The following is a 115,343-nucleotide window of genomic DNA, read 5'->3' as shown; positions in this document are numbered from 1 at the left end:
AGTACCGCGATGATGCGGCCGATCGGCGGACGGCGGCTGTCCGGCGCCTGCGTCAGCTCGCAGACCACCAGCTGGCCATCACGCGCACCTCCGGTCTGATCAGGCGGCACCTGCACGTTGCGCTGCACGCGCTTGTCATCAGGCACCACGTAATTGATGCCCATCTCGATGCTGAAGCGACCGATCAGACGGGTCATGCCGCGCTCGAGCACGCGGGCGATGCTGCCTTCGCGGCGGCCGCGATGATCGATGCCGGTGACACGCGCCAGCACCTTGTCGCCGTGCATCACCTTGCGCATTTCATAGGGCGGCAGGAACAGGTCGTCACCGCCCTCGACCGGGCGCAGGAACCCGAATCCTTCCGGATTGGCGATCACCACACCGGTGACCAGGCTCAGCGCCTGCACCGGCGCGAAACCTCCACGGCGGTTCTGCACCAGCTGGCCATCACGGACCATCGCACCCAGCCGGCGCGACAGCGCTTCGGCCCGGTCCGGCGCGGTCAGGCCCAGGCGGGCACCCAGCTCCTCGGCAGTCTGCGGCCCTTCGCAGCGCTCCAGCAGGGCCAGAATGGCCTCGCGGCTGGCGATGGGCTGTTCGTACTTCTCGGCTTCGCGGGACGCGTAGGGATCCTCGATCACCTTGCCGGCCGGCGGCAGCTTGCGGCCCGGCGCCGGTCCCGGGGCGTCGCCGCCACGGCCCGGGCGACCGCGCGGCGGTGCGCCGCCACCACCCAGTTCCGGGAACCAGCCCGGCAGTGGCTTGCCCGGCTGGGAGGTACGGGCTGCGCCCGTCTTGGCGCCCTTCTTCGGGGCCTGGCTGCGGGACTTGCTCCCGCCCTTGCTTGGTTTTTTGGTAGTCATCGCCCTCCATGGTAGCCGCTGACGGCGTGCAGAACCGGTCAGCGACCCGCTTGCAGGCGCCACGTGAAAAAACTCCGCGAAGTCGTTGACAGCCTGCGGATTCATCTTCACAATTGCGCCTCTGGAACGCCCAGGTGGCGGAATTGGTAGACGCACTAGTTTCAGGTACTAGCGGGTAAAACCGTGGAGGTTCGAGTCCTCTCCTGGGCACCAACGAAAAATCTCCTCGCCTCGGCGGGGATTTTTTTTGCCCGCGTTTCCTGCCGTCGTTCCGCAGCGTGGCCGGGCGTTCACAAGGGTGTTGACACCCCCGTCACGGCACCCCATAATCTCGCTCCTCGACGCCCAGGTGGCGGAATTGGTAGACGCACTAGTTTCAGGTACTAGCGGGTAAAACCGTGGAGGTTCGAGTCCTCTCCTGGGCACCACGTCGAGACTGAGAAAAACCCGCGAAAGCGGGTTTTTTCATGTCCGGGCGCCAGCCAACGGGATCAGAACAGCGGTCGCAGCACCAGCTCCAGGCCCAGCAGCAGCAGGAAGCCCAGGAAGCACACGCGGAACACCCGCGCACTGATCCGCTGCCGGATCACCTGCCCCAGCCACATGCCCGCCAGCGCCGGCAACACCGCCAGCGCGCTCAATCCCAGCTGCTGCACACCGAATGCGCCGTGCAGCACCAGCCCGCCCGTCAACGAGAGGGTCGACACCGTGAACGCCAAGCCCAGCGCCTGCACCAGCTCTTCGCGTTGCAGCCCCAGCGACTGCAGGTACGGCACCGCCGGCATCACGAACACTCCGGTCGCCCCGGTCACCACGCCGGACATCGCCCCCACCAGCGGGCCCAGCCAGCGCTCACGCCGCTGCGGCACACGGAATACCGGCGCAACCAAGGCGTACAGCGCATACACCACCAGCGCCACGCCCAGCGCCACGCGCGACCACGTGCGGTCGACCCGCACCAGCAACGTCGCCGCGCCCAGGGTCACCACCACCACGGCCAGCATCATCGGCCACAGGCGTCGCACGATCGGCCCCAGTGATGGCCCGGCCAGCAGTTGCCATGCGTTGGTGACGAAGGTCGGAATGAACAGCATCGACGCCGCCGCCACCGGCGACAGCGCCCCTCCCAGCAGGCCCATCGCCACGGTCGGCAGGCCCATGCCGGTCACGCCCTTGACCACCCCCGCCAGCATGAACACGGCAACCAGCAGACCATAGAAGAATGTCGTCTCGCTCATGCCGTCATTGGAACCGGCGCGCCTTCCGCGCACAATGCGGCTTATGCGCCTCACCCTTCGGCTGACCCGAAGGCAGGCGGCACGCAACGAGGGCCGTGACATGCGGATGGACATCGCCGACCTGCGCCTGTTCCTGGCCGTGGCCGACGCAGGCAGCATCACCGCAGGCGCCGCGCAGGCAAACCTGGCGCTGGGCTCTGCCAGCGAACGCCTGCGGGCGATCGAGAACGACGCGGGCACCGCGCTGCTGGTGCGTCACCCGCGCGGCGTGAGCCTGACCGAAGCCGGTGCCGCCCTCGCCCACCACGCGCGCCAGATCCTGCATCAACAGGCACAGCTGCGTGGCGAACTGCAGGCCTTCGCGAAGGGCGCGCGCGGCACCCTGCACCTGTATGCCAACACCGCCGCACTGACCAGCTACCTGCCCTCCCGGTTGGCTCCCTGGCTGGCCGAACGCCCACGCCTGCACGTCGAACTGCACGAACGCACCAGCCCTGAAGTGGTCCGCGCCCTGACCGCTGGCCAGGCCGAAGCGGGAATCATCAGTGATGCGGTCGAGGCAACCGGCCTGCAACGCCATGTCGTTGCCGAGGATCCCCTTGTGATGCTGCTGCCCGCAGGCCATCGTTTCGCGGCCCGTCGCACGCTGGCCTTCGCCGATGTGGCCAGCGAAACCTTCGTCGCGCTGGCCGATGGCAATGCGCTGCAGACCTACATCGAAGCGCAGGCACGCGACATCGGCCGTCGGTTGGACGTGCGCATCCGCATGAAGACCTTCGAAGGCGTGTGCATCATGGTAGGTCACGGCATCGGCGTGGGTATCGTGCCGCGCACCATCGCCCGCCAGCACCGCCGCGCGACACAGGCGCTGGCGGTGCCCCTCGCGGATGCGTGGGCACAGCGCCGCCTGTGTGCCTGCTTCGCCGACTGGACACGGCTGTCGACAGCGATGCGCAGCCTGCTGCTGCACCTCGGCGTGGAAGCGGAGAAAAAAGCATGAAATGGTGTTGACACATCCGATGCCGTACCGCAGAATTCCCCTCCTGAGTCGCCCAGGTGGCGGAATTGGTAGACGCACTAGTTTCAGGTACTAGCGGGTAAAACCGTGGAGGTTCGAGTCCTCTCCTGGGCACCACGACTCATGATGATGAAACCCGCGAAAGCGGGTTTTTTCGTTTCCGGAATCCGCAGCGTCAACGCAATGGCGACGCCTTCCGCGCGTTGCGCGAACGCCGCCTGGCAGAACTCACCACAGACAAAAACCCCGCCTTGCGGCGGGGTCGACATACAGCGCCGTGTTTGCGGGCAGTTTCAGTGCCCGCCACCGGCCGCTGCACCGGCACCGGCACCGAACGGCGGCTTGGCCAGCCACAGGAAGGTGATGATGGCCAGGAAGATCCAGCCCAGCAGGAAGAAGATGTCGTTGAAGCCCATCTGCGATGCCTGGTGGTTGATCATGGTGTTGAGCACCGCTGCACCATGCTGCAGGTCACCCTGCCCCATCGCCGCAACCTGGTCCTGCATGCCCGGCTGATAGGCCGAAATGTGTTCGGTCAGATCGGCGTGGTGCACCTGCGTGCGACGTGCCCACAGCCAGGTGGTCAGCGATGCTGCAAAGCTGCCGCCCAGCGTGCGCAGGAACGTGGCCAGGCCCGAACCCGCGGCAATTTCGCGACCATCCAGATCCGACAGCAGGATCTGCAGCACCGGCATGAAGAACAGCGCCACGCCGATGCCCATGATCAGCTGCACGCCGGCCACGTGCTGGAAGTCCACCTGCAGATTGAAGCCCGAGCGCAGGAAGCTGGTCATCGACAGGAACACGAAGGCGATGGTCGCCAGCATGCGCATGTCAAAGCGCGAGGCATACTTGCCCACGAACGGCGTCATGATCACCGGCAGCACACCGATGGGCGCCGTCGCCAGCCCTGCCCAGATCGCCGTGTACCCCATGTCGCGCTGCAGCCACTGCGGAATCAGCAGGGCCACGCTGAAGAATGCGGCATAGGCCACCACCATCGCCAGCGTGCCGGCGCGGAAGTTGCGGTGGCGGAACAGTTTCAGGTCGACGATCGGGTCCTTGTCGGTCAGTTCCCAGATCAGGAACACCGTCAGCGCCACGACCGCCACGCAGGCCAGCACCACGATCCGGGTGGAGGAGAACCAGTCCTCGTCGTTGCCCAGGTCGAGCACCAGCTGCAGTGCGCCGACGCCGATCACCAGCGTGATCAGGCCGACGTAGTCCATCTTCGGCTTCTCCACGTGTTCCGGACGGCCCTTCAGCTGGTTGCCCACCACCAGCGCGGCGAAGATGCCCAGCGGCACGTTGATCAGGAAGATCCATTCCCAGCTGTAGTTGTCCGTGATCCAGCCCCCGAGGATCGGCCCGCAGATCGGCGCGACCACGGTGATCATCGCCAGCAGCGCCAACGCCTGCCCGCGTTTCTCGCGTGGATAGATCGAGACCAGCAACGACTGCGTGATCGGATACATCGGGCCGGCCACGAAGCCCTGCAGGGCGCGCGACACCACCAGCATGCCCATGCTCTGCGCCAGGCCACACAACAGCGAGGTGATGACGAAGGCCAGCGTGGCCCAGACGAACAGCTTGCGCTCGCCGAAACGGCGGCTGAGCCAGCCGGTCAGCGGCAGTGCGATGGCCGTGCTGACCGCGAACGAAGTGATGACCCACGTCGCCTGCTGCGAACTGGCGCCGAGATTGCCGGCGATGGTCGGCAGCGAGACGTTGGCGATGGTGGTGTCGAGCACCTGCATGAAGGAGGCCATCGCCAGGCCCACGGTGCACAGGGCCACGCTCGGCGGCAGAAACCCGGCGGCCGCACCCGGCGCCGCCGGTGCGCCCGGGCTTCCGGGCGCGGCTGGAGCTTGGGCGGACATGGCGACCTCAGCCCACCTTCGACTGCTGCGGCACGTTGCCCTGGATGATCGAGTGGATCACCTCGTCGGCATCATGCAGCTGCTTGGCATAGACGTCGGTGTCGAACACCGTGCCCTTGGCCGGGGCGCTCGGCAGCACCTCGCCCTTCTGGTCGCGCAGGCTCACCTCGGCCTTCATCGACAGGCCGATACGCAACGGATGTTCGGCAAGCTGCTTGGCATCGATGGCGATGCGCACCGGAACGCGCTGCACGATCTTGATCCAGTTGCCGCTGGCGTTCTGCGCCGGCAGCAGCGAGAACGCCGAGCCGGTCCCCAGACCCAGGCTCTGCACGCGGCCCTTGTACTTCACATCGCCGGCGTACAGGTCAGACTTCAGCTCCACTTCCTGGCCCAGGCGCATGTGGCGCAGCTGGGTTTCCTTGAAGTTGGCCTCGACCCACATCTGCTCGGTCGGCACCACGGCCATCAGTGCGGCACCCGGCTGCACACGCTGGCCCACCTGCACCGAGCGACGGGCCACATAACCGGTGACCGGCGCGACGATGCCGGCGCGGGCATTGTTAAGGTAGGCCTGGCGCAGCTGCGCGGCGGCCGCCTGCACGTCGGGCTGGGTGGCGATCACCGTATCGTCGACCAGCGCACGGTTGCGCTCGACGGTCTCGCGCGAACCGGCCACCGCTGCTTCCGCCGCCGCCAGCTCATCGCGGGCATGGGCGAGTTCTTCGTTGGAGATGGCACCGGTGGCGGCCAGATCCCTGCGGCGTGCGAAGTCCTCGCGCACGCGCTTCAGGGTCACCTGACGGGCATTCAGGTCTGCCTGCGCGCCTTCCACGCTGCGATACAGGCCACGGGTCTGGCGAACGGTCTTGGCCAGGTTGGCTTCAGCCTGCTGCAGGGCCACGGACGTATCGGCCGGGTCCAGCTGCACCAGCAGCTGGCCACGCTCCACGCGCATGCCGTCATCGGCATTGATGGCGACCACGGTGCCTGCCACCAGCGGGGTGATCTGTACGAGGTTGCCCTGCACGTAGGCATCGTCGGTTTCTTCGAACCAACGGCCGAACATGAAATACCACAGCGCCAGTGCGGCAAGCAGCAGCACGACGATGACGAACAGGCCCCGCAGCAGGTTGCTGCGGCGGTTGGAGGCGGCCGGGGCCGCAGTGTCTTGGGTCTGGCTCATGGCGGGGATCTTCAGGAATGCGAGGAATCGGAATGGGAGGCAAGCGGCGCGCGATCGGCATCACTGGGCTGGAAGCCCCCGCCCAGCGCCTTGCTCAGGCGCACCGAGGTCTGCACCTGCTGCGACTGCAGGCTGGCCAGCTGCTGTTGTGACTGCAGCAGGGTGGACTGTGCGGACAGCACATCCAGGTAGCTGCCGATGCCGGCGCGGTAACGCTGCCCGGCCAGGTCGAACGCTGCACGCGCCGTGTCCACGGCCTGCTGCTGCGACTGCGCCTGCTGCGCCAGCGAGCGCACCGCATTGACCTGGTCGGCCACGTCGCGCAGTGCGTCAAGCACCGCCTGGTTGTAATTGGCCACCGCCAGGTCGTACTGCGCATCGGTGTCGGCCAGGTTGGCGCGCAGCTTGCCGCCTTCGAAGATCGGCAGGCTCAGCGCCGGGCCGATGTAGGCGAAGGTGGAACTGCTCTGCAGCAGATCGCCGACATTCGGCGCCACCACGCCGGCCAGCGCGGTCAGGTTGAGGCTCGGGTAGAACTTCGTCCTGGCGACCTTGATCTGCTTGTTGGCCGCTTCCACGCGCCAGCGTGCGGCGACGATGTCAGGACGACGGCCGAGCAGCTCGCTGGGCAGCACGCCTGGCAGCTGCAGGGCCGTCGGATTCAACGGCTGCGGACGCTCGATCGTCAGGCCACGGTCGGGGCCCTTGCCGACCAGGGCGGCCAATGCGGTGCGGGCGGCGTCGATGCGTTGCTGCGCGGCCTGCACCTGCTGTTGCGCGGCGGGCACGCGGGCTTCGGCCTGGCGCACCTGCAGATCGCTGTCGATGCCAGCGCGGCGACGCTGCCGGGTCAGTTCCAGCGACTTCTGCGACCGCGTCAGTTCTTCCTCGGCGACATCGTCGAGCTGCCACGCGTAAGCAAGGTCCGCATAGGCCTGGGCGATGCCGGTGGACAGATTCAGGCGCGCGGCCTGGGCCTCCACGGTGGCGGCATGCGCGCCATCCACGGCCGCTTCCCAGGCGGCGCGCTTGCCGCCCCACAGGTCGATGCCGTAGCTGAAGTCGAAAGCGACCTGGCTGCTGCCTGCGTAGTGGCCACCGATCTCGTCGCCGGCCATCGACTCGGGCAGGCGAAGCCCGGTGTAGCCGCCGGAAACGGAGAGACTGGGCAGGCGGTCAGCGCGTGCGGTACCGACCTTGGCCTGCGCCTGGCGCAGACGTGCGTCGGCGGCGTCCAGGCTCGGATGACCGGCCAGGCCTTCGGCGATCAGCGCGTCCAGCTGCGCATCGCCCAATGCCTTCCACCAGTCCTGTGCGGGGAAGCCGGTGGCACTGAGATCGGTGTCGGCCAGGGTGCGCTCGCTGTGCAGGCTGTCCACATCGAGCAGGCGGGCCTGCGGTTCGAGGCCGCGGCTGCTGGCGCAGGCGGCCAGCGCCAGCGCCAGCGCCGACAGCAGCAGCGCGCGCCCGGACCGGCGGAATGAGGAATGCGGGATCGGGTTCATGGGGTCGTCAGGGAATCGCGGATTCGGGTCAGGAGGGACAACAGCAGCGTGCGCTCGTCGGCGGACAGATCGCGCAGGGCGTAATCCATCACCGCGTCGCCGCGCAGCTTCAAGCGCGCCCACAGTGCGCGGCCTTCATCGGTCAGCACGATCTGCAGCGCACGGCGGTCCTGCGCATGTGCCTCGCGGCGAACGCAGCCCAGGGCTTCCAGCTTGTCCAGCAGGCGGGTGACGGCACTGGGTACCTGGTCGATGGCCTGGGCCAGTTCGTTGGCGGTACAGGGGGCCATGTTCGAGAGCACCTTCAACCCGATGTAGTGGGTGAAGCCGATGCCCAGGTCTTCTTCGGCCATGGACGCGTCAAGCTGGCGGACCAGGCCGTCGCGCACCTGGCGCAGCAGCAGGCCGAAGCTGGGGGGAGTGGTTGCAGGACAGATCATGGGAGTGCATTCTCTTCCAAAAAAAATATTTCTCAATGGAAATATTCGATCTGGCATCGAATGCTGTGTTGCAGCAGCGGGCTGGATCAGTGAAGGCGCCTACCTTAATGGCGCCCCAGGATGGCCCGGTAGTACCATCAAGCCAATGAATGACACATTCCAGCCATCGGACAGGATGAACAAGGGGGACATCGCCCCGGCCCGGCAGTTGCTGCGCAACGAGGCGCTGGACTGGTTCGAGCGCAACGATGGCCCGCCGGTCGTCGGTTTCCGCTTCGACAGTCCGCAGGGGCTCGCCCGTGAAGTCGACTGGCACCATCACCAGCGTGCGCAGCTGATCTGCGTCGAACGCGGCCTGCTGACCACCCGCACCTCGCATGGAACGTGGTCGCTGGCGCCCGGTTCGGCCGGCTGGATGCCGCCCTTGGAACCTCACACGGTCGCTCTGGACGGCCCGCTGCGTGGCTGGGGCATGGCGCTGGCCGCGCCGGCCTGCACTGCCCTTCCCGCCGCCCCCTGCGTGCTGGGCCTGTCCAGGCTGGCGCAGGCGCTGGCGGACCGGATCTGCGGCTGGTCGCTCGACCAGGTCGCCACGCCCGAGCACCAGCACATCATCGAGGTTCTGCTGGATGAGATCCGCACCGCACCGCGCCAGCGCATGCACCTGCCGATGCCGCACGATCGGCGCCTGCTGAAGATCGCCTCGCAGCTGCTGGCCGATCCCTCCGACGAGCGCAGCCTGGCCGAATGGGCGCATTGGGCCGGGCTTTCGCCGCGCAGCCTGACCCGCCACTTCCGCGACGAGACCACGCTGAGCTTCGCGCAGTGGCGCCAGCAGGCCCGTCTGTCCGAAGCGCTGCGGCAGCTGACCGATGGCCGCAGCGTGGCCGATATCGCCCATGCGCTGGGCTTCAGCAGCGCCAGTGCCTTCGTCACCGTGTTCCGCCGCCATTTCGGCCTGCCGCCCGGGCGCTACCTGGCGCGGGCCGGGAATGGACTGGAAACCGGCCTGGACCCTGCGCGCGGCTTGGCATCCCCGGCCGCATCCGGATAATCACAGGATTGCGAGCGGCGACCGCCGTCGCCGCCTCCCGACATAGGTAACAACGCCGCATGACCGAACTTGCCCGCCCCGTGTTCCACGGATTCGAACAACTGCCGTTGCGCGAGTACGCCGAACGCGCCTACCTCGACTACTCGATGTACGTGGTCCTGGACCGCGCCCTGCCGTTCGTCGGCGACGGCCTGAAACCGGTGCAGCGCCGCATCATCTATTCGATGAGCGAGCTGGGGCTGAATGCCGCGTCCAAGCCGAAGAAGTCCGCACGTACCGTCGGTGACGTCATCGGTAAATACCACCCGCACGGCGACAGCGCGTGCTACGAGGCGCTGGTGCTGATGGCCCAGCCGTTCTCCTACCGCTATCCGCTGATCGAGGGCCAGGGCAACTTCGGCTCCAGCGACGACCCGAAGTCGTTCGCGGCGATGCGCTACACCGAATCCAAGCTCACCCCCATCGCCGAAGTGCTGCTGGGCGAGCTGGGCCAGGGCACCACCGACTGGGCGCCCAACTTCGATGGCACGCTGCAGGAGCCGACGTGGATGCCGGCCCGCCTGCCGCACCTGCTGCTCAACGGCACCACGGGCATCGCCGTGGGCATGGCCACCGATGTGCCGCCGCACAACCTCAACGAGATCGTCAGTGCGCTGCTGCACCTGCTGGACGATCCGGACGCCACCGTGCGCGACCTGTGCGAGCACGTGAAAGGCCCGGACTATCCCTCCAGCGCCGAGATCATCACGGCCGCCAACGATCTGCGCACCCTGTACGAGACCGGCAACGGCAGCGTGCGTGCGCGCGCGACGTTCAGCCGTGAAGCCGGCAACATCGTGGTCACCGCACTGCCGTTCCAGGTATCGCCCTCGAAGGTGATCGAGCAGATCGCCGCGCAGATGCGCGCCAAGAAGCTGCCGTGGCTGGAAGACATCCGCGATGAATCCGACCACGCCAACCCGGTGCGGGTGGTGCTGGTGCCGCGCTCGAACCGCGTCGATGCCGAGCAGCTGATGGGCCACCTGTTCGCCACCACCGACCTGGAGCGCAGCTACCGCGTCAACCTCAACGTGATCGGGCTGGACGGCCGTCCGCAGGTGAAGAACCTGAAGATGCTGCTCAGCGAATGGCTGACGTTCCGCAGCAACACCGTCACCCGCCGCCTGCAGCATCGCCTGCAGAAGGTCGAACGCCGCCTGCACCTGCTGGAAGGTCTGCTGGTGGCCTTCCTCAACCTGGACGAGGTGATCCATATCATCCGTACCGAGGACGAACCGAAGGCCGCACTGATCGCGCGCTTCGGCCTGTCCGAAGAACAGGCCGAGTACATCCTGGAGACCAAGCTGAAGCAGCTGGCCCGCCTGGAGGAAATGAAGATCCGCGGCGAGCAGGACGAGCTGGCCAAGGAACGCGAGAAGATCATCGGCATCCTCGACAGCAAGGCCAAGCTGAAGAAGCTGATCCGCGACGAGCTGCAAGCCGATGCGAAGAAGTTCGGCGACGAGCGCCGCTCGCCGCTGGTCCAGCGCCAGGCGGCGCAGGCCATCGACGAGACCGAGCTGGTGCCGAGCGAGCCGATGACGGTGGTGCTGTCGCAGAAGGGCTGGATCCGCGCCGCCAAGGGTCATGACGTGGACGCGTCGGCCCTGTCCTATCGCGATGGCGATGCGCTGCAGGGCGCCGTGCGCGCGCGCAGCACCCAGCAGGTCGCATTCCTGGACAGCGAAGGCCGGGCCTATTCAACGGCGGTGCACACTCTGCCTTCTGCGCGGGGCAACGGCGAGCCGCTGACCGGCCGTTTCTCGCCGGCGCCCGGCACCAGCTTCGTCACCCTGGCCAGCGCCGAGCCGGACGCACGCTTCGTGCTCGCGTCCAGCCATGGCTACGGCTTCGTCACCCGCTTCGAGAACCTGATCGGCCGCAACAAGGCCGGCAAGGCGATGCTGAACCTGTCCGCCGGCTCGTCGGTGCTGCCGCCGGCGGTGGTCGCCAATGTCGAGAGCGACCGCATCGTGGCGGTGACCAGCTCGGGCAACCTGCTGGCGATTCCGGCCAGCGATCTGCCCGAACTGGACAAAGGCAAGGGCAACAAGATCATCGAGATCCCCAAGGCCAAGCTGGCCACGGAACGCGTGGTCGCCATCGTGGCGATCGGGCCGGGGCAGACCCTGCAGGTGCGCGCCGGCCAGCGCACGATGGGCCTGAAGTTCAACGAGCTCGATGCCTACCTCGGCGCGCGGGCGACCCGCGGCCACCTGCTGCCGCGTGGCTGGCAGAAGGTCGAAGGCCTGTCAGTGGAATGACGCAGCGGGGTCGGATCCCTTTCCAACGGAAAGGGCTCTGACCCCAGCTCTGCCCGCCGGGCATGGCCCGGCGCTACCGAAACGCAGCACCAGACACGAAAAAGCCGGGGCATTCCCCGGCTTTTTCGTTGTCGGCTGGCGGGCGGTGGAGCGGCTGGCGGGCGAAGGCTGGCGAGCGATGCTCCGGTGCTGGCGGGCGACGGTACCGGTTTAGTGCGCCGGGGCGCCGCTGCCGTCGATCTTGCTCAGCTGGTACAGCTCCAGGCCGATGCGCTTGATCAGGCCCAACTGCTGCTCCAGCCACCAGGCGTGGTCCTCTTCGGTGTCCTTCAGCTGCGCCAGCAGGATGTCGCGGCTCACGTAGTCGCCCTTCTCTTCGCACAGCTTCATGCCGGCGGCGAGGTTGTTGCGCACGGCGTACTCGGTGTCCAGATCCTTCTGCAGCATCTCCTCCACCGTCGTACCCGGCTCGGTCAGGTGCGGGCGCATGTCAGGATCCCCGCCAAGGAACAGGATGCGGCGCAGCAGCGCGTCGGCATGCTGGGTCTCTTCCTCCATCTCGTGGTTCAGGCGCTCATACAGCGCGAACAGGCCCTGGTCCTCGTAACGGCGGGAGTGGATGAAGTACTGGTCACGCGCGGCAAGCTCGCCGCGCAGCAGTTCCTTCAGGCAGGCGATGACGTCCGGGTTGCCTTTCATGGGGGGCTCCTGTGAATCGATGCGGCATAGGGTGCCCCATTTCGGGATACGGTGATCTAATCGGAATCAGTCGCAGTTGCGCCTGCGGCTACAATCGGCCCCGGCGTTCGGAAAGGACCTGCAATGCGACGTACATGGCGTTGGCTGTTCGGCGTGCTGATCGCCATCCTGCTGGTGGTGGCCCTGGCAGCGTGGCTGCTGCTGCGCGGCAGCCTGGCCGATCTGGAAGGTGAACATGCCCTGCCCGGCCTAAGCGCAGCAGTCACTGTCGAGCGCGACGCGCTGGGCGTGGTCACCATCACCGCGGGCAGCCAGGCCGACGCCATGCGTGCGCTCGGCCGTGTCCACGCTCAGGAGCGCTACTTCGAGATGGACCTGATGCGGCGCAGCGCGGCCGGCGAACTGGCTGCGCTGTTCGGCCCGAAGGCCATCGAGGTGGACAAGCGCATGCGGGTTCATCGCCTGCGCGCGCGGACCGAGGCCCATCTGGAGGCCGCCTTGCGCAGCAACGCCGCGGCGGTGAACGCGTATGTCGATGGGGTCAACCAGGGCCTGGCCGATCTCTCCGTGCGCCCGTGGGCCTACCTGCTGCTGCGGCAGGCGCCGCAGCCGTGGACCGCCAGCGACAGCGTGCTGGCCGGGCTGGCCATGTACGCCGATCTGCAGGATCCAGGCAACCGGACTGAACTGGCGCTCAGCCGCATCCAGGCGGTGGTGCCACCGGCGCTGCATGCGCTGATCGCGCACCAGGGCAGCGAATGGGATGCGCCCCTGTTCGGCGAGCCGCGCGGCAATGCCCTGCTGCCCGATGCAGGGCAACTGGATCTGCGCACGCTGGCCGCCTCGCCCGCCCCCGTGCCGGTGGAAACCGGCGCAGTGGGCAGCAACAACTTCGCCGTGGCCGGCGCACTCACTGCCGATGGCCGTGCCATCGTTGCCGACGACATGCACCTGGGCCTGCGCGCACCCGGCCTCTGGTTCCGTGTGCGCCTGCGCTATCCCGATCCGCAGGCGGCCGGTGGCCAGGTCGACATCAGTGGCTTCTCGCTGCCCGGTCTGCCGGCCGTCATCGTCGGCAGCAACGGGCACATCGCCTGGGGATTCACCAACAGCTACATCGACACCGCGGATTTCCGCAACGAACCGGCCACGGCCCCGGTGACGGTCCACGAAGAGCGCATCGCCGTGGCCGGCCAGGATGACGTGGTGTTCCCGGTGCGCGAGACCGCGTGGGGGCCGATCCTGCACACCCACGCCGATGGCAGCGGCGACGCACTGCGCTGGGTCGCACACCTGCCCGGCGCGGTGCGCCTGGATTTCGCCGACATGGCCCGCGCGGGCGACCTGGACCAGGCCCTGCGCGTGGCCGACCGCGCCGGCATTCCTGCACAGAACCTGGTGATCGGCGACCGCAGTGGGCGCATCGCCTGGCGTCTGATCGGCGCCCGTCCGGACCGTGGCCCCGGATGTGCGGCGGCCGGCTACGCGCCAGCGCGCAATGACGCCTGCGCACCCTGGTCGCTGCGCAGCGACTCTGCTCCCGCACTGATCGATCCCGCCGACCACCGTCTGTGGACCGCCAACGGCCGCGTGCTGGACGGCGCCGCACTGGCAGTGGCCGGCAATGGCGGCTACGACCTTGGCGCCCGCGCGCGGCAGATCCGCGACCTGCTGGCGGTCCAGGACCGTTTCGATGAGCACGACCTGCTGGCGATCCAGCTCGATGACCGCGCGGTAATGCTGCAACGCTGGTGGGCGCTGCTGCAGCAGATCACCGCACACAGCAGCGACCCTGCACTGCAGCGCCTGCATGCAGCCAATGCGCACTGGGAAGGACGGGCATCGGTGGACTCGGTGAGCTATCGCATCACCCGCGGCTTCCGTGGCAAGGTGCTCGATGCGGTGGAAGGTGCGCTGCTCGCGCCTGCCCGCGCACAGCTGGGCGCCGACTACCTGCCGCCGCGGCTGCCCGAGCTGGAAGGCGTGGTCTGGCCGATGCTGGAACAGCGCCCGGCACATCTGCTGCCACCCGGTATCGACAGCTGGGATGCGTTGCTGGCGAATGCCGCACGTGAGCTGGAAGCAGATCTTGCCAGCCAGGGACCGCTGGCCCAGCGCCGCTGGGGAGAGCGCAACACCGCGTCGATCTGCCACCCGGTCAGTCGCGCCCTGCCCGCCTTCGCACGCCGCGCGTTGTGCATGCCGGCCGAGCCGTTGCCCGGCGACCGCGACATGCCACGGGTGCAGGCCCCGGATTTCGGTGCTTCGCAGCGGATGGTGGTCTCCCCCGGTCACGAAGCCGACGGCATCGTGCACATGCCCGGTGGCCAGAGTGGCCACCCGCTGTCCCCCTACTGGGGCGCGGGCCACGAAGACTGGGTGCATGGCCGCCCCTCGCCGTTCCTGCCGGGCAAGGCCCAGCACGTGATGACGCTGGTGCCGGCGAGATAGAGGGGTAGCGCCGGGCCATGCCCGGCGAGCGCGCAGCGTGGACGGACAGCAAAGCCGCCGGGCATGGCCCGGCGCTACCGGCTCAGGTGCGGCGGCGCTCGATCAGGTTCAACAACGGCCCGGTCATCGCAGTGGTCACCAGTGCCATGATCACCAGCACCGCGAACAGGCGATCCCCGAGCAGGCCCAGCTCATAGCCCAGGTTGAGCACGATCAGTTCCATCAGGCCGCGCGTGTTCATCAGCGCTCCCAGCCGCCATGCCTCGCGGGCCGGCAGGCCGGTGCTGCGGGCGGCACTGAATGTGCCCAGCAGCTTGCCGGCCGTGGCCACCGCGATCACCACCAGACACAGCACGATGTCGCCGGCGTGCAGTGCGTCGGCGCGCATGCGCAGGCCGGTCATGGCGAAGAACAGGGGCAGCAGCAGGGTCACCGCGAACGGCTCGACGCGGGCCATCAGCAGTGCGCGCAGCGGCGCATTGGATGACACCGCCACGCCCGCAGCGAATGCACCGAACAACGCATGGATGCCCAGCATCTCGGTCACCAACGCACTGGCCAGCGACAACAGCAGGATGCCCAGCAACCACCGTCCTTCGCGTCCTGCCACGACCTGCTGGCGGGCAAACCACGGTCTCACCAGGCCAAGCATCAGCACCACGAAGGCCACCACGCCCAGCAGGTTGAGGCTTGCCGGCAGCCAGCCACCGGCCTGTGCAGCCGCCACGATCAGCGCCAGCAGGCACCAGGCCGTGGCATCGCCGAGTGCCGCGCAGGCAATGGCGGTCTGTCCCAGCGGCGTATGGGTGATGCCGCGATCGGCGAGGATCCGCAGCAGCACCGGGAATGCCGTGATGCTCATCGATATCCCGACGAACAGCGCGAAGGACGTGAAGCCCACGCCCTGCGGACCGTGCTGCGGGTACAGCCAGATCGCCAGGGCCACGCCCAGCATGAATGGCACGGCGATACCGGCATGGCTGACGGTGAACGCGAACCGCCGTCGTCCGCGCAGTGCGGCCAGGTCGAGTTCGGCACCGGCCACCAGCAGAAACATCAGCACACCCAGCTGGCTGAGCAGGCCCAACGGCGCCAGCGACGCCGCCGGGAACAGCGCGCCATGCAACTGCGGCAACAGGCTGCCCAGCACCAACGGGCCCATCATCAGGCCTGCCGCCATTTCGCCGATCACCGCCGGCTGGCCGAAGCGCTTGAGCAGCGCTCCCGCGCCCTTGGCCACCAGCAGCAGCACCAGCAGCTGCAGCAGGAACAGGCCCAGCGGCGATGACAGATGCCGGGCCCAGCTGCCTTCGTCGGCAACCGTGGCGCGTGCGACCGCTTCAGGCGCCGCCGGCCCGGCATACCGCGCCAGCAGCAGGCCGGCCAGCAACGGCAGTCCGGCCCAGGCCGCGTAGCGCCACCCCCATTTCATCGGCGGCGCCCGGCCCTCGCTCTGTACGTCCATGAACATTCCCCAATGTGCAGGGGGGCGATGATACGTCCTTGCCTGCGCCGACGCTGAGCGCCCGCCGGGCGTAGCCCGGCGCTGCCGGTCACGCCAGGGCCTGCTCGTGTACCCCGGCAATCGCCCGGCCGGACGGATCGGCCGCTGCGGCGAAACTCGCGTCCCAGGCAATCGCGGCCGGTGAGGAACAGGCGATCGATTTTCCACCCGGGACCGTTTCGGCCGCGGCCCTGCTCGGGAAGAACTGTTCGAACAGGTGGCGATAGTAGTACGCCTCCTTGGTCTGCGGCGGGTTGTGCGGGAAGCGCTTGTCGGCGGCGGCCAGTACCCGGTCGCTGACCTGCGCCTCGGCGTGCGCCTTCAATCCATCGATCCAGCCATAGCCGACGCCATCGCTGAACTGCTCCTTCTGGCGCCACAGGATGCTGTCCGGCAGATAGCCATCGAACGCTTCACGCAACACCGCCTTCTCGATACGGCGACCGCCGAAGCCGCTGCCTACCATCTTGTGCGCGGCGTCGATGCGCATCGCCACATCGAGGAAGTCGCGGTCCAGGAACGGCACGCGAGGCTCCACGCCCCAGGCCATCATCGACTTGTTGGCACGCAGGCAATCGTAGTTGTGCAGGGCATCGAGCTTGCGCACCAGCTCCTGGTGGAATTCGCGCGCGTCCGGTGCCTTGTGGAAGTACAGGTAGCCGCCGAAGATCTCGTCGCTGCCTTCGCCGGACAACACCATCTTCACCCCCATCGCCTTGATCCGCCGGGCCAGCAGGAACATCGGCGTGGACGCGCGGATGGTGGTGACATCGTAGGTTTCGATATGGCGGATCACCTCGGGGAGCACGTCGAGGCCTTCCTCGAAGGTGTACTCGAAACCGTGGTGCACGGTGCCCAGCGCTTCGGCGGCGACGGCGGCGGCGGCCAGATCGGGCGATCCCTTCAGCCCGATCGCGAACGAATGCAGGCGCGGCCACCAGGCTTCGCTCTGGCCGCCATCCTCGATGCGGCGGCGGGCATAGCGGGCGGCGACGGCGGCCACCAGCGACGAATCCAGTCCACCGGACAGCAGCACGCCGTACGGCACGTCGCTCATCAGCTGGCGTTCCACTGCATGTTCAAAGGCCTGTCGCAGCTCGGCCAGATCGGCCTGGCGCCCTTCAACGTCCGCATACTCGCGCCAGGGCTGCTGGTAGTAGCGCACCAGCTCGCCACTGGCACTGTCGTAGTAATGACCCGGCGGGAACTGGGCAACGTCGGCACAGGTATCCACCAACGCTTTCATCTCCGAGGCCACACGCAGGCGCCCCTGCGCATCGTGCCCCCAGTACAGCGGCACCACGCCGACCGGATCGCGCGCCACCAGTACGCGACCGGCATCGCGGTCCCACAGCGCGAAGGCGAAGATGCCGTTGAGCTGCTCCAGCCAGCGGGACGGCGAGCCTCCCTGCCGGTACAGCGCGTTGATCACCTCGCAGTCCGAGCCGGTCTGGAAGTCGTAGGGGTGGGCCAGCGCGGCCTTGAGCAGCTGATGGTTGTAGATTTCGCCGTTGACCGCCAGCGCCAGCTGACCGTCCGCCGACAACAGCGGCTGCGAGCCACCCGCCGGATCGACGATGGCCAGCCGCTCGTGCACCAGCAGTGCACCTTCATCAAGGTAGACGCCGCTCCAGTCCGGGCCACGATGACGCTGCCGCTGCGACAGCTCCAACGCATGCCGGCGCAGGGCGGGAAGATCATCACCGGCCTGCAGGCCGAAGATTGCGAAGATCGAACACATGGGGGAACTCCTGTTGGGGTATTTCACGGGTAGGAAGGTGTTCGACCGGCCAACCAGGCCCGGATGGGCTACGCCCGGGCACAAAAAAACCCGCATCGGCCGATGCGGGTTTTCTGGTGTCCGGGCGTGTGTTGCTGTCTATCTACCCAGGGCGCAGTCCCGCATCGGCCGCGCACGATTATTCGCGCGCAGATTATTGCGGTTGTTGTTGACGGCGGTGGCCAGGCGGATCGACATGACCCGACCCTAACCCGGTTTCCGGGGCCGCGCAACAGTTGCGTTGGCAACCAGGTGCGTCGTACGCCGGGCATGGCCCGGCGCTACCGTCGGCCAAGGGCGGCGCCGGGGCATGCCCGGCGTCGTGCCTCACACCAGCAGGCGCTCGACCAGCCGCAGGTACAGGCCCGGCAGGGCCTCAAGCTCGTCCACGCGCACGTTCTCGTCCACCTGGTGAATGCTGGCGTTGACCGGTCCCACTTCGATGCACTGCGCGCCCAAGGGCGCGATGAAGCGGGCGTCGGACGTTCCGCCACCGGTGCTTTCTTCCGGCGCACCGCCGATGTGGTCGGCCAGCACCGCGCGCGCGGCGGCACGCAGGGTACCTTCGGGCGTGTAGAACGGCTCGCCGCTGCGGTGCCACTTCAGCGTGTACTGCAGGCCGTGGCGGTCCAGCAGCGCGGTGATCTCCGCTTCCAGCTTCGGCGCATCCCAATGCGGGTTGTAGCGGACGTTGAAATCCACTTCCAGCTCGCCCGGAATCACGTTGTTGGCACCGGTGCCGGCATGGATGTTGGAGATCTGCAGGCTGGTCGGCGGAAAGCTCTCGTAACCCTCGTCCCAGCGCCGCGCACTCAGTTCGGCCAACGCCGGCGCCGCCTGGTGGATCGGATTGCGCGCCTTCTCCGGGTAGGCCACATGGCCCTGCACGCCCTGCACGCGCAGCTTCGCCGACAGGCTGCCGCGGCGGCCGACGCGGAGCAGATCGCCCAGCGTTGCGGTCGACGAGGGTTCGCCGGTGATGCACCAGTCGATGCGCTGGCCACGCTCTGCGAACAGGCGCGCGACATGGCGCACGCCGTCGATCGCATCGCCCTCCTCGTCACTGGTCAGCAGCACCGCCAGCGTTCCCGCATGATGCGGGTGGGCTGCGGCGAACTGCTCGGCCGCGATCACGAACGCGGCCACGCTGCCCTTCATGTCGGCCGCGCCACGGCCGTACAGCACGCCATCGCGGATCTGCGGGACGAACGGATCGCTCTGCCAGGCCTCGCGCGGTCCCGGTGGCACCACGTCGGTGTGGCCCAGCAGGACCAGCACCGGCGCACCGCTGCCATGGGTCGCCCACAGGTTGTCGACGTCGCCCAGGCGCAGGTGCTCGCAGTCGAACCCCGCACGCTGCAGCCGCGCCGCAAGCAGCGCCTGGCAGCCGGCATCGTCCGGCGTGACCGATGGCCGTGCGATCAGCTCGCTGGCCAGGTCCAGCACCGCGCTCACGCGCCGCCCACGCCGAAGCGCGCCTTGAACCCGTTGTCGCTGAATCCCTGGCTGACCTTGCCGTCGGACGTCACCACCAGCGGGCGCTTGATCAGCTGCGGGTACTCGCGCAGCAGCAGCTTCCACTCGGCATCGGAGGCGGCCGCCTTGCGATTGTCCGGCAGCTGCCGCCAGGTGGTCGATGACCGGTTGACCATCGCGGACAGGCCGCCCAGCTGCGCGGCCCACTCGACCAGCGTTTCCGGGCCGGGCTTGGTCTCGCGGTAGTCGACGAAGGTGTATGGCACGCCGAAGCGGTCCAGCCACTTGGTCGCCTTCTTGCAGGTATCGCAGTTCTTCAATCCGTAGACAGTGGTGCTCATGGCCATCGGCAATGCTGGAAAACAGAGGGTCAGAATCTCACAACAGACGCTCGGACACGACCCGGAACGGCACGCGTGGCAGGTGGAAGGCCAGCCCGTCGGGCAGCGCAACGCCCATCGCCTGCAAGCGTGGGCACTGCAGCGTACCCTGCAGGTGCAGCGGCCGCAGATGGGTCAGCTCCACCGGCAGGTCGATGCGGGTGCTGGCCCAGTGCCCGTCACAGGTACGGGCGATGGCCTCGTCCTGGCAGGTCAGGAAACGCAGCAGGGCGTCATGGCCACCAAAGGCCGCCGACCACGTGGCATCGTCCCAGCCTGCGGCAACCTGCCACTGCAGTCGAAGCGCCGGCGCGCTGCCGTGCCCACCTTCGATCAGGGTATGGCCGCCGCCATCGGCCTCGAGCACATGCGCGAAGCGCACGGAGAGGTGAGGTTGCATGGCATCGCTGAAGGCCCGCGCACCGGCGACGAAGGCCAGCTGATCCATCACGTTGCGGTCGAACAGCACGACCGGGGTGCCGTCCGGATCGTCGTCGCGGCGCAGGTACCAGCGCCAGTTGCTCTGCTGCGGCGATGGCATCAGCGCACGCAGAGGGCCGGCCAGGGCCGGCCCGAAGTGGCCGTGGCGATAGCTGAGGATGGTGTAAGGCGTACGACCGGCATGGACCACGTAGTGATGGCCAGGTGGTGGTGACGGCGCATGGCGCACATCGACCCACCAGCTGGCGTAGATCACATCGCGCACATCGCTGGCCAGCGCCGGCATCGGCCAGCGCCGCGACAGCGCGCGGCGCAGCCGGGTCCAGCGCGGTGCGTGCAGCAGGCGCGGCAGCATCCGCGCGAACACGTTGTCGAACGGATGCCGGTAGATCGCGGACTGCGCCAGGTCGTCCGGCGCAGCCATCGTCAGTCCGCCAGGCCGCGCAGAAGATCGTTGACGCTGGTCTTGCTGCGGGTGCGGGCATCGACCTGCTTGACGATCACCGCGCAGTACAGCGAGTGCGTGCCGTCCTTGCTCGGCAGCGAGCCCGACACCACCACGCTGTACGGCGGGATGTAGCCGTAGGTGATCTCGCCGGTGGCGCGGTTGTAGATGCGGGTGCTCTGGCTGAGGAACACGCCCATGCCGATCACGCTGTGGTGGCCGACCACTACGCCCTCCACCACTTCCGAACGCGCGCCGATGAAACAATGGTCTTCGATGATGGTCGGGCTGGCCTGCAGCGGTTCGAGCACGCCGCCGATGCCGGCGCCACCGGACAGGTGGCAATGCTGGCCGATCTGCGCACAGGAACCGACGGTGGCCCAGGTATCGACCATCGTGCCCTCGCCGACATGGGCGCCGATGTTGGTGAAGCTCGGCATCAGCACCACATCCTTGCCGAAGTAGGTACCCCGGCGCGCGATCGCGCCCGGCACCACGCGTACCCCGGCACGACGGAACTTCGCTTCGTCGTACCCGGCAAAGCGCGATTCGACCTTGTCCCAGAACGGGGCCGGACGGGCGTCGACCACTGCCATGTCATTGACACGGAAGTACAGCAGCACCGCCTTCTTCAGCCATTCGTTGACTTTCCAGCCCCCCTGCCCGTCCGGCTCGGCGACACGGAACTCGCCGCTTTCCAGGCCGTCGATCACGCGGTTGACCAGCACCCGGGTCGAGCCTTCCAGCTCATGCAGGGTCAGCGTCGCGCGGCGCTCGAAGGCGCTTTCGATGCCGAACTTCAGTTCTTCCACGCCCGGCGCGGCCGGCCTGCGCAGCGACTTGCGGGCGATGGTCTCGGCGCGCGCGGCTTCCGCGCTCTTGGCCGGGGCCTTCTTCGGCGCCGGCTTCTTCGCGGCAGCCACCTTCTTCACCGGGGCAACGGTCTTCTTTGCGGCCGTCGCGGCAGTGGTCTTTCGGGCCGCTGCGCTCTTGGCGGTCGCGGCGGTCTTCTTTGCAGGCTTGGTGGCCATCAGGTGGGGTCTCCGGCGTTTCGATCAGGGTCCAGGCAGGCCAGCATCGCGTCATGCAGCTGCTGCCGGGCGGGTTCGGTCAGGGGGAGGTCGTGTTCGTCACTGATCACGAAGGTGTCTTCGGCGCGTTCGCCGAACGTGGCAATGCGCGCGTCATGCACGCGCAGGCCCTGGTTGCGCAGCACGAACGCCACGTCGGCCAGCAGGCCGGGGCGGTCGGGTGCGACCAGGGCGAATCGGGTTGCGCCAGGCTCATCGCGGAACTCGATGCGCGGCACGAAGCGGAAGTGACGCAGCTGCCGCGGCACCACCCGCCGCGACGGGCGCAGACGGCCCAGGTCACCGGCCAGCGCCTCGCGCAGCGCAGCTTCCAGGTTGGCGCTGCTGCCATCGGCGAAGGTATCGGCGGGGCTGACCTCAAAGGTATCGAAGATGGTGCCCGCGGGGCCGTCCAGTACCCGTGCGCGATGGATGCCGTAGCCCTTGCGGTCCAGCGTCATCACGATGGCAGCAAACAGGCCGTCGCGATCCGGCGAATGCACGAACACTTCCAGCGCGGGGTCGTCGACGCTGATGCGGCGCACCTTCACCAGCGCCTGGCCCTGCTTCACCGGCACCAGCGCAGCGGCCTGCCAGGCCAGCTGCTCCGGACGCAGGCGGATGAAGCCTTCATCAGGCATGACGGCGAACTGGCGGTCGATCGTGGCGTCGTCATAGCCCTGTTCGCGTACCAGCGCGCGCACGCTGTCACGCGCCTCGGCAACGCGCTCGGCGGCCGGCACCGGATGCTCCAGGCCCTCGCGCAGTGCGCGCCGCGTGGCGAAGTACAGATCGGCCAGCAGCCGGTCCTTCCAGGCGTTCCACAGCTTGGGGCTGGTGCCGGCGATGTCGGCGCAGGTCAGCAGGTACAGGTAGTCGAGGCGGTCGCGGCTGCCGACCAGGGTTGCGAAACGATGGATCACGGCCGGATCGGCGATGTCCTGCTTCTGCGCTGTCACCGACATGCGCAGGTGCTGTTCGACCAGCCACGCCACCAGTTCGGTATCCGAGGCACTGAGCGCATGCGCCTGGCAGAACGCGCGCGCATCCACCGCTCCCAGCTCGGAATGATCGCCGCCGCGGCCCTTGGCAATGTCATGGAACAGCCCGGCCAGCAGCAGCAGCTCCGGCTTGCGCAGCCGCGGCCACACTTCATGCGCGATCGAGAAGCGCTCGTCGGCACGGCTGCTGGCGAACTGGCCGATATTGCGCAGAACCATCAGCGTGTGCTGATCGACGGTGTAGACGTGGAACAGGTCGAACTGCATGCGCCCGCTGACCTGGGCGAACGCGGGAATCCACTGGCCCAGCACACCCAGCCGGGCCATCCGCGAGAGCGTGTCGACCGGGCGCTGGCCACGCAGCAGCGCCATGAACTGCTCACGCGCATCGGCATCGGCCTGGTCATAGGCGGGCAGCAGCGGCAGCGACTCGGCCAGTGCGCGCGCGGTCAGCGAATGCAGGCCACGCACCTGCGGGTTGTTGGCCCAGCCGGCGAACAGGGCGAACACCTGGCCGATGTCGCCGCGCGGCCACGCCGCCTCGTTCGCCGCCAGATAGCCGCGGCGCAGCGAGAAACCCACGGTCAGCGGTTCCGGCAGCGCTTCGCCGTCGAACTGCTCCTCGAAGCGTTGCAGCAGGCGGTCGCTGATCCGGCGCACCACCGAAGCGGCGCGATAGAACCCCTGCATCATCTTCTCGACGCCCAGGTTCTCGGCGTCGTCCTCAAAACCCAGCCGCGCGGCCAGTGTCTTCTGGTAATCGAAGCGGAGGCGCTCCTCCGGCCGCCGTGCCACCAGGTGCAGGCCGAAGCGCAGGCGCGCCAGCACCGCGCGCTCCCGCTGGAGCGCGGCGGCTTCGTCGGCACCCAGATGGCCCAGCCCGACCAGCGCCTCAAGGTCGCGAACGCCGAACGCGCGCAGCGCCATCCACCCCAGCGTATTGAGATCACGCAGCCCGCCGGGGCCGTCCTTCAGATCGGGCTCGAGGTTGTCGGCGGTATCGCCGAAACGCTGGTGGCGGTTGCGCAGTTCCTCCAGCTTGGCCAGGAAGAAGGTGCGCGCCGGCCACAGTCCGCTGTCGTCGGTTGCTTCGCGCAGCGCCCGGCGCGCCGCATCGTCGGCCAGGATCGGGCGCGCTTCGATCAGCGCGGTCAGCACGGTCTGGTCGGCGGCCGCCTCGCGGCACTGCGCCGCCGAGCGCACGGCATGGCTGACCGCCAATCCGCAATCCCACAGCAGGGCGAACAACCGCGCCAGGCCCGCCTCGTGGGCGAGCTGCGCTGGCGGCGCGCCGAACACCAGCAGATCGATGTCAGACCGTGGGAACAGCTCACCACGGCCGTAGCCGCCCACAGCGAACAGGGACAGCCCGCTGTCGGACGGCAGGCAGCGCTGCCACGCCAGCCGGATCAGGTGATCGGCCGCGCGCGCGCGCAGTGCCAGCAGGCGCTCGATGTTGTCGCCCTGGTCGAAACGGCGGTACAGCCGCGCATCGGCCTGCTGCAAGGCCTGCCGTGCAGCGGAAGCCCAGTCCGGGTCGTTGAGCGACGCGGCCGGCGTGTCCAGCAGCGAACTCGCCGGCAGCATCCTCAGGAGACCTGCGATTCGCCCGGCGACAGGGTCAGCACGTCAACGCCGGTCTCGGTGACCGCGATCATGTGCTCCCACTGCGCCGACAGCTTGCGGTCCTTGGTCACCACGGTCCAGCCATCCGGCAGCACCTTGTTGTAGCGGGTGCCCTCGTTGATCATCGGCTCGATGGTGAAGGTCATGCCCGGCTGCAGCACCAGGCCCTGCCCCGGGCGACCGTAATGCACCACCTGCGGCTCGTCGTGATAGACCTTGCCGATGCCGTGGCCGCAGTACTCGCGCACCACGCTGAAGCGCTCGCCTTCGGCATAGCTCTGGATCGCGTGGCCGATGTCACCCAGGGTCGCCCCCGGACGTACCGCGCGGATGCCGCGCCACATCGCTTCGTAGGTGGTCTCCACCAGGCGGCGCGCCATCACCGACGGGGTGCCGACGAAATACATGCGGCTGGTATCGCCGTGCCAGCCATCCTTGATGACGGTCACGTCGATGTTGACGATGTCGCCGTCCTTGAGCACCTTGCCTTCGCTCGGGATGCCATGGCAGATGACATTGTTGACCGAGGTGCACACGGTCTTGGGGAAGCCGCGGTAGCCGACGTTGGCCGGAATGGCGCCCTGCACGTTGACGATGTGGTCATGGCAGATGCGGTCCAGTTCCTCGGTGGTGACACCGGGCTTGACGTGGGGGGTGACGATGTCCAGCACTTCGCTGGCCAGGCGGCCGGCGATGCGCATCATCTCGATTTCCTGCGGGGTTTTCAGATTCACGCTCATGGCGCCCATTATCGCCGATCCGGCCGCAATCTGAACGAACGCCACCCAACTGGACGTTCCCGGCCATGCGCAGTTCCGGCAAGGCGAGCGAAAGCGTGATCGCGCCCACATTCCGCAGCCCCTGTTTATCACGGATTACAGACACTTGGCGGTCCTAAGCTGGCGCCAGCGTCGCCGAAGCGGCCCCGAACGTGCCGCCTTCGCCTTGCTCAACGGACCTTCGGGTCAAGGAGGTTGTCCATGCGAATCCCACTGCGCTCCTCCCTTGCCGGGGCCATGACCGCGCTGCTGCTGGCCGGACCGGCGCTGGCGGCCGATACCACCACCTTCAACGTCACCCTCGTGGTCACCAAGGCCTGCACGATCACGGCCGCGGCCGCCACCAACGTCGACTTCGGTACCGCCGCATCGACCACCGCGATACCTACCCTGGGCCAGGGCACGGTGACCGCCCAGTGCTCTGCGCTGACCCCGTATACGATCGCGCTGAACGCGGGTGCGAACGCCGGTACGGCCGGCGACGTCACCACCCGGCGCATGAAGAACACCGACGCGGCGGTGACCGCCAACAACTACGTCGGTTACCAGCTGTACCGCGACGCGGCACACAGCCTGGTCTGGGGGTCGACGACCGGCACCAATACCCAGGCCGGCATCGGCACGGGCCTGGCGGTCCCCTACATCGTCTACGGCCAGATCCTGAACCTGAGCACCAACAACGCGGCCGCCGGCAACTACCTGGACACGATCACCGCCACGATCACTTATTGATGGAGCACGCCTCCATGTCCCGACCCCGCCTGTGGCGCGCCGCCGGCGTGGCGTTGCTCCCCTGCCTGCTGGCCAGCGCCATGGCCACCTCCGCCGCCACCAGCCTGCAGGTCGCGCCCACCACCCTGCAGCTGGAGCCCCGCCAGCGTGCCGCCGAGCTGTGGCTGACCAACAGCGGGACCGCGCCGGTGAAGCTGCAGGTGCGGGTGTTCCGCTGGGTCCAGCAGGATGGCAGGGAGCAGCTGCTGCCTGCCGATGGGCTGCTGGCAACTCCACCGATGCAGGAACTGGCCGCAGGCCAGCAGCAGCTGGTGCGGGTGATGCGCACGGACAGCGAGGCACCGGCCTCCCAGCAGCATTACCGCCTGATCGTCGACGAAGTGCCGGACCTGGCCACCCGCGCCAGCGGCATGCAGTTCGTGCTGCGCTATTCGATCCCGGTGTTCATCCAGCCGGCTGGGGGCACGCCGGCGCCGCGCCTGCAGGCACGCCTGCTGCGGCTGGACGATGGTCGCAGTGGCGTCGAGATCGGCAATTCCGGCGACAGCTACGCGCAGATCGCCGACCTGGCGCTGGGCAGTGTCGAACGCCCGCGTATCGTCCACCCCGGCCTGCTGGGCTATGTGCTGCCCGGCCAGGTGATGCGCTGGCCCGTGGAGCGCACGGCGGTCGACCGGGACAACGACCAGATCACGGCCAAGATCAATGGCGAGTCGACGCAGACACCGCTATCGCCGCCACCGGCTCGCTGAGGCGGTGGTGGGCACGGTGCTCGCTGCCGCGTGGGTTCCCGCGGCTCCGGCCGCCGACGTGTCCGGCATCTCCGGCGTCTCCGCCGATACCCTGCTGCCTCCCCCGACACCGCTGACGGCCAGCCAGACACTGTACCTGGACGTCTCGCTGAACAGCACGCCGCGAGGCCTGCTGCCCTTCACTGAAGCACGTGGCCGCCTGCAGGCCAGCCCGGAGGTGCTGCGCCAGCTCGGCTTCAGTGCCACCGGCGATGCACCGGTGTTTCTGGATCAGATCAGCGGCGTGGTCGCGCGCTACGACGCCCAGCTGCAGACACTGGCGCTGGATGTGCCGCTGGACCAGCTGACCCTGCCCACCACCCTGCTCGGCCGCCCGCAGGTGCGTACGCCGGCCGGCAGCGCCTCGCCGGGCCTGCTGCTCAACTACGACGTGTACGGCAGCCGCATCGAAGCACTCGGTAACCTTACCCTGAGCTCGGAACTGCGCCTGTTCGGCATCGGCAGCGGCACCTTCGAGAACACGGCGGTCACCCGTCGCTACCAGCAGCCGGACGACCGTCACTGGCGCAGCGAAAGCGTGCGCCTGGATACGCACTGGACACTGGATTTTCCCGAGTCGGCGACCACGCTGGAGATCGGTGATTTCTACAGCGGCTTTGTCGACTGGACCCGGCCGGTGCGCCTGGGCGGCGTGCAGGTCGGACGCAACTACGGGCTGCAGCCCTACCGCGTGCTGACACCGACGCCCGGCTTCCTGGGCGAGGCGGTGGTGCCGTCAACGGTGGAGCTGTACGTCGACGGGTTGCGCCAGTACAGCGGCCAGGTGCCGGTCGGACCGTTCCAGCTGGCGGCACAGCCGGGCATCAGCGGCACCGGCACCGCGCAGGTTGTGGTGACCGATGCCTTCGGCCGCATGCAGACGCTGGATTTCAGCTTCTATGGCACCCAGCAGCTGCTGGCCAAGGGCCTGTCCGACTGGTCGGTCGGTGCCGGACAACTGCGCGAAGCGTTCGGCGAACGCTCCTTCGAGTACGACAGCCGCACGGTGGCCAGTGCCAGCTGGCGGGGTGGTATCAGCGACACCTTCACCGGCGAAGCGCACGCCGAAGGCGGTGGCGGCCTGCTGCAGGCCGGCGTCGGTGGCTGGTGGCTGGCGGGCGAGGCCGGCGTGTTCAATGCCGCCTACGCGCACAGCCGCCTGCAGGGCCTGCAGGGCGGCCAATGGGCACTGGGCTACAGCTGGAACAACCGCCGCTTCAATTTCAATGTGCGCAGCGTACGCACCCACGGCGACTACCGCGATCTGGGCGCGCTGCAGGACAACCTGCCCCCGCGCATCAGCGAACAGGCCACTGCCGGTCTCGATCTGCTGGGGCTGGGAACGCTGAGCGCAAGCTACCTGCGGCTGCGCTACCCCGATGGCGACGACAACCGCTATGCCAGCCTGTTCTGGTCGCGCACCTGGAACCAGCGCTGGTCGGCCTACCTGTCGGTCAACCAGAATCTGGACAGCAGCGACGACCGCAACATCTACCTGTCAGTGAGCGCGAGCCTCGGCAACAACCGCCAGGCCAGCCTCTCCAGCCAGCGCAACGGCGACAGCCAGGCCTGGGTGGCCGATATCACCCAGCCGGTCCCCGGCGATGGCAGTGCCGGCGGCATCGGCTGGCGCGCGCAGGTGCGCGGGGGCGACGAGGGCACAGGCGGCCTGGCCGAGGTCGGCATCCTCAACGACGTGGGGCGTTACGCGCTCGGCGCATCGCGCCAGGCCGGCATTGACTACGCCTATGCCAGCGCCAGCGGCAGCCTGGTGTGGATGGACGGGCACACCTTTGCCACCCGCGAGGTCTCCGACGCCTTCGCGGTGGTCAGCACCAGCGGCGTCGCCGGTGTGCCGGTACGGCTGGAAAACCGCCTGATCGGCGTCACCGACGACCGTGGCCTGCTGCTGGTCAGCCCCCTGCTGTCGTGGCAGCGCAACCGGGTCTCCATCGACACGCTCGACCTGCCGGCGGACATGCGCGCCGACCGCGTCGAGGACTGGGTGACACCCCGCCAGCGCGCCGGCACCAGCGTGACGTTCCATCTGCGCTCGCGGCCGTCGCTGACCCTGGTCCTGCAGGACATGGCCGGACAACCGCTGGAGGTGGGCAGCGAAGTGCAGCTGCCGCAGGGTCGCCAGGCCACCGTCGGCTACGACGGCCTGCTGTACCTGGAGGACGTGGCGCCGGGCAGCGTGCTGTACATCACAACCAGCCGCAGCCAGTGCCGGGTGAAGGTGCCGGCCACACCGGAAGTGGCTGCCAGCGGCGCCCGGCCCCGCCCGGCACCGGTACCGTGCATTCCCGAGGTGGCGCCATGAAGGTGCCCCTGCTCGGCCTGCTGCTCGTGCTCGGCCTGCTGGCCGCCACACCGGCGCACGCGGCGGCGGTGTGCACGGCCACCGCCAACCCCACCCTGCCGTTCGGCAACGTCAACAGCAATGCCCCCGGGCCCACCTCGGCCACGCTGAACATCACCGTCACCTGCACGACGGCGGCCCTGAGCCTGCTGGCCACTACCGGCGTGCGCGTGTGCGTGGGCATCGGTGCCGGCAGCGGCGGTGGCAGCAGCAGCACCTGGCGGACCCTGCGCACCAGTACCGGCACCCCTCCCGACACCCTGAACTTCCAGCTCTACAACAATGCCGGCTACAGCCAGGTCACCGGCCTGGTTCCCCGCGGTACGCCGCCAGCGCAGGAGCTGACCATGACCTACAACGTGCCGCTGGTGGTCGGCGGCAGCGGCGCGCAGTCCACCCAGCTGTTCGCACAGATCCCGGCCAACCAGGTGCTGGCCGCGGGCAACTACAGCAGCACCTTCAGCGGCGCCGACGTGGTGCTGACCTGGGCCTGGAACGAAGTGCTGCTCGGCAACGCCACCGTACCGGCCACCTGCAACGGCGGCGCCACCGGTACCAACAGCGCCAGCGCGGCCTTCAGCTTCACCGCGACCGCGACCGTGCTGCCACAGTGCGGCAGCTACCTCACCACCCCTCTGGACTTCGGCAACGTCACCGGCAGCATCACCAGCAACATCGACCGGACCGCCACCCTGACCCTGACCTGCCTGAAGAACACGGCATTCCAGATCGGCCTGGACAACGGCCAGAACAATCCCCCGGCCAGCCCGACCCGGCGCATGCGCACCACCATCGGGGGCAGCAGTTACTACCTGGCCTATGAACTGTACCGCGACAGCGCACGCAACCAGCGCTGGGGCAACACGCTCACGGTCGATACCGCCAGCGGAACCGGTACCGGCAGTGCGCAGCAGCTGACGATCTACGGCCGGGTGCCGCCGGTCACCGGCCAGCCGCCGGCAGGTACCTACAACGATGTGGTGCAGGTGACGATCACCTACTGACCGGTGCCGCGAGCACCTGCCCCTACAGATCCGGCGCGCCCGGCCGATAGCGTCCAGCAGGTATCCCGGCACGGTGGATGACAGGTGGTTCGCGCAGTTCCGATCCTGGCGATGATGCTCGCCGCCCCCCTGGCCTGGGCCGAGCCGGCAGCCCCGGTGCAGGTGCGCCTGGTCGTAGTGGAAGCCTGCCAGGGCGATGCCGGCGGCCGCGCGTGTGCCGTTCCGCACCAGCGCAGCGATGCCCCGCAGCTGCCGGCACAGCTGCGTGAACTCGCCCCCGCGCCAGCCGCGCCCACCGACGACGCTTCCGCCGCGCCGACATTCATCTACTGATGCCGATGCGCGCACTCCTTGCCCTGTTCCTGCTGCTGCCGGGGCTGCCTGCCGCCGCACTGGACCTGCTGCCCACGACCCTGCAGCTGCCCGCCGAAGGGGGCCGCACCGAACTCTGGCTGCACAACCCCGGCCCCGAGCGCTGGCAGGGCGAGGTGCAGATCCTGGCGTGGGAGCAGCAGCTGGACGCCGAACGGCTGCAGCCGAGCGACCGCATCCTGGCCAGTCCGACCCGACTGGATCTGGCGCCCGGCGCCCGCCAGCGGGTCTGGCTGCTGCCCCGCAGCGCCGTCCCGGTCGCCGCCGAGCAGGCCTACCGTATCGTGCTCGCCCCCGGCAGAAGCAGCCTGCCACGCTACTCGCTGCCGCTGTTCCAGGGTGCGGCTGCGTCGTCAGTGCGCCCGGCCGTGCGTGCCCGCGTCGAATCCAACGGGTCGCAGACTCATCTGCGACTGGACAACCCGGGCCGCCTGCATGCGCGCCTGGACGGGCTTTCATTCGAGTCCGCCGGCGGCCATCGCAGCGTGCTGCTGCCGGGCCTGGCCGGCTATGTGCTGGCAGGACGGGAAAGGCGCTGGACGTTGCCGGCACGCCGCGACGGCTATCTCGGCGGCCGCTTCCGGGCCCGCCTGCAGGACGGCCGGGAGGTCGTTCTGGACGCATGGGACCCGTCAATTGCGGTGAACCCGCCCGCCGGGCTATAATCGCCGGGATGTCCTGCCGCCCTGTGCGCTGGACCCCGTCCACACCGGACGTCACCGGTGAATCCACACCTGCTGCCCCCATCCGTGCCGGGGTGCTCCGCAAGGAGTTCGGCCACGGAGGCAACAGGGAAGCCCAACCCCGGAACCGATCGCGCTTCCACGCGTCCCGCATACCTGTCCCGCGGGCGGAATCGCTGGTTCCATATCAGGAGTACTGCAATGCCCCAGGTCACCATGCGTCAGATGCTGGAAGCCGGCGTCCACTTCGGCCACCAGACCCGCTACTGGAACCCGAAGATGGCTCCGTACATCTTCGGCGCCCGCGGCAAGATCCACATCATCAACCTGGAAAAGACCGTCCCGCTGTTCAACGACGCGATGAACTTCATCTCGTCGGTTGCCCAGAAGCGCGGCACCGTCCTGTTCCTGGGCACCAAGCGCAGCGCCCGCGAAACCATCAAGGAAGAAGCCGAGCGTTGCGGCATGCCGTTCATGAACCAGCGTTGGCTGGGCGGCACCCTGACCAACTTCCGTACCGTCAAGCAGTCGGTTGCCCGCCTGAAGGAACTGGAAGCCGGTGAAACCGACGGCACCTTCGAGAAGCTGGTCAAGCACGAAGTGCTGGGCCTGCGTCGCGAGCGCGACAAGCTGGAAGCCTCGCTGGGCGGCATCAAGGACATGAACCGTCTGCCGGACGCCATCTTCGTCATCGACATCGGCCACGAAGACATCGCCATCAAGGAAGCCAAGAAGCTCGGCATCCCGGTGATCGCCGTGGTTGATACCAACTACAACCCGGAGCTGGTCGATTACGCCATCCCGGGCAACGACGACGCCATCCGCGCCGTGCAGCTGTACGCCCGTGCCGCCGCCGACGCCGTGCTGGAAGGCAAGGCCGCTGCTCCGCACGCCGCCTCGGTGCGCGAGGAAGAGTTCGCTGAAGCCGCCGCTGAAGGCGAAGAGAAGCCGGCCCGTCGCGCTCCGGCCAAGAAGACCGCCAAGAAGGGCGACGAAGCCCAGGCCTGATCCAGGCCCCGGGGTGGGCCCCAGCGCCCACCCCTCCTGCATGCCGCCCTCGGCGCGTGACAGGACCATGTCATACGGGCCGGCCACCATGCCGGCCCAACCCCTTTCTTTCGTGAGGTAATCCCGTGGAAATCACTGCTTCCCTGGTCAAGGAACTGCGCGAGCGCACCGGCGCCGGCATGATGGAATGCAAGAAGGCGCTGACCGAAGCCGCCGGCGACATCGACGCTGCGGCGGAACTGCTGCGCAAGTCCGGCGCTGCCAAGGCCGACAAGAAGGCTGACCGCGTGGCCGCCGAAGGCCGTCTGGGCCTGGCACAGGACGGCGGCAAGGCCGTGCTGGTCGAAGTCAACTCGGAAACCGACTTCGTCGCCAACGACGTCAACTTCAAGACCTTCGTCGACGCCGTTGCCGCTGCCGCCCTGGCATCGGGCGCTGCCGACGTCGAAGCGCTGAAGACCGCCAAGCTGGCCTCCGGCGAGACCGTCGAAGAAGCCCGCGCCCTGGCCGTGCAGAAGCTGGGTGAGAACATCCAGATCCGCCGCATCGCCAAGGTCGACGGCAACAACACCGTGGGTGCCTACGTCCACACCAATGGCAAGGTCGGCGTCCTGGTGGACCTGGTCGGCGGCGACGCCGAACTGGCCCGCGGCCTGGCCATGCACGTGGCTGCGCTGAAGCCGCCGCACAACAAGGCCGCCGACGTTCCGGCCGACTTCGTCGAGAAGGAAAAGGAAATCGAACTGGCCAAGATGTCCGAGAAGGACAAGTCGAAGCCGGCTGATATCCTGGAAAAGATCATCAGCGGCAAGATCAACAAGATCGTCAGCGAAGTGACCCTGTACGGCCAGGCCTATGTGCTGGACGGCGACAAGACCGTCGAGCAGGTGGTCAAGGCCGCCGGTGCCGACGTCGCTGGTTTCCAGCTGCTGGTCGTCGGCGAAGGCATCGAGAAGGTGGTGGAAGACTACGCCGCCGAAGTTGCCAAGGCGATGCAGGTCTGAGTCCAGCCTTCCGGCTGTGAAGCGACCAGAAGGAGCCGCGGGGAACCGCGGCTCTTTTTTTATGCCGTCGGCGAACTTTGCGTTGCGCGCGAATCAGGCCGATACTCGGCGCAGGGAATCCTCAGTCACATAGCAGGATAGAAAGTCGCAGACTGTGATGAATTCCTAGGTATTCTTGCCCTAATGGAATTGAACGATCCGCCATGCCTCCCGAGCTGACAGCTGCCCTGGCGCTCTGCCGCAACCTTCCCTCGCCACCCGGTATTGCCCTGCGCATCATCGAACTGGCCCAGGATCCGGAAGCGGACATCGCCACCGCCGCCGACATCATCGCCATCGACATGGCGCTCAGCGCCCGCATGCTGCGCATCGCCAACTCGCCGCTGTATGCCAGCCGGCGGCGCATCGAGAATCTCGGCCAGGCACTGACCATGCTGGGCCTCAACGCCACCATCAGTCTGGCGCTGGGTTTCACGGTCACCCAGGGACTGACCGGAAGCGGTGCCGATCACGACCTGCGCCAGCGGGCCTGGAAGCGCAGCATCCTCAGTGCACTGGCTGCCAGCCAGCTTGGCCAGGCGCGCGGGCTGCGCCGCCTGGAAGAACTGATGCTGGCCGGACTGCTGCAGGACATGGGCGTGCTGTGCCTGGCCCAGGCCGAAGCCGAGCGCTACCTGCCCCTGCTGCGTGAAGCACGCGACAACCTCGACCTGGTTGCCCGCGAGCGCAACGTGCTGGGCTGCAGCCACGCCGATGTCGGCGCCTGGGTGGCCGAGCAGTGGGGCCTGCCGCGCTACCTGGTGGAGAGCATCAGCCACAGCGAAGACGAGGACGCCGCCGATTCGCCCTTCCAGGCGTGCGTGCAGCTGTCCGGCGCGGTCGCCGACATCTGGCTGGACGGCGACGCCGACGCGGCCCGCGAACGGGCGCTGCAGCAGGTGCATGACCGCCTGGATCTGGACAGCGCCCGCTTCGACCAGGTACTGGCCCGCATCAGCGATGCCCTGCCCGATATCGCCAGCCTGTTCGAAGCCGGCCTGAATTCTCCGGCCCGGGTGCACGAACTGATCGATCACGCACAGGAGCTGGCCACCCTGCGCAACCTGCGCGAACTGCAGGATGCCGACCAGGCAAGGCGACGCGCCGATGAATTCGAGGCGCGCGCCAAGCGGCTGGCCGACCAGGCCCACCGTGACGCGCTGACCGGCGTACTCAACCGGCGCCAGCTGGAAGCGGTGCTGGAGCAGGAATTCCTGCGCGCCGGCCGGCATGGCTGGCCGCTTTCGGTGGCCTTCATCGACCTGGACGACTTCAAGAAGATCAACGACGCTCACGGTCATCTGACCGGCGACGAGGTGCTGCGCGCCTTCGCCGGCAAACTGCAGGGCCAGCTGCGCAACAGCGACACCGTCGCCCGCTTCGGTGGCGAGGAGTTCGTGGCGCTGCTGCCCAATACCAGCGAATCGGTAGCGCTGGAGGTGATCCGGCGCGTACTGGCGAACATCGTCGCCACGCCGATGGCCGAACTCGAGGGAGGGCCGCTGTTCGTCACCTTCTCCGCCGGCGTGGCCACGCAGGGGGGCTACGAACGCTTCGCCGACGTGCAGGACCTGCTGCGCGCCGCCGATGACGTGCTGTATCGATCCAAGAACCTGGGCCGCAACCGGGTGATCGCCCGCTCCCCCGGCGCGCTGGGCCACGACGAACTGTCCGCCACTGCCGGCCTCGAAGCGGGCTGAACGGGACGCCCCGATGAGCGGGGCGATCCAGCCGATTTTGCGCCGCAGTGCACAAAACACTTTGGCCGGGCGCCGCATGCGCGTAGAATCGCCCGCGATTTCCACGCACCCGAGGTCCCCATGTCCAAGCTCGCCTATCGCCGCATCCTGCTGAAACTCTCCGGGGAGGCGCTGATGGGAGACGAGGACTACGGCATCGACCCGAAGGTCATCAACCGCCTGGCCCGTGAAGTGATCGAGGCCCAGCAGGCAGGGGCCGAAGTGGCACTGGTGATCGGCGGCGGCAACATCTTCCGCGGCGCCGGCCTCGCTGCCGGCGGCATGGACCGGGTCACCGGCGACCAGATGGGCATGCTGGCCACCGTCATCAACGCGCTGGCCATGCAGGACGCCCTGGAGAAGCTGGGCGCCAAGGCCCGCGTGATGAGCGCGATCAAGATCAACGACGTGTGCGAGGACTACATCCGCCGCCGCGCCATCCGTCACCTGGAAAAAGGCCGGCTGGTGATCTTCGCCGCCGGCGTCGGCAGCCCCTTCTTCACCACCGATTCCGGCGCAGCCCTGCGTGCCATCGAGATCGGTGCGGACCTGCTGCTCAAGGCCACCAAGGTCGATGGCGTGTACGACAAGGATCCGAACAAGCACAGCGACGCGGTCCGCTTCGACAGCCTGAGCTACGACGAAGTGATCCGCCGCGGGCTGGAAGTGATGGACACGGCCGCCTTCGCACTGGCCCGCGACAGCGATCTGCCGATGCGGGTGTTCGACATGGGCCAGCCGGGCGAGCTGCTGAAGATCCTCAGCGGCGAGAACATCGGCACCCTGGTCCAGGGCCGCGACCCGGCCTGAGCCTGAGCGCAAGGCGACGCCCGGGCCGATCCAGGCCCGGCAGCGTCCCGTATTCGCCTATAATCGCCCGATTCCAGTTACATCCAGGACCCGGGCGATGCTCAACGACATCAAGAACAACGCGCAGACGCGCATGGCCAAGAGCATCGACGCTCTGAAGCACACCCTCACCTCGATCCGCACCGGGCGTGCTACTCCGGCCCTGCTGGACCGCGTCACCGTCAATGCCTACGGCAATGCCAGCACCCCGCTGAACCAGGTCGCCTCGATCTCCAACGCCGACGCCCACTCGCTGCTGGTCACGCCGTTCGACAAGAGCATGATCAAGGAGATCGAGAAGGGGCTGTACAACGCCGAGTTCACCCCGAATACGCTGGGCACCGCGATCCGCATCAACATGCCGCCGCCGACCGAAGAGCGCCGCAAGGAACTGGTCAAGCAGGTGCAGAAGGAAGGCGAAGGCGCCAAGATCGCGATCCGCAACATCCGTCAGGACGCGAACAAGGAAATCGCCAAGCTGGTCAAGGACAAGGCGATCAGCGAAGACGAGAAGAAGCGCGGCGAAGACGATATCCAGAAGCTGACCGACAGCAACATCAAGGATGTCGACAAAGTCGTCGCGGACAAGGAAAAGGAACTGTTGTCGGTCTGAAGTCGATGCCTTCAGTCCCGCCTCCCCTGCCGGCCGCCCTGCCCCGCCACGTCGCCATCATCATGGATGGCAACGGACGCTGGGCACAGCAGCGCCGCCGCCCGCGCGTGATCGGCCACCGTGCCGGCGCGCGCGCGGTCAACCGCACCATCGAGCGCTGCCTTGAACTGGGCATCCCGGCGCTGACCCTGTTCGCCTTCTCCAGCGAGAACTGGGGCCGGCCGCAGGACGAAGTCGATGCGTTGATGAAGCTGTTCCTGGGTGCGCTCGACCGCGAAGTGGACGAGCTGCACCGCCGGGGCGTGCGCGTGCGCTTCATCGGCGAGCGCGAGCGCTTCGGCGCCTCGCTGGTCAGCCGCATGCAGCTGGCCGAACAGCGCACCGCCGGCAACACCACGCTGACCCTGTCGATCGCCGCCAGCTATGGCGGCCGCCAGGACATCGCCCGCGCGGCGCGCGCACTGGCTGCCGAAGTGGCGGCCGGGCGCCTGCTGCCCGAACAGATCGACGAGGCGCTGCTGGGCCGGCAGATGGCCCTGGCCGACCTGCCGGCACCGGACCTGTTCATCCGCACCGGTGGCGACACCCGCATCAGCAATTTCCTGCTGTGGCAGCTGGCCTACACCGAGCTGTGGTTCACCGAGGCACTGTGGCCGGACTTCGACGCCGCGATGCTGCAACAGGCGCTGGATGCCTATGCGGGCCGTGAGCGCCGCTTCGGCCTGACCAGCGCCCAGATCGCCGCCCTGGCCACTGAGACGTCCAGCCCATGACCAAGACCCGAGTCCTCGCCGCGCTGATCATGGCGCCGGTCGCCATTGCCGCGATCCTGCTGCTGCCGACGCAATGGCTGGCCGCCGCGGCCGCCGCCGTCCTGCTGATCGGCCTGTGGGAATGGCTGAAGCTGGCCGACGTCGAAGACACCCTGGCGCGCACCGTGCTGCTGGTACTGAACCTGCTGCTGATGGTGCTGCTGGTCTGGGCCGACGGCAGTACCCTGGTGCTGTTCCAGATCACCACGCTGGTCGGCGTCGCCTGGTGGCTGGCGGCGCTGGTCTGGCTGCGCTTCTTCAACTTCGGTGCACAGCCGGGCAGCCCCGCGCGCATCCTCAAGCTGCTGGCCGGCACACTGGCCATCGTGCCGGCCTGGGCCGCACTGGTGCTGATCCACGCCGGCGGCGACCCGCCCGGCCAGCAGGGGCATCTGTGGCTGCTGGCCGCCCTGGCGCTGGTCTGGGCCGCCGATTCGGGCGCCTACTTTGCCGGCCGCCGCTTCGGCAGGCACAAGCTGGCCCCGCGCATCAGCCCGAACAAGACCTGGGAAGGCCTGGTCGGCGGCCTGCTGGCCGGCGTGGCCGTGGCCGTCGGCCTGGGCTGGCTGGCCGGTATCGACCTGGCCCACCTGCCGGGCCTGCTGATCACGTCCGTGGTCGCCGTGCTGGCCTCGGTGCTGGGCGATCTGTTCGAGAGCCTGATCAAGCGCCATGCCGGTGCCAAGGACTCGGGCAACCTGATCCCGGGCCATGGTGGCGTGCTCGACCGTGTCGACGGCGTCCTGGCAGCCGTGCCGGTGTTCGCGCTGGGCAAGGAAATCTTCGGATTCTGACCATGCATGCAGCAGCAGACCTGCGCCGGGTCGCCGTGTTCGGCGCCACCGGATCGATCGGTGCCTCCACCCTGGATGTGATCGCGCGCCATCCGCAGCGCTACCGGGCCACCGTGCTTGCCGCCGGCCGCCAGGTGCAGGCGCTGCTTGCACTGTGCCGCCAGCATCAGCCCCTGCACGCGGTGATCGCCGACGAGGCCCTGTACCCTGCGCTGCGCGACGGCCTGCGCGAGGCCGGCCTGGCGACCCAGGCCCACGCCGGGCAGGCAGCGCTTGACCAGCTGGCCGCCAGTGACGCCTGCGACACCGTGGTGGCCGCCATCGTCGGCGCGGCAGGGCTGTCCTCGACCCTGGCCGCCGCCGCCGCGGGCAAGCGCATCCTGCTGGCGAACAAGGAATCGCTGGTGCTGGCGGGCGAACTGCTCACCCGTACCGCCGAACGTGCCGGGGCCGAGATCATCCCGATCGACAGCGAGCACAGCGCCATCTTCCAGTGCCTGCGCTCGCGCGACGCCAGCCTCGAAGGCGCCGGGGTGCGCCGGATCCTGCTCACCGCCTCCGGTGGCCCGTTCCGTGGCCGCAGCCGCGCCGAACTGGCGCAGGTCACCCCGGCCCAGGCCGTGGCCCACCCGAAGTGGTCGATGGGGCCGAAGATCTCGGTCGATTCCGCGACCCTGATGAACAAGGGCCTGGAAGTGATCGAGGCCCACCACCTGTTCGCCGTGCCGGGTGAACGCATCGAGGTGCTGGTCCATCCGCAGAGCCTGGTCCATTCGCTGGTCGAATTCGTCGACGGCTCGACCCTGGCGCAGATGGGCCTGCCGGACATGCGCACCACCCTGGCCGTTGGCCTGGGCTGGCCGCAACGCATCTCCTCGGGCGTGGCCGGGCTGGATCTGCTGGCGCAGGGCCGGCTGGATTTCGAGGCGCCCGATACCGAGGCCTTCCCCTGCCTGGCGCTGGCCTGGCAGGCGATGCGCGCCGGCGGCACCGCCCCGGCGATACTGAACGCCGCCAACGAAGAGGCCGTTTCAGCGTTTCTTCAGGGCCGGATCGGTTTCCTGACCATCCCGGCGCTGGTTGCTAACGCTCTTTCAACACTGCCGACCGAGCCAGCCGATACACTGGAGGTCCTGTTGTCCGCCGACCAGCGCGCACGCCTGCTGACCCTGAACGCCATCGACGCCGCCTGAACCGCCCGCCTGCCCAGCCCTGCATGACGACGCCGCCCCTGCCCGCCAACGTGAGCCTGCATGACTGACTTCATCGGATCGGTCTGGTGGATGATTGTCAGCCTGGGGCTGCTGGTCACCTTCCACGAGCTCGGGCATTACTGGGTCGGCCGCCTGTGCGGAGTCAAGGTGCTGCGCTTCTCTGTCGGCTTTGGCCGGCCGCTGTGGTCGCGGCGCGACCGGCATGGAACCGAATTCGCCATTGCTGCGATTCCGCTGGGCGGCTATGTGAAATTCCTCGACGAGCGCGAAGTCGAGGTGCATCCGCAGGAACGCGGCCAGGCGTTCAACCACAAGACGGTCTGGCAGCGCATCGCCATCGTTGCTGCCGGGCCGGTCGCCAACCTGCTGCTGTGCATCCTGCTGCTGTGGGCGATGTTCGTGATCGGCAAGCAGGACTATTCGCCCACCCTCGGCCGCACCAGCGGCATCGCGGCGACGGCGGGGCTCAACAGTGGTGACCGCGTGCTGCGCGTGGACGACCGCCCGGTCAGCACCCTGGGCGAGGCCAGCATGGCCCTGACCGCGGCAGCGATGGACCGTCGTGATGTCACGCTGGACGTGATCGACCGCAGTGACCAGGTGCATGCCCGTACCCTGCCGCTGTCGCAGCTGCCGGCAGGCTTCGATGAACGGCGGGTGCCGATCCTGGCGGGCCTGTACTGGCAGTCATGGCTGCAGCCAGCCCTGGTCGACAGGCTCACACCGGATTCCGTTGTTGCGGGCCAGCTGCAGCCGGGCGACCTCATCGTCGCCATCGACGGGCAGCGCATTGACAGCGTCGACCAGGTGATCGGCGAAATCCAGGCCCTGGGCCGCACCGGCGGCCCCGGCATGATCGAAGTCCTGCGTGGCGGCGAGCGGCTGGCACTGGAAGTGACTCCGCGCCAGGGCAAGGACGGCAAGGGCGAGCCGGTCTGGCAGATCGGCGTCGGTTTCCCCACCACCTACAGCCCGGCCTACGACACCCTGCTGCGTTACGGGCCACTGGACGCGGTCACCGTGGCGGTGCGTGAAACCGGCCGGCTGGCCGCCGACTCGCTGGGCATGATGGCCCGCATCGTGACCGGCAAGGCCTCGCTGCAGAACGTTTCCGGCCCGGTCACCATCGCCCGTGTGGCCAATGTATCGGCCAAACGTGGGCTCGACTGGTTCCTGCAGTTCCTCGCGCTGCTGTCGCTGAGCCTGTGCATCATCAATCTGCTGCCGATCCCGATCTTGGACGGCGGCCACCTGCTGTATTACCTTATCGAGTTGGTCAAGGGCAGCCCGCTGAGCGAGCGTGCCATCGCCGCCGGCCAATACATCGGCCTGGCGTTGCTGGCCGGGCTGATGGGGTTGGCGTTCTACAACGACATCCTCGGCCTGGTCCCGCGATGAACTTTTCCACGTTGTTGCCGTCTACAGCGTCGGCATCCCGCACCAATGAAATCGACCTTCCTACCGGACGTGACATGACGCGACTCCCCAATCGCCGCCTGCTGGCCCTCGCCCTCGCCGCCGTCACCGGCGCTCCCGCCCTGGCCCAGGCAGCCGAGCCCTTCACTGTCAGCGATATCCGCGTCGACGGCCTGCAGCGCATCAGCTCGGGTACGGTATTCACCTACCTGCCGGTGGAGCGTGGCGAGACGGTCACCGACAGCAAGGTCGGCGAAACCATCCGCGCCCTGTACAAGACCGGCTTCTTTGAGGACGTGCAGCTGGACCGCCAGGGCAACATCCTGGTGGTGACGGTCAAGGAACGCCCGGCGATCAACAAGCTGACCGTGACCGGCAACAAGGACATCAAGTCCGACCAGCTGCTCAAGGGCCTGTCCGACATCGGCCTGACTGAAGGCGGCACGTTCGATCGCCTGAGTCTGGACCGCGTGACCCAGGAACTGCGCCGCCAGTACAACGACCGCGGCAAGTACAACGTCGAGATCACCCCGACGGTGAGCCCGCTGGACCGCAACCGTGTGGACATCGCCATCGCGATCAAGGAAGGCAAGGCGGCCAAGATCCGCCATGTCAACCTGGTCGGCACCGAGAAGTACGACAGCAAGGACATCCTGGAAACCTGGGAATCCAAGGAGCACAACTGGGCCTCGTGGTACCGCCGCGATGACCAGTACTCCAAGGAAAAGCTGTCCGGCGACCTGGAAAAGCTGAACTCGTGGTACCTCGACCGGGGCTACGTCGACTTCAGCATCGACTCCACCCAGGTGTCGATCAGCCCCGACAAGCGCGACATGTTCCTCACCGCCGGCGTGACCGAGGGTGAGCAGTACAAGATCTCCGAGATCAAGGTCAGCGGCGACACCATCCTCCCGCAGGAGGACGTGGAGCGCATGGTGATCCAGAAGTCCGGCGACACCTTCTCGCGGGCGCTGCTGGAATTCAGCTCGGACACGATCACCAACTCGCTGTCCAACATCGGCTACGCGTTCGCCAAGGTGAACCCGATCCCGACCACCAACCGTGCGGACCAGACCGTTGCCATCAACATGCAGGTGGTGCCGGGCCCACGCGTGTCGGTGCGTCGTATCGTCTTCCGCGGCAATACCCGCACCTCCGACGAGGTGATGCGTCGCGAAATGCGCCAGTTCGAGAACAGCTGGTACTCGCAGGCCGCGATCGACCGCTCCAAGATCCGCCTGCAGCGCCTGGGCTATTTCGAATCGGTGGATGTGGAAACCCCGGCCGTCAGCGGCAGCAACGACCAGGTCGACGTCGTCTACAACGTCAAGGAAACCACCTCCGGCAGCTTCGTGTTCGGCCTGGGCTACTCGCAGTCCTACGGCATGACCACCTCCGTGCAGCTGTCGCAGAACAACTTCCTCGGCGGCGGCAACCGCGTGTCGGTGGAAGCCTCGCGCAGCAGCTACCTGCAGCGCTATGGCTTCAGCTACACCAACCCGTACTTCACCGATGACGGCGTGTCGCTGGGCTACAACCTGTCCTGGCGCGAACTGGACTACTCCGACTTCAACACCGCGCAGTACAACAGCACCAACGGTGCCGCGCAGGTGGTGTTCGGCGTGCCGCTGACCGAAACCGACTCGGTCTCGCTGATGTTCGGCATCGACAGCAACCAGATCTCGACGTACCAGAACGCAACGCCGCAATCGATCATCGACTACATCAACGCCGTCGGCCGCCGCACCTTCCATGCCTGGCGCACCGAGCTCGGCTGGGCACGCGACTCGCGCAACGACTACTTCATGCCGACCCGCGGTACCTACCAGCGCATCGGCCTGGAGACCACGCTGCCGGGTTCGACCGTCGAGTACTACAAGCTGAACTACCAGATCTCCAAGTACTGGCCGATCATGCCGTCGCTGGTGATCAACACGCGTGCGGAAATCGGCTACGGCGACAGCTATGGCAAGGACACCTCGCGCGATCTCTGCTACACCGCGCCGACCGAGGCCAACCCGAACCCGGTGCAGACCGTGAACTGCAACCCGGGCTCACCGGATTACAGGAAGACGGTCACCGCCAGCGGCCTGCCGTTCTACGAGAACTTCTACGCCGGCGGTACCAACTCGGTGCGCGGCTTCGAGGACAACACGCTGGGCCCGCGCGAAGTCACTTCCGGCTATCCCGAAGGCCAGCCGCTGGGTGGCTCGCTGAAGACCGTCGGTTCGATCGAAGCCTACTTCCCGCGTCTGTTCGACAGCCCGTCGGCCCGCGTGTCGGCCTTCGTCGACTTCGGCAACGTCTACAACGGCGCCGACAACTTCAAGGCCAACGAACTGCGTGTGTCCACCGGTGTGGCCCTGCTGTGGCGCGCCCCGGTCGGCCCGATCTCGATCAGCTATGCGTTCCCGCTGAAGAAGGAAGACGACGACAAGATCGAGCGCCTGCAATTCACCTTCGGTGGGCAGTTCTAAGAACTGCCCACCGAAGGTGCGCCGCGGCTTGCTGCGCAAGCAGCGGGTCCCGACCTACCCCCTATCCCCCGCGCCGCTGGCGCGCCCCCCTTAACAGAAGGGGGGCTCTCCACCAGACGGGGTACGAAGCGCCGGGCTCTGCCCGGCGTTTTCGTTTAACCCGGATGGCTGAAGCGCACGATCTGCTTTTGATCTTTTCTGTTTTCTGCGGCTGGCACTCGCGCCACGCTGTCAGAGGTCGGGCGGGTCGGGGCTGCGGGGGTGTGAGCCGCATGGATGCGGCGATCAAGGCTACATGGACGTACTTGCGCCGTCCCCCGCAGCCCCGACCCGTCCGACCCAGCCCATGAGCCTGGCTCTGCCGGCCGCGAGGGGCCCCGCCGTTGGCTGCACAACTGCCCCCCGCATGACCGCAATGGCGTCACACGTTAAACTCCCGCCGTGAATACTCCCTCCTACACCGCCCAGCAACTCGCCGAGCAGTTCGGCCTGCAGGTCCATGGCGACCCCGCCACCGCCATCCATGGCGTGGCCACCCTCGCCCATGCCGGCCCTGGCCAGCTGACCTTCCTCGCCAATCCGCGCTATCGCACCCAGCTGGCCGACAGCCAGGCCTCGCTGGTGGTGCTGCGTGCCGACGATGCCGAGGCGGCTCCCGGCGCCGCGCTCGTGGCCAAGGACCCGTACACCACCTTCGCCAAGATCGCCGCGCTGTTCGACATCGCACCGACGCGCCCGCCGGGCATCCATCCCAGCGCCATCATCGATCCCACCGCCCAGGTCGCAGCCAGCGCCCATATCGGTCCGTTCGTGTCCATCGGCGCCCGCAGCGTGGTCGGCGAGAACTGCATCATCGGCACCGGCAGCGTGATCGGCGAGGATTGCAGCCTGGACAACGGCTGCGAACTGATCGCCCGGGTCACCCTGGTCACCCGCGTCCGGCTGGGCAAGCGTGTGCGCGTCCACCCCGGCGCCGTGCTCGGCGCCGATGGCTTCGGCCTGGCGATGGACGCGGGCAGGTGGATCAAGGTGCCGCAGCTTGGCGGCGTGCGCATCGGCGACGACTGCGAAATCGGCGCCAACACCTGCGTGGACCGCGGCGCGCTGGAAGACACCGTGCTGGACGAAGACGTGCGCCTGGACAACCTGGTGCAGATCGCACACAACGTGCAGATCGGCGCGCACTCGGCCATCGCTGGCTGCACCGGCATTGCCGGCAGCGCCAAGATCGGACGTTACTGCCTGCTCGGCGGCCACGTAGGCGTGGTCGGCCACCTGGAGATCTGCGACAAGGTCGTGATCACCGGCAAATCGGTGGTGCGCAACTCCATCCATGAGCCGGGCGAGTATTCGTCCGGCACCCCGTTGACCGACAACCGCACGTGGCGCAAGAACGCCGCGCGCTTCAAGCAGCTCGATACGCTGGCCCGGCGCATCCTGGCTGTGAGCAAGGAGAAAGAATGAACGACACGCTGCAGCTTCCGATCGATGTCCTCCAGATCCAGGAGCTGATCCCGCACCGCTACCCGTTCCTGCTGGTGGACAAGGTCCTCGAGCTGGATGTGGACGCCAAGCGCATCCTTGCCCAGAAGAACGTGAGCATCAACGAGCCGTTCTTCCAGGGCCATTTCCCGGGCCGCCCGATCATGCCCGGCGTGCTGATCATCGAGGCACTGGCGCAGGCCGGCGGTGTGATGACCCAGCTCTCGCTCGGCCGCGATGCGCAGTCCAAGCTGTTCTACATGGTCAAGGTGGAGAACGCCCGCTTCAACAAGCAGGTGGTGCCGGGCGATGTGCTGCTGCTGGACGTGCAGATGAAGCGGCTGATCCGCAACATGGGCTGGTACTACGGCGAAGCCAAGGTCAACGGCGAAGTGGTGGCCTCTGCCGAGGTCATGTGCGCCGGTGCCAAGGGCTGAGCCATAACGGAGCCAGGAATGACTGACAACGCCCCACGGATCCACCCCACCGCCGTCATCGACCCGTCCGCCCGGCTGGCCGACGATGTGCAGGTCGGTGCCTTCACCCTGATCGGTGCCGATGTGGACATCGGCGCAGGCACGGTCGTCGGCCCACACTGCAGCATTCTCGGACCGACCCGGATCGGCCGCGACAACCGCTTCATCGGCCACGCAGCCATCGGCGGCGAGCCGCAGGACAAGAAGTTCGCCGGTGAACGCACCGAACTGGTGATCGGCGACCGCAACGTGTTCCGCGAGTTCGTCACCGTCAACCGCGGTACCGGCGGCGGCGGCGGCATCACCACGATCGGTGACGACAACTGGATGCTGGCCTATACGCATGTGGCACACGACTGCCACGTCGGCAACGCCTGCGTGTTCTCCAACAACACCACGCTGGCCGGCCACGTTACTGTCGGCGACTACGTGATCATCAGCGGCTTCGCCGGTGCCCACCAGTTCTGCCGCATCGGTGCCCACGCCTTCCTCGGCATGGGTGCGCTGACCAACGGCGATGTTCCGCCGTTCACCATGGTGGGCTCCGATTCGCTGGGCCGCCCGCGCGGCATCAACAGTGAAGGCCTGAAGCGCCGCGGTTTCGATGCCGAACGCATCTCCGCCATCAAGCGTGCCTACCGGACCCTGTACGTGGCCGGCCTGCCGCTGGCCGAAGCCAAGCAGCAGCTGGTGGAACAGGCGCGCGACAGCGAGGACGTGAAGTCCATGCTGGAGTTCATCGAACATGCAGAGAGGCCCCTGCTGCGATGAGCAGCACGTCCGGCCAGGCGCCGGCCGGCGCCGCTGTCATTCCGCTGGCCTCCCTGGCCGGCAGCGTGCCTGCACAGCGGGTGCTCAGCGAGCGGCCGCTGCGGATCGCACTGGTGGCCGGTGAGGCCTCCGGCGACCTGCTCGGTGCCGGCCTGGTGCGCGAGTTGAAGGCCCGCTTCCCGAACGCCGAGTTCGCCGGCATCGGCGGCGATGCCATGCGCAATGCCGGTTGCCAGACCTGGCACGATGCCAGCGAACTGGCGGTGATGGGGCTGACCGAAGTCCTGCGCCACCTGCCGCGCCTGTTGAAGCTGCGCTCGGCCTTCCGCCAGCGCGCGCTCGAGTGGCAGCCGGACGTGTTCATCGGCATCGATGCGCCGGACTTCAACCTGGGCATCGAGCGCTGGCTGAAGCAGCGTGGCGTGCGCACCGTGCATTACGTCAGCCCTTCGGTCTGGGCGTGGCGCGAGAAGCGCGCCGAGAAGATCGGCAACAGTGCCGACCTCGTGCTGTGCCTGTTCCCGATGGAACCCCCCATCTACGCCCGGCACGGAATCGACGCGCGCTTTGTCGGTCATCCGATGGCCGATGACATTCCGCTGCAGGGCAACCGCGACGAAGCCCGTGCCGCGCTGGGCCTGCCGGCCACGGCGAAGGTGCTGGCGGTGCTGCCGGGCAGCCGCCTGGGCGAGATCTCGCGCCTGGGCGAGCCGTTCTTCGAGGCCGCGTGGCAGGTTTCCGAACGGATTCCGGGGCTGCACGTCGTGGTGCCTGCCGCCAATGCCGCCTGCCGTCGCCTGATCGAGGAACAGCTTTCGCGTTCGGCGCTGCCGGTCGCCTACTCGCATGTGCTTGATGGCCAGGCCCGCGACGCGATGATCGCCGCCGACGTGGTGGTGCTCGCCTCCGGTACCGCGACCCTGGAAGCCATGCTGGTGAAGCGGCCGATGGTGGTCGGCTATCGCGTCAACGAACTGACTTACCGCCTGGTCAAGGCGCTGGGCCTGATCAAGGTCGACCGCTTCGCCCTGCCCAACATCCTGGCCGGCCAGGACCTGGCACCGGAGCTGATGCAGCACGACTGCACGCCGGACAAGCTGGCCGCCGCCATCCAGCAGTGGTTCGACCATCCGCAACGGGCCGCCGACCTGCAGGGAACCTATTCGCGCCTGCATGAACGCCTGCGCCGCAATGCCTCGGCACGCGCCGCCGACGCTGTCGGCGAGCTGCTGGTACGCGAACTGGACAAGGCATGAGCCGCCGCCACGCCGCCGCAGCCAGCCTGGCCCTGTTCGACGGTTCACTGCGGGTTGAACCGGACCGCCTGGTCGCCGGTGTCGATGAGGCCGGCCGTGGCCCGCTGGCCGGGCCGGTCGCCGTCGCGGCGGTGGTATTCGATCCTGCCCGCCCGCGCATCAACGGCCTGGATGACTCCAAGCAGCTCACCGCCGCGCGCCGCGAGCAGCTGTACGATCGAATCATCGATCGCGCCCTGGCCTGGCATGTGGTGCTGGTGGACGTAGCAGCGATCGACCGCCTGAACATCTACCAGGCCACCCTGCAGGGCATGCGCGACGTGGTGGCGGCCGTGGCCCACGTGGCCGGCTTCGCCCGCATCGACGGCAACGTGGTTCCGAAGGGGCTGGTACTGCCGGCGCAGGCGCTGGTTGGTGGCGATGGCATCGACCGCGCGATCATGGCGGCCTCGATCCTGGCCAAGGTGTCGCGCGACCGGTACATGCAGGACCTGCACGTACAGCATCCGCACTACGGTTTCGACCAGCACAAGGGCTACGGCACTCCGGCCCACCTGGCGGCACTGCGTGAACACGGCCCCTGTGGCGAGCACCGGCGCAGTTTCGCCCCGGTGCGTGAATGCCTGGAAAACCCGGCGGCGGCGGCCATCGCCTGAACAACCGCCGCCGGGCATGGCCCGGCGGCATCGTGCGCCCACATTGCGGCGGTAGCGCCGGGCCATGCCCGGCGGCATCGTGCGCCCACATTGCGGCGGTAGCGCCGGGCCATGCCCGGCGGCCTGTTCGCGCAATCGACGCGTCGTCAAGAGCTTGTCGCCTCCCCCTGCCCTCGCTACCCTGACCGGGCATTCCAGCGCTTCCCGACCCCGGCGACGAACTCCCGTCGGCACCCGGGGCCCCCGCGCTCCAACCTGGTCCGGCATGTCCAACTCCCGCTTCGTACATCTCCACGTCCACACCGAGTTCTCGCTGGCGGACTCGACCATCCGTGTGCCGGCCAAGCCGGACCAGGCCGACCCGAAGAAGGCCAAGCAGGCCAACCTGCTGTCACGCTCGGTCGAGCTGGGCCTGCCCGCGCTGGCGGTGACCGACCTCAACAATCTGTTCGCCCTGATCAAGTTCTACAAGGCAGCCGAAGGCGTGGGCATCAAGCCGATCGCCGGCGCCGACGTGATGATCGCCGAGGAGGGCCAGGACCCGTGGCGGATGACCCTGCTCTGCCGCGACCGCGAAGGTTACCTGAGCCTGTCACGGCTGCTGACCCGTGCCTGGATGGAGGGCCATCGTCCGGAAGGCGGCGTCGCCGTGCATCCGGACTGGTTGAAGGCGGGCAACGCCAACCTGTTCGCGCTGGCCGGGCGCGAGAGCCTGGCCGGGCGCCTGGCGCTGGACGGCAAGCACGACCTTGCCGAGCAGCATCTGGCCGACTGGCAGCGGGTGTTCGGCGATGGCCTGCACCTGGAGCTGACCCGCACCGGCCGCGATGGCGAGGAGGCCTTCAACCGCTTCGCGCTGATGGCCGCCGGCCAGCGCGGCCTGCCGGTGGTGGCCAGCAACGATGTGCGCTTCCTTGCACCGTCGGACTTCAGCGCGCATGAGGCACGTGTGTGCATCTCGACCGGCCGCGTGCTGGACGATCCCAAGCGGCCGCGCGAGTACAGTGACCAGCAGTACCTGAAGTCGGCCGAGGAGATGTGCGCGCTGTTCGCCGACATCCCCGATGCGATCGACAACACGCTGGCGCTGGCCGAGCGCTGCAACATCGAGATGCGGCTGGGCACCTACTTCCTGCCCAACTACCCGGTGCCGGACGACGAGACCCTGGATACCTGGATCCAGAAGATGTCGCGCGACGGCCTGGAAGAACGCCTGCAGAAGAATCCGCTGGCGCCGGGCAAGACCCGCGAGGAGTACTTCGAGCGCCTCGAATTCGAGCTCGATACCATCATCAAGATGGGTTTCCCCGGCTACTTCCTGATCGTGGCCGACTTCATCCAGTGGGGCAAGAACCAGGGCATCCCGATCGGCCCGGGCCGTGGTTCCGGTGCCGGTTCGCTGGTGGCGTGGGCGCTGAAGATCACCGACCTGGATCCGCTGCCCTACAACCTGCTGTTCGAGCGCTTCCTGAATCCGGAACGCGTGTCGATGCCCGACTTCGACATCGATTTCTGCATGGACCGCCGCGACGAAGTGATCGACTACGTCGCGCGCAAATACGGGCGCGAACGCGTCAGCCAGATCATCACCTACGGCACCATGGCCGCCAAGGCCGTGGTGCGCGATTCCGGCCGTGTGCTCGGTTTCCCCTATGGCCTGGTTGACGGCGTCTCCAAGCTGATCCCGAACATCCTCGGCATCCACCTGAAGGATGCGCTCGGCAAGGGCAAGGAAGGCCCGGGCTCGGAGATGGCATCGGCCGAGCTGATCCAGCGTTACGAAACCGAAGACGATGTCCGTGACCTGATCGATCTGGCGCTGCAGCTGGAAGACCTCACCCGCAACGCCGGCAAGCACGCCGGTGGCGTGGTGATCGGCCCCGAGCCGCTGAGCGAGTTCTGCCCGCTGTACGCCGAACACGACGAGAACGGCATCGGCAAGAACCCGGTCACCCAGTTCGACAAGAACGACGTGGAAGAAGTGGGCCTGGTGAAGTTCGACTTCCTTGGCCTGCGCACGCTGACCATCATCGACTGGGCGGTGAAGGCGATCAACAAGCGCCACGCGCGCGCCGGCATTCCGCCGGTGGACATCGCGGCGATCCCGCTGGACGACGCGCCGACCTACAAGGACATCTTCGCCAACGGCAACACCGGTGCGGTCTTCCAGTTCGAATCCTCCGGCATGCGCCGCCTGCTGAAGGACGCACGCCCCGACCGTTTCGAAGACCTGATCGCGCTGGTGTCGCTGTACCGCCCCGGCCCGATGGACCTGATTCCGTCCTTCAACGCGCGCAAGCACGGGCAGGAAGAAATCATCTATCCCGATCCGCGCACCGAAGCCATCCTCAAGGACACCTACGGCATCATGGTGTACCAGGAGCAGGTGATGCAGATGGCGCAGATCGTCGGCGGCTACTCGCTGGGTGGCGCCGACCTGCTGCGCCGTGCGATGGGCAAGAAGGTGCCGGCCGAAATGGCCAAGCACCGCGAGATCTTCCGCGAGGGCGCGGCCAAGGGCGGCGTCGACGGCCCCAAGGCCGACGAGATCTTCGACCTGATGGAGAAGTTCGCCGGCTACGGCTTCAACAAGTCGCACGCCGCTGCCTACGCGCTGGTCAGTTACCAGACCGCGTGGCTCAAGCGCCATTACCCGGCCGAGTTCATGGCGGCCACGCTGTCTTCGGACATGGACAACACCGACAAGGTGGTCGGCTTCCTCGACGAGGTGCGCAACCTCGGCCTGACCGTGCTGCCGCCGAAGGTGAACCAGTCCGCCTTCATGTTCGAGGCAGCCACGCCGGACACCATCCAGTACGGCCTGGGTGCGATCAAGGGTGTCGGCCAGGGTGCCTGCGAAGCGGTGGTGGACGAGCGGCTGCGGGGCGGAAACTACACCGACCTGCTCGATTTCTGTACCCGCGTCGGCTCGGCCAAGCTCAACCGGCGCACCCTGGAAGCGATGATCAACTGCGGCGCACTGGATGAGCTGGGCCGCAACCGCGCCTCGCTGATGCTGCAGCTGCCGGAAGTGATCAAGGCCACCGAGCAGATGGCACGCGAGCGCGCCTCCGGGCAGAACTCGCTGTTCGGTGGGCCGGACCCGAGCGCGGCGACGATCCAGCTGGACCTGCCGGAGGCCGAAGAGTGGCCCCTGCTGCAGCGCCTGAACGGCGAGCGCGACACGCTGGGCTTCTACCTCAGCGGCCATCCATTCGATCCGTGGCGCGACGACGTGCGCGATCTGGTCGGCAACGATCTGGGCGCGGTGGAAAAGATCTGGAGCGCCAACAGCGGCGGTGGTGGTGGCGGTGAGAAGCGGTGGCGGCCGGAAGTGCAGACCGTGCTGGCCGGCCAGGTGGTCGGCGTTCGCCGCAAGGGCGAAAGCCAGATCTTCATCCAGCTCGAGGACGGGCGTGGACGCGTGGAGTGCAGCGCGTTCTCCGACACCCTGGCCGAGTTCGGCCACCTGATGACCAAGGACCGCATCCTGGTGGTCAAGGGCGGCCTGCGTGAAGACGAATTCAACGGTGGCTACGCCCTGCGCATCCGCCAGTGCTGGGATTTCGATGAGGTCTGCGCCAACTACGCTACGCGCCTGTCGCTGCGGCTGGACCTGCGCCAGCAGCGGCCGGTGTGGGAGCGCATCGATGCCCTGCTCGACCGCCATCGCCCCGGCCGCACGCCCCTGCGCCTGGACCTGCTGCTGAAGGGCCCGCACGGTGGCATCGCCGGCATGCTCGACGTGTCCGGACAGAGCGCCGTGCGCATCGACTCGAAGCTGATGGAAGCGCTGCGCGCCGACCCGGCCGTGCGCACCCTGAAGGTGCGCTACAGCCCGCCCTGGGCCAGCTGATCCCGCCCCGCCAGGTCCCGCGTCCAGCCGGCGCGGCCAAGGCAGCGCGCTGCCTGCCGGCCAGCCCCTCCGTACGCTCCAGACAGGGGCGTACGGGGAATTTCACCGGGTTCGGCTACACTTTCCTCCTTCTTTACACGACGGCTTCCGATGAATCCGAACTACCTCGACTTCGAGCAACCCATCGCCGACCTGGAAGCGAAGATCCAGGAGCTGCGCAACGCCAGTGCCGGTCCGGCGGTCAATGTCGAGGCCGAAGTGCACGCGCTGCAGGACAAGCTGCGCATGCGTACCGCACAGATCTTCCGCAACCTGACCTCCTGGCAGGTGCTGCAGCTGGCCCGCCACCCGTCGCGGCCCTACACCGCCGATTACATCCGCATCATCTTCGATGAGTTCCAGGAACTGGCCGGTGATCGCGCCTTTGCCGACGACAAGGCCATCATGGGCGGCCTGGCCCGCATCAATGGCCGCGCGGTGATGGTCATCGGCCACCAGAAGGGCCGCGACACCAAGGAGAAGATCAAGCGCAACTTCGGCATGCCCAAGCCCGAGGGCTACCGCAAGGCGCTGCGCCTGATGAAGATGGCCGAGCGTTTCGGCCTGCCGGTGCTGACCCTGATCGACACCGCCGGCGCCTGGCCGGGCATCGACGCCGAATCGCGCGGCCAGTCCGAAGCGATCGCGCGCAACCTGATGGAAATGGCCGAACTGAAGGTGCCGGTGATCTGCACCGTGATCGGCGAAGGCGGCTCGGGCGGCGCGCTGGCACTGGGCGTGGGCGACCGCACCGTGATGCTGGAGTACGCGGTGTATTCGACCATTACCCCGGAAGGCTGCGCCTCGATCCTGTGGAAGGACGCCGGCAAGGCCAAGGACGCGGCCGAACAGCTGGGCCTGACCGCCCCGCGCCTGAAGAGCCTGGGCCTGGTCGACAAGGTCGTGCGCGAGCCGACCGGCGGCGCCCACCGCAACCCGACGCAGATGGCCCGGCGCCTGAAGGCCGTGCTGCTGAACGAGCTGGACGCGCTGGACAAGCTGTCCACCGGGGAACTGCTGGAACAGCGCTACAAGCGCCTGCGCAGCTACGGCACCTACGAGGCCGCGTAATCGCTGCTTCGGCTGCACGGTAACGCCTGAAGCCGGGCAATGCCCGGCTCCAGAGGTGCCACATCCGTGTGGCGATACGTCCCTGTTCCTGTGCGTACGGACCCGCCGTACGCCGATCTGCTTACCAGTTGTAGGACATGCCCAGCGTGGCGCTAACTTCGCGGTAGCCGGAGTCACCGCGGCTCACGTCCAGACCGCCCCAGCCCGTCCAGCCCTTGGCGAATTCCACCCGCGCGCCTGCACCCAGCGCGTAGCGGTTGCGCGGCGCGTCGCTGTCCATGGCCACGTCATCGAACGCCATGCCACCCGTGCGGGCGTCGCGATACCAGTTGGCGGTCAGGTACGGGGTCACCACGGCGCCATGCGTGCCGGTCGATTCCGCTTCCAGGCGCAGGCCGAGGCGGCCGGACAGGCCACTTTCGCCCAGGCCACGCACCACGGTGCCGTTCTGCTCGGTATGTCGATCCGTGCTGACGTTGGTGTAGACCAGCTGCAGCTCCGGCTGCAGGCTGACCCTGCTGTCGCCCAGCGTGCCGACGCCGAAGCGGTAACCCGCCTCCAGCGAACCCTGCCACAGGTCGCTGTCGTAGCGCTCGGCAGCCAGGCCATCGCCTTCCACCCGGTTGTTGAAGCGGCCGTGCTGCACCCAGCTGTCCACATAGGCACGACCAGTGTTCCAGCTGCCGTACACCCCTGCGGCCACGCCGGCGACCTTGCCGCGTGCCGCAAAGCCGGTCAGCGCCGAGGTGCTGGTGCTGTCGGCACGCCCACTACCGAGCATCACGCCCAGGCGGCCACGCCCTTCATCGAACAGCCCCACGTCTGCGCCCACCTGCACCACATGGCGCTGCGTGCGCAGGTCCAGCTGCTCCTGCATGGCCCCCAGGCGCGCCTGCTGGCTGTCCACGCGTGCCCAGCCGTGCACACCCTCGGCAACGGCCGCATTGCCGTCGCGATCACTGCGCTGCAGGCGGAACAACTGCCCTGCGGCGTACTGGTTGGCCAGGTACGCGCCGGTCTCCGGGCGCAGCACCGGCTTCGGATCGGGATTGATCGGACCGGTCGGGTCACAGTCGGGCAGCGACGGATCCAGGTCACAGGGATCCGGCGGCGTCACCGGCAGTTCCGAACGCAAGTACCAGTTGCCGTCGGCCTCATCCTTGAACAGGAAGTACTCGTACTGCCCGCCGACCGCACGGCCGACCAGGTCGAACTGGGCGTCGGACGCGCCGTTGATCTCGATCAGCTCGATGCCCTTGTCGGTCTGCGCGCCCTGGCCGCCGGCATTGAGCACGCGCACATTGGCCTGCCCGGTCGCATCACCGGCGATCACCAGGCGGTCGGTCTGCGAGTCGTCCTCGCCAAGCACCGTGTTGAACACCAGCGTGCCGCCGTTACCAACGAACTCGTCCAGGGACAGCGTATTGAAACCGCCCGCACCATCGCCCAGCTTGACCATGCTGCCCGCATCCAGCTGCAGACGGCCGACACTGCTGTCGCCGGTCAGCTGCCAGGTGCTCTGCTCACCCACCGCCACCGAGCTCGCATCGACGATGCGGCCGATCAGCGTGGCGCGGTTGCGCAGCGAGACATCCAGCTGGCCCGTGTAGGAGGCGCGATCGGCAATGATGTCGCCGGTCAGCGCCGCGTTCTCCACGTTGAAGCGCACAGCAACGTTGCCGACCTGCCCCTCCTCGCCATGCTTGACCAGCAGCAGCGTGCCATCGCCGGCAATCAGGCGCGCACCGTTGCGGATGTTGATCTCGGCTGATTCGCCGTCGACGTCGGCATCGGGACTGCCCCAGTCGACATCGGGATTGACCCAGATCGCCGGGCCGGTCTGCGACTCCAGGGTGGAATTGTCGACGTTCAATACCAGGTTGTCCGCACCCCGATATTCGAAGTACATGACGGCGCCGTTGCGGCTGGCCCGGATCGTCGAACCGTTGACGATGTCAGCCCTGCCCGCGCCCATACTCAGACCGATGTTGTGGTACCAGGCAGTGCTGTCGCGGTGCGCCACCGCCAGGTGGGAGTTGTCCATCAGAAGGTACACGTCGCCCTGTCCACCGCGGAATTCCGGGTACAAGGCGATGGCACCACCGATGGAATCGATCCGCGTGTTGTAGAGGCGTGCCGACGAATCGACCGAGATGTTGAACTGGGTCATGCCCAGGTCGATGCGGCTGTTGCGCGCGATCAGGCTGGAACCCGATTGCACGTGAATGTTCTGATTGGCATTGCGGACCAGCACATCCGCACGCGTGAGCACGACGTTGGAGCCGTAGGTCGCATTGATGCCGTAAGTGGACGCGTCGGTCACCGTCAGGTTGGACCCATTGGTCACCTGCCATGCCTCGATCGGATCCCCCTGCACCACCTCGTGGTCCTCGCCGTTGAGGTTGCCGGCAGAAGCGTGCTGGGCCAACGGCAGGGCCAGTGCCAGCAGCAGGCATTGCGAGAGCGGACGCAACGCAAGAGAACGCCCGCGTGCAGCGGAACGATGGGTGTATTTCATGACGGATCTCCAGAGGGGGGCACGTAGGCGGCACAGCGTGCGTGCAGTACCTCGCAATCCAGCCTGTGCCCACGTGGAGCGATGGCGGGACTGCTGCAGGCAGCCGCTGTGTCGAAGGCGCGCAGTATCTGGAGACGCACGGGCGGGGCCCATGCAATTTGTTGCAAGGCGCGCCGCGCCGCTTGTCAGGTTACGCGGCGATTCATCTGGAGGTGCGCGATGTGCGCCGGCTCAGAAGGGTTTGGCCAGCACCAGCCAGACGATCGGAATGAAGGCCAGCAGCGGGATTTCGTTGATCCAGCGCAGCGCGCGCGAGGACGGCAGAGGCCGGCCCTTGGCGACGCCCTTGAGCAGGCGGCCGGTCCAGCCGAAGTAGACCAGCAGCAGCACCACCAGGCCGAGCTTGGCATGCAGCCAGCCGGCACCGCCCGGCGCGACCATCGTCGGGAAGTCCGGAATGACCCGGTAGCCCAACCACAACACCAGTCCCAGGACGAAGGCCAGGCCGAACATCGAGTGGCCGAAACGGTACAGACGCAGGCCCATCAGCTGCAGGCGCTCGACCACCGCGGATTGTCCCGCCGCCTCGGCCAGGTTCACCAGGATGCGCGGCAGATAGAACACCGTCGCCATCCACGCCACCACGAACACGATGTGGAAGGTCTTGACCCAGTAGTAGCTCTGCATGCGCTCGCTCCAGCGGCTGGCGTAGGTGGCGGCCATTCTCGCATGGCGAGCCGGTGTACCGGCTGCGGTCGGCGCGACCGATCGACGCACGGCGAGCGGCAACGCCGTACGATAGGCACCGTTTTCAACGAAACCTCCTTCTGCGTGGACAAGACCTACGACGCCGCCTACTTCCAGCGCTGGTACCGCCGGGCCGACATCGGCGGCAGCGCCCGCCTCGCCCGCAAGGTGGCATTGGCGGTGGCCAGTGCCGAGTACTACCTGGAGCGGCCGATCCGCAGCGTGCTGGACATCGGCTGCGGCGAGGGGGCCTGGCGCGCGCCGCTGCGGAAACTGCGTCCGAAGGTCGAGTATCTGGGCTTCGACAGCAGCGAGTACGCTGTGCGTCGCTATGGCCGGACCCGCAACCTGCATCTGGCCCGCTTCGGCGACTTCGCCTGGCTGCGGCCGTGCGCGCCGGTGGACCTGCTGGTCTGCTCGGACGTGATGCATTACGTGCCCGACCGCGAGCTGCGCGCCGGCCTGGCGGGCGTGGCCGAGCTGACCGGCGGCATCGCGTTCCTGGAGACCTTCGCAGCCGAGGACGCGTTCGAGGGCGACCACGAGGGCTTCCAGGCCCGCCCGGCAGGCTGGTATCGCCGGACGCTGGCCCGGCACGGCCTGCAGCCGGCAGGGTCGCACTGCTGGCTCGGCCCCGCCCTGGCAGGCGATGCGGCCGCGCTGGAACGGATGTGAATCCGGATTCATTATTTTGAGCCAACTTAACCTGCGGGACACCCGGATGGGATATGCTGCGCGGCAACATATGACCATACATATTCGGTCGTCATGCTCTATCAACTGCACGAACTGACCCGCAACCTGCTCGCCCCCTGGGTGCACCAGGCCCAGGCCAACGCCAAGTTCTTCGCCAATCCCGGCCACTGGTGGTCGCAGATGCCGGGTGCCGAACGCCTGGCGGCGGTCAACGAACTGTTCCATCGCATCGGCAAGGATTACGAGAAGCCCGAGTGGGGCATCAACGAAATCGAGGTCGAAGGCGAGCGCGTGCCGATCGTCGTGCACGAGGAAGTGAGCAAGCCGTTCTGCAAGCTGCTGCGCTTCAAGCGTCACAGCAACGAAGCCGACCAGCTGCACACCATGCTCAACCAGCCCTTCGTGCTGGTGGTGGCGCCGCTGTCCGGCCATCACGCCACGCTGCTGCGCGATACCGTGCGCACGCTGCTGCGCGACCATCGTGTCTACGTCACCGACTGGGTCGATGCGCGCATGGTTGCGGCCAGCGAAGGTGATTTCGGCCTGGACGACTACATCGCCTACATCCAGGAGTTCATCCGCCACCTTGGCGTCGAGCGCCTGCACGTGGTCAGCGTGTGCCAGCCGACCGTACCGGTGCTGGCCGCGGTGTCACTGATGGCCAGCCGTGGCGAGCCCACCCCGCGCACGCTGGTGATGATGGGCGGTCCGATCGACGCACGCTGCAGCCCCACCGCGGTGAACAATCTGGCGACCCAGAACCCGCTGTCCTGGTTCGAGAACAACGTCATCCACAGCGTGCCGGCCGGCTACCCCGGTGCAGGCCGTCGCGTGTACCCGGGTTTCCTGCAGCACGCCGGCTTCCTGTCGATGAATCCCAGCCGCCATTTCAGCTCGCACTGGGACTTCTACGCCGACCTGGTCAAGGGTGATCTGGAAGACGCCGACGCGCACCGCCGCTTCTATGATGAGTACAACGCGGTGCTGGACATGCCTGCCAGGTACTACCTGGACACCATCCGCGTGGTCTTCCAGGACTTCCTGCTGCCGCGCGGAGAGTGGGTGGTCAACGGCGAAAAGGTCGACCCTTCGGCGATCCGCGATACCGCGCTGCTGAGCATCGAAGGCGAACTGGACGATATCGCGGGCCTCGGCCAGACCGAAGCTGCGCAGGCGCTGTGTACGGGCATCCCGGCCGAGCGCCGCGAGCATTTCATCGTCGAAGGCGCCGGCCATTACGGCATCTTCAGCGGCCGCCGCTGGCGCGAGGTGGTGTACCCGAAGGTACGCGACTTCTTCGCGGCGCACGCAGAAGCGCCAGCGGCAAAAGCGAAGAAGAAGAGCAACGTCACCCCGCTGCGCCGCAAGGCGGGCTGACCCTGCGCCGGGGGTCGGTTCCCTTTCCAACGGAAAGGGCTCTGACCCCGGCACCCCGCTCGAACGGAGTCAGGGCCCTGTTCTGCGAACAGGGATCCGACCCCTCGTCGCTTACAGGCGCACCAGCAGGTTCTTGGCGATCAGGCCATGCAGCTTGCCGATGCCGCGTGCCAGGTGCAGCGTCAGCAGCAGCAGCAGGGCACCCGCCGCGGCGACCACGATCCCGACCAGCGGCGAGGCAGCCATCGGCAGCACGTTCACGCCATCAACGTACACGCCCGGGATTTCCCCGCTGAAGATCGCTGCCACCGGCGCCCAGATCAGTCCCAGCGACAGCGACAGCAGCGTCACCGCGATGGTGAAGTAGACGATGCCCAAGGGCAGCATCAGCACGAAGTACAACAGGGTCAGCCAGGTGCGGCCGTCCGTGAACATGTCGCCGATACGCTGCAGCCAACTGCGGCTGCGGTCGGTGTAGCGCGGCCGCCGCGGCATGCGCTCGCCCAGCAGCGCCTCGACCAGGCGCCCCTCCAGCAGTGCCAGCCCGCGCACCGAACCGAAGAACAGCACGGTCAACGGCACGCCGATGATCAGGATCAGCAGGCCCAGCGACAGCGACAGGCCGGTCACCACCCAGGTGAAGAAGAAGATGCCGGTGGCCAGCGACAGCAGCATGTAGAACAGCGCGCCATAGGTGTGCGGATCGGCCACCACGCCAAAGAAGCGCGACAGCAGCGAGCGCGGCACCGGCACCGGCGGTGCCGCGGCCGGTTCCACACCACTGGCCTCGGCTGCCACACGCAGCACCGGCGCGGTGTCGGCGCGCGGCGTGCGCAATGCGCGGTTCACGGTGACTTCCGTTTCGCGGTAGATCTCCGCCACTTCATCCGGCGCACCGTAGCTGCCGGCCACATCGGCAATCACCTCCGCCTCGCTGCGACCGGGCTGGGCGGCCAGCTCGGAACGCAGGTATTCCTCGGCGTCATACAGCGCGTCCTGCACCATCGCCGGATCGGCGCCCTGCAGCGCCTCGCGCAGCTGCGCCAGGTACTGCGGGATGGTGGTCGGCAGGGCGCGGCCTGCCAGGCTCGGGTCGTTCATTGCGGTACCCCCTCCAACACGGAATCGACGGAATCACGGGTGGCCTGCCAGGCCTGGCGCCACTGCGCCAGCACTTCGCGGCCACGGTCATTGATGCGGTAGTAGCGCCGGGGCGGCCCGCTGCTGGAGGGCTCGACATGGCTCTCCAGCAGGCCGCCGTTCTCCAGGTTGCGCAGCACCGGGTACAGCGCGCTCTGCTTGCCACTCAGCACGCCCTCGCCCACGCGCTCCAGCTCCTTGGCGATGAGGTACCCGTACAGCGGCTCGCCGGTACGGGCCAGCACCGCCAGCAGGGCCAGCGACACGGTTCCGGCGCTGAGCTCCTTCTGGAACTTCTTCAGGTGGATGTCGTCTTCCGACATGCCCGGCCCTCCACTACGTTGAAGTCCACAGTAGTGCGAAGTTCGGTATAGCGAATGTGTCGTTAGTCATCCTGCCGGTTGGCGTGGCCCTGCGGCTCGCGCAGAATCGAGGGCTCGTTCATGTTCCGGGGTTTCCATGCCGCACCGTCGTCGCCTTGCCCTGACCGCCCTCGCCCTGGCCTGCCTGTTGCCCTCGCTGGCCAGCGCAGCGACGCCCTACCGCAGCCCGCAGCAGATCCTTGACGCCTCGGCCGCCAGCGATTGGCGCACCCCCGACCCGGCCAACCTGCTGTACATGGATCTGCCTGCCGGCCGGGTGATCATCGAACTGGCGCCCCAGTTCGCACCACGCCATGTCGCCAACATCCAGACGTTCGCCCACGAGCACTTCTGGGACGGCACCAGCATCTACCGTTCCCAGGACAACTTCGTCGTGCAGTTCGGCGATGCCGACGCCGATGACCCGGCCAGGGCCAAACCGTTCGGCAGCGCCGCGCGCAAGCTCCCGGCCGAGTTCGAGCGTGCCAGCGCCGGCCTGAAGGTGAGCGTGCTGCCGGACCGCGATGGCTGGGCGGCGCAGACCGGTTTCGTCGATGGCTTCCCGGTCGGACAGGATCCGCAGGCCGGCAAGGCCTGGCTGGCGCACTGCTACGGCATGCTGGGGGCCGGTCGCAACAACGACGAGGACAGCAGCATCGGTGCCGAACTGTACGTGGTGACCGGGCAGTCGCCACGTCAGCTGGACCGCAACATCACCCTGGTCGGTCGCGTCCTGAAGGGCATGGAACTGCTCAGCGCGATCCCGCGCGGCCCGGCGCCGATGGGCTTCTATGAAGACCCGAAGCTGCGCACGCCAATCATTTCGATCCGCCGTGCCAGCGACGTGGCGGCCGCCGAACGCACGCCGATCCAGGTGTTGCGTACTGATTCGAAGACTTTCGCCGATACGGTGGAGGCGCGGCGCAATCGCGTGGATGATTTCTACAAGCGTCCGGCGGGGCATATCGATCTGTGCAATGTTCCGGTGCCGGTGCGGTGATGGGTTCCTGCACGTGACGCGTGCTGAAGGTGCTTCACTGTTCATGGGCGTCACTTTTCTTTGTACGCAAAGAAAAGTAACCAAAAGAAACGTTCCGCCGACCGCGAGCCGATGCGCGTTGCGCATCGGTACCCTGCGCTCCTCGGCCCGTCGAGGGACGGCGCGGGAACTCGCTGCGCTCAGACACCCGCGCCTCTTCGCCCTCGCCGGACCTGCGGTGCTCGGCTCGCTCAAGGCGGACCCAGATCAAAGTCCACAGCTGCACCCAGCAGATCCACGTCAAGCGTGGATGCTGTTGCTGTTGCTGTTGCTGTTGCTGTCGCTGTTGCTGGTGATCTTGACCTTCAGTCCGCCTTGAGCGAGCCGAGCATCGCAGGGGAATCAGGGGCGGAGAGGTGCCGATGTCTGAGCGCAGCGAGTTCGGCACCGTCCCCTGATTCACCGAGAAGCGCAGGGGACCGACGTGCGAAGCACGGCGGCTCGCGGCTTGGCGGCGCGTTTCTTTTGGTTACTTTTCTTTTCGCGCGAAAAGAAAAGTAACGCCCATGAACAGTGAAGCACCTTCAGCACGCGCCACGCGCAAAACGCCAACGCCTCAGCCCTTCTGACTCACCGCCACGCTACCCAGAATCAACGCACCCGCAATCAGCATCTGCAGCGTCACCGGCTCACCCAGGAACAACCACGCGAACGCCGCACCGAACAGTGGAATCAGGTAGGTCACCGTGGATGCACGCGACGGGCCGATGCGGCCGATCAGACGGTAGAACATCAGGAACGCCAGCCCGGTGCAGGCCACGCCCAAGGCAATCGCCGCGCCCCACGCCTTGAGCGGAATCGCGGCCTGCGGCCAATGGCTCACCGCCATCGGCAGCATCCACAGCGAGGCGCAGGACAGCGTCGCCGCCGCCGCGGCAGCAGACGGCAGGCCCGCCATGTGCCGCTTCACCAGGTTCACCCCCAGTCCGTACAGCAGCGATGCCGCGGCGCCGGCCAGCACGGCCGTGCCGATGCCCAGGCCCGAGACCTTGGCCGTCGCCAGCACCACCACGCCGGCAAAGCCGACCAGCAACGCACCCGCGCGACGCACACCGATCTTCTCGCCGAAGAACAGGAAGGCGATGAGCGCGGCGAACAGGACCGTCATCGCATTGCAGATCGCACCGATCGCCGCCGGTGCGTGCTCGGCGGCGTAGGCGAACAGCACGAACGGCAACGCCGAGTTGACCAGGCCGATCGGCGCCAGCCACAGCCAGCGCCGCGGCGGGAACTGCGCCCGCGCGCGCCACAGGAACGGCAGCAGTACCAGTGCCCCCAGCAGCAGACGCACCTCGACCAGGGCGAACGGGCCGAACGATGGCACCGCCACCCGCATGAACAGGAACGAGCACCCCCAGATGGCGCCCAGCAGGGTCAACTCCAGCGGCGTGCGCCAGTCGCGCTCGGCCGCCTGTGGGACCGCATTCATGCCCTGCCTCCGTCCATCATCCACTCCTCGGTTGGTACAACAGGATCAGACGCAGACGCCCGCCGCACAAGCGCGTAGTATCGCTGCCAGCCACAAATATCGTTTGAGGCTGGACATGCAGCTACGCCCTTCCCTGCTCCCTGCCCTGGCCGTGTTCGCGGTCGCCGCGCGCCACCAGAACTTCGCCCAGGCCGCGCAGGAACTGCACCTGACCGCCAGCGCGGTCAGCCACCATGTCCGCCGCCTGGAAGAGGTACTGGAAACCCGCCTGTTCCTGCGCCATGCCCGCGGCGTGCGGCTGACCGCCGAAGGCCGGCAACTGGCCGACGCGGCCAGTGCGGCGTTCACCGATGTCGCCGCCGTCGCCCACAATCTGCATCCGGATGCGGACAGTGTGCCGCTGCGCATCACCACCCTGCGCTCCCTGTCGTACTGCTGGCTGCTGCCACGCCTGCCGCGCTTCACCCAGGCGCATCCGCACATCCGGGTGGAACTGCACACCGGCAGCGGCCTGGACCGCTACGACGACAACGGACCGGAGGTCGGCATCCGCTATGGCCTGGGCCAGTGGCCGGGGCTGCATGCGCAACACCTGATGGACGACAGCCTGTTCCCGGTCGCCTCGCCGGCGCTGCCGGGCGTGGAAGCCCTGCACGATCCGGCGCGCATCGCCGAACTGCCGCTGCTGACCGATCTCTCGCCGCAGGGCTGGCGCGACTGGTTCCGTCATGCGGCCGTACGCCCGCCCTCGCCGCTGCCGCCGATGCACACCTTCGCCGACAGCACCGATGCGATGCGGGCCGCGGTGTATGGCATGGGCGCGGTGCTGGCGCGCACCCACATCGCCCAACCCTACCTGCAGCGCTACGAGGTGGTGCGGCTGCCTGGGCCCGCCCTGAAGGCCCGCTATGCGTATTACGTGGTGCATGCCGAAGGCCAGCCGCCCAGCCCTGCCGCACGCCTGTTCATCGATTGGCTGCTGGCCCAGGCACAGGACGACCGCACACCGATCCCGGCACTGCCCGACAGTCTGCTCGGCCGCGCGCCCACGCCCGGCTGACCAGGCCCTCACCCGGTCTTTGCCCATCGCTGGCTACGCTGCGGATACCTCCACAACGACCTGCATCTGCCATGGCCCTGCTGCGAATGCGCATTACTGGAACCGAAGACGACGCCCGTGCGATCAGCGACCTGCTGCTGGGCCTGGAAGGCATCGAACATGTCGAGGAAACCGACGATCTGATGCCACACATGGACGACGATGACTCCAGTTCGGCAGGACTGTCCGATGACATCGGTCCGGGCATCCACGAACTGGAGGTGGAGGTGGGCAACGAAAGCACCGCGCAGAAGGTTCGTGACGCGGTGCAGGAGCTTGCGCTGGAGCTGGACGTGTTCGTCGAATACGAGACCGACGAAGGCTGAGCATCGCCGGGCGTGGCCCGGCGAACCCGCGCGTTACGGCGTCCGACGGCGGCGACGCAACCCCGCCCTCACACCCCATCCTGCGATCAATGCCAGTACCGCGACCGGCAGCAATGCAGCCGCCGCACGGATCAGGAAGGCGATACTGGTACTGAGGATGCTGCCCGACTCGCTCAGCGCATCGCCGATCTCGCTGCGGCCGCGCTCGCCGGAGGTGGTACCGAAGTGCAGCGTCAGCAGCTGCGTATCGATGCGGCGACGCTGCTGCGCGGCGTCCTTGCTGGCCTGCTCCACCCCCGCCTCGATCTCCGACAGGCGCGTGCTGATCGCCAGCAGATCCTCGATCTTCAGACCGCCACGGTCCTGGTAGGCGAGCAGGCGTGCGTGTTCCTTCTCCAACCGTGCCTTGGTCAACGCGGTATCGGCCACCTGCTGTGCAAGATCCTCGGCGCGGGTGGTGCGCGACTGCAGTGTGCCGCCCTCGCCCGCCAGGCCGATCAGGGGCTCCACGCCCTTCGGCGCGATGCGCACCCGGACCTCGCCGCTGGGTGAATCGCCACTGCGCTGGTCCACCTGCAGCACCGCACAGTCACCGAACTTCGCACTCTGGCAGGCCTGCGCGACCTGCTGGATGCGCGGCGCGATCGCTTCCGCGTCCAGCTGTACCTGCACGTCGTGTTCATAGGCCAGGAAGGCGCCTTCGGGCGACGCCACGGCTTCGGCTGTGGCACCACCGGCGCCGGCCGCGTGCTCCACCTTCGCGCAGGCCGCCAGGGCCAGCACGAGTGCCGGCACGGTCAATGCGCCCACCCATCCATGCCGGACCGTCACGCTGCGGCTCCGTCGTAGGAGGTCACCGACAGGCCGGCCAGGTCGACCTGCGGCAGGCAGCGCACGTTGACCGCCACCATGGCCGCACCGCTGCGCGGATCCACGGCCTCGCTGTACGGTGCAGTGCCGCACTCGCGGCAATGGTGGTGGTCGATGTGGTGCCTGTTGAACTGGTAGGTGGCCACATCGGCTGGATCGGTCTGCAGCTGGAATGCCTCGCGCGGCGCAAACCACAGCAGGCTGCCGCGGCGGCGGCACATCGAGCAGTTGCAGTCGATGACGTCGCTGATCGGGGCCTCGGCCTGCACCGTGAATGCGATCCTGCCGCAATGGCAGCTTCCCTGGTATTCCATGTCCTTTTCTCCGCTGGCGGGTCCGTGTAGGTGCCAATGGTAATCCTATGGCACGGGGACAAAGCAGCCCTGGCGGCCTATGCTCGGGGTTTGACCCCGTACAGGAATGCCGATGCGCCCGCATCTTCTTGCCCTCGCCCTGGTCGCCGCCCTCGCCGGCTGCCAGCAGGCCGACGCCCCGACCGCCGGTTCCACCTCCGCCGCCAGCCAGCAGGCCGGTGACGCGGCAGCCGATGCGGCCTTTGCCGATCTGTCCAAGCGCGCCCTGGACACCTGGATGCAGTTCTCCCCGGTCAGCGCCACCCAGATCGGCGACCACCGCTACGACAGCGAGATCGACGACCTGAGTGCGGCCGGCCAGCAGAAGACTGTCGCCGCCTACAAGGCATTGCTGGGCGAGCTGGACAGGATCGACGTGGCCAAGCTGGGCCGGGAGAACCAGGTCGATGCCGCCATCCTGCGCAACCAGCTGCAGTCGGAAATCTGGAACGCCGAAGTGCTGCAGTCCGGCAAGTGGGATCCGCAGCTGTACAACGGCATCGCCGGCAGCGCGATCTACGGCCTGATGGCACGCGAGTTCGCGCCGCTGCCGGAACGGCTGAAGTCGGCCACCGCGCGCATGGAAAAGCTGCCGGCGATCTTCGCCCAGGCCCGCGAGAACCTCGATCCGGCGCGTGTGCCGAAGATCCATGCCGAGACGGTGGCCAAGCAGAACAAGGGCATTCTCAGCATCGTCGATACCTTCATCACCCCGCATATCGGCGAACTGCCGCAGGCCGACCAGCAGCGCCTGCAGGCCGCCATCGATGGCCTGAAGAAGGCCGTGGACGAGCAGCAGACCTGGCTGGACAAGACCCTCGTGCCGAACGCGAAGGGTGATTTCCGCATCGGTGCGGAGAAGTACGACCAGAAGCTCAAGTTCGCCCTCAGTTCTTCGCTGTCGCGGCAGGAGATCGGTGAGCGCGCGCGTGCCGAGCTCAAGCGCGTGCGCGAAGACATGTACGGCATCGCGCAGACGGTGCTGAAGGACAAGCCGGGCGCGCCGGAGATGCCGGCGCAGCCGACCGACGAGCAGCAGCAGAAGGCCATCGAGGCCGCGCTGGAACTGGCCTACGCCGACAAGCCGGCACGTGACAAGGTGGTCGACGACGCCAAGGCCGCGCTGGACCAGTCCACCGCGTTCGTGCGCGAGCACGACCTGATGACGCTGCCGGATGCGCCGGTGGACATCATCCTGATGCCGGAATTCCAGCGTGGCGTGGCCGTGGCCTACTGCGATTCGCCGGGCCCGCTGGACAAGAACCTGAAGACCTTCTACGCGGTGTCGCCGATTCCCGACGACTGGAACGACAAGCAGGTCGATTCCTTCCTGCGTGAGTACAACTCGCGCATGATCCACCTGCTGAGCATCCATGAGGGCACGCCGGGCCATTACCTGGAAGGCTGGCATTCGGCCAAGTTCCCCTCGACCCTGCGCGCGGTACTGCGGTCGGGCCTGTTCGCCGAAGGCTGGGCGGTCTACACCGAGCGCATGATGCAGGAGCAGGGTTACCTCGACAACGATCCGCTGTTCCACCTGGTGCAGCTGAAGTTCTACCTGCGCACGATCTCCAACGCCATCCTCGACCAGGGCGTGCACGTGGACAACTGGGATCGCGAGAAGGCGATGCACCTGATGACCCACGACGCGTTCCAGCAGGAGAGCGAAGCGGCCGGCAAGTGGGTGCGCGCGCAGCTGACCTCGGCGCAGCTGCCGACCTACTTCGTGGGCGCGCAGGAGCACTTCGACACCCGCAAGGCGATGCAGGACAAGCTGGGCGACACGTTCAACCTGAAGGCCTACCACGACCAGATGCTGTCCTACGGCGCACCGCCGGTGCGCTTCGCCCGCCAGCTGATGCTGGATCAGCCGATCGAGTAAGCGGCTGCGCTGGATGTGGATGATGAACGGCCCGGGCAACCGGGCCGTTCTTCTTTGCGCCGCATCCACGCCCTGCGCGGAACGGCCGCAGCCGAAACGGCTACTGGTCGGCCGCCACGAACCCGCCGGTCTGCCGTGCCCACAGCCGCGCATACAGACCACCGGCCGCGATCAGCTCGGCATGGCTGCCGGTTTCCACGATCCGGCCGTGGTCCATGACCACCAGCCGATCCATGCGCGCGATGGTCGACAGCCGATGCGCGATCGCGATCACCGTCTTGCCTCCCATCAATTCGTCCAGGCTGTCCTGGATCGCGGCTTCCACTTCCGAATCCAGCGCCGACGTCGCCTCGTCCAGCACCAGGATCGGCGCGTCCTTCAGCAGCACGCGGGCAATGGCGATTCGCTGGCGCTGGCCGCCGGACAGCTTCACCCCACGCTCGCCGACATGTGCGTCGTAGCCACGGCGCCCCTGCCCGTCCACCAGCGTGTCGATGAACGCTTCCGCACGCGCCTTGGCGACCGCAGCACGCAACTGATCATCGGTGGCATCCGGGCGCCCGTACAGCAGGTTGTCGCGGATCGAGCGGTGCAGCAGCGAGGTGTCCTGGGTCACTACGCCGATCTGTTGGCGCAGGCTCTCCTGTGTGACATGCGCGATGTCCTGGCCGTCGATCAGGATGCGGCCGCTTTCCAGGTCATACAGCCGCAGCAGCACATTGACCAGGGTCGACTTGCCGGCACCGGAGGGCCCGACCAGGCCGATCTTCTCGCCCGGCTTCACCACCAGGTCAAGGCCGGCGATCACGCCGCCCTTCTTGCCGTAGTGGAAATGGACATCCTGGAAGTGCACGCCGCCCTGGGTGACCTGCAGCGGCACGGCGTCCTCACGGTCCTGCACGGTGAGCGGCTGGGCGATGGTGGTGATGCCGTCCTGCACCGTACCGATGTCCTCGAAGATGCCGTTGATGGTCCACATGATCCAGCCCGACATGTTGTGGATGCGGATGACCAGGCCCGTCGCCAAGGTGATCGCGCCGACGGTGATGTGGCCACCGTTCCACAGCCACAGTGCCAGGCCACAGGTCCCGGCGATCAGGAAGCCGTTGACGATGGCGATGGCCAGGTCCATGCCGGTCGTCACCCGGGTCTGCGCGCGGTGCTTGACCGCCAGCTCCTGGATCGACTCGGCCACGTAGGCCTGCTCGCGGCCGCCATGGGCGAACAGCTTCAGCGTAGGAATGTTGGTGTAGCCATCGACGATGCGACCCATCGCCTTGGAGCGTGCTTCCGAGGCGATCCATGCCCGCTCCTTCGCGCGCGGCACGAAGTAGACCATGATCACTGCATAGGCAATCAGCCACAGCAGCAACGGCATCATCAATCGCCAGTCGGCCTGTGCGAACAGATACAGCGCGGTGCCGGTATAGACCACGATGTACCAGAGCGAGTCGACCATCTGCACAGCGGATTCGCGCAGCGACGTGCCGGTCTGCATCACCCGGTTGGCGACGCTGCCTGCGAAGTCGTTCTGGAAGAAGCTCAGGCTCTGACGTACCACGTAGTTGTGCATCAACCAGCGCGAACGATTGCTCAGGCCTGGCACGATGGCCTGGTTGACCAGCAGGTTGTGCAGGCCGACCAGCACCGGGCGCGCGATCACGGTGATGAACAGCATCCAGCCCAGCTCATTGGCGTGACGTTTGAAAAAGCCGGCACCGGGCTGCTCGGCGACCATGTCGACGATGCGGCCCAGGTAATCGAACATCGCCACTTCCACCAGCGCCAGCAGCAGGCCAGCGATCAGCGTGGCCAACAGCACCGGCCACACCGGCCGGAGGTAGTGCAGGTAGAACGGCAGCACCCTGCGCGGCGGCATGCGCCCGTCCACGGGCGGGAACACCGGAATCAGGGATTCAAACCAACGGAACATCGCATTCCCTCGCCTCTTGCAACCGACGGAGTATCCCATGCCGGATGTGTACGCCAACCGACGATGCCCGGTGCCGTTAGCGCCGGCCCGTGTTCGCCGGGCATGGCCCGGCGCTACCGATCATGCGGCGTCAGTTGACTACCCGTCGCGGTAGCGCCGGGCCCTGCCCGGCGGCGTCAGTTGACCGGGGTGAACAGCAGGTCCTGGAAGTCGAAGCTGAAATCGGTCAGGTCGGAGATCGGCTGCATGCGCACCTCGCGCACCTTGCCATCCGGGTCGAGACTGATGTTCACGAAGGCATCGGCATTGAGCGAACGGTCGTCCCAGCGCACGATGAAGGTGTCGTGCTGCCAGTGCTCCAGCCGGCCGCTCAGCTGCGCGGTCTTCATGAAGCGCAGGCGCAGCCCCTTGCCTTCCGTGCTGATCTGCATGTCGCCATACCAGCGGTCGCGGAAGGTGCCGGTGTAACCGGCCAGCGGCAGCGAGGGAGTGCTGCCCCTGACACGCGCTGCCTGGTGCTTGGCCCAGGCCTCATCGGCCTTGTCCTGGCCCTTGGCCACGGCCTTGGCATAGGCGTCCACCCAGTCGTGCTTCTCCGCACCCAGATAGGCATCGAGCACGCTCAGCGTGATCGCGTTGAACGCAGCGCCCACTTCCTGGTTGGTCAGCACCACGACCCCCAGCTTCTCGCCCGGCACCAGCGTCAGCCGCGAGACCATGCCCGGCCAGCCACCGGTGTGCCAGACCAGCTTCTGCCCGCGGTAATCGCTCAGGCTCCAGCCTTCGCCGTAACCGGCGAAGTTCGGCCGCGCCGCTGCCAGCTCCGGCACGCTCGGCGCCGGAATCGACTGCGGCGTGATCATGCGCCACATCTGCTGCTGGCTCTTCGCGGTGAACAGCGGGCTGCCATCGGCCAGCGCGCCCTCGGCCAGCTGCACCTGCATCCAGCGCGCCATGTCGTGCGCGCTGGAATAGATGCCGCCGGCCCCGGCATTGTTCGACCAGGTCAGCGGTGCGACGGTGCGCAGATCCTTGAAATCGTACTTGGCGTGTCCGACGGCCGCCTTGTCGCCGGGCCGCAGGTGGTCGGCGTTGTAGCGCGTGCCCGCCATGCCCACCTTGTCGAAAATGCGGGTCTGCAGGAACTGCTGGTAGCTCATGCCGGAAACGTGCTCGATCACCTGCTGGGCGACGGCGTACAGGATGTTGTCGTAGGCATAGCTCTCGCGGAATCCCCCTTTCAACGGCACCTTGCCCAGCCGCTCCACCACTTCGGCATTGCTGTAGGCGGTGGCCGGCCAGAACAGCAGGTCGCCCGCGCCCAGGCTGAGGCCGCTGCGATGCGAGAGCAGGTCACGGATCGTCATCTGCCCGGTCACGAACGGATCGGACATGCGGAACGACGGCAGGTGGTCAATCACCTTGTCGTCCATCTTCAGCTTGCCGTCCTCGGCCAGCAGGTTCAGCGAGGTGGCGGTGAACGCTTTGGTATTGGAGGCGATCGCGAACAGGGTATCGGCCTGCACAGGATCCGGCCTGCCCTGCTCACGCACGCCCCAGCCGCGTTCCAGCACCACCTTGCCGTCCTTGACCACGGCAACGGCGATGCCCGGCACGTCGAACTGCGCACGCACGCGCTCGACGGTCGCATCCAGATCCTGCAGCTGCGGGGGCGTTGCAGCATTCGCCATGGTCGTGCAGGCCAGCAGCACGGCTCCTCCAATCCAGGTATTCATCCAGAACCATCTCCGAGCAGGGGTCGCGGCCATGTGCAGGCCATCACCGGGGTTTCGCGGGATGGTAACGGTCGCCGGCGCATCGTGCCCTGTGCCATAGGAGGGGTGCCATGGACGAGAACGGCCGATCAAGCAGTGGATCCACCATCATTCCGTGCCTGCGCTACCGCGACGCGCTGGCGGCGATCGACTGGCTGCAGCGCGCGTTCGGCTTCCAGGCGCAGGCGGTGTACGCCGATGGCGACGTGGTGTTCCACGCGCAGCTGGTGTTCGGGCACGGCATGATCATGCTGGGTTCGACCAGCAACGACAGCGCGTGGTCGAAGCTGGCGGTGATGCCTGACGAAACAGGGGGCCGCCAGACCCAGAGCGCCTGCGTGATCGTCAGCGACGCCGACGCGCACTATGCGCGGGCCAAGGCGGCCGGCGCGCGCATCGTGATCGACATTGCCGACCAGGCGTATGGCGGCCGTGGCTACGCCTGTGCCGATCCGGAAGGCTACGTGTGGTGGTTCGGCAGCTACGATCCCTGGCGCGCGGACCACCGCCAGTGACCGCGCCGGCACCCGCCCCCATCCGCTGCGGCATCGGCGGCTGGGTGTTCCCGGAATGGCGCGGCGGCATGTTCTATCCGCCCGGCCTGCCGCAGCGGGAGGAACTGGCGCACGCCAGCCGTGCCCTGCGCTGCATCGAGATCAACGGCACCTTCTATCGCACCCCGACCCCGGCCCAGTGCGCGCAGTGGGCGTCGCAGACTCCGGCCGGCTTCCGCTTCTCCCTGAAGGCACCCCGCTATCTGGTGCAGCGTCGCGACCTGTCCGGCACCGTGGAGGCCGCCGCGCCGTTCCTGCAGGCAGCGATCGCCCTGGGCGACCGCCTCGGGCCGCTGCTGTGGCAGTTCGATCCCCGCCACCCTGCCGATGCCCGGGCACTGGACGCGCTGATGGCCCAGCTGCCGAAGCAGCTCGATGGCCTGGCGCTGCAGCACGCTGTTGAAATCCGCAATCCGCAGGTGCACGGCGCGCCCCTGGTCACTGCCGCGCGCAGGCATGGGGTGGCGTTGGTCATCGAAGACAGCGACGAAGCCCCGCTGCACGGCGACGTCACCGCCAGCTTCGTCTACGCGCGCATCAAGCGCAGCCAGGCCCGTCTGCTGCAGGGGCTGCCTGCCGCCACGCAGCAGCGCTGGGCCGAACGCGCCCGGCGCTGGGCCGTCGGCGAGCCGGTCGACGACCTGCCATGCCTTGCCGAATCCGCCCCATCGACGCCACGAGAGGTGTACCTGCTCTGCATCGGTGCCGGCAAGGCACGCAATCCGGCCGCGGCGATGGCCCTGCAGCGGCGGCTGGACGACCTGCTCGGGTCTCAGGGGCGGTAAACGCGGCCAGGATCGAGCTGCCGACGCCCAGCGGTCACCGCCTTGCCGCACAATAGGCGGATGAGCACGCCCGACACCCGCAAAGCACTTTGGCAGATCCACTTCTGTGTCCTGTTGTGGGGCGTCACGGCCATCCTGGGCAAGCTGATCACCTTGCCGGCGCTGCCGCTGGTGTGGTGGCGCATGCTGCTGGTGACGGCGATGCTGGCACTGCTGCCACGGGTGTGGCGCGGCCTGCGCACGCTGCCGTTGCGAGTGGTGGCCGGATACGCCGGCATCGGTGCGCTGGTCGCCCTGCACTGGCTGACGTTCTATGGTGCGGTGAAACTGGCCAATGCCTCGGTGGCGGCGACCTGCATCGCGCTGGCACCGGTGTTTACCTCGATCATCGAGCCGTGGGTGGCCAAGCGTCCGTTCCAGCTGCGCGAACTGGCCTTCGGATTGGCAGTTCTGCCGGGCGTGGCGCTGGTGGTGGGGGGCGTGCCGGATGGCATGCGGCTGGGGGTTCTGGTTGGCGCGCTGTCTGCACTGCTGGTGGCGGTGTTCGGCTCGCTCAACAAGCGCATGGTCAGCCACGCCGATCCGTTGACGGTGACTGCCCTTGAACTGGGGGCCGGCACCTTGACCCTGACCCTGCTTGCGCCGCTGATGCCCTACCTGCTGCCGGCCCTGGCCAGCCCGCTGTGGGTGGTGCCGGACCTGCACGACGGCATCCTGCTGCTGGTACTGGCGGGCATCTGCACCCTGCTGCCGTTCGCCCTCGCCCTGGTCGCGCTGCGCCACCTCAGCGCCTACACCGTGCAGCTGGTGACCAACCTGGAACCGGTGTATGCGGTGCTGCTGGCGGTATTGCTGCTGCGCGAGCAGCACGAAGTCACTCCCTGGTTCTACCTGGGCGTGGCGATCATCGTCGGTGCGGTCTTCCTGCATCCGCTGCTGAACCGCCGCAAGCCATTGCAGCACCCGGAAATCCTCGGCACCGCGGAGGCCCGCAACATCGCCGATTGAGCGGGCACGTCACCGCCGCGGCCAGTGCCATGCCGGCGCGTCCAGCAGGCCCTGCCCGCTCAGCAGCGTGCGGCCGTGTTCCTTGTGCAGATGCACGGAATGGCAGGCGGGCGCCTGCTCCAGAGCGGCGATCAGGCGGCTGGCGTGCGACACCACCCATACCTGGCTGCGTGAACTGGCCGCCACGATCAGCCGCGCCAACGCAGGCAGCAGGTCAGGATGCAGGCTGGTTTCCGGTTCGTTGAGCACCATCAGCGGCGGCGGCCGCGGCGTATGCAGGGCAGCAGCCAGCAGCAGGAAACGCAGCGTGCCGTCGGACAGTTCGGCCATCGACAGCGGCCGCAGCAGGCCGGGCTGGTGGAACCGCAGCACCATCCGTCCATCCAGCACCTCGAATCCCACCGAAGCCCCGGGGAAGGCATCGTCCACCGTGCGAGCCAGCGCGACCGGGTCACCGTTTTCCAGGATGGTCACCCACGCTGCGGCCAGATCGCGGCCATCGTGGTGCAGCACCGGGGTACGCGTGGCCATCGCCGGCTGCCGTGCCGGGGCATCGGCATCGCTGCGGAAGTGATCGTAGAAGCGCCAGCGCCGGATGTACTCGCGCAGGGCGAAGGTCTCCGGCATGCGCTGCGGATCAGCTACCTGGGTGAACAGGCTGTCGAACAGCGACAACCGGTCGTCCAGCACATCCCAGCCACGTGCATGGCGCTGCCGCACCATCCCGCCCCGGCGATCCACCAGCTGACTGGCTGTGCGCAGGAAGGGACCGGCCCAGATTGCTTCGGCCTTGATCTGCGGGTCCAGGGCGAATGCCGACAGGCTGGGCGGCGGGTAACCGAGGTCGATGGCGTAGCCGTAGTCATCGGTGGTGAAACCCAGTCTGAGGCCTACCGGCTCCTGTCGCGGCCCTCCCTGCAGCGGAATCTCGCCTGCAGCTACCCGGCGGTCGATCCTGCCGGGCCCTGCCCACAGCGCCGAGCCCAGCCCACCCTCGCGCGCCAGCGCTGAGGCCACCCCGCCCTGGGCGGTTTCAGCCAGCAGGCGCAGCGCCCGATACAGGCTGGACTTGCCGCTGCCGTTGTCGCCGGTGATCACGTTCAGCTGCTGCAACGGCAGCACCAGCGTATGCAGCGAGCGATAATTGGCGACGGCCAGGGTCTGCAGCACGGTGGTCATCCTTGGAAACAAGGCAACCATGGTGACCCGGGGCGTTCGCACCCGCTGCGACCCGGCGCCATGCAGCCATGGGGCCGCCGGTTGCGGACGGCCGGCTCAGTCCGCGAACTCCACGCGGTTGCGTCCGTTGCCCTTGGCCCGGTACAGCGCCGCGTCGGCACGGGCCAGGGTCTGGTCGACACTGTCGCCGGCGCGATGCATGGCCACGCCGATGCTGACCGTGACCGGAAAGCCGAGCGGCAGGTTGCCCACGGCCATACGCAGGAACTCGCACTGCACGCCTGCCGCGTGGAGATCCGTGTCCGGCATCACCGCCACGAATTCCTCGCCGCCATACCGCGCCGCCGTTCCGCCGCCGGCGAAATGCCCGCGCAGCAATGCCCCCAGTTCGGCCAGCACACGGTCACCGGTCGCATGCCCGTGGAAATCATTGATGCTCTTGAAGTGGTCGATGTCCAGCAATGCCACGCAAACCTGTCGTGGCTGGCCATCGGCATCGGCGAGGGACTCTTCCAGCGCGACCGCCATCGCCCGCCGGTTCGGAAGCCCGGTCAGTGCATCGGTACGGCTCTGTTCGGCCAGATCCGCGTTCTGTGCCAGCAGCACATCGTGATACTCGGACAACAGGCGTTCGTAGTCATCGCGTTCCAGCATGTGCTTCTGGATGTCCAGTGCAAAGCGGCGCAGCTCCATCACCAGCATCACCTGCCGTGACAGCGCACTGAGTGCCTCGGCCTTGGCCCGTTCCAGATGCTGTGGGCGCGCATCGAACACGCACAGCGTCCCGAGCGGCAGTCCGTCGGAACTGATCAGCGGTGCGCCGGCGTAGAAGCGGATGTGCGGATCGCCCACCACCACCGGATTGTCGTGGAAGCGCACGTCCTGCAGTGCGTCCTCGACCACCATCACCTCCTGCGGCTGCAGGATCGCATGGCCGCACATCGATTCGCTGCGCAGGGTCTCGGTGGCATCGATGCCCTGGATCGACTTGAACCATTGCCGCTCAACGTCGATCAGCGTGACAGCCGCCATCGACGTGCCGCAGACCGCCTTGGCGATCACCACCAGATCGTCGAACGATCTCTCGCGTTCCGAATCAAGGATGCGATAGCGGTATAGCGCTTCCAGGCGAAGCGCTTCATTGGCGGGCTTGTCGGGCTTGATCATGCAGCGTCATGTTCCGGCAGGTCTCGGCGGAGTCTATCCGATGCGCGGCCGGACCGACGTCCGACCGCTGTCGTTCACCAGTCCTGCTGCTGCGGCAGCAGGCCGTGCAGTTCCTGCTCGGTCAGGTTGCGCCACTGGCCCGGCTTCAGCGCACCGATCTTGATGTTGTCGATGCGGACGCGGCGCAGCTGGGTGACGCGGTAACCAAATTCCGCCGCCATCAGGCGGATCTGCCGGTTCAGGCCCTGCTCCAGGGTGATGCGGAACCCGAATTTGGCGATGCGCGAGGTGCGGCAAGGCAGGGTCATCTGGTTGTGGATGCGCACACCCCGGGCCATGCCGCGCAGGAACTCGTCGGTGACCGGCTTGTTCACCGCCACCAGATACTCCTTCTGGTGGCCATTCTCGGCACGCAGGATCTGGTTGACGATGTCGCCATTGCTGGTCATCAGGATCAGTCCTTCCGACTCCTTGTCCAGGCGGCCGATCGGGAAGATGCGCTGCTCGTGGCCGACGAAGTCGACGATGTTGCCCTTCACCGAGCTTTCGGTGGTGCAGGTAACGCCGACCGGCTTGTTCAGCGCGATGTAGACGTGGCGGCGCGCCCCCGGCTTGCGTGCGGTACGGGCACGCAGCGGCTGGCCGTCGACCAGCACCTGGTCGCCCTCGCCGACCACGGCACCGGTGCCGGCCGGATGGCCGTTGACGGTGACCCGGCGGGCGGCGATCAGGCGGTCGGCCTCGCGACGGGAGCAGAAGCCGGTATCGGCGATATGTTTGTTGAGTCGGGTGGTCATCGCCCTATTATCCGGCATCGCCGCCCTGTCAGGTTCATGCTGGTGCGGGTGGATCCAGTTCTTCGCCGTCGAACACCCGGTTACGGCCCGCGCGCTTGGCCACGTACATGGCATGGTCGGCCCGGCGCAGCAGCGCGGCCAGGTCGTCCTCGCCCGGCCGCCACTGGGCCAGGCCGATGCTGGCGGTCACCTCCAGCCCCGGCACCTGCAGGGCCTGGCAGGCCTCGGTGATGCGCTGGCGCAGGCGATCCAGCCGCGCCGCCGCCGCCTCGCGCGGCATCCCCGGCATCAGCAGCAGGAACTCCTCGCCGCCCATCCGCACCACCTGGTCCTGGCTGCGCACGGCGGCCCGCAGCGCACGGGCCACGGCGACCAGTACCTGGTCACCCACCTCATGCCCGTGGCGGTCGTTGATGTCCTTGAACAGATCAATGTCGAGGAAGCCGATCACCATCGGGCCACGCTCACGATCGACCCGTTCCAGATGATGGCCGAGCTCGCGCAGGCCGGCGCGGCGGTTGGGCAGCCCGGTCAGGCCGTCGGTCTCGGCCAGCTGGCGCATCTCGTCACGCTGCTGGCGCAGGCGTCCCAGCCGCAGGTTCAGGGCGTAGGCCGCCATCATCAGCAGCCAGGTGATCGCCAGCTGCAGCGCCTCCACCCGGTACTCCAGCAGCCACTCCGCAGCGCAGGCGTCGGCTCCGATCAGCACCAGCATCGGCGCCAGCGCCGCCAATCCAGCCAGTGCCCAGCGGTCGCCACGCCACCGCGCCCCTATCCCCATCAGCAGGGAGACGCCGCAGCCGGCCAGGTAGGTCACCTGCAGCCCCTGCGCGACCCATCCGAGCTGATCCCAGCGCAGCCACGGCACCAGCGCGGCTACGCCCAGCAGGGCGCACAGGACCATCTGCTGGAGCAGGCGTGACTTCGGCCACAACCGGTCGCCACCGTTCAGCCACCACAGGGCAGGCAGCACCAGTGCCTGGCTCGCTGCCGTCAGCGCCAGCAGCCACCAGGCGCCACGCGTGCCGACCGGCAGCCACGGCTCCGGATAGCCGCTGAGGCCTCCGAGGATGGCCTGCCACAGCACCAGCACGCCGGTACCCGCGATGTACACCAGGAAGCTGCGATCACGGGTGGTCAGATAGGCCATCAGCGCCGACAGCGCCAAGGCCAGCGCCACCGCGATGCAGGCCGCGCGGACCAGCAGCCGCGCAGTGTCATTCTGCTGCACCGGGCTGGGTGCGCCGAGCCGCAGCGTCGGTACCCAACGATCCTTCAGCGGCGTCTGCCACGAGACCAGGAATGGCTCGTGACTGCCGGCCGGCGGCACCGCAACCAGGCCCACGCCGGCACGGAAACGCGAGTCGCGGGTACGCGCATCATGCATGTCGCCGCAGATCTCCCGGTCGCCGTGCCGTACCTGGACCTCGCCCGCGAACACATTGAACACATCCAGCGCCTGGGGTTCGCCCGACCAGCCCGCCGGCGGCGCCGGCACCCGCACCTGCTGGCGTGGCCCGGCCAGCATCTGCGCAGTACAGGCGCGATGGGGCGTAGGCTCGGCGGTGGCAACGCCCACCAGCAGGTAGTCGGGACCGTGCATCGCCGCACCGGCCTGCGCAGGCCACGGCATTGCCAACCACACCAGCAGCACGACCAGCACCACCCCAGTTCCGTACTGCCACTGCCTGACGACCACGCCACATCCTGTTCTGCTTACGCCCGCGCCCACTGCGCGTCGCCCCTGGCGTGCATTATCGCAGCCGTCCGTGGCATGCAGGTGTAGACAATCGTCGCGGACCAGCGTTCAGCCTGCGGCCGGCGGGCCCTTCACCGCCTTCAGCCTGACCGGCCGCAGGTCGGTCAGGGTCATCCGCTCCAGCGGCTGCGGCCGCTCGATCGCATAGCCCTGCAGCCCCTGCACGCCCAGCCGGGTCAGCGCCCCCGCCACCTCGCTGCTCTCCACCCACTCGGCCACGACCTCCATCTGCAGTTCGCGGCCCAGTTCGGTGATCGCGCGTACGGTCGCGTGACTGACCGGATCGACATCCATGTCGCGCACGAATGCACCGTCGATCTTCAGCATGTCGGCCGGCAGCTGGCGCAGGTAACCGAACGAGGACAGACCCGATCCGAAATCGTCCAGCGCCAGCCGGCAGCCACGCGCCTTCACCGCATCGATGAACGCCCGCGCCTGGCTCAGATTGCTGATCGCGGCCGTCTCGGTGATCTCGAAGCAGAGCTTGGACGCCAGTACGCGGTTGCGCTCCAGCAGGTCGCAGACGAAAGCCAGGAAGCTGGGTTCGGCGATCGACTGTGCGGACACGTTGACGTTGCACAGGCCGAGCTGGCGCACATGCGCCGGGCACACCTGCAGGTGCCGGAACAGCAGGCCGAGCACATGCCGGTCCAGTGTCACCGCCATGCCGTAGCGCTCCACCGCCGGCATGAACTGGCCGGGCAGATGCAGCGTACCGTCGCTGTCGCGCATGCGCACCAGCACCTCGTAGTGCAGATAGCCCGGGTCACCCACCCGGGCGATGCGCTGCGCGTACAGCAGCATGCGGTTCTCGGCCATCGCCCGGCTCACGCCCTGCAGGCGCTCGGCCTCCAGGCGCCGTTCGTCCAGCGCCATGCGGTCCTCGTTGAAACAGTGCACGCGGTTGCGACCGGCCTGCTTGGCTGCGTAACAGGCACTGTCGGCTGCGCTCATCAGCCAGTTGACATCAGGGGCCTCCTGGCTGACCTCGACCACGCCGATGCTGCAGCTCAGCTGCAGGCTGCCTTCGCTGATCGGGAATGTGGCCTGGCCAAGATTGCGGATCACCCGCTGCAGCACGCGCTTGGCCTCATCCTGGCCCGCATGGGCCAGGAACACCGCGAATTCGTCGGCACCCAACCGGCCAACCCAGTCGCCCTCGCGCACGGCGGCGACCAGATAGTCGGCAAAACCGCGCAGCATCTGGTCGCCGGCGGCATGGCCGAAGCTGTCATTGACCAGTTTGAAATGGTCCAGATTGATGTAGCACAACGCATGCGTGCCCCCCTCGCTGCGCACCTGCAGCAGTGCACGCTCGAGCAGGCGCTCGATCTCGCGCCGGTTGATAAGGCCCGTCAGCGGATCGTGGCTGGCGTGGTGTTCGATCTCGCGGGCCAGCGCATGGTTCTGGCTGACATCCTCGACAATCGCGAACACCGACAGCCCGCCACCGGTGTTGCGCACGCCGGTACCGCTCCAGCGCCCCCATACCAGGCTGCCGTCGCGACGGCGGAAGCGCAGCTCGCTCGGCCGCAGCTGCCGCTCCCAGTCGATCCGGCCAACACCGTCGATGACCAGCTCTCCTTCCATCAGCAGGTCACGCAGCGACATCTGCAACAGTGCGTCACGGCGATGGTCGAGGATGTCCGCCATCGCCTGGTTGGCTTCCAGCACCCGGCCGCCGGCATCAAGCTTCAGCATGCCGACATTGGCCTGGTAGAAGGCTGCGCGGAAGCGGCTTTCATGCTCCGTCAGATCCTTGCCGACCCGTCGCGCCAGGGCGACGGCCATCAGGCTGATCGCCAGCACCGACAGGCCGCCGACAACCAGGGTCGCCATCCTTACAGCGGCAGCCATCCGCAGCAGCGCCTGCGAAAACGCCTGCGCCTGCACCTGCAGCCGCCGGTCGAGATCACGGAGCTGCTGCAGGTACCGGTCGCGCGCGGCGACCGGCAGTGGACCGTCGGCATGACGATGCTGCAGTTCATCGACCAGCCGGTGCACGGCCATCAGGTCGTCGTCGGTCGCCCGCCAGAGGGCGGTCGCTTCACGGAAGGCGCCGAGGTCACGGGCGTGACGGAATGAAAAGATCAGCCGCGGCACATCGGCACGCGCGTTGCCGCCCTGCAGGAAGCCCTGTCGGGCACGCTCGATATCCGGTCTCGGCTGCTCCAGCGCCAGGCGTCCCTGCAGGTCCCCCATCGGCACGCGCAGGGCCTGGCGGGCGTCTTCCAGATCGCGGGCATCCCCCCGCGCCAGGTAGCGGCTGAGAGCGGCCGTGGCGTCCTGCTGGCCACGCGACCAGTAGCCCTGGCCGGCGATCCACGCCGTCGAAGCCGCCTGCAGTTCCTGGATCAGCGCCGACAATGCGACCAGCCCGATCGCCATGCCCGTCAACAGCGCAAACCTCAGCCCCAGCCCACGGGACATGGGTACCCGGCGGCTGTGAATGTCCGTGCCACTCCTACCCATCCCGGATCCCCCCGAATGTGCTGCGGTGACAACCTCCCTTCGAACCGGCCCAGCCTATGACCCTGAATGTGTGGGCGGTGCGAAACCGGGGTCCACAAACGAGCAACGCCAGCCCGAGGGCTGGCGTTGTCGATCACGGCAGGTCTGGCTCAGTAGCTGCGCGGGCCGCGCGGCTTGAAGCCATCACGACGCGGCGGACGGCCGTCACGGTCGCCGCCCGGGCCACCTGGGCCGCCACGACGCGGGCCACCCGGGCCACCCGGACCCCGCTTGTCGAAGCGCGGCTTGAACGGACGCGGTGCCGGATTGATCTCTTCACCGGCAGCCAGCGGACGCATCTGCAGCTGCTGGCCGGACACCCACACCTTCTGCAGGTGGGTCAGCACGTCCTGCGGCATCTGCGCCGGCAGGTCCAGCAGCGAGAAGTCGTCGTGGATGTCGATGCGGCCGATGTAACGGCTTTCCAGGCCAGCTTCGTTGGCGATGGCGCCGACGATGTTCGCCGGCTTCACGCCATGCTGGTGACCGACCGAGATGCGGTAGGTCTCCATGCCCTGCTCCGGCGCACCGCGCGGCGGAACTTCACGGCGCGGACGCTGCTCGAAACCCCCTTCGGCGTCGTCACGGCGGGGACCACGCTCGAAGCGCGGGCCACGTTCGTTGCGGTCGAAGCGATCGCCACGCTCCGGACGGTCGCCCCGGTCGAAGCGCTCGCGCGGCGCACGCTCTTCCCGCGGGGCACGCACCGGCGGCTGCAGCAGGAACGGGGTGTCGCCCTGCAGCATCTTCGCCAGCGCGGCAGCAATTTCGATGGGCGGCACGTTCTGCTCGTTCTCGAAGCGCTCCAGAAGCTGGCGGTAGAAGTCCAGGCCGCCGGCGCCGAGCGTTTCGCTGATGCGCGAGGTGAATTTGTTGATGCGGGTATCGTTGACCGCTTCCACGCTCGGCAGCTGCATCTCTTCGATCGGCTGGCGGGTGGCGCGCTCGATCTGGCGCAGCATGCCCTTCTCGCGCGGGGTCGCGAACAGGATCGCCTCGCCGCTGCGGCCGGCACGACCGGTACGGCCGATGCGGTGCACGTAGCTTTCGGTGTCGTACGGAATGTCGTAGTTCAGCACGTGGCTGATGCGCTCGACGTCCAGGCCGCGGGCGGCAACGTCGGTGGCCACCAGGATGTCCAGCTTGCCTTCCTTCAGCATGGCGATGGTGCGCTCACGCTGGGCCTGCTGCATGTCGCCATTGATCGCGGCAGCGGCCAGGCCCCGGGCCTGCAGCTTGCTGGCCAGTTCTTCGGTACCGGCCTTGGTACGCGCGAAGATGATCATCGCGTCGAACGGCTCGACTTCCAGGATGCGGGTCAGCGCGTCCAGCTTGTGCATGCCGCTCACCCACCAGTAGCGCTGGCGGATGTTGGCCGAGGTGGTGGTCTTGGCCGCGATGGTGACCTCGACCGGGTCCTGCAGGTAGGTCTGCGCGATGCGGCGGATCTGCGGCGGCATGGTGGCCGAGAACAGGGCCACCTGGCGCTGCTCCGGCAGCTTCTTCAGCACGGCTTCGACGTCGTCGATGAAGCCCATGCGCAGCATTTCATCGGCTTCGTCCAGCACCAGGGTCTTCAGCTCGGACAGGTCCAGGGTGCTGCGGTCCAGATGGTCGATCACGCGGCCGGGGGTACCGACCACGATGTGCACGCCGCGGCGCAGGGCCGACAGCTGCTGGCCATACGGCTGGCCGCCGTACACCGGCAGCACGCGGAAGCCCGGGATCTTCGACGAATAGGACTGGAACGCTTCGGCGACCTGGATGGCCAGTTCGCGGGTCGGCGCAAGGACCAGTGCCTGGGGCTTGATCTGCTGCAGGTCGATGTTGGACAGTACGGGCAGTGCGAAAGCGGCGGTCTTGCCGGTACCGGTCTGCGCCTGGCCCAGCACGTCGCGGCCTTCCAGCATCGCCGGGATGGTGGCGGCCTGGATCGGCGACGGGGTTTCGTAGCCGATGGCGGTGACCGCCTGCATCACGGGCTCGGACAGGCCGAGCTGCGCGAACTGCAGCGGCGCTTGGGAATCTTGGGACATGGGGAACTCCGAAGGCACTGCCGTCTTCCTGGCAGTGCGATAAAAAAGGTGATGGTCCGCGCTTTGGGCGCCCTTCTTATCGCGTGCCCTGGCGCTGCTCGGTCGGAGGAGATTTCACTCGCTCAGAGCGGAATGATACCGCATTGATCCTGAACGAGGCGTACAGTTTTCCCTTCGCGTGCCGTCAGGCCCCGTGCTGGCGCACAATACGCGCCCTCTTCCCGGCCCGGCCGCTGGCCTGCGCCCCTTCCCAGGAACCCCCGCTCCATGCAGATTCTCGAATTCGACCTCGACGGTGACTACGTCGAACTCAAGCAGTTGCTCAAGCTGGCCGACCTGGTCACCAGTGGCGGCGAGGCCAAGATGGTCATCAGCGAGGGCCAGGTACGGGTCGACGGCGAAGTTGAACTGCGCAAGGCCTGCAAGATCCGCGCAGGCCAGGTGGTCGAATTCGCCGACAGCCAGATCCGGGTGCTGGCGGCCGGCTGATCTGATCCTGTTCAGGCCACGCGCTGGGTCAGGTGCGAGGCGATCAGCTGCCTGAACGGTGCCACGCCCTGGGCGACACGCAGGCCCGCTGCCCGCAGCAGCCGCGCCGGGCGCCGATCATCGGTGTACAGGCTGGCGATCGCATTGGTCGCCTCGTACAGCGGTCGCGCCGCCATCCGATGGCCACGCTGGTAGCCGGCCAGCATGCCGGCCGCGGCGATGTCCGCACCGCGGCGCTGCTGGCCGGCGATGCCCCGCGCCAGGCGCTGGGCACTGGCCAGGCCCAGGTTGAAGCCATGGGCGGTGACCGGGTGCATGCCCACCGCAGCGTCGCCGATCAGCGCCGAGCGCTCGCCTGCGAAATGGTGTGCATAGACACCCACCAACGGATAGGCCTGCGGCGTGGCGACCGGCTGCATGCCCCCCAGCCGATGCTCGAAGAAGCCGCTGACGGCCTCACCGAAGGCTACCTCATCCTTCGCCAGCAGATCCTCGATCCGCCGCGGGGGCAGCGTGATCACCGCAGATGCCTGGCCTTCGTTGAGCGGCAGCAGCGCCATCGTACGACCGTAGCCGAACCACTCCCACGCGGTGTGGTGATGGTCGCGTTCGACGCGCATGCGGCACACCAGCATCGACTTGCCGAAGTCGCGCATCTGCGCACCGATGCCGAGCATGCGCCGGGTTGCGGAGAAACGGCTGTCCGCGGCCACCAGCAACCGCGCGTGCAGCCTGCTGCCATCATCCAGCGTGACCACATGGCCCTGCGCATCGGCCTGCACGCCCTGCACCTTGCGCCCGTCGAACAGCTCCAGGCCGTCCTGGCGCTGCACCGCGTCCCACGCCGCACGGCGGATCAGATGATTGGGCACCAGCCAACCCAGCGGCTGACCATCGACCTGGCTGCTGGCGAAGGTCAGTGCGAACGGCGAGCCGCCGTTCATCACCTTGGCATCGCGCAGTTCGGAAATCTCGGCCTCCGGCAGCCGTGCCCACAGCCCCAGCTGCTCCAGGCTCTGCCGCGACGCGTGGGTCAGCGCGATCTCGCGGCCGTCGAACGCCGCTTCGGCGAGCGCCTGGCGTGGCTGCGCTTCGATCAGCCCGATCTGCAGCCCGCTGCCGGCCAGCGCACGTGCGAAGCACAGTCCTGCCGGCCCCGCGCCAACCACCACCACGTCCATCCTGCGCATGCGCGCCTCCCACCATCGATCCAGTCGCAGCCAGCATAGCGCCGCGCAGCTGACCGGCCTTGATCTGGATCAGGCCCGGCTCACAGCAGTGCGAACACCAGCGCCAGGATCGACAGCAGCGACACCAGCCACACCAGGCTGCGCACGTAGGGCACACCCGCGGCGTACAGCGGCAGGTAGACCACCCGTGCCCAGAAGTACGCCTGCGCGGCCAGTACCGTGGTGTCGCTGCTGCGACCGGCCACCACCACCGCGATCGCGGCGGCGGCGAAGAACGGGAACGTCTCAAGGAAGTTGGACTGGGCCCGTTGCAGCCGCCCTGCCAGCGGGCTGAGTGGCCGGCCCTGTTCGTCGCGTGCCGACGCGTTCCACTTCATGCCCCGCTCGCGGGTCACCACCGTGGAGGTGGCGAAGATGTAGACAAACCCCAGCAGCGTCGACCACGCCAGCAGTGTCAGTTCGGCCGCCATGCTGTTCTCCTTCAGGGCCCGGGTGCGCGCAGGCTGTAACCGGCCAGGCGCCAGACCTGGTCCTCATCGAAGCGGAACGAGACCAGTTCGCGCACGGGCTGCGCACTGTTGGCGAAGCGGGTCGGGAAGCTGACATTGATGTACAGGCCTTCGGGTACGGCGGCGCCGGCCGCGTACTTCACCCGGGTAATGGACGGTTGGCCGCGACCACTCAAGGCACCCAGGCGGGTGCGGTCGGCGGTCAGCTGGCTGATGAAGGCCGGCTTGGTCACCGCGCGCCGCGCTACGGCTGATGCGCCATCCCACAACTCGCCCGCGCGGTTGGCGTCGACCATCTGCGCGGCCCTCAGTGCGGCTGCCCCCATCTCCGCGTCCTGCTTCTGCACCTGCGCCTGCTGTGCCGGGCTGAGGGCCGGTGCGGGCGGCCGTGCCGCTGTCGCCGGTGGCGCGGCGGCCGGCGCACTCGGCGCCGGGCGCGCCGGCGCCGGAGCCGGCGTGGCGGGCGCGGGCACCTGGGCGAATGCAGCAAGCGGCAACAGGGACAGCAGCAGGAGCGCGCGCTTCATGGACACCACCGGTTCATCGGAAGGAACCGCAGTCTACGCCAGCCGGGTGAGGCGTTTGTCAGCGCAGCGGCACGCTGCCCTGGGTTGCTTCGGCATCGGCCTGTGAGGCCTGGGTCTCCGTCTCCACTGCCGGCTGTTCCGCCACCGGAACCTGCGGCGGAGGAGACGGTGGCAGCGTGGCCACGTCGATCTCCGACAGCGGGCTCTCCTCGGGGCAGACCGGATCGGGGAAACCGAACCGCTGCTTGAGCGACTGGCCGCAGCTGTTGATCGATTCCATGTCTGCACCGTCGCGCTTGCACTGCTGGTCGAAGGCGATCAGGAACGCGTCCTTGCGCTGCACGAAATCGTCGCCACACGCGCGCATCTGCTTGATCCGTTCCAGGTCGTCCTGCACCGCATTGGTGCCATCCAGGCCGAACTGCCGCAGTTCCTCGGGGGTCAGCAGGCGCAGGCTGCGGTTGGGCACGGTCATCATCAGATCAGCAACGCCCACCGCCACACCGTTGCGCTGCAGATAATCCTTCACGTTGTCGTAGACCTCGTGCAGCTCGCGGTTGAGCTCGGCGCGCGAGGTCGCCTTGGAGCTGATGCGCATCATGCGGTGGATGCCGACCTTGCCGGTCAGCAGGCGGTTGTCGCCGGCCGCGAGCACGAACACGCAGGCGCTGTGGCAGATCGATCCTTCGCGCACCCAGATGGTCCAGCCCGATTCGCCGATGCTGTCGCCGGCAATGATCGCCGACTCGACCTGGCCACCACTGGAGTCGAGATCGAGGATGCGCTTGTGGATCTCCAGCGCGTCGGCCACCACGGCCAGGCGCCACATCATTTCGGCGAACCCGGGATTGATCTTGCCGTTGTAGCGCACCCGCAGCAGGCCACGCTCGGCGCACGGCTGCAGCGCCTGGCTGATCTGCTCGCGCTGCAGTCCTTCCAGCTCCACGCCGTCGCCGCCTTCGGCCGCGTAATCGGTGCTGCAGCTGACCCAGGCCCGGCCGTTCTCCAGCTGCGCCTGCGGCCACGGCCGATCAGCGCGGCTACGCGGCGGGGACGGCGGTGGTGGGGCGTCGGCGGCATTGATCGACACCATGTTGTCGCCATCACTGGCCGGTGCCCGTGCCGCCTTGTCAGCCGCAGTCACGTTGCCCGGATTCTCCAACTGGCTGCAGCCCGCAAAGGCCAGGCACAAAAGGGGCAACCAGCGGATCAAGGCGGACATCGGGCAACCGGATTTCGCAGGAACAAGGATCACAGTCTACCTGCACGGCGCGCGCATTCAGCACGTGGCACTGAACCGGTTCTGACCCCGGATCGCGACCCGCTGCATCCATGTCCGAATCCGGCGAGTATCTGCCGCATGGGCAGCCTAGACTGGGCGCATGAACACCGCTCTCGTCCTCGACACCGCTGCCTGCGACCGTGCCCGCCTCGCCCGTGACGCGCGCTTCGATGGCGTGTTCTTCACCGCCGTGCGCAGCACCGGCATCTACTGCCGGCCGGTCTGCCCGGCGCCGCCGCCGAAGCCGCGCAACATCACCTATTTCCCGAGTGCGGCCGCAGCCTCTGCCGCCGGTTACCGGCCCTGCCTGCGCTGCCGTCCCGAACTGGCGCCGCAGGCACAGCAGGCGCTGGCCGGCCAAGCCGTACAGCGGTCGCTGGCGTTGATCCACGGCGGCTTCCTGCAGGAGCAGCCGGTTGCCGGACTGGCTGCGAAGATCGGCCTCAGCGCACGCCAGCTGCAGCGCCTGTTCGTGGAGCACCTGGGCGCCACGCCCGGCCAGATCCACGCCACCCACCGCCTGCTGCTGGCCAAGCAGCTGCTGACCGAAACCACCCTACCGGTCACCGACGTTGCGCTCGCGGCGGGCTACAACAGCCTGCGCCGCTTCAACACCGCCTTCCTGCAGGGCTGCGGGATGGCGCCGACCACGCTGCGCCGCCAACACGTCCCGCTGGCCGCCGATGACGGTGGCCTGGTGCTGCGCTTGGGCTACCGGCCTCCGCTGGATTTTCCGCGCATGCTGGCGTTCCTGCGCAAGCGCAGCCTGCCGGGCATCGAACTGATCGGCGACGACAGCTACCAGCGCGTGCTCGGCATGCCTGAACGACCCACCCTGCTGCGGGTGACGGCTGATCCGAAGCGGCCGGAACTGCGCCTGCAGTTGGGTGCGGTCGATCCGCGGCTGATACCGGACATCGTGCGACGCGTGCGGCGGGTATTCGATCTCGATGCCGACCTGCAGCAGGTGCATGCCGCGCTCGGTGAAGAGCCGCTGCTGGCGCGCGGCATCGCCGAACGCCCTGGCCTGCGCGTGCCGGGCGGCTGGGATGGCTTCGAGGTGGCGGTGCGTGCCGTGCTCGGCCAGCAGGTCAGCGTTGCGGCGGCGACCACCTTCGCGCGCCGGCTGGTCGACGCGCATGGCGCCCACCTGCCGGGTATGCCGACGGAGTTCGACCGCCAGTTCCCCTCTCCCTCGGTATTGGCGGACGCCCCTCTGGAATCGATCGGTCTGCCACGCAGCCGCGCCGCCACCGTGCGCGCACTGGCCGCAGCCTGCGTCAGTGGCCAGCTCGACTTCGGGCCCGGCCAGGCACTGGAGGAATTCGTCGCCCGCTGCGTGGCCCTGCCCGGCATCGGCCCGTGGACGGCGCAGTACATCGCCCTGCGCGGCCTGGGCCAGCCCGACGCGTTTCCTGCAGGTGACCTGGTGCTGCAGCAGGTGCTCGGCCATGCCCAGGGGCAGCGCCTGAGCGAACGCGCCACCGAAGCGCGATCCCAGCCCTGGCGCCCCTGGCGCTCGTATGCGGTGCTGCATCTGTGGCATCTGTCCGGCACGTTCGTTGGAGAACCGACATGACGTTGTTGTTCGACCGTTTTGACAGCCCGATCGGCGAGCTCACCATCGCCGGCGACGAACGTGGCCTGGCCCACGTGCTGTTTCCTGAAAACCGCCACCCCGCGCGCGGACGCAGCGACTGGCACAATGCGCCCGGCGCGTTTCCCGAGGCCCGCGAACAGCTGCTGCAGTACCTGCATGGCGAACGCAGCACATTCGATCTGCTGCTGGCACCGCGCGGCACCCCGTTCCAGCTGCGCGTGTGGCAGGCTCTGGCGTTGATACCGTTCGGCCAGACCTGGAGCTACCTGCAGCTGGCGCAGCACCTGGGCCAGCCCAGCGCGACGCGCGCGGTCGGCGCCGCCAACGGCCGCAATCCCCTGCCGATCATCCTGCCCTGCCATCGCGTGATCGGCAGCAACGGCGCGCTGACCGGTTTCGGCGGCGGGCTGGAGACCAAGGCAGCACTGCTGCGGCTTGAGCAACTCCAGGTACCGCTGTTCGCCTGATGGGAGATCGGGGTCAGATCCCTTTCCCCTGGGAAAGGGATCTGACCGCGGACGGTCCTGGCGCGCCGTGTCTTGGGCGCGTCATTACCTCGCACTATGATGGGCGGATGACTTCCGTACGCCTGACCTGCGCGCTGGCGCTGCTGCTGCCGTTGGCCGCCTGCACCACCGCACCCGCCCCGACCGCCACCGTCTCCACGCCTGCGGCAACGGCCGCACCGCCGAAGCTGCTGCTGATCTCCATCGATGGCCTGCGTGCCGACGCGCTGGACCGCGGGCTGACTCCGAACCTGCAGCGGATGATCGACAGCGGCGTGCGCGCACGCTGGATGACGCCCTCCTATCCCTCGCTGACCTTCCCCAACCACTACACCATCGTGACCGGTCTGCGCCCTGACCATCACGGCATCATCCACAATGCGATGGACGACGCATCGCTGGGCAGTTTCGCGCTGAGCAACCGCGAGGCGGTCACCCGCAGCGACTGGTGGGGCGGCGAGCCGATCTGGGTCAGCGCGGAGAAAGCCGGCGTGCGTTCCGCGACCTGGTCCTGGCCGGGCAGCGAAGCGGAGATCAAGGGCGTGCGCCCCAGCCAGTGGCTGGCGTATAACGACAAGGAACCGTTCGAGCAACGTGTGCAGACCGTACTGGGCTGGCTGGCACGCAGCGATGCCGAGGCGCCGCGCCTGGCCACGCTGTACATGGAACACGTCGACAAGGCCGGGCATCACCATGGGCCGCAGTCGCAGCAGTACACGGCAGCCATCGTGCGGGCCGACCAGGTTGTCGGCCAGGTGCTCGACGGACTGCAGCAGCGTGGCCTGACAGCCACCACCAATGTGATCGTGGTTTCCGATCACGGCATGGCCGCGGTGGGCGAAGGCCAGGTGATCGCCACCGAGTCGATGGTGGACCCGGCCATCGCACGCAACGTCAGCCAGGGCCAGTCCGTCGGCTTCGCGCCGGTCGCGGGGCGTGATGCCGAGGCCGAACGTGCCCTGCTCGGCCGCCATGCCCACTACGAATGCTGGAAGAAGGAGAACCTGCCTGCGCGCTGGCATTACGGCACGCATCCACGCATACCCGCCATCGTCTGCCAGATGGATGAAGGCTGGGACGCGCTGACCCGGGACTGGATCGCCAGGCGCGATCGTCGCGACGGCGGCTCGCACGGCTACGATCCGGCGCTGCCGTCGATGCGTGCGGTGTTCGTGGCGAGCGGCCCGTCGTTCCGCCAGGGGCTGCTGATCGACGGCTTCGACAACGTCGATGTCTATCCGCTGCTGGCGCACCTGCTGCAGGTTCCAGCCGCGCCGAACGACGGCAATGCCGAGACACTGAAGCAGACGCTGCGTTGATCGGGCGTCTCCGCCGGACATGGCCCGGCGCTACCGTGCCAATGTGGGTAGCGCCGGGCCATGCCCGGCGAACGCGGCGGCCGCAACGACACGCATAAAAAAACGCGGCGCCAGGCGCCGCGTTCTTCGTTGACCCATCGGCCGGCCGATCAGGCCTTGGCGACGGCCTTCTTCGCCACGGCCTTCTTCGCCGGAGCCTTGGCCACGGTCTTCTTGGCGACCGGGGCAGCGGCGCCTACGGCGACCTTGCTCGCGGTGTGCGAACGGGCGTTGCCGTAGCTGGCGTTGTAGCGCTTGCCCTTGGCGGTCTTGCGGTCACCCTTACCCATGTCTTCAACTCCTCAAATGTGAAATCTGGTTACCCCGTGCTGACACGGGTTCGGCGGGGCCGCCTTGCTGGACGCCCCCGCGCACGATCGGAAAGCCTATCACGGAGCGCCTAGTGCGCGCAGCTGGCGTCGTGTACGTGGCTGTGGTTGAGCCGCAGATTGACCAGATGGGCAACGCCGACCAGCAGACCGCCAATGGTCATCACCACCGCGTGCGGCACGGCATTGTGATGCAGCGGGTCGTACAGAACCCCGGCCCACAGCGCGACCAGCCCGGGAATCAGGAACGCCAGCGCGCGCAGGGCGCCATGCCGGCGGTAGCCCCAGACAAGGCTGAACAGACCCAGCAGGGTCACGAACACGACCAGCGCCTGTTCAACGCCATCGCTGAGCCAGAACGACAGGCCCAGCGAAGGCGCTGCGGCCAGCAGCACCGGAATCACCGCACAGTGCACTGCGCACAGCATCGATCCGGTGGCACCGAAACGGTCGAGCAGATGCCGCAGGTGGGAGGAGAGGGACATGACTTCCAGCAGGGTCGGCGAATCGTTATGGAATAATATAACATCCCTTCCTGGTCCGCACGATCTCCTCTCCCCCTGTCCCGCGACGGGATACGTGCGCTTCACAATTGATACACAGTAACAAGGACTTCTCGATGCCCGCCCCTTCCCTGCGGTTCAAGCCGCACACCCTCGCCCTGGCGCTCGCCGCGCTGCTGCCGTCCGCCGCATTCGCCGCAGGCGACGACGATGCGCACCGTGACCGCCACCTGACCGAGCTGTCATCGGTGCAGGTCACCGCCTCGCCGCTGCAGGGCGACGCCGAGTCGCTGGCACGCCCGGTCGAAGTGCTCGCCGGCGAGCGCCTGGACGAACAGAAGGCAGGCACCCTCGGCGATACGGTGGCCAAGCTGCCGGGCGTGCAGAGCACCTTCTTCGGCCCCGGTGTCGGTCGTCCAATCATCCGCGGCCAGGAAGGCCCGCGGGTGGCCGTGCTGTCCAACGGCATGGGCAACATGGATGCCTCCACCGTCAGCGCCGACCATGCCACCAGCATCGAACCGTTCCTGGCTGATCAGATCGAAGTGCTGAAGGGCCCGGCGACACTGCTGTTCGGCAGCGGTGCGATCGGCGGCGCGGTCAACGTCGTCGATGGCCGCATCGCCCGCGAGCTGCCCGACCGTCCGCTCAGCGGCCGCGCTGAACTGCGCGGCAACTCCGTCAATGATGAACGCAGCGGCATGTTCCGCCTCGACGGCGTCAGCGGCAACGTCGTGCTGCATGTCGACGGCCTGGTGCGCAACGGCGACGACTACCGCATTCCCGGCTACGCGGTGATCGACAGCCTGGAAGACCACCACGAAGACCATGACCACGACCACGCGGGCGAGGAAGGCGACGAGCCGCGCCGTGGCCGCCTGGACAACAGCTCCATCCGCACCCGGGCCGGTGGCGTGGGTGCCACCTGGCTGGGCGAGGGCGGCTACTTCGGCGTGTCGGCCAGCACCTATCGCACCAACTATGGCATCCCCAATGGGGCCCACGTCCACGCGGACGGCGACGATCATGACCACGATCATGATCATGATCACGGCGAGGAGGAAGGCGGCGACGAGCATGACGTACGCATCGACATGGTGCAGAACCGCTTCGAGACCAAGGCCGGCATCTACAACCCGGTCTCGTTCCTGAAGAACATCAATGCCCGCGTGGCCTACACCGACTACGAGCATGTCGAGCTGGAGGCCGGCACACCCTCCACACGCTTCACCAACCGCGGCATCGAAACCCGCCTGGAAGCCGTACAGCAGCAGGTCGGTGGCTGGGACGGCGCCTTCGGCGTGCAGTTCGGCAACAGCGATTTCGGCGCCAAGGGCGAAGAAGCATTCGTGCCGGACACCGGAACGAAAAACATCGGCCTGTTCGTGCTGCAGGAGAAGCAGTTCGGCCCGTTCAAGCTCGAACTCGGCGGCCGCCACGACCAGGTCAAGCTGGACCCGACCGGCGATTACCGCCGCCGGCAGTTCGATGCCACCAATCTGTCCGCGGCCGGCATCTGGAAGCTCAACGACGCGGTCGACCTGCGCATCGGCGTGGACAGCTCCGAACGTGCCCCCACCAATGAAGAGCTGTATGCCGCTGGCGCGCACATTGCCACCCGCTCGCTGGAAATCGGCGACGCCAACCTGAAGACCGAGCGCGGCCAGCGTGTCGAGCTGGGCATCCACACCCACAGCGATCGCCTGGACTTCTCCGCCTCGATCTACCAGACGAAGTTCAAGGACTTCATCTACCTGGCCGACACCGGCGTCACCGAAGGCCTGCCGGTGCGTGCATGGACGCAGCAGGATGCGGTGTTCAAGGGTGCCGAGGCGGAAGCCCTGGTGCATCTGTTCGAAGGCGTCGCAGGCGACTGGGATCTGCGCCTGTTCGGCGATTACGTGCAGGCCAAGCTGGACGGCAACGGCAGCCGCAACCTCGACATCGCGGTGCCGCACGGTGACCACAACCACAACTACACCGTGGAGCTGGCCAACACCGGCTACCTGCCGCGCATCGCGCCGGCCCGCGTCGGTGCCGACCTGCGCTGGGCGAAGGACGGCTGGCGCGCGTCGGTGGGCGCCGTGCGTTACAGCCGGCAGAAGGACGTGGCGCAGAACGAAGAGCCGAGCGACGGCTACACCCTGGTCGATGCGCACCTGGCCTACCGCTGGGATCGCAACGACAGCAACAGCTATGAGGTGTTCCTGGATGGCAGCAACCTGACCAACCGTGAAGTGCGCCCGCACACCTCGCTGCTGCGCGACTACTCGCCGCTGCCGGGCCGCGGTGTCGCATTCGGCATCCGTGCGTACTTCTGATCGGCCTACGCCATCGGAACATTACCTGAGGGGGCCGAAAGGCCCCCTTTTTTTTGTCGTATATGGCATGAACTGGAGAAAGCGGCGCACTACCGACGCGTCACCATCTGCTGCACGACTAGACTCAGCCCGGTGTCAATCCAATAGACAAACTGAGCGGAAACATTTGCATGGCCCTGAGTCTCGATGCCGAACTGGAAGAACGCTTCCTTGCAATTGCCAAGCGCGGCAGAACCGCTTGGATGGCCGGCGATATTGCGGAGGCAGAGCATTGCTTCCTTGAAAGCTGGGACATGATTCCGGAGCCGAAATCTGCTTATGACTACGGCCAGATTACATCGTATGGAATAGCTGTCTTCTATCGCGATACCGCTCAGTTTGAGAAGGCCAGAGCGTGGGCGATGGTCGCCAGAGACATCTATGGAGAGGGCGAAGCTGCGAACGTGTCCATGGACGAACTCGCCGCCACCATCCAGTTCGAGTCCGGAGACCTGGATGGGGCCTACACACTATTTGGACCGCACTACCGGAAGTACGGCCGTCGTGTCTTTGGGGGCCACAAGAAGGGGTTCATTGATTTCATCAAGAGCAGGAAGAAAACTGGAAAGGTGGATCAGTGAGCCGCTAGCCAGCTCCCATCCGCTCCAGATACTCATCCACGCATGGCGTGGATCTACTGCCCCCTCCGCGAGCCATGGGTTCCTGCATATCGCTGCGATGCCATCACGCATCCGTCACAAAGATGTGCGTAGGACAACAACCGGACAATCCCGTCACTCAATGTCTCGCACATCGGACACTTCTGTCCGAAAATGAACCCATGACCGCTCAACGCGCTGATGCCGCTGCCCGCCGTGCCCTCATTCTCGACGCCGCCGACCATGTGTTCGGGCAACACGGCGTCACCGCTCCGCTGGACCTGGTGGTCGAACGCGCCCAGGTGGGCCGGGCCACGCTGTACCGCAATTTTCCCGACCGCACCGCGCTGATCCAGGCCCTGCTGCAGCGTGCAGTCGACCGTATCCGCCGCCAGGTGGAGCAGCTGGGCGACCGTGACGACGCCCTGTTCGAGGTGTTCGAGGGGATGGCCCAGCGCATCATCGATTCACCTGCGCTGGCCGATTACTGGCGCGCCGTTGATTCGGACGTGCCCTCCATGCGCGCCGCGCGCGAGACCGTACGCGACCTGCTGGAAGCACCGATCCAGCGGGCCATCGCCGCAGGCCTGTGCCGTCCCGACCTGGAAAAAACGGATATTTCACTGATCTCCGGCATGCTGGGAGCCGCCCTTCGCGGCAAGACCCGTGACGAGCGCGCCCGTCTGGCCGGGCGTGCCCTGCAACTGCTGCGCGGAGGACTCCAGGGAGCAGCCAGCGGAGCGCGCTGATGGTGCAGCCGTATCTGAAGCCGGTGCCGGACTGGGAGGAGCATGAGAAGCCGACCATGCCCGGATCGGCTTCGATGCCGTGGCACCCACCCTACCGGCGTGCTGCCTATGCCCTGGTGTCGCTGCTGGTGGCCATCACCGGTGGCCTCGGCAATGCGCTGGTCACCGCCAACCTGCCCTTCCTGCAGGGGCAACTGCAGCTCACCCCGACCCAGGGCAGCTGGCTGGTGGCCGCTTACGCGATGGTCAACGTCACCGCCAACCTGCTGGCCTTCAAGTTCCGCCAGCAGTACGGCATCCGCCTGTTCGCCGAGATCGGCCTGGGGCTGTATGCCGCGCTGGCCGTGCTGCACCTGTTCGTGGGCAGCTTCGAAACCACGATGCTGACGCGCGCGGCCAGCGGTTTCGCCGGTGCGGCGTGTTCGACGCTGGGTACGCTGTACATGCTGCAGGCGTTGCCGCGGCGCTTCACCGGCAACCTGCTGGTGATCGGCGTCGGTCTGTCGCAGCTGGCAGTTCCGCTGGCCTGGATCGTGTCGCCCGGCCTGGTCGATACCGGGCAATGGCACCAGCTGTATTCCTTCGAAGCAGGGCTGGCGCTGTGTGCGTTCGCGGCGGTGGTGGTGCTGAAGCTGCCGCCAGGCGTGCAGATCAAGGCCTTCGAGCCCATGGATTTCCTCACCTTCAGCCTGCTTGCCCCGGCGGTTGCGCTGCTGGTGGTGGTGCTGGCCCAGGGCTACACGCGCTGGTGGCTGGACACACCGTGGCTGGGCTGGGCGCTGGTCGCCTCGATCGCATTGTCGACCACCGCCTTCATCATCGAGCACTACCGGCGCAATCCACTGCTGCAGACGCGCTGGCTGGCCAGCCTGCCGGTACTGCACTTCATCGTGGGTGCGTTCCTCATCCGCTTCCTGACCACCGAGCAGTCCTACGGCGTGGTCAGCCTGATGCGCACGCTGGGCATGGGCCCGGACCAGCTGCGCCCCTTGTTCGTGGTGATTCTGGCAGGGGTTGTCACCGGCATCATCGGTACCGCCGTGACCTTCGGCCCGAAGCGGCTGATCCCGCAGCTGCTGATGGCGATCCTGCTGCTGGGTTCGGCGGCGTTCTTCGACCAGAACCGCACCAGCATGGACCGTCCCCACGATTTCTACCTCAGCCAGTTCCTGGCCTCGGTCGGTGCCGGGATGTTCATGGGCCCGCTGATCATGCTGGGCATCTCCGCCGCCCTGAAACAGGGTGTGGACCACATGATCACCTTCCTGGTAACGCTGTCGATCACCCAGACGCTGGGCGGGCTGGCCGGCTCGGCGCTGCTGGGAACCTTCCAGCTGCATCGCGAACAGCTGTATTCCAGCGCGCTGACCAGCCAGCTTGATCCCGCCGACCCGGTGGTGGCGCAGCGCCTGCGCATCCAGCAGCAGCTGTACGCCGCGCAGATCACCGATCCGGTGCTGCGCAGCGCGCAGGGCACCGCGCAGCTGGCACAGACGACGCGCCGCGAGGCCAATGTCCGTGGGTTCAATGATGTGTTCACCCTGAGCGGCTGGCTGGCGATCGGCTTCCTGTGCTGGTTGCTGCTGCTGTCGCTGCGTACCGCCGTGCTCAAGCAGTGGCGCAAGCGCCATCCGCCCTCCTCCGCTGCGGCCTCCCCCGCAGCGCCCCGCTGAGTCCTTCGCCATGCCTCCCGTCCCGCCCCGTCCCGACGATGCCGACAACGTGACCCCACCGCCGCCAACCGATGCGGCACCTGCGCCCACGCCGGCTGAGCCGGCGGTCGCGCCGAAGTACCTCAGACCCAGTGCGCGCAGCGTGGCAGTGATGGTGGTGGTGGCCCTGCTGGGCATCGCACTGATCCTGCGCGCGTGGCACCTGTGGCCGTTTGCCAGCAGCGTGATGGTCACCGACAACGCCTACGTGCGCGGGCAGATCACGGTGATGGCACCCCAGGTCAATGGCTATGTGACCGAGGTGCTGGTGAAGGACTTCCAGCACGTGAAGAAGGGCGAACCCCTGCTGCGCATCGATGACCGCATCTATGCGCAGCGCGTGGCGCAGGCACAGGCCACGCTGGACAGCGCGCGCGCGGCGTTGGCCAACTCCGATCAGTCGCAGGCGCAGAACCGCGCGCAGATCGCTGCGGCCCAGGCCACCCTGTCCGCCGGCAAGGCCGAGCTTGAGCGCTCCCGCAACGAGCTGAAGCGATACGAACAGCTCGCCGCACAACGCCTGGTATCGATCAATGACCGCGACCGCTTCCGCACGACCCAGGCGTCGGCGCAGGCCAGCGTGCAGCAGTCACAGGCACAGATCCGCATCGCCGAGGAAACGCTGATCTCCACCCAGGTGGCACGCAAGAGCCTGGAGGCACAGGTGGAAAGCGCACAGGCGCAACTGGAACTGGCACGCATCGACCTGGCCAATACCGTGATCCATGCGCCGCGCGACGGGCAGATCAGCGAGGCCAGCGTGCGGACCGGCCAGTACGTGGCCGCCGGCTCGCAGCTGCTGTTCCTGGTGCCCGACGCGCTGTGGGTGGTCGCCAACTACAAGGAGGGCCAGACCTGGCAGATGCGCATCGGCCAACCTGCGACGTTCGCCGTGGACGCGTTCCAGGGCCAGGTGCTGCGCGGCCATGTGGAGCAGATCGCCCCCGCCACCGGCTCGGAATTCAGCGTCCTGCGCCCGGACAATGCCAGCGGCAACTTCACCAAGGTGGTGCAGCGGCTGCCGATCCGGATCTCGATCGATCCGGGGCAGGAGCTGGCCGCGCGACTGCGTCCCGGCATGTCGGTGATCGCACGGGTGGATACGGCGGCCGAGCCTGCGCCGGCCCGGTAGGGTCGAGCTCGTGAAACGGGGGTCAGATCCCTTTTGCCTTGGCAACATGAAACTGGGGTCAGATCCCTTTTGCCTTGGCAAAAGGGATCTGACCCCACTCGCGCCGGCCGCTCAGCCTGCGCAGCGGGCGCAGAGTCCGTGCACTTCCAGCGTCTGCGCCTGCGGCTGGAAGCCGAGCTCCTTGGCCCGCTTCTCCAGCTGGCCGACGATCTCGCGGTCTTCCAGTTCCACCGCGCTGTGGCAGCTGTTGCAGATCAGGAACGGCACCGAATGCGCCGCACTGCTGGGGTGGTGGCAGGCCACGAAGGCATTCACCGATTCCAGCTTGTGCACGAAGCCATTGGCCATCAGGAAGTCCAGCGCGCGGTACACGGTGGGCGGGGCATCGGCACCCACGCCCTTGCCGTTGCGCACCCATTCCAGCAGCTCGTAGGCCTTGACCGGCTTGCCGGCTTCGGCGATCAGCTTCAGTACGTTGGCGCGGATGGGGGTCAGGCGCAGCCCGCGTTCGCGCGAGACACGCTCGACCACCGCCACGAAATCCGATGCGTCATGGACGTGGTGGTGGGGGGCGGTACAGGCAGTGGCAGTCTTGGCGGGCATGCGCGTTCTCCGGTTCGGCCTGGCAAGGATGCCTCAGACCGTTGCTACCTTGGTAATGGCCGCGTCGATGCGTTTCAAGGCCTGCTCACGGCCGGCCAGGTACACGGTGTGGGAAATGTCAGGGCTGACCTGGGTACCGGTGATGGCCACGCGCAGCGGCTGGGCGACCTTGCCCATGCCGATCTCCAGCGCGGCGGCCGTGTCGTGCAGGGCCGTGCCGACCGCTTCGGCCGTCCATTCCGGCAGCGCCGCCAGCAGTTCACGGGCCTTGCCCAGGGCGACCTCGGCCCCGGCCTTGAAGTGCTTGGCCACTGCGGCTTCGTCGTAGTCGTTCAGCGGCTGGTACCAGACCACGGCCTTCTCGGCCATTTCCTTCAGGGTCTGCACGCGTTCACGCAGGGCGATCACCACGTCTACCGGTGCCGGGCCCGCCGCCACGTCCAGGCCCAGCTTCTGCAGCTGGTAGACCAGGTGCGGCGCGATGTCGGCCGGTTCCACGGTCTTCAGGAAGTGCTGGTTGACCCAGCCCAGCTTGGCCATGTCCAGGCGCGACGCCTTGGAGTTGCAGTCCTTCACATCGAACAGGTCGATCAGTTCCTGGCGGGTAAACAGTTCCTGGTCACCATGCGACCAGCCCAGGCGGGCCAGGTAGCTCAGCAGTGCGTCCGGCAGGTAGCCGGCATCCCGGTACTGCATCACGTCGGCGGCACCGGTGCGCTTGGACAGCTTGGCGCCCTGCTCGTCCAGGATCATCGGCATGTGGCCGAACTTCGGCACCGGTGCACCGATGCCTTCGTACAGGTTGATCTGGCGCGGCGTGTTGTTGATGTGGTCGTCACCGCGGATGACCTCGGTGATGCCCATGTCCCAGTCATCCACCACCACCGCGAAGTTGTAGGTGGGATAGCCGTCCGGACGGAAGATGACCATGTCATCCAGTTCGCTGTTGGCGATCTCGATCCGGCCCTTGATCAGGTCATCGAACACCACCGTGCCCTGCAGCGGATTCTTGAAGCGGATGACACGGTTCGGGTCGTCCCGGTACGGCAGGCCCAGCTCGCGCGCTGCACCGTTGTAGCGCGGCTTTTCCTGCCTGGCCATGGCGGCTTCGCGCATCGCGTCCAGCTCTTCCCGGGTTTCATAGGCGTAGTAGGCCTTGCCGTCGGCAATCAGCTGCTCGGCGACTTCCCGGTAACGGGCCACCCGGTCGGTCTGGTAGATCGGGCCTTCGTCGTAGTCCAGGCCCAGCCACTCCATCGCCTCCAGGATGGCGTCGATCGCCCCCTGGGTGCTGCGTTCACGGTCGGTATCCTCGATGCGCAGCACGAACTCGCCGCCGCGATGGCGGGCCTCCAGCCAGCAGTACAGCGCGGTGCGGGCGCCACCGATATGCAGATAACCGGTAGGACTGGGGGCGAAGCGGGTGCGGCAGGTCATGTGGGGCTCGAGGAACGGGAATTCCGCGATTTTACCACCAGCCCCGCGCCGGCACGGAGGGACGGACGGGGTCCGCCCCTCCGGCTCACGTCACGGCTGCGGCTCGGCCTTGCGCGGGAACGACTGCTCTCGCATCGCCGCGTTGTAGGCAAAGGAGGCCACGATGGCCGCTGCCTGCTTGAGATCTTCGGGCTCGGCGTGGTCCCAGGTGTCCAGGTGGCTGTGGTGGACATTGGTGAAGTAATCCAGCCGGTCCTGGATGAACTGGAAGCCGGGCAGGCCGATGCGGTCGAAGCTGATGTGGTCGGTGCTGCCGGTGTTGCGGGTCGCCACCGTGGTGGCGCCGACATCATGGAACGGGGCGAGCCAGGCCTCGAAGATCGGCATCGCCGCCAGGTTCTCCTGCGCGTAGATGCCACGGAAGCGGCCGGAGCCGTTGTCCATGTTGAAGTAGACCTGGAACTTGCTGTAGTCGCGGGTCTTGCGCAGCGGTCCGGTGGGGTCGCGCAGCGAGGCCGGCAACGCCTTCTGCGCAGCGTCCACCGGTTCCGGGAACTGGCCGAAGTGCTTGGCGACGTAGGCCTGCGAGCCGATCAGGCCCTGCTCCTCGCCGCTCCACAGCGCCACCCGGATGGTGCGCCGGGGCTTGGCACCGGTGGCCTTGAGGATGCGCATGGCTTCCATCATCACCGCCACGCCGGCCGCGTTGTCGGCCGCGCCGGTGCCGCTGTGCCAGGAATCGAGGTGCGCGCCGATCATCACCACCTCATCCGGCCTGCTGGTGCCCCGGATCTCCGCCAGCGTGTTGTAGCCGGGCTGATCGCTGTCGTCGGTGAAACGCGCGCTCACGTCCACCCGCAGGCGCACGGGCTGCTTGGCCTCCAGTGCACGCACCAGCGGATTGAAGTGCTCGGCGATCATCGCCAGCTCCGGAATGCCGACCGATTCCCCGGCCTTGCGCGAGCCGCCACCGGCCACGCGGATGATGCCGTTGTCCCAGCTGCTGATGCTGATCGAGGCCAGTGCGCCTTCCTCGACGAAGAAGGCGTTGACCTTGGCCGCCAGCGCCTGCCGCTCCTGGTACTCCTTCACCCGCTTGGCGCGCTCGGCGGTGGCGTCCTTGTCCTTGGGCAGTGTGAATTCCTGCAGTCCCTCCAGCGAGGTGGCGTCGTGACGATGCGAGTCCGGCTCGGTACCCCGCTTGTACTCGCGCGCCTCGCCGAGCAGCAGGATCTTCCCGCGCAGCTTGCCGCGGTACTTCTCGAAGTCTTCCGGCTTCTTGATGTCCACCTGTACCAGCTCGCCCTCGACCGGTCCGCGGGTGCCCGGCGTCCAGGCCTTGGGCAGTGCGTGCAGCGGCATCACGCGGTCGCCGAGCATCTCCACGCTGGCCGAGGTGAACTCCCAGCCACGGCCGAAGTCATCGAACGCTTCGTCGTGGACATTGTCCAGCTTCCATTCGGTGAACTTGCTGCGGGTCCACGCGTTTGCGCGCCCCATCGCCGGGGAGTTGGTCAGGCGCGGCCCGATGCGCTCGGTGAGATAGCTGAAGGTGTCCATCACCTGCGAGCGATGGAACGCCTCCTGGCGGATGCGGCTGACCATGTCCAGGTCCACCGGCTCGCGCTGCTGCGCCATCGCATTGCCGCTCATCGCCAGCGCAACCGCCAGCACACCCCACTTCAGCACATCCCACCCCTGCCCTTCGGCTCGATCATCAACCCCTCGAGTCTAGCCAGCGGGGGCGCCCGGCCCCCGTCCCATCGGTCATGGGCGGTGCGGACGCCTCATCCGCTCCAGCCCAGCCACAGCTGGGCGCGCATGGGCAGCAGCAGCAACCAGTGCCGCCGGTCGATGCTGCTGCAGCCGAATACCGCAGCGTGCGTGGGCCAGTCGCCGGGCAGGCCGGCGATGCCGATCTCGGCCAACGCCCCCGGCCCGGCCTTCCAGGGCCGGTAGCGCGGCACCTTTCCACCCAGCACGCCACGTCCCTGCCGTGCACCGTCCAGCCACTCCAGTCCCTGCCCCAGCACTCCTTCGCAGGTGGCCGCCGCCAGCTGGAAGCGGACCAGGCCGGGGGCGATCCGTGCCCCCGGCAGGGCCGCCAGCACGCCATGCGCCTGCAGCAGTGCATCCACTTCGAGCAGAGCCGGAATGCCTTGCTGGGCTCTCAGCCGCAATCCCTGGCGCCATCCCATCGCGTTCTCCTCACTTTGCTTCCGCGCCCAGCGCATACCAGTCCACGCGGCGGGTCACCCACATCGCCAGCGCCAGAATCACGAACAGCAGCAGCGAGCCCATCAGCAGTGCGTTGTTCTCCGAGACCAGCAGCCCGTAAAGCGCGCCATACAGCACGGTCAGCAGCGCGGCGAAGCCCAGGCCGCGCTTCCAGTGACCGAGCACGTTGGCCAGATACACCGCCTGCAGGCCGATGCAGGCCGCCGCCGAGACCAGATAGGCCTTCCAGAAGGCGATGTGCTCGGACAGGCTGATCAGCAGCAGGAAGAAGATCGCCAGCGCCAGGCCCACCATCAGGTACTGCAGCGGGTGGATGCGCAGCGATTTGATCAGCTCGAACAGAATGAAGCCGACGAAGGTGAGCAGCACGAACAGCACGCCATACTTGGAGGCGCGATCCGCCTGCGTGTAGGCGTCGACCGGATCGACCAGCGACACGCTCACCGCCTGCGACGCCACCGCGCCATCGCTGCGCAGCTGGCGCTGGGCATCGGAGGCCAGCGAGGACACTGCCCAGCGTGCGTCGAAGCCCTGCGCATCGACGCGGCGTTCGTTCGGCAGGAAGGCGCCGGCGAAGGATGGATGCGGCCAGCGCGAACGCAGTGCGATGCGGTTGTCATCGCCTACCGGCACGACCGACAACATCCGGCTGCCGTCCAGCCGCAGCTCCAGCTCCACCGTGCTTGCTGCCAGCTGTCCACCCTGCACCCCGGCAAAGCCCGCCACGGGGGCATGCAGGCCGCGCCCCAGTTCCGCAGCGGCGCCGACACCCGGCAGCAGGCGCACCTGGCGGCCATCCACGCGCAGGTTGGGCGTCCCGACCAGGCCACGCGCGTCAGACACGCCCAACGCCACATAGGGCTGGCCATAGGTACGGCCTGGCTTGACCGGATAGTCGTCAGCCGCGAAAGAGGCCTTCAACTGGCCGTTCCAGCTGTACACCGGCACCTTGAACAGCCCGACCTCACGCTGGCTGGGCAGCATCTCGCCGCCAACGTCGAGCGAGGCCGGCATCTGCAGCCAGTGCCCTTCGCTGACCTGCACCTCGGTCTTCTTGTTGCCCTTGGCGTCGACGACTTCCACCTGCTGGCGCTCCACCCACGGCACCACCCGCACCGGCCCCACCAGCTGCTGCGCGCCGGCGCGGCTGTCAGCGACCCGCGCGAAGGCTTCGTCGCGGTATTGGCTGCGCTCGTTGATCACGCTGCGGATCATCATCAGCGGAATCAGCAGCAGCAGGATCAGTCCGCCGACAATGGCGAACCGCAGCAGCATCTTCAGGGATTTCATGGTCCATCCTCGTTGGAGAGGGCTGCAGGATGGACCGTCGCGGTGAGCGGGGTTTGTGGCGAATTTGAAGCGGATGTGAAGTCAGCGCCGCGTGCGCGGGCCGGGCATGCCCAGCGGCAACCACAGGCTGGCCACGGTCCCGCCGCCGTCGCGGGCCTGCAGCTGGACACGGCCATCGTGCAGGCGCGCTACTTCCTGCACGAACGGCAGCCCGAGGCCGGAGCTGCGGCGGCCACTGCCGGGACGGGCCAACGAATAGAAACGCTCGAACACGCGGTCACGGGCATAGTCGGGAATGCCGGCCCCCCGGTCGGCCACCTGCAGGCGCACGCCGCCGTCGTCAACCTGAGCCCGCAGCACCACCTCCGTCCCCGATGGAGAGAAGGCAACCGCGTTGTCGACCAGGTTGTTCAGCGCCTGCCGCAGCAGATAGGCATCACCCTGCACGCTCAGATCCGCCACGGCATCAGTGCGTACCTCGACGCCGGCCGCCTGCGCGCGCACCTGCGCGGCTGCGACGGTCTGCTGCAGCAGGTCCGGCAGTGCGATCGGCGCACGCGTCTGCAGCCAGCCATGCTGCTCCACTTCGGCCAGCGCCAGCAGCTTGTCGATGGTTTCGGTCAACCGCTCCTGCTGCTCGAGGATGCTGCGCGCGAAGTGCGCACGGTCGGCATCGGCCATCGGTTCCTGCAGCAGCTCGGCGGCGCCGCGTATCGCGGCCAGTGGACTCTTCATTTCGTGCGTCAGCGACTGCACGTACTGCTCGACGTAGGCCTTGCCTTCGAGTTTGCGCCGCATGGTCTCCAGCGCCTGGCCGAGATCACCGATCTCATCACGGCGGCGGCGTGGCGGCGGCACCGGCTCACCGGCGGTGACCGCGCGCGCATAACGGCTGAGCTGGCCCAGGCCGGTGGTCAACCACATCGTCACCAGCACCCCGACCAGCGCCGAGAGTCCTATCAGCCACGCGCCGCGTTCGATGATGGCGCGCTGGCTGGCCGCAATGAACGGATCGATGCTGCGGTTGGGCTGGGCCAGGGTGAGCACGCCGATGAGAGTGCGGCCATCGCCCGGGTCGTACACCGGCGCGGCCACATGCATCACGGTGTTGCCCTCCTCGCCCGGCGTCTCCGGGCTGGAGCGGGCACCGTACTCGCCGCGCAGGGTGCGGTAGACATCGTTCCAGCGCGAGTTGTCACGACCGACGTCGCGGCCCAGCGAATCGTAGATCACGATGCCTTTCGCATCGGTGATCGTCACCCGGTAATCGAGGGCGCGCTTGGGAAAGCGCCACACCATCGCTTTCAGGTCACGCTGCCGCGCCTTGGCGAGGTTGCGGGTGAAGCTCCCGCTGTTGATGGTGCCGGCCTTGACGTCCGCCGCCGCCATCTCGGCCAGCACGTTGGCCGCATCGACCAGGGTCGATTCCATCGCCTGGCGCACGCCCGGCTTCACTTCGTTGACGAACACGCGCATGACGAAGAACGCGGCGATGCCCACGATCAGGAAGAAGCCCAGGAACAGCTTCATCACCAGACGCATCGCTCACACCTCCAGGGCGTAGCCCAAGCCACGGTGGGTCCGGATCGGGTCGGTGCTGGCGCCGGCCGCGCGCAGCTTGGCACGCAGGGTCTTGACGTGCGTATCGACCGTGCGGTCGGCGCTGTCGGCACTGCTGTCCCAGCCGCGGTCCATCAGCTGGGCGCGGCTGAGGATGGCCCCGGGGCGTTGCAGCAGGGCTTCCAGCAGGGCGTACTCGTAGCGGGTCAGGTCCAGCGCCTGGCCGTGGAAGCGGACACGCCGGCCCTCGCGGTCGATGGCGAAGGCGCCATGCGTCTGCCAGCCTGCATCGGTGTCGCTGGCAGCAGGCGCCGCCCGCCGCAGCCGCGCGCGTACCCGCGCCACCAGCTCGCGCGGCGAGAACGGCTTGGCCATGTAGTCATCGGCGCCCAGCTCCAGACCCAGCACCCGGTCCAGTTCGTCGTTGCGGGCGGTCAGGAAGATCACCGGCAGCTGCGCCTGCGGACCGGGCAGCGCACGCAGCCGACGACAGACCTCGAAGCCGCTCAGGTCCGGCAGGCCTACATCCAGCACCACCACATCGATGCCACCGTCCCGCAGCCGTTGCAGGGCATCGCTGCCGAGCAGGCAGTGACTGGCCAGGTAGCCCTCGCTGCGCAGCGCGTAGAGCACGGTTTCGGCGATGGCGGCTTCGTCCTCGACCACCAGGACATGGGCAACGGGAGCTGTCATGGCGCGCAGCATAGCCGCTGCGGCCGCCGCCCCGTACACTGCCCGCATGAATTACCGCCATGCCTTCCACGCCGGCAACCATGCCGATGTCCTCAAGCACATCGTGCAGCTGGCCCTGATCGACAGCTTCAAGCGCAAGGACAGCCCGTTCTTCGTGCTGGACACCCACGGCGGCGCTGGCCGCTATCTGCTGGCCAGCGAAGAGAGCCGCAAGACGCTGGAGGCCGAATCCGGGGTCATGCGCCTGATGGCGCAGCCGAAGCTGCCGGACGTGGTCGAGCGCTACCTGAAGGCCGTGCAGGCCGACAATCCGGTCGGCGCGCTGACCAACTACCCCGGCTCGCCCCTGCTCACCGCCCAGGCCATGCGTGCGCAGGACCGGATGGCGGTATGCGAGCTGCAGGAAGACGAAGCAGGCACGCTCAAGGCCCTGTTCGCCCATGACAGCCGGGTCGGCGTGCACCCGGGCGACGGCTATGCACTGCTGCGCTCGCTGCTGCCGCCGAAGGTCAACGGCAGCAAGATCGGCCGCGGCCTGGTGCTGATCGACCCGCCCTACGAGGCCCAGGACGCCGAGTACCAGCGTATCCTGGCAGCGCTGGCCGAGACGCTGGCGCGCTGGCCGCAGGCCACCTGCGCGGTGTGGTTCCCGATCAAGCAGCGCCGCACGATCCTGCATTTCCTGCGCAAGGCCACTGCCTTGCCGGTCAAGTCGGCAGTGACCATCGAGTTCCTGGTACGCCCCGACGACTCACCGCTGCGCCTCAACGGCAGCGGCATGCTGGTGCTCAACGCCCCCTGGCAGTTCGACCGGGCGGTCGGTCCGGCCCTGCCGGCGCTGCGCCAGCACCTGGGTGAGCCCGGCGCCAGCACCCGCCTGGATTGGCTCAAGGCACCTGAATAATGGCCTTCACGAGGCTGTACGCCCGTGAGCCTTTTGTTCACGGAAGACAGCCCCGGTGATGCCACAATCGATGGACCACCAAGGAATCACCCGGTATGGCCACTCGCAACCGCATGCCGCCCTGGCATGAGATCTTCAAGGCTCCCAGCGGCCACGAGCTGCTGATCCGCCCCATCCGCCCGGAAGACAGCGCGCCGCTGCAAGCGGCCTTCAGCCTGTTCGGGCCGGAAGAAATCCGCGACCGTTTCCTGCAGGCGGTGACCGAGCTGTCACCGGAAACCACCCAGCGCCTGACCCATCCGAATCCCAAGACCGAGATCACCCTGGTCGCGGCCGAGTCCCTGCCCGCCGGTGAGGCCGTGGTCGGTGCGGTCGCCCGGGCCTCGATCATCCCCGGTACCCGCGAAGCCGAGTACGCGATCCTGATCAGCCGCTTCCTCATCGGCCAGGGCCTGGGCCGGCAGCTGATGCGCAAGCTGGTGAAGTGGGGCCGGGGCAAGTACCTGGATCGCCTGTACGGCGATGTGGCGGCCGAGAACGAGCCGATGAAGCAGCTGGCCGCCTCGCTGGGCTTCAAGCCCGTTCCGCACCCGAACGGCACCGAAGGGCTGGTACGCATGGTGCTGGAACTGGACAACTGACGGTGACGCCGGGCGCCGCCCGGCGATGCCGTTGCAGCCACTGCGCCCGCCGGGCATGGCCCGGCGCTGCCCGCTCACGCAGCAATCATGGGGCGGGTGGAGGCTTCTGCTAAAATCCGCGGTCCATGTCGCGTACTTCATACCCCGCCCCGCCGCTGCCGCGCGCCGGCCAGCTCCGCGCCTGGTGGCGCGCCCCCGCTTCACCGACCGCCCTGGCCTGGTACCTGGCCCAGGCGGCGCGCGCGCATGACGCGCCGTTGCTGGTGGTTGCCCGTGACAACCACGGCGCCAACCAGCTCGAAGCCGATCTGCAGACCCTGCTGGGCAATGATCCCGCGCTGCCGGTGATCGCCTTCCCGGACTGGGAAACCCTGCCCTACGACCGCTTCAGCCCGCATCCGGACATCATCTCGCAGCGCCTGGCGGCCCTGCACCGCCTGCCTGCGCTCAAGCGCGGCCTGGTGGTGGTGCCGGTCCAGACCCTGCTGCAGCAGCTGGCCCCGCGCAGTTACGTGATCGGCGGCAGCTTCGACCTGAAGGTCGGCCAGCGCCTGGACCTGGAGGCCGAAAAACGCCGCCTGGAAAGCGCCGGCTACCGCAACGTGCCGCAGGTGATGGACCCCGGTGACTTCGCCGTGCGCGGTGGCCTGCTCGATGTGTTCCCGATGGGCGCCGACGAGCCCTTGCGGGTGGAGCTGCTGGACGAGGACATCGACTCGATCCGCGCCTTCGACCCGGAAAGCCAGCGCTCGCTGGACAGGGTCGAGTCGGTGCACATGCTGCCCGGTCGCGAAGTACCGATGGATGAGGCCAGCATCGGCCGCGTGCTGGCCGCCCTGCGTGAACGCTTCGATGTCGACACGCGCCGCAGTGCGCTGTACCAGGACCTCAAGTCCGGATTGGCCCCGGCCGGCATCGAGTACTACCTGCCGCTGTTCTTCGATCGCACCGCCAGCCTGTTCGACTACCTGCCTGCCGGCAGCCTGCCGGTGGTGTGTGCCGGCGCCGGCGAAGCCGCCGACGCGTTCTGGGCACAGACCGGCGAACGCTACGAGCAGCGCCGCCACGATGTCGAGCGCCCGCTGCTGCCGCCCTCGGCGCTGTACCTTTCGCCTGAGCAGCTGCGCGAGCGGCTGAACGACGCGCCACGCATCGAAGTATGGGCCGCCGACCATGCACGCATCGCCGATGCACATGCGCTGGGCGACCAGCCCCTGCCGGCGCTGCCGGTAGCGGCCCGCGAAGCGCCCGCTGGCGACGCGCTGAAATCCTTCCTCGGCCACTACCCCGGCCGGGTATTGATCGCCGCAGATTCACCGGGCCGCCGCGAAGCCCTGCTGGAAGTGCTGCAGGCGGCCGAACTGAAGCCGCCGGTGGTGGCCGACCTGCCCGCCTTCCTCGCCAGCGATGTGCGCTTTGCCATCGCCGTGGCGCCGCTGGAAGATGGCTTCGCCCTGGACGATCCGCGCCTGGCGGTCCTGACCGAACGCCAGCTGTTCCCCGAGCGCGCCGGCAGCACCCGCCGCACGCGCCGCGCCGGCCGCGAACCGGAAGCGATCATCCGTGACCTGGGCGAGCTGACCGAAGGCGCGCCGATCGTGCATGAGGATCATGGCGTGGGCCGTTATCGCGGCCTGATCGCGATGGACGTCGGTGGCATGCCGGGCGAGTTCCTGGAAATCGAGTATGCCAAGGGCGACCGCCTGTACGTGCCGGTCGCACAGCTGCACCTCATCAGCCGCTACTCCGGCGCATCCGCGGAGACCGCGCCCCTGCATTCGCTCGGGGGCGAGCAGTGGACCAAGGCCAAGCGCAAGGCCGCCGAGAAAGTGCGCGACGTCGCCGCCGAACTGCTGGAAATCCAGGCGCGCCGGCAGGCACGTGCCGGACTGGCCCTGCAGGTCGACCGCGCGATGTACGAACCATTCGCCGCCGGCTTCCCGTTCGAGGAGACGCCCGACCAGCTGGCCGCCATCGACGCGACCCTGCGCGACCTCGCCAGCAGCCAGCCGATGGACCGCGTGGTCTGCGGCGATGTGGGCTTCGGCAAGACCGAGGTCGCCGTGCGCGCCGCGTTCGCCGCTGCCAGTGCCGGCAAGCAGGTGGCGGTGCTGGTGCCGACCACGCTGCTGGCCGAACAGCACTACCGCAACTTCCGCGACCGCTTCGCCGATTACCCGCTCAAGGTGGAAGTACTGTCGCGCTTCAAGAGCACCAAGGAGATCAAGGCCGAACTGGAGAAGGTCGCTGCCGGCACCATCGATGTCATCGTGGGCACCCACCGCCTGCTGCAGCCGGACGTGAAGTTCAAGGATCTGGGCATGGTCATCGTCGACGAGGAACAACGGTTCGGCGTACGCCAGAAGGAGGCGCTGAAGGCGTTGCGTGCCAACGTGCACCTGCTGACCCTGACCGCCACGCCGATCCCGCGCACGCTGAACATGGCCATGGCCGGCCTTCGCGACCTGTCGATCATCGCCACGCCGCCGCCGAACCGGCTGGCGGTACAGACCTTCATCACGCAATGGGACAACGCGCTGCTGCGCGAGGCCTTCCAGCGCGAACTGGCGCGTGGTGGCCAGCTGTACTTCCTGCACAACGACGTGGAGAGCATCGGCCGCATGCAGCGCGAGCTGTCCGAACTCGTGCCGGAAGCGCGCATCGGCATCGCCCATGGCCAGATGCCGGAGCGCGAACTGGAGAAGGTGATGCTGGATTTCCAGAAGCAGCGCTTCAACGTGCTGCTGTCGACCACGATCATCGAGTCGGGCATCGACATCCCCAACGCCAACACCATCATCATCAACCGCGCTGACCGCTTCGGCCTGGCCCAGCTGCACCAGCTGCGCGGCCGCGTGGGGCGTTCGCACCACCGCGCCTACGCCTACCTGATCACGCCTGACCGCCGTGCGATCACCCCGGATGCCGAGAAGCGCCTGGAAGCCATCGCCTCCATGGACGAGCTGGGCGCCGGCTTCACCCTGGCCACCCACGATCTGGAAATCCGCGGTGCCGGTGAACTGCTCGGCGAGGACCAGAGCGGGCAGATGGCCGAAGTCGGCTTCAGCCTGTATACCGAGCTCCTGGAGCGCGCGGTACGCAGCATCAAGCAGGGCAAGCTGCCCGACCTGGATGCCGGCGAGGAAGTGCGCGGTGCCGACGTCGAGCTGCATGTGCCGGCCCTGATTCCGGAAGACTACCTGCCGGACGTGCATACCCGCCTGACGCTGTACAAGCGCATTTCCAGCGCGCGCGACAACGATGCGCTGCGCGAGCTGCAGGTCGAGATGATCGATCGCTTCGGCCTGCTGCCGGACCCGGCCAAGCACCTGTTCGCGGTTGCCGAGCTGAAGCTGCGGGCCAACGCGCTGGGCATCCGCAAGCTGGATCTGGGCGAGAACGGCGGTCGCATCGTGTTCGAATCGAAGCCGGACATCGACCCGATGGCCGTGATCCAGCTGATCCAGAAGCAGCCGAACCTGTATGCGATGGAAGGCCCGGACAAACTCCGCATCAAGCACCCGCTACCCTTGCCGGAAGACCGCTTCAATGCGGCCCGCGCCCTGCTGACGACCCTCGCCCCGGGTTGATTTCCCACTGCCACCACCCCGCACCGGCCCCACCCGGTGCGGGCGGACAACCATGCTGCCTGACGCCGTAACCGCCCCCGACCTGCTGCACGCACAGGCCTGCCTGATCGATGCCCTGGCCATGTCGCTGCAGATGCGCGACGCCTACACCCGCCATCACTGTGACCGGGTCGGCCAACTGGCGCAGCGCCTGGCCCTGCACTGCGACCTGGACCAGGAGGCCGGCACGCGGGTCGCGCTGGCCGCGCGATTCCATGACATCGGCAAGATCGGCATTCCCGACGACGTGCTGCTGAGCCCTCGCCGGCACACCGAACAGGAGCGCGCGATCATGCGTGAGCATCCCGTGCGTGGCGAGCACATCTTCCTGACCACCGGCCGCAGCGATGCCGCCGCGGTGGCCAGGCTGATCCGGGCCCATCACGAGGCATTCGACGGCAGCGGCTATCCCGACGGCCTGCACGGCGAGCACATCCCGCTGGGCGCGCGCATTGTCACGCTCGCCGACGCCTACGATGCGATGACCAGTGATCGTCCGTACCGGGCGGCGATGGCGCACGGAACGGCACTGCGCATCCTCGATGACCAGGCCGGCGGCCTGATCGACCCCTACGTGCTGCAGCGCTTCCATCGCCTGCTGGCGCAGGAACCTGCGCTGGCCTGAGATCCGGCGCCACCGGGCGAACAGACAAAAGGCCCGGCTTGCGCCGGGCCTTTCGCATCACGCTTCACGTGTGATCGGTTACCAGATCACCACGCGCTTGTCGTCGGCACGCACCATCGCGTCACCGGCCTTGCACTGGAACGCAGCCGCGAACGACGGCATGTTCGAGGGTGCACCGTTGGCGCGGAAGTTGGCCGGCGCATGCGGATCGGTGTTCAGGCGCACGCGCAGTTCGCCATCGGTGAAGTTGCGACGCCACACGGTGGCCCAGTTCATGAAGAAGCGCTGGTCCTGGCTGTAGCCATCGACCTCGACGTTCGCCTTCGGATCTTCCTTCAGCGCCATCTGCAGCGCGTCATAGGCCACGGTCAGGCCGCCCAGGTCGCCGATGTTCTCGCCCAGGGTCAGCTTGCCCTTCACATTCACGCCGGGCACCGCTTCGTAGCCATCGAACTGCGCGACCAGCTGGTCGGTACGTTCGGTGAACGCCTTGCGGTCGGCATCGGTCCACCAGTTGTCGAAGTTGCCGTTGGCGGCGAACTGGCTGCCCGAATCGTCGTAGCCGTGCATCATCTCGTGGCCGATCACCGCGCCGATGCCGCCGTAGTTCAGTGCCGGATCGGCCTTGGCGTCGAAGAACGGCGCCTGCAGGATCGCTGCCGGGAACACGATCTCGTTCTTGGTGGCGTTGTAGTAGGCGTTGACGGTCTGCGGCGTCATGCCCCACTCGGTCCTGTCCACCGGCTTGCCGATCTTGTCCAGCATGTAGCGGTAGTTGAACGCACGCGCCGCCTGCATGTTGCCGAGGTAGCTGTCGCCGTTGGTCTGCAGGCCTGCCCAGTCACGCCACTTGTCCGGGTAACCGATCTTCGGGGTGAAGCTGGCCCACTTCTCCAGTGCCTTCTTCTTGGTTTCCTCCCCCATCCACGGCAGCTGCTCCAGGCGCACCTTCAACGCCTGCGACAGGTTTTCCACCAGGTGCTGCATGGCCACCTTCGACTCGGCCGGGAATACGGCGTCGACGTACAGCTGGCCCAGCGCCTCACCCATGCCGCCGTTGACCGACTCCAGCACGCGCTTCCAGCGCGGCTGCATTTCCTTCTGGCCACGCAGGGTGGTGCCATAGAAATCGAAGTTGGCCTTCTCGAACTGGCTGCTCAGGTACGGCGAGGCGTCATCGATGGTGTGGAAGCGCAGGTAGGCCTGCCAGGTGCTGGCCGGCACATCGGCCAGCATCTTGTCCATCTCGGAGAAGAAGCCCGGCTGGGCCAGCGAGAACTTCTGCGCGGCCGGCACCTTCAGGGTGTCGAACAGCGCGGTCCAGCTGAAATTCGGGGTCAGCCTGTCGGCGTCGGCAGCACTGAGCGGGTTGTAGCGCTTGGCCGGGTCACGCATTTCGATGCGCGACATGGACGCCTTGGCCAGGCGGGTTTCGAAGGCCATCACGGCCTTGGCCTGCTCGGCGGCCTGCGCGGCGTCCACGCCGGACAGGGTCAGCACCTGCGCGATGTAGGCCACGTAGGCGTCGCGGATCCTGGCCTGCGCATCATCGAAGTAGTAGCCCTTCTCCGGCAGGCCGAGGCCGCCCTGGCCGACGTAGGCGATGACATTGGCCGAATCCTTGTAATCGGCATTGGCGAACAGCGAGAACAGCACGCCCTTGCCCTCGGCCTGGCTGTCGCGCAGGTACTGGGTGAGGGTGGCGGTGTCCTTCAGCGCGGCGATCTTGTCGAGCTGCGGCTGCAGCGGCGCCAGGCCCGCAGCCTCGATCTTCGCTTCGTCGTTGCCGGTCTTCCAGATGTCGCCGATCTTGGCTTCCACCGAACCGGTCTTGGCCTGGCTGGCGGCAGCCTGCTGTACCAGCGCATGCTGCACTTCCAGCGAGCGCTCGCGCAGGATTTCGAAGCTGCCCCAGGTGGTCTGGTCGCCCGGTACCGGATTGGCCTTCAGCCACTTGCTGTTGACGAAGCCATTGAGGTCGGTGCAGGCCGCGATGGCCGGATCGAGATCGGCGCTGTTGAGCGAGATCAGCGGCGTCTTGATCTGTGACAGGTCGAAGGCCGGCGTAGCGTCGGCACTGGTCGCCGGTGCAGTTTCGTTCTTGCCACACGCAGCCAGGGAGGCGGCGATGGCGATGGTCAGGCCCAGCGGGGCCAGGTTGCGGACGTTCATGAGGCTCTCCTGCGGGTAATTCCACAGGGTAGACGGGGACGCCCGCGGCAGGGACCGGCCAAAGGTCACAGAGCGTTCGTCATGTGGCGCCGAGCCCTGCTCTGCGCCACAAAAAGCGAAGGCCGGCGTGCGCCGGCCTTCCGATGGTTACCTGGCCTTGCCCTGGTTGGCTACGGCCTCAGCGGCCTTGCGCGCCGCTTCCGGGTCGCCCAGGTAGCGGAACGACTGCACGGTCAGGTCATCGTTCAGTTCGAACAGCAGCGGAATGCCGGTCGGAATGTTCAGCTCGAGGATTTCCTCGCGCGAAACATTGTTGAGGTACTTGTACAGCGCGCGCAGCGAGTTGCCGTGGGCGGTGACCAGCACCGTCTTGCCGTCCTTCAGCTGCGGCGCGATGGCGTCGTGCCAGTACGGCAGCACGCGGTCGAGGGTGGTGGCCAGCGATTCGGTACCCGGCAGCGCGTTGCGGTCCAGCCCGGCGTAGCGACGGTCGTGGATCGGATGGCCCGGGTCTTCCAGATCCATCGGCGGCGGCGGGATGTCATAGGAGCGACGCCACACCTTGACCTGCTCCTCGCCGTGCTTTGCAGCGGTCTCGGCCTTGTCCAGGCCCTGCAGGCCGCCGTAATGGCGCTCGTTGAGACGCCAGGACTTGTTCACCGGCAGCCAGTCCTGCTCCAGCTCGGCCAGCGCACCCTGCAGGGTGTGGATGGCGCGCTTCAACACCGAGGTGTGGGCGACGTCGAACTGCAGACCTTCCTCGCGCATCAGGCGGCCCGCGGCAGCCGCTTCCCGGCGCCCCTGCTCCGTCAGGTCGACATCGACCCAGCCGGTGAAGCGGTTGTCCAGGTTCCACTGGCTCTGGCCATGGCGCAACAGTACGAGTTTACGGGTCACTGCAGGATCTCCAACGCGAGGAAAGGCAGGCCGCCATTGTAGCCCCGGGGCCGCTCACCGTGCCGTGGCGCGGCGCATGCGATGCTGTGATCGATGAATACCGTGATCGATCCCGGGCGCTGGCAGGGCAGCGTCGCCGCCGCACGCGAGCAACAGCTGCGACTTGCGGCGCTGGTGGAGCGCAGCGACCGGCTGCCGGGTACCGTACGCTGGCTGGCCGGGCTGGACGTCGGCTTCGAGGACGACGGCCGCACCACCCGCGCCGCAGCCGTGCTGCTGGATGCCGCCACCCTGCAACCGGTGGCCCGGGAGATCGCCCGCATTCCCACGGTGATGCCTTACATCCCTGGCCTGCTCAGCTTCCGCGAGCTGCCCGCCCTGCTCGCTGCACTCGCCCTGCTGCCGCGTTCGCCGGACCTGGTCTTCGTCGATGGGCACGGCATCAGCCACCCGCGACGGCTGGGCGTGGCGGCGCACCTGGGCGTGGTCATCGATCTGCCGAGCATCGGCGTGGCCAAGTCGAAACTGGTCGGTCGCTTCGTCGAGCCCGCAGACGAGGCTGGCGCGCATACGCCCCTGCTCGATGGCGATGAACAGCTCGGCTGGGTGCTGCGCAGCAAGGTCCGCTGCAGGCCGCTGTTCGTCGCTGGCGGGCATCGCGTCAGTGCCGATACCGCGCTGCAGTGGGTACAGCGGACGCTGCGTGGCTATCGCCTGCCGGAGCCGACCCGGCTGGCGGATCGGCTGGCGTCGCGAAGGGACGCGTAGCGGCAGATCAGCGGTGCACGTGGCCGCGATGGCCCTGCGCGTCCTCGCCGTGGTCGTGATCGTGCCGCGCATCCGCTGCAGCCCGATCGGGCGGCGCGGGATCTCCGCATGCCTCTCCGCAGTGATCCGCTTCAATCTGCAGGGTCACATGCTCGATGCCGAAGTCATCGTGCAGGCGACCTCCCAGCTCGCGGCGCAGCACGTCGGCGTCGGTACCGTCGCGCATCACGACATGCGCGGTCAGCGCCGGCGTGCTCGAGGCCAGTGCCCACACATGCAGGTCATGCACGTCCAGCACCGCGGCATGGCCGGACAGGCTGTCGCGGACCTTCGCCACATCCATGCCCTTGGGCACGCCTTCCAGCAGCACGTTGATCGCCTCGCGCATCAGCACATAGGTGCGTGGCAGCACCCACAGGCCGATCAGCACCGCCAGGATCGGGTCGATCGGCTGCCAGCCGGTCCAGCGGATCAGCAGCGCGCCGACGATCACCGCCACCGAGCCGAGCATGTCGGCCCACACTTCCAGGTAGGCACCTTTGACGTTGAGGCTTTCACCGCTGCCGGCCTGCAGCAGGCGCATCGAGATCAGATTGATGACCAGGCCGGCGGCGGCGATCACCAGCATGCCGGTGGAGGCAATCTCCTGCGGTTCGCGGAAGCGGCCGACCGCTTCCAACAGGATGTAGCCGGCCACCACGAACAGCATCGCGCCATTGATCATCGCGCCAAGGGCTTCCAGCCGCGCATAGCCATAGGTGCGGCGCGCATCCGGCGGACGCCGGCTCAAGCGCACCGCGACCAGCGCGATCATCAGTGCGAGCGCGTCGGTGGCCATGTGGGCCGCATCGGACAGCAGCGCCAGGCTGTTGGTCCAGAACGCGCCGACGACTTCGACGACAAGGAAGGTGGAAGTCAGCCCCAACGCCCACCACAACGGCTTCTCGTGGCGGATCTGGGACGGCAGGTGATCGTGGTCGTGGCCCATGCAACAGCTCCTGTGCGATGCGGTCAGGCTACGGCGTGGCTGCGGGGGAGACTATT

The 115,343-nt window shown here is 67.6% G+C and carries 95 protein-coding genes, 3 tRNA genes and 2 pseudogenes (1 of these 100 running past the window's edge); 54 read left to right on the top strand and 46 right to left on the bottom strand.

The features are described 5' to 3' along the window. Positions 1-635, bottom strand: a pseudogene (gene rnr, locus N7367_RS04675) (ribonuclease R); its annotated part reaches 1,597 nt to the left of the window's first position; the annotation flags it as partial. A 356-nt stretch (positions 636-991) separates the two neighbouring features. Between rnr and N7367_RS04670 the strand changes: the two are divergent. Both N7367_RS04670 and N7367_RS04665 read left to right on the top strand, forming a co-directional pair. Then, positions 992-1,076, top strand: a tRNA-Leu gene (locus N7367_RS04670). A 130-nt stretch (positions 1,077-1,206) separates the two neighbouring features. Next, positions 1,207-1,291: transfer RNA gene (locus N7367_RS04665), tRNA-Leu, on the top strand. A 63-nt stretch (positions 1,292-1,354) separates the two neighbouring features. On the opposite strand, the gene N7367_RS04660 is transcribed toward N7367_RS04665, so the two are convergent. Next, positions 1,355-2,101, bottom strand: coding sequence for a sulfite exporter TauE/SafE family protein (locus N7367_RS04660; protein ID WP_065174710.1), 747 nt, complete (start codon positions 2,099-2,101; stop codon positions 1,355-1,357). 100 nt (positions 2,102-2,201) lie between these two features. Here N7367_RS04660 and N7367_RS04655 point away from each other — a divergent pair, with 100 nt between their 5' ends. Then, the gene (locus N7367_RS04655) at positions 2,202-3,101 is read left to right on the top strand and encodes a LysR family transcriptional regulator (protein ID WP_053520458.1); all 900 of its coding nucleotides are present in this window, start codon (positions 2,202-2,204) and stop codon (positions 3,099-3,101) included. Between the two features lie 50 nt (positions 3,102-3,151). Further along, positions 3,152-3,236 (top strand) — tRNA-Leu (locus N7367_RS04650). A 176-nt stretch (positions 3,237-3,412) separates the two neighbouring features. Here the strand turns inward: N7367_RS04650 and emrB are convergent. The 4 genes from emrB to emrR are packed head-to-tail and all read right to left on the bottom strand — an operon-like array spanning position 3,413 to position 8,130. Beyond that, on the bottom strand, positions 3,413-4,999 hold the full coding sequence (gene emrB, locus N7367_RS04645) for a multidrug efflux MFS transporter permease subunit EmrB (RefSeq protein ID WP_053518356.1): 1,587 nt from the start codon (positions 4,997-4,999) through the stop codon (positions 3,413-3,415). 7 nt (positions 5,000-5,006) lie between these two features. Beyond that, positions 5,007-6,185, bottom strand: coding sequence for a multidrug efflux MFS transporter periplasmic adaptor subunit EmrA (gene emrA, locus N7367_RS04640; protein WP_053518354.1), 1,179 nt, complete (start codon positions 6,183-6,185; stop codon positions 5,007-5,009). 11 nt (positions 6,186-6,196) lie between these two features. After that, positions 6,197-7,690, bottom strand: a complete 1,494-nt coding sequence (emrC, locus tag N7367_RS04635) for a multidrug efflux transporter outer membrane subunit EmrC (RefSeq protein WP_065174708.1) — start codon at positions 7,688-7,690, stop codon at positions 6,197-6,199. Then, positions 7,687-8,130 carry a multidrug efflux system transcriptional regulator EmrR gene (emrR, locus tag N7367_RS04630; protein WP_053518351.1) on the bottom strand — a complete coding sequence of 148 codons (444 nt, stop codon included), beginning with the start codon at positions 8,128-8,130 and terminating at the stop codon, positions 7,687-7,689. The genes emrC and emrR overlap by 4 nt, the downstream gene beginning before the upstream one ends. 145 nt (positions 8,131-8,275) lie before the next feature. Between emrR and N7367_RS04625 the strand changes: the two genes are divergently transcribed. Both N7367_RS04625 and parC read left to right on the top strand, forming a co-directional pair. Next, on the top strand, positions 8,276-9,184 hold the full coding sequence (locus tag N7367_RS04625) for a helix-turn-helix transcriptional regulator (protein WP_253119028.1): 909 nt from the start codon (positions 8,276-8,278) through the stop codon (positions 9,182-9,184). A gap of 59 nt (positions 9,185-9,243) precedes the next feature. Beyond that, positions 9,244-11,487 carry a DNA topoisomerase IV subunit A gene (gene parC / locus N7367_RS04620; protein ID WP_053518348.1) on the top strand — a complete coding sequence of 748 codons (2,244 nt, stop codon included), beginning with the start codon at positions 9,244-9,246 and terminating at the stop codon, positions 11,485-11,487. Positions 11,488-11,697: 210 nt separating this feature from the next. On the opposite strand, the gene bfr is transcribed toward parC, so the two are convergent. Beyond that, positions 11,698-12,186: a bacterioferritin gene (gene bfr, locus N7367_RS04615; protein ID WP_053518345.1), complete on the bottom strand. Its 489-nt coding sequence runs from the start codon at positions 12,184-12,186 to the stop codon at positions 11,698-11,700. A 123-nt stretch (positions 12,187-12,309) separates the two neighbouring features. Here bfr and N7367_RS04610 point away from each other — a divergent pair, with 123 nt between their 5' ends. After that, entirely contained in the window at positions 12,310-14,637 is a 2,328-nt protein-coding gene (locus tag N7367_RS04610; protein ID WP_279941830.1) for a penicillin acylase family protein, read from the top strand. Positions 14,638-14,719: 82 nt separating this feature from the next. Here the strand turns inward: N7367_RS04610 and N7367_RS04605 are convergent, their stop codons facing one another. The 8 genes from N7367_RS04605 to map form a co-directional block, all read right to left on the bottom strand. Further along, a complete protein-coding gene (locus N7367_RS04605; protein ID WP_262101136.1) occupies positions 14,720-16,108 on the bottom strand; it encodes a cation:proton antiporter in 1,389 nt (462 codons plus the stop codon). 82 nt (positions 16,109-16,190) lie between these two features. Next, positions 16,191-17,882 carry an asparagine synthase B gene (gene asnB / locus N7367_RS04600; protein WP_053518338.1) on the bottom strand — a complete coding sequence of 564 codons (1,692 nt, stop codon included), beginning with the start codon at positions 17,880-17,882 and terminating at the stop codon, positions 16,191-16,193. 366 nt (positions 17,883-18,248) lie between these two features. Next, complete coding sequence (dapE, locus tag N7367_RS04595; protein ID WP_279941828.1) at positions 18,249-19,376, bottom strand: succinyl-diaminopimelate desuccinylase; 1,128 nt, start codon at positions 19,374-19,376, stop codon at positions 18,249-18,251. Then, complete coding sequence (locus tag N7367_RS04590; RefSeq protein ID WP_180875666.1) at positions 19,373-19,744, bottom strand: arsenate reductase; 372 nt, start codon at positions 19,742-19,744, stop codon at positions 19,373-19,375. Before N7367_RS04590 ends, dapE begins: the two co-directional genes overlap by 4 nt. A 31-nt stretch (positions 19,745-19,775) precedes the next feature. Beyond that, positions 19,776-20,642 (bottom strand): hypothetical protein, encoded by an 867-nt coding sequence (locus N7367_RS04585; protein WP_279941827.1) that lies wholly within the window; start codon positions 20,640-20,642, stop codon positions 19,776-19,778. Between the two features lie 2 nt (positions 20,643-20,644). Continuing rightward, positions 20,645-21,694, bottom strand: a complete 1,050-nt coding sequence (dapD, locus tag N7367_RS04580) for a 2,3,4,5-tetrahydropyridine-2,6-dicarboxylate N-succinyltransferase (RefSeq protein ID WP_053518332.1) — start codon at positions 21,692-21,694, stop codon at positions 20,645-20,647. Beyond that, positions 21,694-24,321 (bottom strand): [protein-PII] uridylyltransferase, encoded by a 2,628-nt coding sequence (locus tag N7367_RS04575; protein WP_279941826.1) that lies wholly within the window; start codon positions 24,319-24,321, stop codon positions 21,694-21,696. The genes dapD and N7367_RS04575 overlap by 1 nt, the downstream gene beginning before the upstream one ends. Positions 24,322-24,323: 2 nt before the next feature. Next, a complete protein-coding gene (gene map / locus N7367_RS04570; protein WP_111185881.1) occupies positions 24,324-25,100 on the bottom strand; it encodes a type I methionyl aminopeptidase in 777 nt (258 codons plus the stop codon). 240 nt (positions 25,101-25,340) lie between these two features. Between map and N7367_RS04565 the strand changes: the two genes are divergently transcribed. The 23 genes and pseudogenes from N7367_RS04565 (at position 25,341) to N7367_RS04455 (ending at position 52,655) form a co-directional block, all read left to right on the top strand. Beyond that, positions 25,341-25,871: a spore coat U domain-containing protein gene (locus N7367_RS04565; protein ID WP_053518329.1), complete on the top strand. Its 531-nt coding sequence runs from the start codon at positions 25,341-25,343 to the stop codon at positions 25,869-25,871. Beyond that, positions 25,871-26,623, top strand: a complete 753-nt coding sequence (locus N7367_RS04560) for a molecular chaperone (protein WP_279941825.1) — start codon at positions 25,871-25,873, stop codon at positions 26,621-26,623. The genes N7367_RS04565 and N7367_RS04560 overlap by 1 nt, the downstream gene beginning before the upstream one ends. Before the next feature lie 7 nt (positions 26,624-26,630). After that, positions 26,631-28,985, top strand: a complete 2,355-nt coding sequence (locus N7367_RS04555) for a fimbria/pilus outer membrane usher protein (RefSeq protein ID WP_279941850.1) — start codon at positions 26,631-26,633, stop codon at positions 28,983-28,985. Further along, a complete protein-coding gene (locus tag N7367_RS04550) occupies positions 28,982-30,028 on the top strand; it encodes a spore coat protein U domain-containing protein (protein ID WP_279941824.1) in 1,047 nt (348 codons plus the stop codon). Before N7367_RS04555 ends, N7367_RS04550 begins: the two co-directional genes overlap by 4 nt. An 84-nt stretch (positions 30,029-30,112) precedes the next feature. After that, positions 30,113-30,361, top strand: a complete 249-nt coding sequence (locus N7367_RS04545) for a hypothetical protein (RefSeq protein ID WP_231107710.1) — start codon at positions 30,113-30,115, stop codon at positions 30,359-30,361. Positions 30,362-30,366: 5 nt separating this feature from the next. Then, a complete protein-coding gene (locus N7367_RS04540; RefSeq protein WP_065181383.1) occupies positions 30,367-31,065 on the top strand; it encodes a molecular chaperone in 699 nt (232 codons plus the stop codon). Between the two features lie 219 nt (positions 31,066-31,284). Continuing rightward, positions 31,285-32,091, top strand: a complete 807-nt coding sequence (gene rpsB, locus N7367_RS04535; RefSeq protein WP_053518321.1) for a 30S ribosomal protein S2 — start codon at positions 31,285-31,287, stop codon at positions 32,089-32,091. Positions 32,092-32,216: 125 nt separating this feature from the next. Next, the gene (gene tsf, locus N7367_RS04530) at positions 32,217-33,095 is read left to right on the top strand and encodes a translation elongation factor Ts (protein ID WP_053518318.1); all 879 of its coding nucleotides are present in this window, start codon (positions 32,217-32,219) and stop codon (positions 33,093-33,095) included. A 203-nt stretch (positions 33,096-33,298) separates the two neighbouring features. Next, positions 33,299-34,834 (top strand): GGDEF domain-containing protein, encoded by a 1,536-nt coding sequence (locus tag N7367_RS04525; RefSeq protein WP_111185787.1) that lies wholly within the window; start codon positions 33,299-33,301, stop codon positions 34,832-34,834. A 120-nt stretch (positions 34,835-34,954) separates the two neighbouring features. After that, the gene (pyrH, locus tag N7367_RS04520) at positions 34,955-35,683 is read left to right on the top strand and encodes a UMP kinase (protein ID WP_053518314.1); all 729 of its coding nucleotides are present in this window, start codon (positions 34,955-34,957) and stop codon (positions 35,681-35,683) included. Between the two features lie 97 nt (positions 35,684-35,780). After that, the gene (frr, locus tag N7367_RS04515) at positions 35,781-36,335 is read left to right on the top strand and encodes a ribosome recycling factor (protein WP_053518312.1); all 555 of its coding nucleotides are present in this window, start codon (positions 35,781-35,783) and stop codon (positions 36,333-36,335) included. Between the two features lie 5 nt (positions 36,336-36,340). Next, the gene (gene uppS / locus N7367_RS04510; RefSeq protein WP_065174698.1) at positions 36,341-37,108 is read left to right on the top strand and encodes a polyprenyl diphosphate synthase; all 768 of its coding nucleotides are present in this window, start codon (positions 36,341-36,343) and stop codon (positions 37,106-37,108) included. Then, the gene (locus N7367_RS04505; protein WP_074900963.1) at positions 37,105-37,941 is read left to right on the top strand and encodes a phosphatidate cytidylyltransferase; all 837 of its coding nucleotides are present in this window, start codon (positions 37,105-37,107) and stop codon (positions 37,939-37,941) included. Before uppS ends, N7367_RS04505 begins: the two co-directional genes overlap by 4 nt. A 2-nt stretch (positions 37,942-37,943) precedes the next feature. Continuing rightward, positions 37,944-39,134, top strand: coding sequence for a 1-deoxy-D-xylulose-5-phosphate reductoisomerase (gene dxr / locus N7367_RS04500; protein ID WP_279941823.1), 1,191 nt, complete (start codon positions 37,944-37,946; stop codon positions 39,132-39,134). A gap of 60 nt (positions 39,135-39,194) precedes the next feature. Further along, positions 39,195-40,553: an RIP metalloprotease RseP gene (rseP, locus tag N7367_RS04495; RefSeq protein WP_053518305.1), complete on the top strand. Its 1,359-nt coding sequence runs from the start codon at positions 39,195-39,197 to the stop codon at positions 40,551-40,553. A gap of 74 nt (positions 40,554-40,627) precedes the next feature. After that, positions 40,628-43,048, top strand: coding sequence for an outer membrane protein assembly factor BamA (bamA, locus tag N7367_RS04490; RefSeq protein ID WP_279941822.1), 2,421 nt, complete (start codon positions 40,628-40,630; stop codon positions 43,046-43,048). A gap of 441 nt (positions 43,049-43,489) precedes the next feature. Continuing rightward, positions 43,490-44,512 (top strand): UDP-3-O-(3-hydroxymyristoyl)glucosamine N-acyltransferase, encoded by a 1,023-nt coding sequence (gene lpxD, locus N7367_RS04485; RefSeq protein WP_279941821.1) that lies wholly within the window; start codon positions 43,490-43,492, stop codon positions 44,510-44,512. Further along, on the top strand, positions 44,509-44,967 hold the full coding sequence (gene fabZ, locus N7367_RS04480) for a 3-hydroxyacyl-ACP dehydratase FabZ (RefSeq protein ID WP_053519893.1): 459 nt from the start codon (positions 44,509-44,511) through the stop codon (positions 44,965-44,967). The genes lpxD and fabZ overlap by 4 nt, the downstream gene beginning before the upstream one ends. Positions 44,968-44,985: 18 nt before the next feature. After that, entirely contained in the window at positions 44,986-45,777 is a 792-nt protein-coding gene (gene lpxA / locus N7367_RS04475; protein ID WP_053519894.1) for an acyl-ACP--UDP-N-acetylglucosamine O-acyltransferase, read from the top strand. Between the two features lie 92 nt (positions 45,778-45,869). Further along, positions 45,870-47,033 (top strand): annotated as a pseudogene (lpxB, locus tag N7367_RS04470) (lipid-A-disaccharide synthase); the annotation flags it as partial. Further along, complete coding sequence (locus tag N7367_RS04465; RefSeq protein ID WP_065181173.1) at positions 47,030-47,689, top strand: ribonuclease HII; 660 nt, start codon at positions 47,030-47,032, stop codon at positions 47,687-47,689. The pseudogene lpxB and the gene N7367_RS04465, both read left to right, overlap by 4 nt. 265 nt (positions 47,690-47,954) lie before the next feature. Then, complete coding sequence (dnaE, locus tag N7367_RS04460) at positions 47,955-51,545, top strand: DNA polymerase III subunit alpha (RefSeq protein WP_065181172.1); 3,591 nt, start codon at positions 47,955-47,957, stop codon at positions 51,543-51,545. A gap of 150 nt (positions 51,546-51,695) precedes the next feature. Further along, the gene (locus tag N7367_RS04455; protein ID WP_053519898.1) at positions 51,696-52,655 is read left to right on the top strand and encodes an acetyl-CoA carboxylase carboxyltransferase subunit alpha; all 960 of its coding nucleotides are present in this window, start codon (positions 51,696-51,698) and stop codon (positions 52,653-52,655) included. A gap of 121 nt (positions 52,656-52,776) precedes the next feature. Here N7367_RS04455 and N7367_RS04450 read toward each other — a convergent pair whose 3' ends face one another. Then, positions 52,777-55,173 (bottom strand): autotransporter outer membrane beta-barrel domain-containing protein, encoded by a 2,397-nt coding sequence (locus tag N7367_RS04450; protein ID WP_279941820.1) that lies wholly within the window; start codon positions 55,171-55,173, stop codon positions 52,777-52,779. A 231-nt stretch (positions 55,174-55,404) separates the two neighbouring features. Next, the gene (locus N7367_RS04445) at positions 55,405-55,860 is read right to left on the bottom strand and encodes a CopD family protein (protein WP_065181382.1); all 456 of its coding nucleotides are present in this window, start codon (positions 55,858-55,860) and stop codon (positions 55,405-55,407) included. Positions 55,861-56,004: 144 nt separating this feature from the next. Here N7367_RS04445 and N7367_RS04440 point away from each other — a divergent pair, with 144 nt between their 5' ends. Next, complete coding sequence (locus N7367_RS04440; protein WP_065181170.1) at positions 56,005-56,595, top strand: class I SAM-dependent methyltransferase; 591 nt, start codon at positions 56,005-56,007, stop codon at positions 56,593-56,595. A 93-nt stretch (positions 56,596-56,688) separates the two neighbouring features. After that, on the top strand, positions 56,689-57,993 hold the full coding sequence (gene phaZ, locus N7367_RS04435) for a polyhydroxyalkanoate depolymerase (protein WP_053519900.1): 1,305 nt from the start codon (positions 56,689-56,691) through the stop codon (positions 57,991-57,993). Between the two features lie 111 nt (positions 57,994-58,104). Here phaZ and N7367_RS04430 read toward each other — a convergent pair whose 3' ends face one another. Together N7367_RS04430 and N7367_RS04425 are read right to left on the bottom strand one after the other, a co-directional pair. Continuing rightward, complete coding sequence (locus N7367_RS04430; RefSeq protein ID WP_053519901.1) at positions 58,105-59,094, bottom strand: sensor domain-containing protein; 990 nt, start codon at positions 59,092-59,094, stop codon at positions 58,105-58,107. After that, positions 59,091-59,456 (bottom strand): PadR family transcriptional regulator, encoded by a 366-nt coding sequence (locus N7367_RS04425; protein WP_053519902.1) that lies wholly within the window; start codon positions 59,454-59,456, stop codon positions 59,091-59,093. Before N7367_RS04425 ends, N7367_RS04430 begins: the two co-directional genes overlap by 4 nt. Positions 59,457-59,592: 136 nt before the next feature. Here N7367_RS04425 and N7367_RS04420 point away from each other — a divergent pair, with 136 nt between their 5' ends. Next, positions 59,593-60,495 (top strand): peptidylprolyl isomerase, encoded by a 903-nt coding sequence (locus N7367_RS04420; protein ID WP_065181169.1) that lies wholly within the window; start codon positions 59,593-59,595, stop codon positions 60,493-60,495. A gap of 13 nt (positions 60,496-60,508) precedes the next feature. After that, positions 60,509-60,853, top strand: coding sequence for a hypothetical protein (locus tag N7367_RS04415; RefSeq protein WP_279941819.1), 345 nt, complete (start codon positions 60,509-60,511; stop codon positions 60,851-60,853). A 237-nt stretch (positions 60,854-61,090) separates the two neighbouring features. Here N7367_RS04415 and N7367_RS04410 read toward each other — a convergent pair whose 3' ends face one another. Continuing rightward, positions 61,091-61,963, bottom strand: coding sequence for a DMT family transporter (locus tag N7367_RS04410; RefSeq protein WP_065174688.1), 873 nt, complete (start codon positions 61,961-61,963; stop codon positions 61,091-61,093). Between the two features lie 115 nt (positions 61,964-62,078). Here N7367_RS04410 and N7367_RS04405 point away from each other — a divergent pair, with 115 nt between their 5' ends. Beyond that, complete coding sequence (locus N7367_RS04405) at positions 62,079-63,023, top strand: LysR substrate-binding domain-containing protein (RefSeq protein ID WP_279941818.1); 945 nt, start codon at positions 62,079-62,081, stop codon at positions 63,021-63,023. A gap of 71 nt (positions 63,024-63,094) precedes the next feature. Next, on the top strand, positions 63,095-63,388 hold the full coding sequence (locus tag N7367_RS04400; RefSeq protein WP_053518791.1) for a hypothetical protein: 294 nt from the start codon (positions 63,095-63,097) through the stop codon (positions 63,386-63,388). A gap of 33 nt (positions 63,389-63,421) precedes the next feature. Here N7367_RS04400 and N7367_RS04395 read toward each other — a convergent pair whose 3' ends face one another. Together N7367_RS04395 and N7367_RS04390 are read right to left on the bottom strand one after the other, a co-directional pair. Continuing rightward, positions 63,422-64,219, bottom strand: coding sequence for a DUF4349 domain-containing protein (locus N7367_RS04395; RefSeq protein WP_279941816.1), 798 nt, complete (start codon positions 64,217-64,219; stop codon positions 63,422-63,424). Further along, positions 64,216-64,572: a GFA family protein gene (locus N7367_RS04390; RefSeq protein ID WP_053518787.1), complete on the bottom strand. Its 357-nt coding sequence runs from the start codon at positions 64,570-64,572 to the stop codon at positions 64,216-64,218. The genes N7367_RS04395 and N7367_RS04390 overlap by 4 nt, the downstream gene beginning before the upstream one ends. 112 nt (positions 64,573-64,684) lie before the next feature. Here N7367_RS04390 and N7367_RS04385 point away from each other — a divergent pair, with 112 nt between their 5' ends. Beyond that, complete coding sequence (locus N7367_RS04385; protein WP_279941815.1) at positions 64,685-66,493, top strand: DUF885 domain-containing protein; 1,809 nt, start codon at positions 64,685-64,687, stop codon at positions 66,491-66,493. 100 nt (positions 66,494-66,593) lie between these two features. Here N7367_RS04385 and smrA read toward each other — a convergent pair whose 3' ends face one another. After that, on the bottom strand, positions 66,594-68,426 hold the full coding sequence (smrA, locus tag N7367_RS04380; RefSeq protein WP_065181166.1) for a multidrug efflux ABC transporter SmrA: 1,833 nt from the start codon (positions 68,424-68,426) through the stop codon (positions 66,594-66,596). A 176-nt stretch (positions 68,427-68,602) separates the two neighbouring features. Next, on the bottom strand, positions 68,603-70,162 hold the full coding sequence (locus N7367_RS04375) for a serine hydrolase (protein ID WP_065181165.1): 1,560 nt from the start codon (positions 70,160-70,162) through the stop codon (positions 68,603-68,605). A gap of 110 nt (positions 70,163-70,272) precedes the next feature. Here N7367_RS04375 and N7367_RS04370 point away from each other — a divergent pair, with 110 nt between their 5' ends. The 3 genes from N7367_RS04370 (at position 70,273) to N7367_RS04360 (ending at position 72,548) form a co-directional block, all read left to right on the top strand. Continuing rightward, complete coding sequence (locus tag N7367_RS04370; RefSeq protein ID WP_128990037.1) at positions 70,273-70,716, top strand: VOC family protein; 444 nt, start codon at positions 70,273-70,275, stop codon at positions 70,714-70,716. A gap of 68 nt (positions 70,717-70,784) precedes the next feature. Next, a complete protein-coding gene (locus N7367_RS04365; protein ID WP_231107708.1) occupies positions 70,785-71,540 on the top strand; it encodes a DUF72 domain-containing protein in 756 nt (251 codons plus the stop codon). Between the two features lie 60 nt (positions 71,541-71,600). Then, positions 71,601-72,548 (top strand): DMT family transporter, encoded by a 948-nt coding sequence (locus tag N7367_RS04360; protein WP_065174680.1) that lies wholly within the window; start codon positions 71,601-71,603, stop codon positions 72,546-72,548. 9 nt (positions 72,549-72,557) lie between these two features. Here N7367_RS04360 and N7367_RS04355 read toward each other — a convergent pair whose 3' ends face one another. From N7367_RS04355 to N7367_RS04330, 6 genes are all read right to left on the bottom strand, one after another. Beyond that, entirely contained in the window at positions 72,558-73,718 is a 1,161-nt protein-coding gene (locus N7367_RS04355) for an AAA family ATPase (protein WP_065174679.1), read from the bottom strand. A gap of 105 nt (positions 73,719-73,823) precedes the next feature. Further along, a complete protein-coding gene (locus N7367_RS04350) occupies positions 73,824-74,894 on the bottom strand; it encodes a sensor domain-containing diguanylate cyclase (protein ID WP_279941812.1) in 1,071 nt (356 codons plus the stop codon). Positions 74,895-74,968: 74 nt separating this feature from the next. Beyond that, entirely contained in the window at positions 74,969-75,691 is a 723-nt protein-coding gene (locus N7367_RS04345) for a pseudouridine synthase (RefSeq protein WP_053518769.1), read from the bottom strand. A 34-nt stretch (positions 75,692-75,725) separates the two neighbouring features. Beyond that, positions 75,726-77,390: a GGDEF domain-containing protein gene (locus N7367_RS04340; RefSeq protein WP_154582365.1), complete on the bottom strand. Its 1,665-nt coding sequence runs from the start codon at positions 77,388-77,390 to the stop codon at positions 75,726-75,728. Positions 77,391-77,498: 108 nt separating this feature from the next. Further along, a complete protein-coding gene (locus tag N7367_RS04335) occupies positions 77,499-79,922 on the bottom strand; it encodes an EAL domain-containing protein (protein WP_279941811.1) in 2,424 nt (807 codons plus the stop codon). A gap of 149 nt (positions 79,923-80,071) precedes the next feature. After that, on the bottom strand, positions 80,072-81,997 hold the full coding sequence (locus N7367_RS04330; RefSeq protein WP_279941810.1) for a DEAD/DEAH box helicase: 1,926 nt from the start codon (positions 81,995-81,997) through the stop codon (positions 80,072-80,074). Between the two features lie 267 nt (positions 81,998-82,264). Between N7367_RS04330 and N7367_RS04325 the strand changes: the two genes are divergently transcribed. Then, positions 82,265-82,486 (top strand): RNA-binding S4 domain-containing protein, encoded by a 222-nt coding sequence (locus N7367_RS04325; protein WP_014036469.1) that lies wholly within the window; start codon positions 82,265-82,267, stop codon positions 82,484-82,486. 11 nt (positions 82,487-82,497) lie between these two features. Here the strand turns inward: N7367_RS04325 and ubiM are convergent, their stop codons facing one another. From ubiM to N7367_RS04305, 4 genes are all read right to left on the bottom strand, one after another. After that, complete coding sequence (gene ubiM / locus N7367_RS04320) at positions 82,498-83,676, bottom strand: 5-demethoxyubiquinol-8 5-hydroxylase UbiM (protein WP_279941809.1); 1,179 nt, start codon at positions 83,674-83,676, stop codon at positions 82,498-82,500. Positions 83,677-83,756: 80 nt separating this feature from the next. After that, positions 83,757-84,146 (bottom strand): MAPEG family protein, encoded by a 390-nt coding sequence (locus N7367_RS04315; protein ID WP_065181158.1) that lies wholly within the window; start codon positions 84,144-84,146, stop codon positions 83,757-83,759. Positions 84,147-84,157: 11 nt separating this feature from the next. Continuing rightward, the gene (locus N7367_RS04310) at positions 84,158-84,712 is read right to left on the bottom strand and encodes a DUF4019 domain-containing protein (RefSeq protein WP_053518760.1); all 555 of its coding nucleotides are present in this window, start codon (positions 84,710-84,712) and stop codon (positions 84,158-84,160) included. Between the two features lie 58 nt (positions 84,713-84,770). Beyond that, positions 84,771-85,934, bottom strand: coding sequence for a hypothetical protein (locus N7367_RS04305; protein ID WP_111185819.1), 1,164 nt, complete (start codon positions 85,932-85,934; stop codon positions 84,771-84,773). A 160-nt stretch (positions 85,935-86,094) separates the two neighbouring features. On the opposite strand from N7367_RS04305, the gene N7367_RS04300 reads away from it, so the two are divergent. The 3 genes from N7367_RS04300 to N7367_RS04290 all read left to right on the top strand — a co-directional run bounded on the left by N7367_RS04300 (position 86,095) and on the right by N7367_RS04290 (position 89,419). Continuing rightward, positions 86,095-87,573: a DNA-3-methyladenine glycosylase 2 gene (locus N7367_RS04300; protein ID WP_279941808.1), complete on the top strand. Its 1,479-nt coding sequence runs from the start codon at positions 86,095-86,097 to the stop codon at positions 87,571-87,573. After that, positions 87,570-88,061, top strand: a complete 492-nt coding sequence (locus N7367_RS04295; protein ID WP_279941807.1) for a methylated-DNA--[protein]-cysteine S-methyltransferase — start codon at positions 87,570-87,572, stop codon at positions 88,059-88,061. Before N7367_RS04300 ends, N7367_RS04295 begins: the two co-directional genes overlap by 4 nt. Before the next feature lie 107 nt (positions 88,062-88,168). Continuing rightward, a complete protein-coding gene (locus tag N7367_RS04290; protein WP_279941806.1) occupies positions 88,169-89,419 on the top strand; it encodes an ectonucleotide pyrophosphatase/phosphodiesterase in 1,251 nt (416 codons plus the stop codon). Between the two features lie 149 nt (positions 89,420-89,568). Here N7367_RS04290 and N7367_RS04285 read toward each other — a convergent pair whose 3' ends face one another. After that, entirely contained in the window at positions 89,569-89,748 is a 180-nt protein-coding gene (locus N7367_RS04285; protein ID WP_004150462.1) for a 30S ribosomal protein THX, read from the bottom strand. Positions 89,749-89,858: 110 nt separating this feature from the next. After that, positions 89,859-90,272 (bottom strand): MerC domain-containing protein, encoded by a 414-nt coding sequence (locus N7367_RS04280; RefSeq protein WP_053518754.1) that lies wholly within the window; start codon positions 90,270-90,272, stop codon positions 89,859-89,861. Positions 90,273-90,406: 134 nt separating this feature from the next. Between N7367_RS04280 and N7367_RS04275 the strand changes: the two genes are divergently transcribed. The 5 genes from N7367_RS04275 to N7367_RS04255 all read left to right on the top strand — a co-directional run bounded on the left by N7367_RS04275 (position 90,407) and on the right by N7367_RS04255 (position 96,842). Further along, positions 90,407-92,611, top strand: coding sequence for a TonB-dependent receptor (locus N7367_RS04275; RefSeq protein ID WP_279941805.1), 2,205 nt, complete (start codon positions 90,407-90,409; stop codon positions 92,609-92,611). Between the two features lie 170 nt (positions 92,612-92,781). After that, positions 92,782-93,231 carry a hypothetical protein gene (locus N7367_RS04270; RefSeq protein WP_111185829.1) on the top strand — a complete coding sequence of 150 codons (450 nt, stop codon included), beginning with the start codon at positions 92,782-92,784 and terminating at the stop codon, positions 93,229-93,231. A gap of 200 nt (positions 93,232-93,431) precedes the next feature. Next, positions 93,432-93,998: a TetR/AcrR family transcriptional regulator gene (locus N7367_RS04265; protein ID WP_053518751.1), complete on the top strand. Its 567-nt coding sequence runs from the start codon at positions 93,432-93,434 to the stop codon at positions 93,996-93,998. Further along, entirely contained in the window at positions 93,998-95,671 is a 1,674-nt protein-coding gene (locus N7367_RS04260; RefSeq protein ID WP_065174667.1) for an MFS transporter, read from the top strand. The genes N7367_RS04265 and N7367_RS04260 overlap by 1 nt, the downstream gene beginning before the upstream one ends. A 10-nt stretch (positions 95,672-95,681) precedes the next feature. Then, positions 95,682-96,842 carry an HlyD family secretion protein gene (locus tag N7367_RS04255; protein WP_279941804.1) on the top strand — a complete coding sequence of 387 codons (1,161 nt, stop codon included), beginning with the start codon at positions 95,682-95,684 and terminating at the stop codon, positions 96,840-96,842. A 111-nt stretch (positions 96,843-96,953) separates the two neighbouring features. Here the strand turns inward: N7367_RS04255 and N7367_RS04250 are convergent, their stop codons facing one another. The 7 genes from N7367_RS04250 to creB all read right to left on the bottom strand — a co-directional run bounded on the left by N7367_RS04250 (position 96,954) and on the right by creB (position 104,675). Next, positions 96,954-97,445 carry a Fur family transcriptional regulator gene (locus N7367_RS04250; protein WP_053517393.1) on the bottom strand — a complete coding sequence of 164 codons (492 nt, stop codon included), beginning with the start codon at positions 97,443-97,445 and terminating at the stop codon, positions 96,954-96,956. Between the two features lie 33 nt (positions 97,446-97,478). Further along, on the bottom strand, positions 97,479-98,882 hold the full coding sequence (gene gltX, locus N7367_RS04245; RefSeq protein WP_279941803.1) for a glutamate--tRNA ligase: 1,404 nt from the start codon (positions 98,880-98,882) through the stop codon (positions 97,479-97,481). A 90-nt stretch (positions 98,883-98,972) separates the two neighbouring features. Continuing rightward, complete coding sequence (locus tag N7367_RS04240; RefSeq protein ID WP_279941802.1) at positions 98,973-100,571, bottom strand: M20/M25/M40 family metallo-hydrolase; 1,599 nt, start codon at positions 100,569-100,571, stop codon at positions 98,973-98,975. 98 nt (positions 100,572-100,669) lie between these two features. Further along, positions 100,670-101,080, bottom strand: coding sequence for a hypothetical protein (locus N7367_RS04235; protein ID WP_279941801.1), 411 nt, complete (start codon positions 101,078-101,080; stop codon positions 100,670-100,672). Between the two features lie 10 nt (positions 101,081-101,090). Continuing rightward, positions 101,091-102,410, bottom strand: a complete 1,320-nt coding sequence (gene creD / locus N7367_RS04230; RefSeq protein ID WP_065174662.1) for a cell envelope integrity protein CreD — start codon at positions 102,408-102,410, stop codon at positions 101,091-101,093. An 81-nt stretch (positions 102,411-102,491) separates the two neighbouring features. Continuing rightward, the gene (gene creC / locus N7367_RS04225; RefSeq protein WP_279941799.1) at positions 102,492-103,952 is read right to left on the bottom strand and encodes a two-component system sensor histidine kinase CreC; all 1,461 of its coding nucleotides are present in this window, start codon (positions 103,950-103,952) and stop codon (positions 102,492-102,494) included. 3 nt (positions 103,953-103,955) lie between these two features. Further along, on the bottom strand, positions 103,956-104,675 hold the full coding sequence (gene creB, locus N7367_RS04220) for a two-component system response regulator CreB (RefSeq protein ID WP_111185841.1): 720 nt from the start codon (positions 104,673-104,675) through the stop codon (positions 103,956-103,958). 34 nt (positions 104,676-104,709) lie between these two features. Here creB and rlmJ point away from each other — a divergent pair, with 34 nt between their 5' ends. The 4 genes from rlmJ to N7367_RS04200 all read left to right on the top strand — a co-directional run bounded on the left by rlmJ (position 104,710) and on the right by N7367_RS04200 (position 110,462). Further along, entirely contained in the window at positions 104,710-105,567 is an 858-nt protein-coding gene (gene rlmJ, locus N7367_RS04215) for a 23S rRNA (adenine(2030)-N(6))-methyltransferase RlmJ (RefSeq protein WP_053517399.1), read from the top strand. 95 nt (positions 105,568-105,662) lie between these two features. Beyond that, positions 105,663-106,208, top strand: coding sequence for a GNAT family N-acetyltransferase (locus N7367_RS04210; RefSeq protein WP_053517384.1), 546 nt, complete (start codon positions 105,663-105,665; stop codon positions 106,206-106,208). 125 nt (positions 106,209-106,333) lie between these two features. Next, a complete protein-coding gene (gene mfd / locus N7367_RS04205) occupies positions 106,334-109,798 on the top strand; it encodes a transcription-repair coupling factor (RefSeq protein ID WP_279941797.1) in 3,465 nt (1,154 codons plus the stop codon). A 52-nt stretch (positions 109,799-109,850) separates the two neighbouring features. Next, positions 109,851-110,462: an HD domain-containing phosphohydrolase gene (locus N7367_RS04200; protein WP_279941796.1), complete on the top strand. Its 612-nt coding sequence runs from the start codon at positions 109,851-109,853 to the stop codon at positions 110,460-110,462. A 78-nt stretch (positions 110,463-110,540) separates the two neighbouring features. Here the strand turns inward: N7367_RS04200 and N7367_RS04195 are convergent, their stop codons facing one another. Next, positions 110,541-112,634, bottom strand: a complete 2,094-nt coding sequence (locus tag N7367_RS04195; protein ID WP_193395625.1) for a M13 family metallopeptidase — start codon at positions 112,632-112,634, stop codon at positions 110,541-110,543. 147 nt (positions 112,635-112,781) lie between these two features. Further along, complete coding sequence (gene gpmA, locus N7367_RS04190; RefSeq protein WP_053517379.1) at positions 112,782-113,531, bottom strand: 2,3-diphosphoglycerate-dependent phosphoglycerate mutase; 750 nt, start codon at positions 113,529-113,531, stop codon at positions 112,782-112,784. 93 nt (positions 113,532-113,624) lie between these two features. Between gpmA and nfi the strand changes: the two genes are divergently transcribed. Further along, positions 113,625-114,299, top strand: a complete 675-nt coding sequence (gene nfi, locus N7367_RS04185; RefSeq protein ID WP_279941795.1) for a deoxyribonuclease V — start codon at positions 113,625-113,627, stop codon at positions 114,297-114,299. A gap of 7 nt (positions 114,300-114,306) precedes the next feature. Here nfi and N7367_RS04180 read toward each other — a convergent pair whose 3' ends face one another. Next, a complete protein-coding gene (locus N7367_RS04180) occupies positions 114,307-115,287 on the bottom strand; it encodes a cation diffusion facilitator family transporter (protein ID WP_279941794.1) in 981 nt (326 codons plus the stop codon). Between the last annotated feature and the right edge of the window lie 56 nt (positions 115,288-115,343).

Origin of the sequence: Stenotrophomonas sp. GD04145, assembly GCF_029835135.1 — a bacterium.
Taxonomy (GTDB): Bacteria; Pseudomonadota; Gammaproteobacteria; order Xanthomonadales; family Xanthomonadaceae; genus Stenotrophomonas; species Stenotrophomonas maltophilia_P.
The sequence above is the reverse complement of the archived record's forward strand: the minus strand, read 5'-3'. Positions and strand labels throughout refer to the sequence as shown.

Excerpts from the sequence above, each read along its gene's own strand:
- N7367_RS04310 (WP_053518760.1), bottom strand. The coding sequence starts at position 84,712 with ATGAAGCGCGCGCTCCTGCTGCTGTCCCTGTTGCCGCTTGCTGCATTC.
- rpsB (WP_053518321.1), top strand. The coding sequence starts at position 31,285 with ATGCCCCAGGTCACCATGCGTCAGATGCTGGAAGCCGGCGTCCACTTC.
- asnB (WP_053518338.1), bottom strand. The coding sequence starts at position 17,882 with ATGTGTTCGATCTTCGCAATCTTCGGCCTGCAGGCCGGTGATGATCTT.
- bfr (WP_053518345.1), bottom strand. The coding sequence starts at position 12,186 with ATGAAAGGCAACCCGGACGTCATCGCCTGCCTGAAGGAACTGCTGCGC.
- N7367_RS04305 (WP_111185819.1), bottom strand. The coding sequence starts at position 85,934 with ATGTCCGCCTTGATCCGCTGGTTGCCCCTTTTGTGCCTGGCCTTTGCG.
- N7367_RS04275 (WP_279941805.1), top strand. The coding sequence starts at position 90,407 with ATGCCCGCCCCTTCCCTGCGGTTCAAGCCGCACACCCTCGCCCTGGCG.
- N7367_RS04335 (WP_279941811.1), bottom strand. The coding sequence starts at position 79,922 with ATGGGTAGGAGTGGCACGGACATTCACAGCCGCCGGGTACCCATGTCC.
- N7367_RS04180 (WP_279941794.1), bottom strand. The coding sequence starts at position 115,287 with ATGGGCCACGACCACGATCACCTGCCGTCCCAGATCCGCCACGAGAAG.
- emrA (WP_053518354.1), bottom strand. The coding sequence starts at position 6,185 with ATGAGCCAGACCCAAGACACTGCGGCCCCGGCCGCCTCCAACCGCCGC.
- dapD (WP_053518332.1), bottom strand. The coding sequence starts at position 21,694 with ATGGCCACCAAGCCTGCAAAGAAGACCGCCGCGACCGCCAAGAGCGCA.
- N7367_RS04420 (WP_065181169.1), top strand. The coding sequence starts at position 59,593 with ATGCCGCACCGTCGTCGCCTTGCCCTGACCGCCCTCGCCCTGGCCTGC.
- N7367_RS04465 (WP_065181173.1), top strand. The coding sequence starts at position 47,030 with ATGAGCCGCCGCCACGCCGCCGCAGCCAGCCTGGCCCTGTTCGACGGT.
- emrR (WP_053518351.1), bottom strand. The coding sequence starts at position 8,130 with ATGATCTGTCCTGCAACCACTCCCCCCAGCTTCGGCCTGCTGCTGCGC.
- N7367_RS04390 (WP_053518787.1), bottom strand. The coding sequence starts at position 64,572 with ATGGAATACCAGGGAAGCTGCCATTGCGGCAGGATCGCATTCACGGTG.
- phaZ (WP_053519900.1), top strand. The coding sequence starts at position 56,689 with ATGCTCTATCAACTGCACGAACTGACCCGCAACCTGCTCGCCCCCTGG.
- uppS (WP_065174698.1), top strand. The coding sequence starts at position 36,341 with ATGCCTTCAGTCCCGCCTCCCCTGCCGGCCGCCCTGCCCCGCCACGTC.
- N7367_RS04210 (WP_053517384.1), top strand. The coding sequence starts at position 105,663 with ATGGCCACTCGCAACCGCATGCCGCCCTGGCATGAGATCTTCAAGGCT.
- N7367_RS04610 (WP_279941830.1), top strand. The coding sequence starts at position 12,310 with ATGCGACGTACATGGCGTTGGCTGTTCGGCGTGCTGATCGCCATCCTG.
- N7367_RS04450 (WP_279941820.1), bottom strand. The coding sequence starts at position 55,173 with ATGAAATACACCCATCGTTCCGCTGCACGCGGGCGTTCTCTTGCGTTG.
- creD (WP_065174662.1), bottom strand. The coding sequence starts at position 102,410 with ATGAAATCCCTGAAGATGCTGCTGCGGTTCGCCATTGTCGGCGGACTG.
- N7367_RS04425 (WP_053519902.1), bottom strand. The coding sequence starts at position 59,456 with ATGTCGGAAGACGACATCCACCTGAAGAAGTTCCAGAAGGAGCTCAGC.
- emrB (WP_053518356.1), bottom strand. The coding sequence starts at position 4,999 with ATGTCCGCCCAAGCTCCAGCCGCGCCCGGAAGCCCGGGCGCACCGGCG.
- N7367_RS04260 (WP_065174667.1), top strand. The coding sequence starts at position 93,998 with ATGGTGCAGCCGTATCTGAAGCCGGTGCCGGACTGGGAGGAGCATGAG.
- map (WP_111185881.1), bottom strand. The coding sequence starts at position 25,100 with ATGAGCGTGAATCTGAAAACCCCGCAGGAAATCGAGATGATGCGCATC.
- N7367_RS04590 (WP_180875666.1), bottom strand. The coding sequence starts at position 19,744 with ATGGCCATGAGCACCACTGTCTACGGATTGAAGAACTGCGATACCTGC.
- N7367_RS04265 (WP_053518751.1), top strand. The coding sequence starts at position 93,432 with ATGACCGCTCAACGCGCTGATGCCGCTGCCCGCCGTGCCCTCATTCTC.
- creB (WP_111185841.1), bottom strand. The coding sequence starts at position 104,675 with ATGCTGCGCGCCATGACAGCTCCCGTTGCCCATGTCCTGGTGGTCGAG.
- gltX (WP_279941803.1), bottom strand. The coding sequence starts at position 98,882 with ATGACCTGCCGCACCCGCTTCGCCCCCAGTCCTACCGGTTATCTGCAT.
- dxr (WP_279941823.1), top strand. The coding sequence starts at position 37,944 with ATGCATGCAGCAGCAGACCTGCGCCGGGTCGCCGTGTTCGGCGCCACC.
- smrA (WP_065181166.1), bottom strand. The coding sequence starts at position 68,426 with ATGTTCCGTTGGTTTGAATCCCTGATTCCGGTGTTCCCGCCCGTGGAC.
- N7367_RS04385 (WP_279941815.1), top strand. The coding sequence starts at position 64,685 with ATGCGCCCGCATCTTCTTGCCCTCGCCCTGGTCGCCGCCCTCGCCGGC.
- N7367_RS04270 (WP_111185829.1), top strand. The coding sequence starts at position 92,782 with ATGGCCCTGAGTCTCGATGCCGAACTGGAAGAACGCTTCCTTGCAATT.
- N7367_RS04505 (WP_074900963.1), top strand. The coding sequence starts at position 37,105 with ATGACCAAGACCCGAGTCCTCGCCGCGCTGATCATGGCGCCGGTCGCC.
- N7367_RS04285 (WP_004150462.1), bottom strand. The coding sequence starts at position 89,748 with ATGGGTAAGGGTGACCGCAAGACCGCCAAGGGCAAGCGCTACAACGCC.
- parC (WP_053518348.1), top strand. The coding sequence starts at position 9,244 with ATGACCGAACTTGCCCGCCCCGTGTTCCACGGATTCGAACAACTGCCG.
- nfi (WP_279941795.1), top strand. The coding sequence starts at position 113,625 with ATGAATACCGTGATCGATCCCGGGCGCTGGCAGGGCAGCGTCGCCGCC.
- N7367_RS04235 (WP_279941801.1), bottom strand. The coding sequence starts at position 101,080 with ATGGGATGGCGCCAGGGATTGCGGCTGAGAGCCCAGCAAGGCATTCCG.
- N7367_RS04195 (WP_193395625.1), bottom strand. The coding sequence starts at position 112,634 with ATGAACGTCCGCAACCTGGCCCCGCTGGGCCTGACCATCGCCATCGCC.
- lpxA (WP_053519894.1), top strand. The coding sequence starts at position 44,986 with ATGACTGACAACGCCCCACGGATCCACCCCACCGCCGTCATCGACCCG.
- N7367_RS04565 (WP_053518329.1), top strand. The coding sequence starts at position 25,341 with ATGCGAATCCCACTGCGCTCCTCCCTTGCCGGGGCCATGACCGCGCTG.
- N7367_RS04430 (WP_053519901.1), bottom strand. The coding sequence starts at position 59,094 with ATGAACGACCCGAGCCTGGCAGGCCGCGCCCTGCCGACCACCATCCCG.
- N7367_RS04325 (WP_014036469.1), top strand. The coding sequence starts at position 82,265 with ATGCAGATTCTCGAATTCGACCTCGACGGTGACTACGTCGAACTCAAG.
- N7367_RS04200 (WP_279941796.1), top strand. The coding sequence starts at position 109,851 with ATGCTGCCTGACGCCGTAACCGCCCCCGACCTGCTGCACGCACAGGCC.
- pyrH (WP_053518314.1), top strand. The coding sequence starts at position 34,955 with ATGTCCAAGCTCGCCTATCGCCGCATCCTGCTGAAACTCTCCGGGGAG.
- N7367_RS04560 (WP_279941825.1), top strand. The coding sequence starts at position 25,871 with ATGGAGCACGCCTCCATGTCCCGACCCCGCCTGTGGCGCGCCGCCGGC.
- N7367_RS04330 (WP_279941810.1), bottom strand. The coding sequence starts at position 81,997 with ATGTCCCAAGATTCCCAAGCGCCGCTGCAGTTCGCGCAGCTCGGCCTG.
- emrC (WP_065174708.1), bottom strand. The coding sequence starts at position 7,690 with ATGAACCCGATCCCGCATTCCTCATTCCGCCGGTCCGGGCGCGCGCTG.
- N7367_RS04625 (WP_253119028.1), top strand. The coding sequence starts at position 8,276 with ATGAATGACACATTCCAGCCATCGGACAGGATGAACAAGGGGGACATC.
- N7367_RS04300 (WP_279941808.1), top strand. The coding sequence starts at position 86,095 with ATGAACACCGCTCTCGTCCTCGACACCGCTGCCTGCGACCGTGCCCGC.
- N7367_RS04550 (WP_279941824.1), top strand. The coding sequence starts at position 28,982 with ATGAAGGTGCCCCTGCTCGGCCTGCTGCTCGTGCTCGGCCTGCTGGCC.
- N7367_RS04655 (WP_053520458.1), top strand. The coding sequence starts at position 2,202 with ATGCGGATGGACATCGCCGACCTGCGCCTGTTCCTGGCCGTGGCCGAC.
- N7367_RS04660 (WP_065174710.1), bottom strand. The coding sequence starts at position 2,101 with ATGAGCGAGACGACATTCTTCTATGGTCTGCTGGTTGCCGTGTTCATG.
- N7367_RS04375 (WP_065181165.1), bottom strand. The coding sequence starts at position 70,162 with ATGAATACCTGGATTGGAGGAGCCGTGCTGCTGGCCTGCACGACCATG.
- N7367_RS04280 (WP_053518754.1), bottom strand. The coding sequence starts at position 90,272 with ATGTCCCTCTCCTCCCACCTGCGGCATCTGCTCGACCGTTTCGGTGCC.
- N7367_RS04585 (WP_279941827.1), bottom strand. The coding sequence starts at position 20,642 with ATGGCTGCGCCGGACGACCTGGCGCAGTCCGCGATCTACCGGCATCCG.
- frr (WP_053518312.1), top strand. The coding sequence starts at position 35,781 with ATGCTCAACGACATCAAGAACAACGCGCAGACGCGCATGGCCAAGAGC.
- N7367_RS04250 (WP_053517393.1), bottom strand. The coding sequence starts at position 97,445 with ATGCCCGCCAAGACTGCCACTGCCTGTACCGCCCCCCACCACCACGTC.
- N7367_RS04370 (WP_128990037.1), top strand. The coding sequence starts at position 70,273 with ATGGACGAGAACGGCCGATCAAGCAGTGGATCCACCATCATTCCGTGC.
- creC (WP_279941799.1), bottom strand. The coding sequence starts at position 103,952 with ATGCGTCTGGTGATGAAGCTGTTCCTGGGCTTCTTCCTGATCGTGGGC.
- N7367_RS04365 (WP_231107708.1), top strand. The coding sequence starts at position 70,785 with ATGTTCTATCCGCCCGGCCTGCCGCAGCGGGAGGAACTGGCGCACGCC.
- fabZ (WP_053519893.1), top strand. The coding sequence starts at position 44,509 with ATGAACGACACGCTGCAGCTTCCGATCGATGTCCTCCAGATCCAGGAG.
- N7367_RS04345 (WP_053518769.1), bottom strand. The coding sequence starts at position 75,691 with ATGACCACCCGACTCAACAAACATATCGCCGATACCGGCTTCTGCTCC.
- N7367_RS04540 (WP_065181383.1), top strand. The coding sequence starts at position 30,367 with ATGCGCGCACTCCTTGCCCTGTTCCTGCTGCTGCCGGGGCTGCCTGCC.
- N7367_RS04410 (WP_065174688.1), bottom strand. The coding sequence starts at position 61,963 with ATGAATGCGGTCCCACAGGCGGCCGAGCGCGACTGGCGCACGCCGCTG.
- mfd (WP_279941797.1), top strand. The coding sequence starts at position 106,334 with ATGTCGCGTACTTCATACCCCGCCCCGCCGCTGCCGCGCGCCGGCCAG.
- N7367_RS04350 (WP_279941812.1), bottom strand. The coding sequence starts at position 74,894 with ATGATCAAGCCCGACAAGCCCGCCAATGAAGCGCTTCGCCTGGAAGCG.
- N7367_RS04315 (WP_065181158.1), bottom strand. The coding sequence starts at position 84,146 with ATGGCGGCCGAACTGACACTGCTGGCGTGGTCGACGCTGCTGGGGTTT.
- N7367_RS04445 (WP_065181382.1), bottom strand. The coding sequence starts at position 55,860 with ATGCAGAGCTACTACTGGGTCAAGACCTTCCACATCGTGTTCGTGGTG.
- ubiM (WP_279941809.1), bottom strand. The coding sequence starts at position 83,676 with ATGCGCAGGATGGACGTGGTGGTGGTTGGCGCGGGGCCGGCAGGACTG.
- dnaE (WP_065181172.1), top strand. The coding sequence starts at position 47,955 with ATGTCCAACTCCCGCTTCGTACATCTCCACGTCCACACCGAGTTCTCG.
- N7367_RS04605 (WP_262101136.1), bottom strand. The coding sequence starts at position 16,108 with ATGTTCATGGACGTACAGAGCGAGGGCCGGGCGCCGCCGATGAAATGG.
- N7367_RS04255 (WP_279941804.1), top strand. The coding sequence starts at position 95,682 with ATGCCTCCCGTCCCGCCCCGTCCCGACGATGCCGACAACGTGACCCCA.
- N7367_RS04525 (WP_111185787.1), top strand. The coding sequence starts at position 33,299 with ATGCCTCCCGAGCTGACAGCTGCCCTGGCGCTCTGCCGCAACCTTCCC.
- rseP (WP_053518305.1), top strand. The coding sequence starts at position 39,195 with ATGACTGACTTCATCGGATCGGTCTGGTGGATGATTGTCAGCCTGGGG.
- N7367_RS04360 (WP_065174680.1), top strand. The coding sequence starts at position 71,601 with ATGAGCACGCCCGACACCCGCAAAGCACTTTGGCAGATCCACTTCTGT.
- N7367_RS04455 (WP_053519898.1), top strand. The coding sequence starts at position 51,696 with ATGAATCCGAACTACCTCGACTTCGAGCAACCCATCGCCGACCTGGAA.
- N7367_RS04400 (WP_053518791.1), top strand. The coding sequence starts at position 63,095 with ATGGCCCTGCTGCGAATGCGCATTACTGGAACCGAAGACGACGCCCGT.
- N7367_RS04405 (WP_279941818.1), top strand. The coding sequence starts at position 62,079 with ATGCAGCTACGCCCTTCCCTGCTCCCTGCCCTGGCCGTGTTCGCGGTC.
- N7367_RS04575 (WP_279941826.1), bottom strand. The coding sequence starts at position 24,321 with ATGCTGCCGGCGAGTTCGCTGCTGGACACGCCGGCCGCGTCGCTCAAC.
- N7367_RS04295 (WP_279941807.1), top strand. The coding sequence starts at position 87,570 with ATGACGTTGTTGTTCGACCGTTTTGACAGCCCGATCGGCGAGCTCACC.
- N7367_RS04290 (WP_279941806.1), top strand. The coding sequence starts at position 88,169 with ATGACTTCCGTACGCCTGACCTGCGCGCTGGCGCTGCTGCTGCCGTTG.
- bamA (WP_279941822.1), top strand. The coding sequence starts at position 40,628 with ATGACGCGACTCCCCAATCGCCGCCTGCTGGCCCTCGCCCTCGCCGCC.
- rlmJ (WP_053517399.1), top strand. The coding sequence starts at position 104,710 with ATGAATTACCGCCATGCCTTCCACGCCGGCAACCATGCCGATGTCCTC.